Source organism: Campylobacter concisus (genome assembly GCF_002165785.1).
GTDB classification, from domain to species: Bacteria; Campylobacterota; Campylobacteria; order Campylobacterales; family Campylobacteraceae; genus Campylobacter_A; species Campylobacter_A concisus_W.
On sequence record NZ_NDYO01000005.1, the window covers coordinates 57,672 to 145,873 of the forward strand.

Consider the following 88,202-nt stretch of genomic DNA (forward strand, 5'->3'; position numbering starts at 1 on the left):
CCATCGTGGCTAAAGCCCTCTACAAAGAGCTTTGTAAGCTTCTCTGGCTCGATGACACTTCCACGCGCGACAAAGCTAGCACCTGCGGCGGTTGCAAGCTTACAGGCATCAAAGCTAGGATCGATGTTGCCATACTGCGCTGTGACCGTCCACATGCCCTTTGGCGTGGTTGGGCTGGTTTGCGAGTTTGTTAGCGCGTAGATGAAGTTGTTTATAAGGATGTGATTTAGCCCGATATTTCGGCGGCATCCATGTATCGTGTGGTTGCCTCCTATCGCTAGTCCGTCGCCATCGCCAGTTACAACAATGACGTGCTTGTCTGGATTTGCCATCTTTACGCCAGTGGCATAAGCTACGGCTCTGCCGTGAGTTGTATGGATGGTGTTGCAGTCAAGATATCCGCTAAAACGCCCAGAGCAGCCTATGCCTGAGACCACGCAAACGTCGTTCATGTCCCAGCCCATGGTGTCGATAGCGCGGATGAGCGCCTTTAGTATGACGCCGTCGCCGCAGCCCCAGCACCAAAGAGTAGGCATTTTATCTGTTCGTAAATATTTATCGTAATTAAAAGCCATAAATTTCTCCTATCTTCGCCTCGATCTCGCTTGGGCTTATCGGTCTGCCGTTTGCTTTTAGCAGTTTTGCAAAGTCATCTCTTAAGACGATCTTTGAAATTTCGCCACTATACTGGCCTAAATTTAGCTCGCAGACTAAAATTTTCTTAAAATTATCTGATATCTCTTTTAGCTTTTTAGTTGGAGCTGGAAAAAGTGTGAATGGCTTAAATAACCCTACTTTTAGCCCTTTTTCGCGTAAATTTAAGATCGCTTGCTTGGCTGAGAGAGCCACACTACCAAAGGCGATGATGCAAATTTCAGCGTCATCAAGCATAAATTCTTCATAACTCTCACACTCATCAGTGTGTAAATTTATCTTGTTAAACAGCCTATTCATCGAGTATTCAACGATTTTTCCATCTTCTGTTGGAAAGCCAGTAGCACCATGATGAAGCCCAGTTATATGGTAGTGATAGCCTTTAAAGAAAGGATTTAGCGTGGCTGGCTCATCTGGTGCGGCCTCGTAAGGTTTATACTCTTTTGGCTCGCCACTAAATTCTTTTCTTTTATAAATTTCTAGCTCGCTAATCTCTGGCAAACGCACCTTTGCTTGCATATGTCCTATCGTCTCATCAAGTAGCAGCATAACTGGCGTCATAAATCTAGCTGCAAGATTAAACGCTCGAACCGTTTGCGTATAGCACTCCTCTAGGCTGCTAGGTGCTAGCACTATCATATTTACATCGCCGTGAGTTGGGTTTTTGGCCTGCAAGATATCGCCTTGTGCGACGCGGGTTGGCAAGCCAGTTGAAGGGCCACCACGCATGACATTTACGATGACAAGCGGTATCTCAGCGATAAAGCCAAGGCCAATTTGCTCAGCCTTTAGTGAAATTCCTGGACCTGAGCTTGCTGTCATGGCCTTTGCACCACTCGCACTTGCGCCAAGAGAAACTGAAATGCCAGCTATCTCATCTTCCATTTGTATAAATGTGCCGCCATGTTTTGGCAAAAGCACGCTTAGCTCGTGGGCGATCTCGCTACTTGGAGTGATCGGATATCCTCCAAAGAAGTTACAGCCGCACTCAACAGCAGCCCTTGCTACTAGGGCATTTCCAGTTGATACTAGCTCTCTCATGCGCTCTCTCCAAGCTTTGCAAATTTATTTGCCTTTACGGCAGCAGCCCGCTCTTTACTTTCTGGCGTTAGCTTTGCAAATTTGAAGCCTTTTTCTGCCACATAAATAGCAAAATCAGGACAATGAAGTTCACAGTCACGACAGCCTATACAGGAGTCAGCATAGACGACCTCTATCATCTTGCCAAGCACCGCCTTTGGCTCAAGTCTCATCGCTAGCACGCCTGCTGGGCAGTAGCTCACACAGACATCACAGGCTTTACACCTGCTCTCATCGACCCAAACAGGTACATTTTCTTTTACTATCATCTATATTCCTAATCCAAATTTTCTTTTAAAAATTTAATGTTTTTTCTAATATCAGCTTCGCTTTTACTTAGCTGCTCTCGCTCACTTTCATTTATATTTAGCTCTAAAATTTCTTTTAAGCCCTCGCGTCCAAGCCTTACTAGCCTGCCGCAACTTAGTTCATCATCAAGAAGCACGCTAGCACTTAAAATTTCATCACTCTTGCCCTTGATCGCCTCGCACATCTTCACAGCTGCAGCTGCTGGTGCATAGTAAGCTGAAGTGCCAAGAAGCTTAACGATCTTTGCACCACCTGTGCTTGTCTCTTTTTTAAGAGTTGCAAGCTCATTTTCGTTTAAATTTTCGCTGATATTACTAGCAGATACGATCATCTCGTCGTTGTGAGCGCCAATTATCTTTGTCTTTAGCCCTTTTGCGTCCTTGTCTTTTAGAAGCGCTAGCTCATATCTACATCTTGCACCATCAAGCTCACCAGCCATGCCGATCACTTTATTTTTACTAAAACCACTAAATTTATGAGCCGTCCAGACCATCACATCAAGCGGATTTGTCACGACGATTATCACCGCATTTGGTGCAAATTTTGCGATATTTTGAGCTGTTTGTTTTACAACGACGGCATTTTTAAGAAGCAAGTCCTCTCTTGTTTGACCCTCTTTTCTTGGGCTTCCAGCAGTTACCACTACGATATCACTGCCCTCTATTAGCATAAAATCATCGCCACCACAAACGATAGTTTTAGCATTAAAAACGCAACTTGACTGCGCTAGATCGATCGCTTTTGCACGTGCCACATCACCAAATATATCCACAAGCGCGATCTCATCGCAAACTTCTCTCATGCAAAGCGCATAAGCTATGCTCGCACCGACGTTTCCTGCTCCAACTATACTTATTTTCATTTTCTCATCCTATTATTTGATTTAAAATTTTACTTGGTCTCATGACCTCATTTGCCCTCACTTCATCTGGCAAATAATATCCGCCAAATTCCACGCTTGCACCATCATTTTGTCTTAACTCTTTTAGAATCTCATTCTCATTTTTCTCTAGCTCGTCTGCTAAATTTTTAAAAATTTTGCTTAAAATTCCGCCACTTTTTGCCATCTCTCTTGCCCAAAATAGCGCTAGATAGAAGTGTGACTCCCTAGTATCAAGAGTGGCATTTGGAGTTTTATTTTCGTCCAAATAGCTAGCAACCGCTCTATTTAGCGCATCACTTAGCTCTTTTGCCTCTTTTTTTTGCTTAGCAAATGCTAGATGTTCAAGCGAAGCACTAAGCGCTAAAAACTCACCTAAGCTATCCCAAAGCAGATGGTTTTTCTCTTTTAGCTCTTTTACAAGTGTTGGAGCTGTTCCACCAGCGCCCGTCTCAAACATCGCTCCACCAGCAAGCAGTGGCACAACTGAGAGCATTTTTGAGCTGCCACCTAGCTCAAAGATCGGGAAAAGATCGGTTAGATAGTCTCTTAAAACGTTACCAGTTACGCTTATAACGTTTTTGCCAGCTCTTATCAAGCTAAGCGTTTTTGTAGTCGCTTGCTCGTAGCTTAAAATTTCAAATTTTACACCAGCGCTAGCAAATCTCTCTCTAAATTTTTCAAATTTAGCTATCAAATTTCTATCGTGAGCACGGCTACTATCTAGCCAAAATATAAGCTCATCTTTTGATATCTCACCTCTTTTTAAAGCAAGCTCAAACCACGCATTTATCGCATCATCCTTTGCCTGCGTCATCCTAAAAATATCGCCTTTTTTGACGCTAAATTTAAAGATACTCTCACCAACCTCATCAAAAACTACAAATTCTCCGTCTTCTTTTGCGATGAAAGTCTTATCGTGGCTGCCGTACTCCTCGGCCTTTTTAGCCATGAGCCCCACGTTTGCTACGCTGCCGATCTTGCTCACGTCAAGCGCGCCATGCTCCTTAAAGTCCGCTACGCAGGCCTCATAAACCCTAGCGTATGTTCTATCTGGGATCATGCAAAGTGAGAAATTTAGCTCGCCGCTTCTATCTTTTACCTTGCCAGAGTTTCTAATGAGCGCAGGCACGGAGGCATCGATGATGACGTCATTGGGCACATCAAAGTTGCTGGCATTTTCATTCAATGCCCAAATTTTTACCTTTTTGCTTAAATTTTCATCAAATTTAGCCAAAATTGTATCTTTGTTTTTAAGCTGTGAAATTTTAGAAAACATATCTTTTAAGCCATTTTTAGCCTCCACACCGTGAGCTTTAAACTCTTCGCCAAATAGCTCAAAAACCTCTTTAAAATAGCTTTTTATCGCGTGAGCAAAGATGACTGGATCGCTAACTTTCATCATCGTGCATTTTAGGTGCAAGCTCAAGGTCAAATTCTCTTTTTTTGCCTCTTCAAAACAGCTTTCATAAAATTTATCTAGCTCATCTACGCTTAAACATGTTGCATCTACGATCTCGCCGCTTTGGATGGCAAACTCTTTTAAAAGCTCTTTTTTGCCATCCAAACTTATGAAATTTACATAAAATTTCTCATCTTTACTAGCGATAATTGAGCGCTCATTCTCATAAAAATCGCCCTTTTGCATGTAGCAAATTTTAGTTTTATTTGCCTTGTCCCAGTCGCCGTTGCTGTGTGGATGCTTTTTGGCAAATTCTTTAACCGGTGGTAAGACTCTTCTATCTGAGTTTCCTTGTCTTAGCACTGGATTAACTGCGCTGCCAAGCACTTTTTGGTATTTTTTAGCAACCTCTTCATCGTAGTCTGTGATGATCTCATCTGGATAAAAAGGCACGTTTGTGCCTTTGCTTCTAAGCTCCTCTATCGCTGCTTTTAGCTGAACGAGCGTGGCTGAAATGTTTGGCAGTTTTATGATATTTGCCTCTTTGTGACTGGTCAGCTCGCCCAAAAGCTCTAGCTCATCGGCCTTATTTAGTCCAAGCTCTTTGCTGAAAAGAGATAAAATTCTCCCAGCCAGGCTAATATCGGCCCTAGTTATGCTAATGTCAGCACGTGATAAAAAGCTCTTTACGATAGGAAAGAGAGAGTAGCTTGCAAAAAGCGGTGCTTCGTCAGTTTTTGTCCAGATAATGTCACTCATTTTAGCCCTTTTAGTTTTTTAAAATTTATCACTTTCTTTATTAAATCTCGTTGTATTTTAGGCATTTGCCGCAAATTCTAGCTCTATTTTCCTATATTTTGGTTGTGCTCGCTTAAGGTTTTTGAAAAAATGTGTTTTTTCGCCTTTTTATCAAGCACAAAGTATAAATAATCACTCTTTGCAGGGTTTATCGCCGCTTTTATCGCACTTATCGAGACGCAGCAGACTGGACTTGGCGGAATGCCGTCATTTAGATAGGTATTAAACTCGCTCATATCGCTTCTTATGCGCTCAGCCGTGATCACATCGTGCGAATAAATTCCATAGTTTAGCGTGCCGTCCATCTGCAGCCTCATGCCCTTATTTAGGCGGTTATAAATGACTGAGGCGACAAGTGGCATCTCAGCGTCATTTGCCGCTTCTTTTTGGATAATCGATGCAATCGTTAAAATTTTGAACCATTTTTTCTCGTTGTATTCACCAAAAATTTTTCTACTTATCTCATTTTGAGCCTTTTTTGATGAATTAACAAGATAAAAAGCAAGGTGCCTTTCACTAATGCCTATTGGAATTTTGTATGTATTTGGTATCAAAAAGCCATCGCTCACCGGAGCAAGGGCGTTATATTCGCTATTTAGCTTAACTGGATCAAGTCCTAGCTGAGCAGCGATCTGGTTTAAAAAAACGATAGTCGTTTCGCCTGGTATTAGCGTTATCTCGGTTAAAGCCGCTTTTGATTTTGCAAGTTTTTTTAAAAAATCAACCCTTGAAATTTTGTCTTGGCCGATCTCTATCCAGCCAGATTGTGGAGAGCCGATAAAAAGTATGGCGTATTTGTCTATCACGCTTAAGTTAAAGTTGCGATTAGCTAAATAAGATATAATCTCGCCCACACTTCCCTTTGGTATAAAAACGACCTTGCTTGTATTTATAGGGCGTGCCAAATAGACAAAAATACTTAGGAAAATGATGGCTACGATATCAAAAAAAATGTCTAAATATGGCTTTTTCATAAAATTTTTTATCATCTTGATTCTTTCATTTATCTTGCTTTTAAAATACGGCATAAAAATTAACGATTTCGAGTTTTACGGCGTAAAATTGGAGCAATTATATATAAAATTAGATAAAAAAATAATTGCAAGAGCAAAGCAGATAAAGCTCCCAAATTTTAAGAAAGAGAGCAAGCAAAAAAGCAGCGATGAGCGCCTTTTAAATCTTAGTAAAAGCGTAGATTTTATAGATACGATTTTTCAAGAAATTTCATTTGAAAATGTGCAAATAGGAGATGATTTTAAACTAAAAATTCTATTTTTAGATGATATATTTTTTGTTGATAGCCCTTATTTAAATGTAGACATTAAATTCCAAAACGAACAGCAAGACGGAATAGATCTTTTTAGCGTTAGAAATTTAAGCTTTAAGGATTTTAACGTCAGCATTAGCGGCGAAGGAAGTGCAGATTTTGATAAAAATGACTATAAATTTGAAGGAAATTTCACCTCTCATGAGCTACGTGGTAAGCTAAATTTTGCCCTAAAAGATACATTTTTAACCTACAAAGCTTACGATGTCGAGGCTGGAAGCATTAAAAACTTTATTGATGAGCTTGACAGACGCATAGAGCTAAATAGTGAAGTTAAAAACTGGATATATGGATACATCGTTGCTGATGATTACGAGCTTAAAGAGATAAATGGCAAGGCTGATCTAGCCAAAAATAACTTTTATCTAAATGATCTAAATGCCACCGCAAATACTAAAAATTTGCTTGTTAAATTTGAAAAAGGCTTGCCAGCCATAAATGTAGGCGAGGCAAATATCACGCTTAAAAACTCAAAGCTTAAATTTGATCTTATTTCGCCTATTTACAAGGGCAAAAAGCTTGATGGCTCAAGCGTTGCGATAAATAATATCTTTGATGAAAAAAGCGCAAATTTAGAGCTACTTATAAAGACAAAATCGATCTATGATGAAGCTATAAATGAGATATTAAAAGCTTATAAAATCATCGTGCCAGTAAGGCAGCTTAGCGGAAAAATGGATGCTAGCTTAAAAATTTTGATAAAACTAGATGAGAAAAGCTTAGAAAATTTTGATGAAAAAAGCGTCATTGCAAATGGAGAATTTAAGCTAAGTGATGCGGTTTTAGAGATTGCTGGAAGTAAATTTAACGCTAAAAGTGCTCACGTAAAGCTCATAAATACGACAAATTTAAGCATCGATGCTATTGGCTTTGGGCTTGAGTTTTTTAAGGCAAATGCCAAGGCTGATATAAATTTACAAAAAAGTACTGGCGAGATAAAAGGTGTGATAGAAAGCTTTGATCTAAAAGAGAAAAATGATGAAATTTTAGCATTTAAAAATGAGCCATTTAGCGCATTTTTGGACTTTAGCAAGGCTGATGAAACTTTACTTAAGATAGAGCCATTTGGGCTTGATATGAGCTTTGGCAGTGAAAGTAAAATAGCAACAAAAAATAGTAAATTTTTCATAGAGAGCTCGCCTGTTTTAAAGCAAAACGGCGTGCATGGTTTTGATGAGCTTAGTATAAAAAGTAAGGATTTTACTGATCTTGAAATTTTTGCCAAAGAGGCAAACTTTGATTTGCCGTTTTTAGATAAAAATGGCTCAAAATATGAAAACGATGATCTTAAAATTTTAGTCTCAAAAGCTGGTGTGAAGGTAGATAGCGCAAGTAAAAAGCTAAGCCTAGACATAAAAGAAAAAGCCATAAACGTAAAAACCAAAGATCTAAATTTGCTAGTGCTTGACGATAACAAAACCAGCAAGCAAAGTACGCCGCTTGAGCTTTTAGCAAAAAATGGCGATATCATTTTAAGGGATCTAAACAAGACCTTGCCATTTACTAGCTTTAGCGCCGAGAAAAAGGGCAAAAGTACCTCGCTAAATGGGCTGGCGCAGCAAGGAAGAGTTGGCTATTTTAATGATGAAAAGAGTATAAATTTAGACGCAACCGACATAAGCGGAGAATTTATCAACGACCTTTTTGGCATCAAGAGCTTTGAGGGCGGTAAATTTCGCCTGAAACTGCTTGGAGAAAACTCTAAGAATTTCAAGGCAGAGGTGAGATTTTTTGATACTTTTTTAAAGGATTATATCTTTTATCAAAGGCTACTTAGCTTTTTAAACTCGGTTCCATCGCTTCTTAGCTTTAAAACACCTGACTTTAACGACAAAGGCTTTACTGTTAAAAATGGTAAAATTTTACTCACTAGAAATGGCGATATGATCGAATTTTTGGCGATTGAAATGATAGGCACAAGTGCTGATATCGGTGGACGTGGCACGATCGATCTAAAGAGTAAAAAGATAAACATCGACCTTGAGCTAAAGCTACTAAAAGACGCTAGCAGTATCATTGATAAAATTCCACTGGTAAATCAAATAATCCTTGGCAAGGACCGCTCGCTCTCAACCGTCATCGCCATACGAGGCACTACCGATAAGCCTGAGTACTCGACACAGATCTTGCAAGACGCCCTGCTCTCGCCACTAAAGATAATAAGAAACGTGATTCAGGCTCCGTTTTTGATATTTGAGTAGTTTAAATCTACAACGCACGAAAATTATAGAAAAATTATTGGCTGCTTCTAAAGCCAAGAGTGGCGCTCATTTTTGATTAACTATACTAACCTCGGTTCGTAAAGCGCGTAATGCTTAAATTTTACTAGTCAAAAGACATCAAAAGCTAAAGATCAAGGCTTTGGTAGCTATTTTTTGATACTACAACTATTAAAATATTTTGATAAAAAACATAAAATTTTACATATAAAAATATGTAAAATTTACTTCATCTCAAGACGCATAAGATACATATCCTCGCCGTCAGTCACCTTTAAATTTTGGCTCTTGCACTTTGGGCAAGTAAAGTCATTTTCGCTAAGCTCTCCGCCAAATCCACAATCCAAACACTCTACAACAATGCCTTGTAAATTTATCACAAGCTCGGCGTTTTCGCAGATCGTGCCAGCCTTATAAACATCAAAGGCACTCTCTAGATAGTGTGGTTCAACACCGCTTAAACGACCAACCTTTATCTCGATCTTGCTTATCTCTTTGGCGTTTTCTTTAGCTGCGTTTTTTTCACAAAGACTAACTAAATTTTGGACGATACTAAGCTCGTGCATTAGCATATCCTTGGCAGTAGCTCGCCCTTTGGCGGCTCAAGAAATCTTCTTGATTTATAGGCATTTTCGATGATGACACGCTCGTTTTTAACATCCATTACCTCGCCTATTATCATCGAGTTTTTATCAAATTCTCTTAAAATTTTAAGCGTAGCCTCGGCCTCGTTCTCATCAACAGCCATCACAAAAGTGCCCTCATTTGCAAGCTCATAAGGCTCAAATCCAAATAGCTCACAAACACCCATCACTTCGTTTGCCACTTTGATATTTTCTTCAAAAACCAAGATGTCGAATTTACTAAATTTAGCCCATTCATTTAGCACCGCACTTAGTCCACCCCTTGTCGCATCACGCATGCACTGCGGCTTTATGCCAGCGCTAAAGAGCTTTAAAGTAACCTCTTTTAAGCTCTTGCAGTCACTTTTTAGATCTAGTCCGAGCTCAAATTCTTCTCTTGCTGCAAGCACCACACCGCCGTGTCTGCCAACATCTCCAGAGATTAAAATTTTAGCCCCTACTTTTAAATTTTTAAGCTCCACGCCTTCGCAAACTATCTCGCCGATGCCTGCTGTATTTATGAAAATTTTATCGCATTTGCCCTTTGGCACGACCTTCGTATCACCACAAACTACGCTTACGCCACTTTCTTTACAAGTTTTTGCAAGCGAGCCAAGCACACGCTCAAGCTCTTCTATACTAAGCCCCTCTTCGATTATGAGCGAACAGCTTAGGTATTTTGCGCTTGCACCAACCATCGCAAGGTCGTTTATCGTGCCGCAAGCTGCGATTTTGCCGATATCTCCGCCGTTAAAAAAAATGGGAGTTACCACAAAGCTATCTGAGCTAAATGCGATCTTGCCGTTTAAATTTAGTATCGCCGAGTCGTTGCTCTGCCTTAAAATTTCATTATCAAAAATTTTGAATATCGTCTCATTTATAAGCGAGTTCATCTCCTCGCCGCCGCCGCCGTGGCTTAGCATTATCTTTTTCATTAAATTCCTTAACCAACTCTTGCGTATTTAAAATATGCCGCACAAGCGCCCTCACTTGATACCATGCACGATCCTATCGGATTTTGCGGATTGCAAACTTTACCAAAGACTTTACACTCTGTTGGCTTTGCTAGCCCTCTTAAAATTTGCCCACAAATACATGCCTTACTCTCGCCAGCGCTCTCTACGTTGCAGTCAAACTGCACTCTAGCGTCAAGGTAGGCAAACTCGTCTTTTAGCTTCATGCCGCTTTGCGCTATCTCGCCAAGCCCCCTCCAGACAAAGTCGCACGGCTCAAAGTACTTAGCTATGAGCTCTTTTGCCTTGACGTTGCCCTCTTCTTTAACCGCCCTTGCGTACTCGTTATAGACTTCATATGTGCCTGCGTTTTGCTGACGGACTAAATTTAACACACTTGCCATGATGTCAAGCGGCTCAAAACCGCTAATGGCGATGGGCCTTTTAAATTCGCTAGCTAGCTCTTTGTAAATTTTGCTACCCGTGATGACGCTTACGTGGCTTGGTCCTAAAAATGCGTCTATCCTTACATTTTCATCACTCATTATAGCTCTAACTGGAGCTGGGACGGTCACGTGATTTATGTGAAAGTATAAATTTTTAATGCCCTCTTGCACCACTTTTTCAACTAAATTTGCACTCATCGGAGTAGTAGTCTCAAAGCCTATGGCAAAAAATATGACATTTTTTTCTGGATTTTGCTTAGCGATATTTAGCGCATCAAGTGGCGTGTAAAGTGCTCTTATGTCGTGCCCTTCTCCGCGAAGCTTTTGCAAGCTTGTCTTTGAACCAGGCACTCTTAGCATGTCAGCCAGCGTGCAAAAGATCACATTATCCATGCTAGCTAGCTTACAGGCCTCATCTATGCGGCTCTTTGGCATCACACATACCGGACAGCCTGGGCCATGGATGAAATTTATATGCTCTCCAACTAAGCTTGGCAGTGCAAATTTCATAATGCTATGCGTATGGCCGCCGCAAATTTCCATGATATTTAGGGGCTTTGTGCTCTCTTTTTTTATGAGTTTTGAAAGGGCTAGGATTAAATTTTTATCGCGAAAGTCATTGATAAGATCCATCAAATTTTCCCCGCGTTCATATCATCAGCGATCTTTTGATAGACCTCTAAGCTCTCAAGCGCAAACTGCGTATCGATCTTTTGCATAGCGTAACCAACGTGGATTAGCACATATTCGCCAACTTTTACCTCTTCAGAGATGAGATCAAGGCTCACCTTTCTAGTAACACCCAAGGTCTCAACGGTGGCAACGTTATTTTCATCTATTTCTATTACTTTTGAAGGGATTGAGAGGCACATTATCTTAGCTCTTTTTTAAATTCCAAATAGCTTATCCATTTATCGATGCCCTCACCTGTTTTGCTATCTATCACAAAGATATCAACCTTTGGATTTAGCTTTCTAGCATCGTTTTTCACTCGCTCGATATCAAAGTCAAAGTGCGGCGCAAGCGAAGCTTTTGTGATAAGAAGCACGTTAGCAGCCCTAAACATCACTGGATATTTGCTCACCTTATCATCACCCTCTGGCACTGAAAGAAGCACAGCGTTAAAGTGTGAGCCAACGTCGTAGCTTGCAGGGCAGACTAAATTTCCAACATTTTCTATAAAGACTAGATCAAGCTCGTTTAGTGGCAGATGATGAAGCCCTTCATGCACCATAAATGCATCCAAGTGACAGGTCTGACCTGTGCTTATCTGATGAGCCTTTGCACCAGCTTTTACTATGCGATCAGCATCTTGATTTGTCTCCAAATCGCCCTCTACAACGCCTATTTTAAATTTACCAGCATTTATCGTAGCCTCTAAAAGCGTCGTCTTACCAGCACCTGGGCTACTCATTAAATTTACGCAAAGTATCTTTTTCTCATCAAGATGGGCTCTGTTGTGAGCGGCCTCTTTGTCATTTTCAGAGAGAATTTTCTCTATCACGTCTATGGTTTTGCTCTCGTTTAGCACAGGGTGTGCGTGAGCCTCGTGGCTATGCTCGTGTGCGTCATGAGCGTGATCTGTATGCCCATCATGAGTGTGTGGGTGCGAGTGAGTGGTGCCATCAGCGTGAGTGTGAGTGTGGGCGTGATTACCCATTGAACAACCGCAATCTTTACACATTTTTTCATCCTTTTTTATTAATTTATGGAGATTTTAACTCTTAAATTTAAAAATAAAATTAAAATTTAGGAGTTTTTGCAAATAGATCAAAATTAATTAATTTATTTAAATTTTTATTTAAATTTAAAAATATAAATGAAATTTGCACAAGAATTTTGACTAAATTTACTTTACTCTTTTTGCCTAATCTCATCCAACTTATCAAAATTTTCATCACCAAGTAGTTTTTTACTATTTTTTTGGGCATTCTTTTGGATTATTAGATCCTTTAGTCTAGCCTTGCCATTATCCATTACCATCAAAACCGCATACGCATCAACGTCTTCTTCTCTCATTTCATCTTCAGTATTAGCTGCACTATCAGGCGACATATAAAAGTGCTCTATGCCGTATTTTACGAGCGAGTAGCCATCATATCTACCAGCTAAAAACACTCCATTCTCTGGCTTGCTTATACTAAATTTTTCAAAGCTGTAAGTGCCATTAACATCTGGCTTTAAAACAGCATAAACTCTAGCCCCATCTCTTACTCTCTCATCGTATTGGTAGGTATAGCGGTCATCTTTATCATTTTCGTCAAAATTTCTTGAGTGAAAATTTGAAAATTCATAGTTTAAATCAACATAATTTCCGCGAAAAAGATCTCTTGGATCATAAAGATTAACCCTTACTTTTACCTCTTGCCCAAAATAAAGTGGCATAAGTGCGTAGCCAAGCATAACGCCAATAAGCGAAATTTGAAAAACCACAGCTACTATTAATACTTTTATCTTCATTTTTTACGTCCTTTTCTAGCGACAACTAGCACAATGAAAGCAAACACCATAAACAGTGCCGTAGCACCGATATAATCGCCTATGAGTTGGAAATACCTCACGGCTGCGACCAAAAATATCATACAAAGACCAAGTTTTAACTCACCCTTTTTGATAAGAACCGCAGCTGTTATGATATTTGCGAGCGAAAAAAATATATTTGCGTAGCCAGGACCGTAGCTAAAGACAAATGGCAACGACACGAGCAGTGCCCCAAGCAGCAAACCGCTCTTGTTTTTTTCTTTAAAAAATAGTGCAAAATAAGCAACGCTAAATAAAATAAAGACAAAGCCAAAATTGCTTTTAAAAAACGACTTCACAAACCAAAGCTCTTCATCTCCAACCTCAAATAAATTTCTTTCTTCAAATAAAAATAGACAAAATAACAACACAAAAACGCCAAAATTTTTACCAAATTCTTTTGTAAATGCGCCAAGCCCTACTCTAAATTTATCTAGTAGCGGCGAAATGCTAATAAGTAAAAGCGCATAAGATAGCGATACGATCGCAACCATCGGAAGTCCAAACAAAAATCCATAATCAAATATCGCTCTAAAACCACTAATGTAGCCGCAAAATGAAATGATGTATATAAAAATATCTATAAAAAGCACAAAAGCAAGCCATTTTGAGTCGTCTTTGTAAAGCGTATATGCGCCAAGCACTATAAAAATGATAAAGCCAAAGCCAAAGTCGCCCTGATAAGCTATCATAAAAAACCAAACTGTCGCAAAGATAAGACTTTGGGCTACCAATACACCTTTCTTACTAGCAAAAGAAACCGCAAACGCCCCGATACTCCAAAGTAAAATACCACCGCTTGGCTCATCACTAATGTTATAAATTTGAGCAATAAGCGCAATCGCTGCACCAAAGCAGAAATTTCCCAGAAAAAACATCGCCGTTGATAGATTTTCCTTTCCCTTTGCGAGATAGTAAATTCCACCAAAATTTACAAGCCCAAGCACAAACAACACAAGTGCTAAACGTCCCAGCCTTGGTATCTCTTCCCAATTTGCACCAACGAGAGTAAAAAAGGCTAGTGCAAAAAAGAGATATGCTACGAGTTTTAGGACAAAACTTATCTTGTCACTATGAGCGTCAGGGTCGATGTCGTATAAATTTGCTATTTTTATAGCGGTCTCTTTATCAACTATTCCATCACTTTGCCACCGATCCAGCTCTTTTGCTAGAAAAATTCTATTTAAAAAGTTCAACAACAACTCCTTTGCGAGCTCATTAAAACATAAGAAGCCTATTAGCCAGCGTAAAATGTAGTAATAAGGATCAAATTTTTGTTGTTATTATATAAAAATATAGTGTAAATGCTAAGAAGAGATATTTGGACGAGTTTAAAAATTTTTAGAAATTTGAATTTTAGTCAAAGCTCAATAAAAAGAGTAAATGAGCATCAAATTATCATTTATTCAAATGATATGGAGTTTGCACGAGCAAATCGGCAAAAACTCCATATCTATTTACAAAAACCACAAAAACCGCTTAAAAACTATTTTGAAAGACTAATGCAATAAACAACACAGCTACAAGAAACTAGCTGCTTGTTATACTTGTTAAAAACTCCTAAATTTCCTACCACCGCAAAGACTTTTACGCCCTAAAATTTAGGAACAGCAGCCTTTGTAAGTTTAGAAAATTTAACACCTTTTAAACCAGCGATTCTCTCAGAAAAGCGTTCTATTTTGGCCGCCTCGCCTCTTATAGAGATCGTTTCTAAGCAGTTATGATGATCGACATGTACGTGATTTGTACAGATAATTTTTACGTCAGAGTCATGCTCAATATCCATTTTTTTATTCACCAAATCGTTGTGATGATGCACGTAAATTAGCGTCAAAACACCGATCAACTCTTCATTAGCGTCTTTCCAGCTATCATTTACGATCTTTTCACGGATCAGATCCCTCGTAAATTCGCTCCTAGAAGCGTAGCCTTGTTCGCTAACTTTCCTATCTAGTTCGTCTAGTAACTGACTAGGTAAAGAAACACTAAAACGTATAACACTATCCATTTTTTGCTCCTTTCTCGTTTGATTACCGTTTATAATCATTATACATTAGTTCTTTTAAAATGTAGATAAATAATAATAAATTTGCCCTAAATTTACGTTAGAATCGTTGCTACAGAATTTTTTATTGATATGAAATTTCAAATTTGCTTTAGTAAATTTTTTGTAAATGATATCAAGCAAAGTCTTATTTTGAAAAACTCCACCACTTAATAAAACCTCCTTTTTCTCATTTTTAGAAATTTCAAAAATGATATCAGCTATACCATTTATAAATGCCGTTGCAGCCGCCCTTGGCTCATCTTTTAAAGCATTTTTAAAAGCCTCTTTAAAGCATATCACTCCATCATTTAGACTAAATTTATAACACGCATCTAAATTTTTATCATAAAGTGCTTCAAGTCTCATGCCACTCTCGCCCTCAAAACTCGAGTGAAAAAGCCCGCAAATAATCGCCCCAAATGCGTCAAATATCCTACCAACAGAGCTAGTTTTTACTAAATTTAGCCCCTTTTGCTCCATTTTTTTAAAATTATGAAGTATTTTTTCATCAAAATTTACTAAAAATTGACTCGCTTCTTCCTCAAGTGAGTACTTCAAAATAATGGAATAAGCGATTAAATAGATATTTTTGATGCTATTTTCGCCACCAAATAAGCTAAATTCATCAAAATGATAAACTCTATTAAAGCCCTTTTTATCTAGCCTAAAGACCTCTCCACCCCAAATTTTGCCGTCTTCTCCGTATCCGGTTCCATCAAAGCAAAATCCAAGATACTCTTTATCTGTAAGCTCGTTTTCAAACATTACACTTAGTAGATGGGCGTAGTGATGCTGCAAATGAATGAGCTCAAAACCCTGTTCTTTTGCCCATTTTGTATTTAAAAAATTTGGATGCAGATCGGCTATAACTTTATCTATTTTTAGATCATAAGTCTTTTCAAAAAGGGTAAAAATATCTTTAAATCTATCAAAAGTCGCCACGTTTTTTAGGTCGCCGATATATGGGCTAATCATCAAAAGCCCGTCTTTGTAGATACAAAATGAGCTTTTTAGCTCCGCTCCAAGGGCTAAAAATGTCCCTTTTTGCTTGAAATTTGTATGGATAAAATTTGGATTTAAACCGCGGCTTGTCCTTGTAAAAATTACTTCATCTTCAACGCAAAATGCGATACTATCGTCACTTGGCGAGTAAATTTCTCGGTCGTGATCAAGGTAAAAATCTATGACGTCACCTAGTTTTTCCCTTAGCTCGCTCTCATCTTTTATCACAACTTCGCCTGATATATTCGCGCTAGTTGCGATGATGTCGTGCTTGAGGTGGTCAAATAGCAAAAGATGTATGCCGCTAAATGCGAGCATGACACCAAGCTTGTTTAAATTTGGAGCGACGCTTTTTGTGATATTTGAGTCATTTTTTGCCTCAAGCAAGACGATTGGCTTTAAATTTGAGCTAAGTAGCTTCGCCTCTGCGTCTGAAATTTGCGCTATTTTTCTAGCGTTTTGTAAATTTTTACTCATCAGCGCAAAGGGCTTACTTGGGCGATGTTTTCTAGCTCTTAGCTCACAAACTGCGGCTTCATTTGTCGCGTCGCAGACTAGATGAAAGCCACCAAGCCCTTTAATGGCTAAAATTTTGCCCTCGTTTATGAGCCTAGCTGCCTCTTTGGCTGCTTCGTTCTTGCTAGCCAAGACTTTGCCAAATTTATCTTTTAGATAGAGTTTTGGCCCGCAGTTTGGACAAGAGATCGGCTCTGCGTGGTAGCGGCGATTAAGTGGATCTTTGTACTCGCTCTCACAAAGCTCGCACATTTTAAACTCATTCATCGTTGTATTTACCCTGTCATAAGGCAATGCTTTGATGATGGAAAACCTCGGCCCGCAGTTGGTGCAGTTTATAAATGGATATTTGTAGCGTGGATTTGTGGGGTCATAAAACTCGCGCAAGCAGTCATCGCAAAGCGCGTAATCAGGCAAAATAGGCGCTTGTTTGGTAGCCGACTTTGAAGCGATGATCTCAAGCTTTTCATAAATTTTATCTATCTTAATCTTCTTTAGCTCATCGATCCTAGCAAGGGCTGGCAGCTTCTCATAAAGCTCTTTTTCAAAAGCCAAAAAACTAGCCTCTTCGCCGCTAAAATTTAGCTTCACGCCCTCATCGTCGTTGTAAATTTCACCAACAAGAGCAAAATTGTGCGCCAAAGTATAGACAAAAGGTCTAAAGCCCACACCCTGAACTAAGCCTTTGATCTCATATCTAAAGCTTGATCTCAACGCCAAATCCGGGGTCAAAATTTGTTTTTATATTTGGGTTTAGGTGCTTTTTTATCAAGTTGCTAACTACCTTATTATAAAATAAATCCCCGCTTAAAATAATATTTTTGATATTAAATTTATCTCGTTTTTCATAGCTAAAATCGCTCAAAAAATGCGCCAAAGACTCGGTGCAACCAAAGCTGATGTTCTTCTCTCCAGCGCCAGCAAGGACAAACGAAATGATACTTTTTACAAACTTAACCCCGTCTAAACCAAAGTCATCTTTCATCTTATAATCGATCCTAACGCCCTTTTGACCGCTAAAATCAGCTGCCATAAGAAGCAAATTCTCCCCTGCTTTTTTAAACTCATTGCTTGTGCCAAGTATGCGCCCAGCTATACAAAACAGCGAGAAAAAGCTAGCGTTTGAGCTAAATTTACCACTTGGTAGGGCGCACTCTTTACTGAAGTTTTCAAGTAGCCTTTCGCCGCCCTCCTCGGCTCTTATGAGCTCATAAATTTCTTCAAAGCTACTAAATTTTGGCAAAAATAGAAGCTGCGTTTTGCTTGATTTTGAAAGCAGGCAAATTTCATCATCGCTAAATTTGCTAAATTTTAACCCCAAAGCTATATCGCTAAAATTACTAAGCTCAAATTCCTCGTTTTTTGCATAGAAAAATGGGCTTAAAACTGCGCTATTTTCAAGTAAAATAAGCCTTGAAAGAGCATTTTTTTGCTCCTTTACTTTAACGCTTAAAAAGCTAAAATTTTCTTTATTTAGCTGCTCGCAAATGGCGTAAAGAAAAAGATCATTTGGTGCCATCACGTCAAAAAATAGCTGTGCATCCTCGTGATTTTGCCTATAAATGGCTGTCGTCTTTAGTGCCAAAAGTGGCTTTTCAAAGCTAGCTAAAAATGTCAAAGCTCTATCATCGGCGATAAAAATTTTTGGTAGCTGCTTTAAATTTACAGGCATCAAGAAATTTGCGTCAAAATTTACGCCAAGAGAAATTTCATATAAATTTTCATCTTGCTCTACGCAAACGCCTTTGCCGTTTTTTAATAATTTTAGGCAGATTTTAAGCTTTTCATTAAAATTATCAAGCGTTATCTCGCCTTCAAATTTACTCCAAGCAAGCACGCCACTTTCATTTAAGATAGCCCTTTCGCTAGCCAAAAATGTGCTCGCTTGAGTCGGAGTTAGGCCGCCAAATTTTATCTCATTTATCTTACTATCTTCATCAAGCTCACTTGTAGCCAAGACCTCACTGTGCTTTATAAAAAGACTAAATGGCAAGAGCGCACTTGCTTTATTTGCCACGCTCTCAAGCTCGCTGGTATTGCCACTTACCTTTAGACAAATTTCATCTTCTTTGCACTTTATACTATGAGCTAGATCGCCAGCAAGCAAGCGTAAAAATGGCACTAGAAACGAAGCGTCCTTGTGGCAAGTAAATTTAAAAGCAAGTATCATTTTAAACCTTTTTTAGCGTATTCATCAACGATATCATTTAGGGTAAAATTTGCTACTTTTTCACACTTAAAATCAAGCTCTTTTAAGTGATCAAGCAGCGTTTTTTCTAAAATATTAGAAGCGTTTATAACCTCATCTGAGAGGCTAAAATTTGATGATTCTATGCGGCTAGGCACGATACCTAAAATTTTAGTCGTAGGCCTATCGCCTGCAAGCTCCATTAGATGAAGGGTCTGAAGCATCTCTATCTCGTGAGCCGAGCCGTCCCAGCTGATAAAATTTGGTACGTTTAGAAAGTCAAAAAAATAAACATCGCCCACGCTTGCGCCGTTTGCGCTAATGCAATCAACGACGATAAGATAGTCAAATTCGCTTATGATGTGAGTTAGAGCGAGGGCTAAAGTGCCCCCGTCCATTAGAGTAAGCTCGTTTTTAGAACTTGTAAATTTATAGTTTTTAGCCATCAAATTTACAAAATGAGCACCTATGCCCTCATCGGCAAACATCACGTTGCCAATACCAAGAACCAGCACTCTCATCAGTGTTCTTTTACAAATTTATAGCCACTAACGATAGCGTCCATTGCTCCATTTTTACCTTTAACAGCGTTAAATACTGCCATATAAACATGAATCGGCACAAAAATTATAATGACCCACATACAAATTCTATGTATCGTTCTAACATTTGCTAGTCCGCCCATAAGCTCTTCAAAAAACCTAGCTGGCTCATAAAGCGCTCCGCCAAGTCCCTCATGATAAACATGAACATAAAGCACAAGACCGCTTAGGCAAATAAGAGTCAAAACAAGATAAAAGAAAAAGTATGAGGCAAACTGCAAAGGATTATAAACACCCCTTAAATGCGGATGAGGGCCCATAAAAAGATAATACTTAATCTGTGCGATCCAAATTTTTGGATTTAGAAAATCAACCACACTCATCCACTCTTTTTTGCTGTGTTTATCAAAGACAAATAGATAAAATTTAAAGATAAACGCCGCTATTAGCACAAAGCCAGCGATCTGGTGAGCCATGCGCCACTTTGCTTGCATAAAATTTGTAGGCTCGCTCGTGATCTCTGGACTCACAAAAACGTATGAGATATAGTAGCCACTCGCAACTAAAAGTGTGATCGCTGCAAATCTAATCCAGTGTGTCAGCCTAACGCCAATGGAGAATTCGTATTCGCTGATCCTGTCAGCATTTTTATGTGACATCTTTTCTCCTTACAAATTTGGATTTATCTTATAAGTACTCAAATCATTTCCCTTTGTATCCATAACATGCACAGCGCATGCGATGCAAGGATCATAAGAGTGAATTTTTCGTATTATCTCAAGTGGTTTTGAAAGATCAGCGATCTTTAAACCAACTAAGCACGCTTCGTAGCTTCCCATTTGATTTTGTGCGTCTTTTGGAGAGGCATTCCATGTGCTTGGCACGACTGCTTGCCAGTTTGTGATAACGCCATCTTTTATGCGGCACCAGTGGCTAAGCGCACCTCTTGGAGCATTGCCTTGGAAATTTCCTTTGTACTCTTTTTTGTTATCGATTACATATTTTGTGCAGGTTTCTTGATCTGATTTTAAATTTTCTACCAAAGCATTAAATGCATCCATTGTATGCTCTGCGACTACTTTTGCCTCAAGCATACGAGTAGCGGTTCTGCCTAGAGTTGAGAAAACTGCACTTAATGGCAAGCCACTCTTTGCTAAAAATTCGTCAACTACTTTTTTAACTCTCTCGTTGCCTCTAGCGTAGTTTATAACGATACTTGCTATTGGACCTACTTGCATAGGCAAACCATCATATCTTGGTGCTTTGATCCAGCTATATTTGCCTTTTGTATCAAAAAGCTTGCTGTGAGCTAGCTTGCCCTCGGCATCTATGCTCTCGCCGTCAATAAGGCCTGTGTAGTTTGCCTCAGTCTCGCCGTCATATGGGTGAAGCGCTTTATCGTTTTTATACCAAGACCTAGTAGCCTCTTCTGTGATTTTATTTTCATCGATATCATAAACCTTGTTAAGATCGCCATTTAAGATATAGCCACCTTTAAATAGATGATCATTTTTGCCGATCAAAAACTCATCGTAGCAGAGTAAATTTGCCACACCAACATCGTTTAGAACGCTTGGCTCATTACCATAAGCTTTAGCTGCCATCAAGATATCTGGATAGTAAGCTCTATCTACAAATTCTTTGATCTCGGCAAATTTGCTCATATATTCGCCCATTCTAGCTGGATCCATAAGGTCCATCACACAGGTCACGCCACCAACTGTTAGGCTTTGTGGATGTGGGTTTTTCGCACCAAAGATAGCCATCATCTGAGCTGCTGTTCTTTGGATTCTTAAACACTCTAAGTAGTGAGAGAGAACGATCAAATTTTGCTCTGGCGTAAATTTATATGTGCTATGTCCCCAGTATGCGTTGGCAAATGGTCCAAGGTTGCCCTTTTTAACAAATGCTTCAACCCTCTCTTTTACCTCTTTTAGCTTGTCAGCTCCCGTGGCAAATGGCAGATCAGTATATTTAAACGCCTCTTCGCTAGCTTTATGCACATCTGCACTTAGTGCAGAGACGACGTCCGCCCAATCCATGCCATGAAGCTGATAAAAATGCACGATGTGATCGTGAAGATATAAAGCTGCGTTCATCAGCGTTCTAGTTAGCTCAGCATTTAATGGAGGCTTGATGCCAAGGGCATTTTCAACTGCAATAATGCCTGCTCGGTAGTGTGAGTATGTACAAACGCCACAAATTCTTTGCATAAAAAAGCCAGCATCTCTTGGATCTCTACCTTTTACGATCTGCTCTAAACCACGCCAAAGAGTTGAGCCAGAATACGCCTCTTTTACGACATTATTTTCATCTACGACAACTTCTATTCTTAAGTGTCCCTCGATACGAGTTATAGGGTCTATTACTATTCTTTTTTCACTCATTTTTTCGCCTTATTCTTTATCTTTACTCATAGAAGCTATAACAGCGTGAGCTGCTATACCAATGCCAGTAAGAGCTAAAATTCCAATGCCAACTTTATCGCTGACATTATCAGCTCCAAGACCCAAAACAGTATCAAAGAGTCTATCTGCCATAGGCTCTTCAAATGGTCCCATCGTATCCCAGAAGTCTGGCTCTGAGCAGCCTATACAGCCGTGACCTGCTTGAACTGGCCATGATGTGTGCTGGTTAAATCTCTCGCGTGAGCAGTTATTAAAAGTATATGGACCTTTGCAACCTACTTTGTATAAGCAGTAGCCATTTTTTGCGCCCTCATCGCCGAAGTTTTGGACAAACTCGCCAGCGTCAAAGTGACCACGCCTTTCGCAAAGATCGTGAATTCTTAAGCCATAAGCCCATTTTGGTCTATTGTAAACATCAAGTGCTGGAAGTGTGCCAAAAAGCAAGAAGTGAAGCACGTTGCCAACGATATTTTTCTCACTTGGCGGACAGCCCGCAACATTAATAACTGGTTTATCAGTTACCTTTGAAAGTCCCACTGAATTTGATGGATTTGGCCTTGCAGCTTGAATGCCACCAAAGCTAGAACAGGTGCCGATCGCAAAGATAGCAGCTGCATCTTTTGAAGCATTTACAGCATGAGTTTTACCTGTTGTGCCATGAGGTCCAACAGTTAAGAAATTTTCAGTCGTACCAGTTGGGATACCGCCCTCAACTAGCAGGATGTATCTGCCCTTATACTTTTCGATCGCACTCTCTAAATTTTCTTCAGCCTGCCAACCAGAAGCTGCCATGATAGTTTCGTGGTATTCAAGGCTTATGTAGTCAAATATAAGACTATCTATGCTTGGAGCATCGGTTCTTAGTAAGCTCTCGCTACAGCCTGTGCATTCTGCCATATGAAGCCATATCACAGGAAGCCTATCGCTAAGCTCAGCAGCACGAGCAACCATCGGTGTCATCGCACTTGGTAGAGCCATAAAAGCTGTCATCGCACCAGCCCACTTCATAAAATCACGCCTCGTAAAGCCCTTCTCTTTTAAAAGCTGCGCAATACTCGAGTCGCTTTTCATCTTAGGCAACGCACTAAGCTCACTTAAGCGTCTATCTATCTTTTGACGCAAGTCATTATTCATATAAGCTCCTTTGCTTGAAAATTTTACTTTTGTTAATAATATCTTTGTTTAAAGAAGTAAAAAATTATTTTATAAAATTAATATTTGTAATTAAATAAATTTTAACTAAAAAATTTAAAATCCCTTTTTTTGCGATATATTTTCAAAATATAAAAAATAATATTTTGAGAAATTTTATTTTATTTTATTTTGATGAATCTTCAATATTTTAAGCATATTATTCTGAAAGTAAATATCAACTATAATTTTTAATAATTTCTAAAAATTTAGCATATTTAAGGCGAGAGAAATTTTTGAGATAAAAATTTTTAAAAGCCCAAATGGATGAAATTTAGGCTTTTAAAGTTGCATTAAAATGGCCAGATAGCTTCCATAAGCCTTGTGCCCCAAGGTTTTTTGGTAGATTTGTCTAGCTCGCCCTCGGTTTTATACAAAATTTTAGCGTCAGCTATATATTTTGAGTCGATTTCGTTGTTTTGTGAGATGTCGTAAGGTCTGATAACGCCACTTACTTGCATGATCTGCTTTTCGCCGTTTATAAGTAGCTCGCGGCTACCCTCGATAAAGTAATTGCCGTTATTTAGTATTTTTATGATCCTAGCTGAAATGGTTGCGGTAAATTTCTCGCTTCTGTTGCTCGTGCCACTTCCTGTAAATTTGTTTCCACCACCTGCTTTAAAGCCGATGTCGCCGTATTTGTTTAGATTATCAGCTATATTTGAAAGTGGAGCGGCTCCAGCCGTAAATACACCGCCACCAAGCGAAATAGTGCTATCTTTGTTGGTACTTTTGCTACCAGTTGAAGTTTGGCTTGCATTTTCTGAGATAACGATAGTCACGATATCATTTACATTCATCGCCTTTCTATCTGAAAATAGCGGATTCTCACCCTTGCCAAAGAGGCTACCAGCGTTGCTTTGTCCGGTTCCACTATCTTTTGAAGGGAGTTGCTCGACATAAACTGGAGGTTTCATATTGATATGAGGATCAGCGCTTGGTGTGCAACCAGTGCAAATAATGGCCGCAGACAAGACGAGCCAAATCGTTTTATGATTCATAAAAAATGCCTTAAAATAAGTATCTTTGTGCTAAAATTAAGCAATTCAAGTTCCTAAAAAGGTCGCAAATGAAAAGTTGTTACGTTTTTACAGACAAAAATTTAGCACATCTGCAAGAAATTATAGCTACAAAATTCAAAAAAGTTGAGATTTTTAAGATAATCCCGGATGAAAACGATAAAAATAACTTAATAAATTCAAATGAAAAAGAATTTTTTCTAAAATTTATAGATAAATTTGATGAGGTAAAAGCCAAAAGCGACTTTGTCATAGTCGTTGGCTGTGATGGTTTTAGTGTCTTTGGTAAAAGCGAGCTAAATTTAAAGCTAGCTAGAAATTTAAACGCACCAGTTTTTGATGAAAACGCAAGCGAGCTAAGGGCGTTAAATCTAAACTCAAAGCTTCTAATCACCGATAAGATCGATGAAATTTTAAACTATCAAGCAGATATCATCACACCATTTAAATTTCAAAGCTTGCTTCTAAAAAGAGCTAAAGTGGCAAACAAGACCGTCATTTTGCCTGAAAGTGACGATGAGAGAATTTTAAAAGCGGCTCATATCGTATTAGAAAAAGATGCGGCAAATATCATATTGCTAGGACTTGAAGATGAAATTTCAAAAAAAGCGGCCGCTTGTGGGCTAAATTTAAGCAAAGCCAAAATGATCGACCCAGAACAAAACGAGCTAACAGGTGAATTTGCAAAGAAAATTTATGATCTTAGAAAGCATAAAGGTGTGGATGAAGCCAAGGCAAATATGCTTGCAAAAGATAAAATTTACTTTGCTACAATGCTAATTCATGAAGGCATAGCTGATGCCTTAGTAAGTGGAGCTACGATGAGCACAGCTAATACGATCCGTCCAGCCTTGCAGATAATAAAAACAAAGCCAAATGTAAGTGTGGTAAGTGGGGCATTTTTCATGGCGCTTGAAGAAGAAATTTTGCTTTTTGCCGACTGCGCCGTCACGCCAAATCCAAGCGCAGATGAGCTAGCTAGTATCACTCTAAGCAGCGCTCAAACGGCAAGTGCCTTTGGTCTTAATCCAAAGATCGCCATGCTAAGCTACTCTACGGCTGATAGTGGCAGTGGGGCTGATGTGGAGTTTGTAAAAGAAGCTGCCAAAAAGGCGAGCGAGCTTGATGTGAATTTAAAAATTGCAGCGCCCATTCAGTTTGATGCAGCGGTTGATCTAAGCGTGGCTAGTAAAAAGATGCCAAACTCAGAGGTTGCTGGGCATGCAAATGTCTTTATCTTTCCAAATTTAAACTGCGGAAACATCTGCTATAAAGCGGTTCAGCGAAGTGCAAACGCTCTAGCTGTGGGTCCGATACTTCAAGGGCTAAAAAAGCCAGTTAATGACCTAAGCCGCGGCTGCCTCGTTGAAGACGTGGTAAATACCATCTTAATCAGTGCCATACAAGCAGGAGAATAATATGAGAATTTTGGTTTTAAACTCGGGTAGTAGCTCAATAAAATTTCAACTTTTTGCAATGGATACAAAAACCAGTCTAGCAAGCGGTCTAATAGAGCAAATCGGTAGCTCCAGCTCAAGAGCGGTGCTAAAAGCAAATGGCGAAACCTACGAGATAAAACGCTTCATAAAAGACCACCATGACGGACTTGAGGCGATGAACGAGCTCTTTGTTACCTCACATACATTGCACGATCTAAGCGAGCTTGACGGCATAGGACACAGGATAGTGCACGGCGGAGAGAGCTTTTTTAGCTCGATGATCGTTGATGAAAGCGTCATCAAAAAGATCGAGGAAATAAGCCCGCTAGCACCACTTCACAACCCAGGGCACCTTGCTGGCATCAAAAATGCGATGAAGGAGAGCAAAAACGTGCCTCATGTTGTCGTTTTTGACACGGTTTTTCACCAAAGTATGCCAGAGTACGCCTACCGCTATGCCCTACCATACGATGTTTGCAAGACTCATCACATAAGAAAATACGGCTTTCACGGCACTTCACATAGATATGTTTGCAAGCAAGCAGCCAAAATGCTTGGCATAGAGTTTGATAAATTTAACGCCATCTCGCTTCATCTAGGCAACGGCGCCTCAGCCTGCGCGGTGCAAAACGGCAAAAGTATCGACACTTCGATGGGACTTAGTCCACTTGAAGGGCTCATAATGGGCACAAGAAGTGGTGATATGGATCCAGCCGTAGTTATCTACCTGCTAAATATCGGTGTTTTAAAATGGAACGAGATCGATAACTTTTTAAATAAAAAAAGCGGACTTTTTGGAATTTGTGGCTCAAGTGATATGAGAGATGTCGTAGCCAAAATGGAAAACGATGAACGTGCAAGGCTTGCGTTTAATATGTTTTGCTACCGAGTAAAAAAATACATAGGTTCGTATTATGCTGTTTTGGGACGCGTTGATGCGCTTATATTTACTGGCGGCATAGGAGAAAATGCACCAAACACAAGGCAAAAAATTTGTGATGATCTAAAGCATCTTGGCATCCACATCAACCACGATCTAAATTTCTCAAACGAGAGAGGTGAAAGGTGTATAGATGATAAAGATGCCAAAATAAAAACGCTCATTATCCCAACAAACGAAGAGCTAGAAATAGCGATAGAAACAGCTAGAGTGATCAAAGAAAGAATACCTTAGATAAATTGCTTTGACGACTTACTTGTATATTTTAAAAGAGCTTTTGCAGGTAAAATCCTACAAAAGCTTATAATTAATTTTTCTTAAAAAATCTCAAAATTTTTGCTTGAAATTTAAACTGCTCCGAAAGCTCCATTATCGGATAAGCTCCGGCGTATTTTTTACCACCTAGTAAATTTTTACTAACACCACCACGTGCTGCGATCTGCGCGAAGTCACCCACACTCACATGTCCAGTCGAGCCACTTTGTCCGCCCATGACGACGTTTCTGCCTAGCACTGTTGAGCCAGCAAGGCCAGTTTGTGAGACGATTAGGCAGCCATTTCCAAGCTCGCAGTTATGACCTATTTGAACGAGATTGTCTATCTTTGTGTAGCTTGCGATCATTGTGCTTTCAAAAACACCACGATCTATCGTCGTGCAAGCGCCGATCTCGACAAAATCGCCTAAAACTACGTTGCCATTGTGATAAATTTTTACATGCTCGCCAGTTTTTGTATGTGCATAGCCAAAGCCATCACTTCCGATCACGCAGTTTGCCAGCAGATGACATTCATTTCCAACCACGCAGTCATTGTAGATGACGACATTTGGGTGGATAATACAGTTTTTGCCGATAGTCACATTATCGCCCAAAAATGCTCCAGCCATGACTATCGTATTTTCACCAATGCTCACATTTGAGCCGATATAGACATTTGGCATTATCTTTGCACTCTGGGCGATATTTGATGGCTTTGGCTCACAAAAAAGCGGCTTAGCATAATCTTTACTAAGCAAGGCAAATGCAAGGTGTGGGTTATCACACACGAGTGCGACCATACCAGCTGGCACCAAGTCTAAAAGCGATTTTGTCACCAAGATGGCTCCAGCGTTTGACGTACTTATAAATTTAGCATTTTTCTCGCCGTCACAATATGTTAGCTCAGCTTTATTTGCATTTTTTAAAGAATTTAGAGCAAAAATTTCAAGATCTTCTCCACTAAAAGTAGCATTTACTTTTAAGGCTATTTCACTTAGTTTCATCATATATCCATTATCACAGATCCGCCACGTACGACGTCAACTGGGTTAAATTTCTTTATCGATTTTAAAAAGCTCTCGATCCTACTCGCATCGTCAGCTACCATGACAACGATGTAGTTTTCATTTGTGTTTGTCACGATACCGTTGTATGCCTTTAGTATCGCCTCAAGACCAGCAAAATTTTCACCAAGCGGAATTTTCACAAGAGCCATCTCTTTTTCGACAAATTCGCCACTTTCTATGACTTTATACGTTGGTATGAGCTTATGAAGTTGCTTTACGATCTGCTCTAAAACTCTCTCGTCGCCACTTGTTACGATACTTAGCCTTGAGAAGTTGCTCTCAGGTATTGGAGCAACGGTGAGCGTATCAATGTTGTAGCCCCTGCCTGCAAAAAGCCCAGAAATTCTAGCCAAAACGCCGTGTTCATTTAAAACTATAACCGAAATCGTTCTTCTGATACTCATTTTTCTTCCTTGCTCTTTAATATCATATTATAAATCGCAGCTCCAGCTGGAACCATAGGAAGCACGTCCTCAAAGCGGTCGATCCTAACGTCGATCATCGCTGATTTTTTGCTATCGATCGCTTCTTTTAAAGCCTTTCTAAACTCATCCTTGCTCTTGCAAACAAAGCCAATACCGCCAAATCCTTCAGCGATCTTTACAAAATCAGGCTGCAAGCTAAGATCAGTTGATGAGTAGCGTTTTTCATAAAAAAATGTCTGCCACTGGCGCACCATACCTAGGAAGTTATTGTTTAAGATGATGTTTATAACAGGCATATTTATCTCATGAGCTGTCATCAACTCTTGGATATTCATAAGTATTGAGCCATCGCCTGTAAAATTTATAACAAGATTTTCTGGTTTTGCGCATTTTGCGCCGATCGCTGCAGGGAGGCCAAATCCCATTGTGCCAAGTCCGCCACTTGTGACAAGCTGTCTTGCTCGGTTAAACGGATAAAACTGCGCCACCCACATTTGGTGCTGTCCGACGTCTGTTGAGATTATCGCATCAGCTCCTGCTATCTTTGCGGCCTCTTCGATGACCCATTGTGGCTTTAAGACCTTGTCACTATCTGTGTAGCCAAGTGGATTTAGTTTAGAATATCTATCTAAAATTTCTCTCCAAGGTGCGTAGTTTTCAGGCTTTGCATTGACTTCTTCATAAAGCTCAGTTAGCACGTTTGTAAGATCACCAACTATCGGATAGTGGGCGTTTATGATCTTTGAGATAGAGCTTGGATCGATATCGATGTGAATTATCTTTGCATGTTTGGCAAACTCATCCGTCCTGCCAGTGATCCTGTCACAAAATCTAGCTCCAAGTGAGATGAGAAGGTCGCACTCACTAAGTGCCATATTTGAAGCGTAGCTACCATGCATGCCTGCCATGCCTAAATTTAGCTCATCTTTTGCGTCAAGTACACCAAGAGCCATCAGTGTCTCAACTGCTGGAATGCCAGTTTTTTTCATAAATTTACGTATGATCTCGCTTGCATTTGATGCGACTGCACCACCACCGATGTATAGAAGCGGCCTTTTAGCTTCATTTATCGCAACTGCTGCTTTTTTTATCTGTTTTGAGTTGCCCTTATAGGTCGGTTTGTAACTTGGAATAGAAATTTCTTTTGGATATACAAAATCTCCAAGTCTTGATGTGATATTTTTTGGGATATCGATATGAACTGGTCCTGGGCGGCCTGATCTTGCGATATAAAAGGCCTCTTTTATGATACGAGGTAGCTCTTCGACGCTATTAACTAAAAAGTTATGCTTAACACAGGGGCGTGAAATGCCGACCGCATCGATCTCTTGAAAAGCATCTGTACCGATCATAAATGTTGGCACCTGGCCGCTTATAAGCACGATTGGGATACTGTCACTATAAGCTGTTGCAAGGCCAGTGACTGCATTTGTAAAGCCAGGGCCACTTGTCACAAAAGCAACGCCAACTTTACCACTAACCCTAGCGTATCCATCGGCCGCGTGAACGGCTGCTTGCTCGTGGCGAACCAAAACGTGTTTGAAATAAGTCTGCTTATATGTTTCGTCGTAGATATTTAAAGCTGCACCGCCAGGATAGCCAAAAACTATCTCAACGCCCTCTTCGTGCAAGGCCTCGCTTATCATCTGTGAACCAGAAATCTGTTTTATCATCACTTTAGCCTTTTGATAAATTTATCGCAGATTATATCCCAAAGCATTTTAAATCCATTTTAACTTTCTAGCGATTTTTAGGTATTGCTTTGATTTTATTGAAAAATTTTTAACTATTTTAGAAAAATAATACAAAATATTTTACATAAAATTAAACATATTATTCTTAGTAAAATCAATAAATTTAAGTGAGCAAAGACTATAAAATTTTAAGAGCTAAAACTCATTTGTATAAATTTTAGGCTTAATTTTTTAATTAAAATAAGCCTAAAAATTTTGCTTCATTTTTTATATTATTTAGCTTTTTAACGGCCTCGTCAAAGTTATCAGAATTTATAAAAACATTAATATTTTCATTTTTCTTATAGACTTTATCGTAGTATTTTGTGAGTAAAATTTCAGCTACTTTAGCAATGTCATTTTCATTAAATTTAGCCACAGCTTCATCTCTAGCTTTTTTATCGATAAATGGCGAAATTTTCTTCATACACTCGTCAAAAAAAGCTTTATCCACACTTTTATAGTCATCTACTATACAAGAAATTCTTTTTTCTAAACTTGCACTTACTTCGACATTTATGCCACTACGCATCGCCTCATAAAGACTTTTTGGCAAGCTTAATGAGCCTATCCTTCTGCTCTCACCCTCAATAAAGCAAATTTTATCTTCTAGCGTGATGAGCTTTTCAAACAACGCATCTTCAAAGCTTTTTTGGCTTGGCTGCGCGCCATTTATCGCTCCAAAGACAGAGCCTAGGTGATTTGCCATAGCTTCAAGGTCTATTGATGGGCTTAAAGCCCTTATGAGCTTACTTTTGTAGCAGCCAGTATTCCCAAAAAGAGTGATAAATTTCGTGCTCAAAGGTCGATTTAGAAATTCTAAAACGTGATTTCTATAAGCTTTATAGCCACCACTAAGTCTAAAAACTCTATATCCTATCATGCTTAGCACATGGCCAACAGAATTTGATCTAAGCCCACCTTTAGCGCAGTAGATGCCAATAGCTGAACCAACCTTGGTTCTTTTATAAACCTCATCAATGATATTTTGTAAATTTTTACAAATGTATTTTGCTCCAAGGCTTTTTGCTAGGGATCTATCGCTTTTATAGAGCGTGCCTACCTCTTTATGTTCCGCGTCATTTAAAGCGTATAAATTTATGGCATCTTTTATGTGTGAATATAAAAATTCATGTGGCGATCTTGCGTCTATTAAAATTTCAAAAGAGCTTCTTTTCTCTAGCCACTGCTCTGCATCAAGCTCAAATAACGGCACTAAATGCCTTTTTTAGTTTCTCAAAAAGTGGATGAAATGGCGTGCCATTTACTCTCACATCAGAGATGGTGGTTATAAAATTTGTATCCCCGCTCCACCTTGGCACAAGGTGATAATGCACATGCTCAGCTATGCCAGCCCCCGCTGCCTTGCCTAAATTCATACCTATATTTACACCATTAGCATAAAGCTCTTTTTTTAAAATTTCAACTCCAAGCCTTACAAATTTACTCATCTCAAACCAAGTCTGCTCATCAAGCTCTTCGATCTTGTCGGTATGCTGATTTGGTATTATCATAAAATGACCTGGAGAATACGGATATAAATTCATAATCCCAAAACAATGTTTGGCTCGAAAAAGTACGCCATTTTTATCATCATCATCTGAGTTTATAACGTCACAAAAAACACAACTATCTTTTTTAGCGCTAAAGTATTCGCTTCTCCAAGGGGCACAAAGGTGCTGCATTACTCACCCTCCTTTATCTTTTTGACGGCATTTTTTATATCATCTTGTCTCATAAAATGCTCTCCTATCAAGAAAGCATCTACGCCTATTTTACTTAGCTCTCTAAGCTGTTCATGCTCGTAAAGCCCGCTTTCAGCGACTATTATCTTGCCATTTGGCAAAAGTGGTATAAGCTTCTCGCAAAGACTCATATCCATCGTAAAATCATCTAAATTTCTATGATTTATGCCTATTATATTCGCTCCTGCAAAGATAGCCTTTTTCACATCGCTTGCGTCGTGAGTTTCAACCAAAACTTCAAGCCCTAAATGATGAGCGTAGTCTAAAAGCTCTTTTAGCTCGTTTTGAGTTAATGCTTTTGCGATAAGCAAGATAAAGTCTGCCCCATAAACAAGAGCTTCAAGAATTTGATACTTATCAACGATAAAATCTTTTCTAAGGATCGGCCTTGATGCGTAGCGACGAACCTGCGTGATGTACTCGATGTTGCCTTTAAACCAATGTGGCTCAGTCAAGATACTAAAAGCATTTGCGTATGGCTCGTATTCCTGAGCGATTTTTATAGGCTCAAAATCTTCTCTTATCACACCCTTACTTGGGCTTGCTTTTTTGATCTCAGCTATGATTTTTATCGGCTCATTTTGACTTGCTCTAAGTGCATTTAAAACATCTCTTGGTACGTATGGATTGTACGCTAGAGAGCGACCAAGCCACTCCTCAGGGAAGTCTGCTTTTCTTTTTTCAAGATCATCTTTAGTTTTTTTTATTATCTCATCAAGTATCATTTTTTAAGCCTTTTATTTAGATTTATTATACAGCGCTCTATTAGGTGCAAATGCTCTTTTGCTTCTTTTGAAGCTCTAAAATCAACATCTTTCATCGCGTGCTGCATAATGCTTTTTGCCTTTTTGCACTCACCAAGCTTAAAATATCCCCACGCTAGTGAATCCTCATAATAAGGCGACTCAGGCGAGATAGCAAGCGCCTTTTGCACAAGCTCTATACCCTTTCTAGGGTCAATATCATGATCTATCAGCAAGTAGCCATAATAGTTAAAAAACATATCATTTTCTAGCTTTGGCACGCTAGCTTCAAATTTATCTAAAATTTCAGCCATTTTTTGTTCGTTCAAGTTGTCTTTATTCATCTCGTATTCGTAAATCGCGGCTTTTGCTAAAAAATTTAAATCCCTGCTATCGTTATAAATTTTAACAGCAAGTATATATGCGTCACCAAAATTACTAGTCGCCGCATAAAGATCCATAAGAGCTATATCGTTGTAGCTATATTTTTTTAAAATTTCAATTGCTGCTTTGTAATTTTTATCATAGATAAAAAACTGCACGATCTTATCAATATACGAAGTATCGTGATTTAGCTCATAAAGCTCTTCAAAGAGTTCGATCACTTTTGGGAAATTTCTTTGCTGGGAGTAAATTTCAGCCAAAAGCTCGCAAGTCTTTAGCGTGCAGCCTTGTTCATCTCTAAATTTTTCAAGATATTTTGTAGCGTCTTTTATCTTATCCATACGATTTATCAAAATATCAACGATACGGAGCAAGTTTTCTTCTTCTTGCTTTAGTGAGTATGCCTCTTCAAAGTATTTTAGTGCAGTCGTTGTTTCATTTTGCATCATACAAATTGTGCCAAGCATGAGTAAATTTTGGGCATTTGGCTCTTTTGTAGCAAGCTCTTGCATTAAACTTTTAGCCTCATTTAGCTTTGAAAGATTTACTAAATTTGCCACCTTTATACGGATAAAATCGCTATCGTCTTTTAAGCTTTTTTCGCCTTCACTTATCAAAGCGTCTAAATTTTCATTTTTTGTAGCAAAGGCGAGTTTGATCGCCTCTTTTAAATAAGCTTTTTGATTTGTATCTTTAAAAATGTTTGAGTAAGCTTGAATGCTAGCATTCACATCTCCACTATCTTGAAACAATAAAGCCTGCATTAGACGTAAATTTATACTTTTATTATCGTCAGCCAAAAGTAGCTGCGAGTTAAAAAATACGCTCATAAAAAATACTAAAATTTTACGCCAATACATTCTGCTTTTAGCTCCTTTAAATTTTTTTTAAAATAATTCCAAAACGGAAAAGTCCTACACTGCTGTGGCCTTAGCTCATAGACTGAGCAGTTTTTATTTTTTTCATCAAAAAATATACAAGCAAAGCCATCTTCATAAGGCTTCTCTTTTATGCTACACCTTAGCCCAACTCTTATTAAAAACTGCTTTTCAAACTCATCTTTACTCATATGAAATGCAGTACAAAATTTTGAAATTTCTTCTTCATTTATCCAGATATATCCGCTCTCTCCCGCGCAACACTTACCGCCACAGCTCTCGCAAAAGCTGGCATCAAACTCATAGTTAAAGCCTTGCACCCTCACGTTAGCTCCTGATAATCAACGCTCTTTGTATCAGCTTTTTTAAAAATTTCAATCGCCTCTTTTGTATGCGAGCCATTTTCGCTCATTACCAAAGGTGGCAAAATTTTTAGCTTTGAGTTTGAATTATTTCTCACCTCAAATAAGGCTAAATTTGCTGGCTTATCAGCTTTTGTATGAATAAATTTTAGGCTTACTAAATTTAGCTTAAACTCTTTTAGACACATTGCGATCTGGCTAATATCATCAGGTGCATAGCAAAAAAATGCCCTTTTGTGAGGCTTTAAATTTACGCTTATACCTTTTATAAAGTCTTTTAGACCCAAAGAGCTTGTGTATCTACTAGCTTTTATATGCTCATCTTCGCTCTGTTTCGTACCATCGTGATAAAATGGCGGATTTGATACGATGAGGTCAAATTTCTCGCTATCTTTAAAATCTGCAAAATTAGCATTTATAATTTCTGCCTCCAAGCCATTCTTACTGGCATTAAATTTAGAAATTTCACCATTTATCTGCAAGATATCAAGTAAGCTTAGGCTGGAATTTTTAAAGTCGCGTTTAAGTAAAAGCCCAAGTATCCCACATCCTGCGCCAACGTCTAAAATCCTGCCTGAAAAATTTTTCAAACTTGAGCTTATAAAATCATAAAGTACCAGCGTATCGCTGTTGTAGCGATAGCCACTTTTTAGCTGAGCCAAGATCATCTATAAACCTTGATGATAAAGCCACGCGTGACATCTTTTACGATCACTTCAGAGCTAAAGCTGATCCTTGCAAAATCGCCAAATTCTTCTTTTATAAGCTCGGCTGCTGCCTTTGCGCGCTCTTTACCAACGCCATAATTTACATAGTTATTTAGCCTGCCAAGATCATCTTTTTTGATGCTTTGCGCCACATTTGATGGGATGACAAAATTTTTCTTATCTACGATCGGAATTATCTCATAAAGGTAGTTTGAGTTAAATCTTTGTAAAAATTCGCTCACTCTATTCTTACACATCACGCTAATCTTATCTTTTGCGTCCATGTCATCACACTCAAGGCTAGAGATCAAAACTAGCTTTGTTGGCGTCTCTGGCTTAGTTGTCGCTTGCAAGATATTTTTTAAATTTACATTTTCGTTTTCAAGCTCATCTTGCCTATTTAAATTTTGCTCGATATCTTTTTGAAGTTCGATGATTTTGGCATTTACTGGACTTCCTTTTACGCTAGATGAACTAAGTTCATTTATTTTAGAATTTAACCTCTCAATCGTCTTATTACTCTCGTTTAACTTATGTTTTGCGCTTTCAAGCTCATTTTGTAAGCTTAGTAAATTTTTACCGCCACTTTTATTGCTATCAGCAAAAAGAGCCGACGTATCAGCTATCTTTTTTTGCAAAATATTTATTTGCTGACGCAAAATCTCATAGTTTTGCATATCAATCTTTAGCGTTCTTTTTTGAGCTTCTAGCTCACTTTGCTTTGCTGCTAGCATTTGACTTGTTTGCGTGAGATTATTTTCTAGCTCTTTTATCTTTTCATCTTTTAAGTTTATCTTTGCACTTAAATTTTTCAACTCACTGTCATTTAAACCAAGCTTTTGGGTCTGCAAAGAGATAGTTTGATTTTGCTCAAACAAAGTTTTTAAAAATTTATTTGTCTTTGTATCAAGCGTCTTTAGCTCATCTCGTGCATTTTTAAGACTCTCTTCGCTTAAATTTAGTTTTTTATTTAGCTCACTTAAACTTGTATTTGCATCTAAATTTTGCTTCTCTAGCTTTTTATTTATCAAATTTACTCGCTCAAGCTCTTTTTTAATTGAATTTATATTTTCATTTGCGAGTTTATTTTCCTGCTCGCTTTTAAGATTTTTTTCTTTTAGATCATTAAAACTTTTATGAAGTGCCGCAAGAGAGGCATTTAGCTCTAAATTTTTACCATTGTAGTTTTCAACTGCCAAATCTTTTGAGTTTAAATTTTTCTTTATCTCATCAAGCTCATAAATTCTATCTTTTAAGGCAGTCTTGCTTGACTCAAGAGCCTCCTCAAGATCAATTATCTTATTTGCCTTTTTTGAAAGCTCATCCTCCATAACACTCTTTTGCGTTTCAAAGCCATCAGTTAGTGCATTTATCTCTTTTTCGTAGCTAAATTTTTGTGTATTAGCGTCATTTTTTGCTCGCTCGATCTCCTCTTTTAAAAGCAAAATTTCTTTTTTTTCGTTTTTATCTTTTTCATTTTGAGTATTTTCATACTCTTTTATTAGTGCGTCTTTTTGAGTCAGTGTCGTATTTAGCTCTATATTTTGCTCTTTTAAAGCCGTATAATTTGCCTCAGCCATCTCTTTAAATTTAGCAAAATTTGCTTCGATATCTTTTACCTTACTTTCATCGCCATTTTTTGCCTCATTTATCGCATTTTCAAGGTCTATTATCTTTTTTTCATAGGCTTTTGAGCTCTCTATCATATCAGTTTGAGCTTCATTTAGTCGTTTTGTGAGAGTTTGTATATTTTCAAAGTGTTGCGCTTCAAGCTCGCCTAGCGTCTTTTGATTTTTCTCAACTATCTCATTTTTTTCATTTTCGATATTTTTTTTCATCTCTGAAATTTTGCTTATAAAGTCTAAATTTTTCTCGCTGATATCGACATTATCAGTAGCTAAAATTTTATTTTTTTTACTTAGCTCACGAACTTGTTCTTGAAGTTCATTTACATCATTTGATAAATTTTGATCGTTCGTTTCGGTAAAATTTTGGATATAGCTTTTTGGAGTTATATATCCGCCATATTCGTAAAGATCGTCTTTACTGATGTATTTTTGTTTCTCTTCTTCTGGCAAATTGTCAAAATTTATAGAATAAATCGTTTGATTAGTATCTTTTGGTGTCTCATCTTCTTTTGGAGATTTAAAAAACGATAGGCAAAAGCCAACTATCAAACAAAAAATAGCTAGTAAAATTTTATTTATCAAGCTTATGCCTTGCCCTTTAAAATGTCTTTTATGACGTGATGAGCGTGATTTAGAGCAACGACTATTGAGCCGCCATTTTTTAGCACGATGTCACCACCCACATAAAGTCCTGGTACGCTACTTTGGTAGTTACTATCAACTATTGGAGTGCCTTTTTCATCAATTTTTATCTGACATTTTTGTAAAAAATCAACCGGACTTGAGCCACCTATTGCATAGACAACTCTGTCATAAACGCGGATCTTGCCATTTTCGTAATGCACTCTAACCTTGCCTGATTCGTTATCTATCTCTTTTATGTCGTGATTTAGCCTAACTTTTATCTTGCCGTGCTTTTCTAGCTCCCAAAGTGCGCTTAAATTTGTCTCATTTACGCGGCTAAAATTATCTTTTCTATAAGCGATTGTGGTTTTATTGTATTGGCAAAGCTCGATCGCATACTCAACTGCTGAGTTTCCGCCACCTACGACAAGCACCTTTTCGCCGTTCGTACAGCTATCAAGGTTAAAATTTACAACCGCGTTTAGTGAAGGCGGAATTTTATAATCAGGCTTATTTGGTCGTCCCATTTTGCCAATTGATATCATCACATTTTTAGCTTCATAGATGGCTTTTGAGGTAGTTACTTTAAAAATTTCTCCATCTTTTTTCACACTCTCTACTTCAGAGTTAAAAAAAGCTTCAATCTTTTCAGTATCAAGCAGCTTGTCAAAATAATCAAGCGTGCTCTCTTTCGTGCCATCCTCAAATGAAACTACGCCATGTATCGTACTATCTTGCCCTTTATACTCTTTATCTACGCGTTTATTATCTTTATAAAATTTTCTTATCGTTTGGCTGTGATTATCGCCTTTTTCAAGAAGCAAAACATTATTTAAGCCATTTCTTTTTGCCTCAACTACGCTAGCAATTCCACAGGGTCCGCCACCAACAACGATTAAGTCATAAACATTTACCATCTTTTTCTCCAAATTTTATAATTTTAAGCTTTTTTAACCAGATCAGCCATCAAAAACGCAAGCTCAAGTGCCTGATCAGCATTTAGCCTTGGATCACATTGTGTTTCATACCTTTGCTCAAGCGAGCTTTCAGTGATATTTAATGCCCCACCCGTGCACTCAGTCACGTCTTGTCCTGTCATCTCAAGATGTACGCCGCCAGCCCTTGTGCCCTCAGCTTTGTGAATTTCAAAAAAGCTTCTAACTTCGCTTATTATCTTGTCAAATTCTCTGGTTTTGTAGTTATTTGAGGTCTTGACTGTGTTGCCGTGCATTGGATCGATGCTATAAACGATATTTAACCCTTCTCGCTTTAGCTCTCTTAAAATTTTTGGTAAATTTTCGCCTATCTTATCAGCGCCCATTCTGATTATCACATTTAGTCTGCCAGCTTCATTTTCTGGATTTAGTTTATTTGCAAGCGCGATGACATCCTCAGCCTTTGCACTTGGTCCGATCTTAACGCCGATAGGATTTTTTACACCGCTTAAAAAATGTACATGAGCGTCGTTTATACCACGTGTTCTCTCGCCTATCCAAAGCATATGAGCCGAGCAGTCGTACCACTCACCGCTAAGACTATCAACCCTAGTTAAAGCCTCCTCATAAGGTAGCAAAAGTGCCTCGTGAGATGTATAAACCGCGGTTTGATTTATGGCTGGTGTATTTGCTGAAGTGATGCCACAAGCTGCCATAAATGAAAGTGTCTTTGTTAGTTCATCAGCTAGTTTCGCGTATTTCTCGCCAATCTCTGGCTTTTTGACAAAGCCTAAATTCCACTTATGGACTTGATGAAGGTCGGCCAAACCACCTCTTGAAAAAGCCCTTAAAAGGTTCATCGTAGATGCGCTTTGATAGTAAGCATCTATCATACGTTTTGGATCAGGCACTCTTGCCTCTTCGTCAAATTCAAAGCCATTTATGATGTCACCTCTATAGCTTGGAAGCTTAACGCCATTTACCTCTTCAAAATCGCTACTTCTAGGCTTTGCAAACTGCCCTGCTACGCGGCCCACTTTGACCACTGGATAGCCACCAGCAAAGGTTAAGACTATCGCCATTTGAAGTAAAACCTTAAACATATCTCTGATGTTGTTTGCATTAAAATTTGTAAAGCTCTCAGCGCAGTCGCCACCTTGAAGCAAAAATGCCTCGCCATTACAAACTTTTGCAAGTTCTTCTTTTAAACTTCTAGCCTCGCCAGCAAAGACCAAAGGAGGAAGCGATTTTAATTTTTCTTCGACCTCTTTAAGCTCTTTTAAATCTGGGTAATTTGGTTGTTGCAAGATATTAAATTCTCTCCAGCTATCGCGGTTCCAAGTCATTTATTTTCCTATCTTTTTTGCCTTAAATTAGACGCTGATTATATCACGGCAAACTTAAAAAATAAAAGCCATTAATGGGCTATTAAAGATATTTTGCCTACAATCGCTACTTTAAATTTACCCAAAAAGGAGCAGAATTTTTTCATGATAAAAGGCATATTTTATTCGCTTTTGGCATCTGTTTTGTTTAACTGCATCTACTACATGTCGGTGCTCATGAACCCCATCAGCACGCAAGCTCTTGTTGGATACCGCATGATCTTTGCCATGCCTTTTGTCATCGCAGCCATTTTTTTGTTAAAACAGCAGCGAAATTTCAAATTTTTACTTCTAAAAATAAAGCTAAAACCTAAAATTTTACTAGTTTTACTAGCTACCTCGCTCATTGTCTCATTTCAGATGTGGCTCTATCTCTGGGCTCCAAGCAACGGATCAGCGCTAAAAGTCTCTATCGGCTACCTCATCATGCCAATAGTCATGGTCCTTTTTGGACGGATATTTTTTAAAGAGCACCTCTCTAAAACAAAGCTAGCCTCGATATTTTTTGCAGCCCTTGGCGTCTTTAGCACAGCTATACTAAGCGGCGGCATCTCGTGGGAGAGCGCTGTAGTTTTTTGCCTTTATCCAGTCTATTTTGCCATTAGAAAGTACTACAACCTTGCAAATTTCTCAAGCTTTGTTATAGAGATAATTTTTATGTTTTTATTCTCATTTTATTTTGCGCTCACAGCCGATATGAACTACGTGATGAGCCAAAATCCAAACATCTACTATCTGCTCATCTTGCTTGGTGCTATCAGCGGCATAGCCCTCATCGCCCAGATCCTCTCAAGCACGCTCGTGCCGATAAATGTACTAGGTTTGCTTACATATTTTGAGCCTATAATGATGCTTTTTGTCTCATTTGCTATCGGAGAGAGACTGGAGAAAAGCTCATACTTTTTAATGATCTGCCTAGCCATCTCGGTCACACTTTTGATGATAGATAGTATAAATTCTATAAAAGGCGACAAAAATACCAAGACTAAATGAGAGCCAAAAAGGCGTTATTCTCGCGCTTAGCGCCTTTTTTATGTGGGGGTTTTTGGCGATTTATTTCAACCTCTTTAGCAAAGATGTCGATGCTTATGAAATTTTAGCTCACAGAGTCATTTGGTCATTTTTCTTAATGGCTGGAGTGCTTTATTTTAGTGGCAAAATGGGCGAAATTTTTACTTTACTTAAAGATATTCGTTCGCTAAAAATCCTATTTTTGAGTGGCATATTTATTACCACAAACTGGGGCGTTTATGTCTATGCGGTTAGCAATGGAAAAATTTTAGACACAAGTTTGGGCTATTTTATAAATCCCTTAATAAGCATGCTCCTTGGTGTTATCATCTTTAAAGAAAGGCTAAATAAAAGCGGAATTTTAGCCATTTGTATAGTCATTTTAGCTATTAGCGTACAAATTTATGCCCAAGGTGGATTGCCATTAGTTTCCATCATCTTGCCGCTTTCATTTGGATTTTACGCAGCAGTTAGAAAGATGGCAAAGATTAGCGCATTTAACGGGCTTTTTATAGAGACATTTTTTATGTTCCCATTTGCACTTGCTTACGTCCTTTATATAGCATTTTTAGGCAAAAGCCACTTTGGACTAAACGAAGACTCACTTTTAATGATCGCCTCAAGTATCGTAACCATCGTGCCGCTTGTCGCTTTTAACGCAGCGGCAACAAGGATAAATTTAACAACGATCGGCTACTTGCAATACATCTCACCAACCATCGCGATCCTTTGTGCGGTCTTCATTTACGGCGAAAATTTAGACGGCTACAAGGTCATCTCATTTTGTATGATCTGGCTGGCACTTGCGATAATTAGCATAGATAAATTTAGAAAAAGGAGTAAAAATGAATAATGTGACGATTTATCTGCTGCTTGCGTTCTTTGCGGCGTTTATTTTATATTTTCAGATACAAAAACTAACCAAAAAGCTAGACGATGAAGGGGCGGTGCCAGCTTATCAAAAGGCTACGCAAGAGGTTTTAGAAAATTTAAGCAATGCTGAGAAATATCCAAAATTTTGCAATGTAATATTTAAAAAGATAAACGCCTTAAGGCAAGATATTTTATTTGAAGATACGCTAAATAGTGAGTCTGAGAAGGATAAAACATTAGATGCCTTAGAGCAAATAAGAGAAAAATTAGAAACTTTATCAAAGCAAGAGAATTTAAGCTGGGAGAGCGAACTCTTTACGATCTTGGACGAACTTGATGGCTTTGTAAGGGCAAATTTCAAAGACGGCGAAGATAGAGCTGAAGAGCTAAGAGAGGAGCTAAAGAGAGAATTTGATGGGTTGTGAGAGTGGCTCTAAACATTTTATAAAATTTTAAATTTAAAGGAATAAATATGAATGAATATATAGATTATGAAAATTTCAAGGCTTACTGCGAAAAAGAAATAGGCAAAAACTCCGCTCAATCCTATCAATCTTTTTTAAAAAGCTTTATTAGATTTTTAGAAGAAAATAAAGTTTACTCTATTTTTGATTATTACAACTCAAAAAGTAAAAACCCAAAATATTTAGAAGAAGAGTTTTTAAAATCTGGAAAAACTAAAAAACGTTTTACCGATTATAACTCTGCAGTAAACAAATACATAGAATTTAAAAATGGCAAAGGATATACAATGCCAATAGAAAACAATGGACAACAAAAAGCTAAGGTAAATTTTCCACTAAATCAAATTTTATATGGCCCTCCAGGAACTGGAAAGACATACAGTACAGTGACAAAAGCTATCGAGATAATAGAAGAAAGAAAAGTTGATATAAGCGAAAACAGAAATGATCTAAAAAATAAATTTGATGAATATATACGAAGTAGACAAATAAAATTTATAACATTTCACCAAAGCTATGGATATGAGGAATTTGTTGAGGGCATAAAGCCTGTATTTGATAGCGAAAACGAAGATGGCGATATAACTTATGAGATATCAAAAGGAATTTTTTATCAGTGTTGCGAAAATGCTTTGCTTCTTAGTGGATACAAAGGTAAACTTAGGGATTTTTGCGATCTACCAAAAGATGAACGGCAAAAGTTTTTTAATGACGATACACCAAAATATGCCATCTTTATCGACGAGATCAACCGCGGAAATATATCTAAAATTTTTGGTGAGCTCATAACTCTTATAGAGCCATCAAAAAGACTCGGAGCAGATGACGAAATAATGGTGAAGCTGCCATATTCAAAAGAGAAATTTGGAGTGCCGTCAAATTTATACATAATAGGCACGATGAATACAGCAGATCGCAGCATAGCCCTTATGGATACGGCCCTTAGGAGAAGGTTTGAATTTGTGGAGATGATGCCACAACCGGAACCTCTAAAAGATATTAAGATAATTAAAAACGGAGATGACACCGACATAAAGCTCAATGAAATGCTAAAAACGATAAACGATCGTATAGAATATCTTTACGACAGAGACCACACGATAGGTCATGCCTATTTTATGTCACTAAAAGATGGCGCTGATATAGAAGAGCTAGCCTCGATCTTTAAAAACAAAATTTTACCGCTACTGCAAGAGTATTTTTACGACGATTGGGAAAAGATAAGGCTGGTACTAGGAGATAATGGGTTTATAAAAGAAAAAGAGAAAGATAGAAAATTGCTTGTGTTGGATGGCAAAGAATACGAAACTGATAAAATTTTATATGAGATAAAATTTGAAGCCTTTAAAGAACCAGAAAACTATATAAAAATTTACGAATGAAACAAAACGCAAAGCAATGACCAAATACTTAATAGAGTTTGAAAAATTTCGCCCGGAAGACGACCAAGACCTATTTAACGCAGTAGATACATTTACTAGAGAAAATTTTGCCGCAGTAGAATTTTTAAGGCCCGGCAGAGACAAAAAGAGCGATTTTTTACAAGCTCAAAACTGCGTCGGTATCATCCAGACAAAAAGTGGCGATAGCCTTGAGATACTTCCAAAGATCCACGATAACGACAATGGCAGCAATAAAGAAGCGGTAGAAAATTCTAAAAGAATTTTACTGAGAATGTTAAAAACTTTAAAAAACCATCCATTTAAAAATATAAACATTGCGAATTTAAAAAGCTTGAATCTACCGCTTCTTGAAATTTTTATATCAATGTTTCTCGGCGAAGTATCAAAACTCATAAAAATAGGCATAAAAAGCGACTATGTGGAACTGGAAGATAATCTAAAAATTTTTAAAAGGAAAACTAAAAATCTCGGAGCAAATACGTAAAAATATCGTCCATAAAGAGAGATTTTACGTTTGCTATCAGGAATTTTCCATAGATAGAGCCGAAAATCGCCTCATAAAAAGTACGCTCGAGTTTTTATATAGGCGCTCAAAATCAAGCAAAAATCAACGACTTATTAGGGAATGTTTATTTATTTTTGATGAAATTTCATCTAGCTCTGATATAAACGCGGACTTTAGCCGTTTAAAACTAAATCGCCAAACAAAACACTATGAGCAAGCGCTTTTATGGAGCAAGATATTTTTACAAAATAAGTCGTTTAGCCCGTATAGAGGTAACGATGTGGCCTTTGCCTTGCTATTTGATATGAATGCACTCTTTGAAAGCTATGTTGGAAATTTTATAAAGAAAAAGCTTCCATATACTATATTGCAACACTCAGAAAAACACCTCGTAGAAAATCCAAAGAGCTTTATACTAAGGCCTGATATATTTTTAGAAAGCAAATTTATAGCTGACACAAAATGGAAGATCGTCAAATCAAAAGACGATATTTCACAAGCTGACCTATATCAGCTATATGCTTATGGTAAAAAATATAATTGTGGCAAACTTTATCTAATATATCCAAAGATAGACGGCATAAAACAAGAGTTTATGAAATTTGAATATGAAAAAGATATGCAGCTTAAAATTTTATATTTTGATCTTGAAAAAGACGAAAATAACGCAAATTTACTAGCCTAATTTATAAAAGCCAAATTTAAAGCTTCGCTTTTAGAGCCATTATCCTCTTGTATGAAGCGTCGATTCGCTCTTTGCTGATCTTTTTCTCATTTACAGCATCGATTATGATCTGAGCGACTAGATCAGCCGTTCTTTGGTTATTTATCTTAAACTCGCTAAAAAGTAAGATATCGCCTCCAGCATTTATAAATTTCACCACCTTTTGTGCTAAAACTTCATCTCCAACGCCTTTCATCAGCATATCATCGCTGATAACCACGCCATTAAATTTAAGCTCATTGCGAAGCAGATCGGTTATTATTTTTTTAGAAAGTGTGGCTGGATTGTCCTCGTCTATACCCTTTACAAAAAGGTGCCCAACCATGATGATCTGTGCCCTACCTGTGCTTATAGCGTCTTTATATGGTAGTAGCGCATCTTTGTTTAGCGTGATCTCGCTCTTATTTTTATGCGAGTCCTCTTTTGAGCTACCATGCCCAGGAAAGTGCTTGATCGTAGTTATCACACCCTGCTCTTTAAATGCATCCATAAAAGCGTCAGCATAGATCACCACCTTACTCGCATACTCACTAAACGCTCTTTGCTTGGCAGCAATGATCGGCGAGTTTTCATCGTGCAGATCAACTACTGGAGCGAAATTTAAATTTATGCCACACTCTTTTAAATTTATAGCCATTTTCAAGTAGAGATCATATGCGCTTTTGATATCAAGCGTACTTGCGACCTCGTATGCGCTAGGATATGGGCCATCAAAGCTCTTGTCCTTCATACGGCTCACATTGCCGCCCTCTTCGTCGATAGCGATGAAAATTTTAGGATTTTTCTCCTTGATCACTTTTATGCTAGCTTTTAGCTGAGCTTTGCTGGTTATGTTTCTGCCAAGCAATATCACACCGCCAAATCTCTCGTACCCAGCGTCGCTTAACATCGCGCGAAATGCAGCATCTTTTGTGCTAGCTCCGTTAAAGCCAACCATTATCATCTGCGAGACTTTGGCTCTTAGGCTCACTTCTGCGCCGTTAAGCCCCAAAGTAAAAATGGCCACAAAAAATATAAATTTAAAAGCTCTCATCTTCTTCCCAAAAGCGATTTTACGCTTTCAAAAACATCTTTGCCATTTAGCATATTTTCAACCTCACTGGCAATCGGCACATATATGCTCTTTTCTTTGGCGATCTTGCTAATGGCTCTTGCAGTATCGACGCCCTCGGCCACTTCGCCAAGCTCATTTAAAATTTTCTCTAGTCTCTCGTGCCTTGCGATGCCAAGACCTACGCGGTAGTTGCGTGAAAGTATCGATGAGGCAGTCAAAAAAAGATCTCCTGCGCCGCTTAGCCCCATAAATGTCTCATCTTTTGCGCCAAAAAATTTGCCAAATCTAGCCATCTCGACAAGCCCACGTGAAATGAGACTTGCTCTTGCGTTGTTACCAAGGCCAAGGCCGTCACAGATACCGCCAGCTATGGCGATCACGTTTTTATACGCCCCACAGACTTCAGCTCCGATCACATCATCTGAGGTGTAGGCTTTCATGTAGCTTGGAAAAAATGAAGCAAATTTTAAAGCTAAATTTTCATTTTTAGAATTTACCACCAGGGCGCAAGGCAGCTTTTGCATGATCTCTTTTGCAAAGGTCGGTCCTGAAAGAAAGGCCAAATTTTCTATATCAACAAAGTCTTCATAAATTTCATTTAAAAATTTAAGATTTGCCGTGTCTATGCCCTTGCTAGCAACTAAGATCTTTTGACCTTTGTTTTTGTAGTTTTGCTTTAGCCATAAATTTGTAGCTTGTGTTGGGATCGTGCAGACTAGATATTCGCATTCCAAAGCCTCTTCTAAGCTTACAAAATTTGGCATCTCTCTTGGTGTTCTTGAACTGATGACGCACTCGTTATTTTCACTAAAAGCGTGAAATAGCGCACTACCCCACTTGCCAGCTCCGATGACTGCTATGCTCATTTTAGCCCTTTTTTAGCCTATTTTGGCCTTTAAAAGCTCATTGACCTTACCTGGATTAAAGGCACCCTTGCCCTCTTTCATCACCTGACCCACAAAGAAGCCAAACATCTTATCTTTGCCGTTTTTATACTCTTCTACCTTATCAGCATTTGCGGCTAAAATTTGATCTATGATCGCAATAATAGCTGAGTCGTCGCTCACTTGTTTTAAGCCAAGCTTTTCGATGACACTATCGACGTCCGCGTCATTTTCCATTAGGTAATCTAGCACCTCTTTTGCAGCCTTGCCACTTATCGTGCCATCTTCTATGCGTTTTAGTAAATTTATCATCTTGGTACTACTAACTGGGCTTGTCTCGATCGTTACGCCGTTATTTAAGCGGCCAAGAAGCTCGACTATAAGCCAAGTAGTAGCAAGTTTTGGCTGAATTCCAGCAGCGATCAGCTCTTCAAAATATCTAGCCATCTCAACGCTTTGAGTTAAATTTAGCGCATCACTCTCTTTTACGCCTAGCTCGCTAACATATCTTGCGACCTTTTGCTCGGCAAGCTCTGGAATTTTTATCGCTTCGTTATACATCTCTTCTGGGATCTCAACTGACAGCAAGTCAGGGTCAGGGAAATACCTATACTCTGCGCTATCCTCTTTACCGCGCATCGATCTTGTCACCAAATTTGTCGTGTCAAACAGTCTTGTCTCTTGATAGACCTCTTGGTCGTATTTGCCATCTTCCCAAGCTGTACTTTGACGCTCTACTTCGTAGTCGATAGCTTTTTGGATAAATTTAAATGAGTTTAGATTTTTTATCTCAACTCTTGTATAAAGCTTGGTATCGCCTTTTGGACGGATAGAGACGTTTGCATCGCAGCGAAAGCTACCTTCCTGCATATTTGCGTCGCTGATGTTTAAAAAGCGAAGGATCGAGTGCAATTTTTTAAGATAAGCCACCGCCTCATCACTGCTTCTAAGATCTGGCTCACTAACTATCTCAAGAAGCGGCGTGCCAGCTCTATTTAGATCAACCAGACTCTCGGTTTCTTCGTGGATATTCTTTCCAGCGTCCTCTTCAAGGTGTGCTCTTGTTACACCGATGCGTTTTTTAGTACCATTTACGTCGATTATTAGCTCGCCACCTTCTACGATAGGGATCTCAAACTGGGAAATTTGATATGCCTTTGGAAGATCAGGATAGAAGTAGTTTTTTCTATTAAAGACTGACTTTTTATTTATCTTAGCATTTATCGCTGTGCCAAAGCTGATCGCTTTTTTGACTGCCTCTTTGTTTAGCACAGGTAGCGCTCCAGGTAAAGCTAAGCAGGTCGGACAAACGTGAGTATTTGCCTCGTCGCCAAAGCTAGTCGAGCAAGAGCAGAAAATTTTAGTTTTTGTATTAAGCTGAGTGTGAACTTCTAAACCGATAACGACTTCAAACATATTTTTACCTTTAAATTTATACAAATTTTTAAGGCATATTTTAGCGATACTTTCTTTTAAAATATCTAAAAATGAGCGTTTTGACTGGAAAAATAAAGAATGTGACTTAGGAATTTAAAGAGTTTTAAAAAGGAAAAAGCCATATAAAAATATGGCTTTAAATTTTAATGCTCGTGCTCACTAATAGCAACAGCACCAGCTAGATAAACGTAAGTTAGCATCATGAAAATAAATGTTTGCAAAACAGCCATAAGAGTTAGAAGTGCAAAAGCTGGAAGAGGAGCAAACCAAGGTGCAAGTGTAAGCATCGCTAGCAAGAACAAATCATCTCCCTTGATATTACCAAAAAGACGAAATGATAGCGAAACTACACGTGAAAGATGCGAGATAACTTCGACTGGAAACATTATCGGAGCTAGAAATTTATTCGGTCCCATAAAGTGTCCAAAGTATTTAAAAAATCCATTTTCTCTAATGCCCTCAAAGTTGTAATAAGCAAATACAACTAAAGCCAAAACTAGAGTTAAATTTAGACTTGATGTTGGTGACTCAAATCCAGGAATAATACCTACAACATTTGAAAAAAATACGATAAAACCGATAGTTGCAACAAGTGGAAGATATTTCCTAGCTAGTTTTTCACTGCCTAAAGTATCTCTTCCCATCGATATAACGCCTTCCAAATAAGCTTCAACTATATTTTGAAGACCTCTTGGTACAAGCTGCATCTTACTCCTTGCTATATAAGCAACTATGATAACAATCAAAGCTACAAGCAGAAAGTGAAACGCATAGATAAAGGCGTGGGAGCTATTTAGGAAATTTGAAAATAGAAACAAATCTTTCATTAATTTACCTTGGATTTAGAATTTTGCGTGATTGTAACAAAATTATTGTTAAAACATTTTTAATTTTAAACTCTGAAATAATCGAAAATCAATTTACAAATAGTCACTGCAACTACCACTAGAAACATTGTTCTAATAAATTTTACCTCTTTTTTAATGACAAGATTTGATCCAAAATATGCGCCTAAAATTTGACCAACTGCCATCAAAAGTCCAACAACCCAAAGCATCTGTCCGCCAGCTATAAAAATGCCAAGAGCAACGATATTGCTAGTAAAATTTAAGAGTTTCGTATGAGCAACAGCCTTTTTTAAATTTAGCCCAATTAATGCCACTATCGCAAATGTCCAAAAAGAGCCTGTTCCTGGACCAAAAAAACCATCATAAAAGCCAAGCATTAGTCCAAAAACTACATAAAATAGCTTTTCATTCATCTTTGCAGCTCTATCATTTTCGCCGACTTTTGGCATAAAAAGCGTATAGATAAAAATAGCAATCAGTAAAAATGGGATAATTATCTTTAAAAAATTTGTATTTAAAAATAGGATAACCACCGCTCCGATGATAGCTCCAATAAAAGTAAAGATGATACCTACAAAGCACTCTTTATAATTAATTAATCCCCGTTTCGTGAAATTTAGAGTCGCTGTAAAGCTACCAAAGACACCTTGAAGCTTATTTGTACCAAGTGCAAGGTGTGGTGGCACGCCCATCGCCATAATAGCTGGAAGCGTTATAAGCCCACCTCCACCAGCGATAGAATCGATAAAACCACCTAAAAACGCAGCTACAAAAAAAACGACATAGCTAAGTAGATCAAAATCCATTTTTTACTCTTTTGATAATTGAAATAAAAGCAGATTGTATTTTATTTGTACTTATCTTTTTGTAAAATTTTTATATTTGAAATGAGAGATTTTTGAAATTTATAAATTTAAACGAGCCTTTGGATCTAACTCAAAGACTCGTTTGTTAAAGTGATTACTTAATAACGCCACAAAGCATTCTAGCGCCACCGCCACCAAGTGCTTTTGGGTTGTCGCTGTGATTATCACCACCAACATGAACCATTAATGAGTGACCTTTTAGCTCGTCAAGACTTTTTATCTTTGGAGCTAGCACTGGATAGTTCGCATTGCCCTCAGCATCTACATAAAGTGCTGGCAAATCGCCTTTGTGACCCTTGTCGTCCCATGCAAAAGAGTGCATCTTTGTGCCAGCTGGATCCCAGTGACCGCCTGCTTTCATACCAAGGCCTTTTTCAGTCGCACCACAGTCAGCATTTTCATGGATGTGAAATCCGTGTAGTCCTGCAGTAAGTCCTTTTAAATTTGGAAAAAATGCAACGCCGTAGTTTGTCTTAACAGCTACTACTTCGCCGACACTCTTATCGCCCTTCTCGCTTAGTTCATTAACAGGTATAACTAGATGCTCTCCAGCTTTTGCATCAAAGTGATGACCTTCGTGAGCAAAAAGCAAAGTTCCTAGAACTGCACTTAGTAAAACGATTTTTTTCATACAAGCTCCTTATGGATAAAATTGTATGGCAAGTCTACCCTAAATTTAAAAATTTAGCAATAATTTTTATTTTTTGAGATTTTTTATGATAGTTTCTAACTCTTTACTCTGCCCTATTCTATAAAGCGCGAAGTCGTATTTTATCGGGTCTAGCTCGTCAAATTCTCTAAGTTTTTTTGTAAGATCCATGACTGCTTTGAAATCGTAGCTCTTTCTGTTTATAAGTCCTAAATTTAAAGAAACTCTATGCGTATGAACATCAAGCGGCATCAAAAGCCTATCTTTTGGTAAGTTTTTAAATAGCCCAAGGTCGATGTCGCTATCTCTAACCATCCAGCGAAGATACATATTATAGCGTTTATATGGGCTTTGTGGCTCTTTACTAAAGCTCTTGCCAAAGAAAAACTCATATCCGTCCGAGTGGTAAGAATTTAGCCCGTAAATAAATTTAATAAGCTCATTTACGCCCTCTATCATCTCACCATTTTTTGCAAGACCATGGCGTAAAATTTCCTCTATGTCACCCTCTTTTTTAAGGCGTGAGAGAGTAATAAAAATTTCTCTCACATCATTTTCATTTTGAAAGCGGTATTTGAAATTTGATAAATTTTTCTTGATATTTTGCTCACTCTCATCAAGCAAACCAAAATCAAGCGAATTTAGAAATTTCACTATCATTTTTGCGTTGCCATAAGCAAATAAAGCACAAATGAGTGCTATGTTTGGCTCTTTAAATTTAGTGGCTACCTGAAGTGGATCTGGGGCTTCAAACAGCCCCAAATTTGTATTTTTACTAAGTACGTGCGAGTCTAAAAGGCTCTTTAACTCGCTCATTGTTTTAGTGAAAGAAGCGTGTCAAGCATTTGATCAACTGTCGTGATGATCTTTGCCGCTGCGCCGTAACTTGCTTGAAAGCGGATCAAATTTGTAAGCTCTTCGTTCGTATCTACGCCACTTGTTGATTGAAATTCCTCTTCAGCTGTCTTTTGTAAAGATGTATTTGTATCATGGATCGTATTATTTGCCTCTGTATCACTCGCCATGTCAGTCGTAAGATAGCGGTAATATCCCTCGATCGTCTCATCTCTATCAAGCGCTATACCACTTGAGTAAAAGGTCTGCTTTTGATACTGAAGCTGGATCATTTTATTTGCAACTTCATTATTTCCGATAACTGGCTTTGAGTAGGCACGAAGCTTTGTGTGGTCTTGGGTAAAATTTTGATTTATGCCGATACTATTTGAGTCAGTACCTGAAAAAAATCTATTTATGCCAACAGCGCCTGGAAAATTTGTACCGTGATCGACTATCGATATGCTATAAAGCCCTTGAGCTTGTTTTGGAATGAGAGAAAATGTGCCTTTTTTAGTATTTTTATCATAAAAATATGACGCCTCAAAAAAGTCATCAACGTCATTTAGCATATTATTATCTTTATTGTCATCTGAGTTTGAGTTAAAGTCTTTGACGATAGAGTTGCCATATCTTGTATCATTCATCGTCGTCGTACCATTTACATTTATAGTTTTTCTGGCCACGACATTGCCTTTGTTATCATAAACAATAGCTTCAAAACTTCCGTTTCTTATACTATTATCATGGTTCATCAATGTCTTATCGCCTTCTAAATAACTTATCGGATCTGAGTTAGAAATTTCAACTGCGGATTCGGCATAGATATTATTTGTACTTGTTATTAAGGTTTTACTAAATGTATTTAGATTATCAATGTATTTTTGGATCGTTCCATCACTAAATTTATCATTATCTGGCTCGTAGTTTCGGCCCCTAAGATCAAGTGCAGCTCCGATTTTACCGCCTGTGATCTTTTCTTCCATTGGGATTCTTCTGCCATCTTCTCTTTCATAATAAATTTTTGTATATCGTCCACTTTCAGTTGAACTCATAGAAATTTCATGAAAATTTACACCATCAACGATACTTACACCGCCAATATTTAGATTGTAGTATTTTCCTTGATCTGTTATTCCTGTATCTACCCTAGAATTGCTCTTTAGATCGCTTTTATAAACTGCTGTATTTACCAGCTTTGACATCGCAAGCTCAAGCTCATCACGCTTATCACGAAGATCATTTGCATTTATTTTTATACCAGCGTCCGCACCCGATTCTATTCTTTGGATTTGCTTATTAATATTTGCTATTTGTCTACCTAGCGAATTTATCTCTTTTATATTTATTTTTATCGTTTCATCGATCTTTTCATGCATATCATAAAGCATCTTTGACGAGCGGTTGATGCTTGCAGTCAATACACTTGCTTTATTTATCAAATTTACTTTCTGAGCACCTGCATTAGGGTTTGAAGCAAAGTTATTCCACGCAGAAAAATACTCCTGAATGTCCTTCACCATTCCATTATCTTTTAGATCAGGAAAATATTTTGTAGCTTCTTGCAAAATTCTTTGTTTATAGGCCGTATTTTCTAAATTTGACGATGAATATTTTAGTCTTGAGTAGGCAAACTCATCATGAAGCCTTGTTATAGTATCTACTTGTGTGCCTGTGCCAACTCCGCCAGGGACTGTATTCATCGCTGGAGATGCAGATTGGACAACACGCTGCCTTGTATAGTAGTTGCTATCGGCGTTTGCGATATTATTTCCGGTTGTACTTATTTGAAGTTGGGCCGCATTTAGCCCTGAAACACCCGTGCCTAATGACATAAAAATATTAGCCATTTTTTAAACCCTTGATTTATAAAAATTATTATCTATGCTATTTCCATCTTGGCCGTATTCGCTTGCTTTAGTGCCAAAAATTTTTTCATTAAGTGAGTCAAAAAATTCTTTAACAGCAACAACATGTCTTGCATATTCTTTATTTACTTTATGTAAATTTTCAAGCTTTGAACGCATAAGAACAAGCTTTGACTTCACTTCATCGTCTAAAACACTAGCAAGTGTAGTCGTACCGCTCTCTTTTGATACCTTTAAAAGCTCTTTATCTAGTGCTCTTTTTGTATCTTCAAATGCACGAACTAAGGCATTTTTTTTCTTTACACTCTCATCAACACTTGAGTGTTTAGCCTCTTTTATATTTGCGATGTCTTGTATGGTTAAATTTATAAGCTCATCAAGCTCACCTATAGCCTCGTCCAAAAGCTTTTTTATCATTTAAATTCCTTAATTACAGCAACGCATCAGCCACAGCCCTAGCCGTTTTTGATATATCAACCTGATAAGTGCCATTTGCTATGGCATCAGCTATCTCTTTTAGCTTTGCGTTTTCGTTTGTTCTTACTTCTTTACTCTGAGTTTCGACCTTGGCATCGCTATTTTTATTTAGCGTATTTGCCTGAAAATTTGGTCTTTGATTCAAAGGCCTTATCATATTCATACCTCTTAAAATAAAATATTTATATCACTACATCGGCAGAATATAAATTTACTTAAGAGTCTCTCTTTAAAAAATCGTACAAAAGTTCTGAAAAACCAAGATTTCCGCTCAATGCTTTGCTCATAGCATCGTTATACATAGACCTATAAATGTCGCTACCAGCAGCCTTTGGATATAGCGAGTTGTGCTCATCTTCTTTTAAAGCAATATCAAGCACAGCCTTTACCATGTATGCCTCAAATGCATCAGTTTGCTCTTTTAAAAGTGCATCTTGTTTAGCATTTGCATTTTTTATCTTATTTGTAGAAATTTCATTGTATGAATTTAGTGCTAATGTGTTATCTATTTGCATTATATTATCTCCAAATCAACTTGTATCGCACCAACTCGCTTTAAATTTTCAAGTATCGATATGATATCACTTGGTGTTGCCCCAAGCTTATTTAGCGCTCTTGTTACATTTGCAACGGTTGTTTTTTCACCTGAAATTTTAAGTAAATTTTGACTAGGTACGACAGACGTATCACTTCCTATATTTACATCGTTTTGCGCTGCTTCATCGTAGCTATTTGGCTCTATTTTTATTGTGATTGCACCATGCGTTAAGACAACTGGGCTAACTACGGCATTTATGCCACTTACTATCGTGCCAGTTCTCTCATCCACCACTATCTTTTCATCTGGCTTATACTCTACATCAAGATCAAGCACAGCGCTTGCAAGCTCGATAATGCTAACATCATCTGGCTTTTTAACGATAACCGTTCTTGGATCGATCGCCTTTGCAGCATCATCAGAGATATTTGCATTTATAGCATTTTGGATATCAAGAGCGGTTTTAAAATTTGTATCTTTTAGGCTTAGTCTTATGCTATCTTGATTGTAAATGTCATAAGTAACTTCTCGCTCAACCAAAGCTCCATTTAGGATAGAGCCAACGGTTGGGTGGTTGCCACCTGATCTGCCCACACTTTTACCACCGATACTTAAAGCACCTTGAGCCAAAGCGTAAATATCACCATCAACACCTTTTAGTGGTGTCATGAGAAGAGTGCCACCTTGCAAACTTTTTGCATCGCCAATAGATGAGATCACGACGTCAAGCTTGTCGCCATGTCTCGCAAATGCAGGAAGCTTAGCTGTTACCATAACAGCAGCTGCGTTTTTTGACTTGATATCATCTGGGTTTATCTTTACGTTTACGCCTTGAAGCATGTTTGATAGAGACTGTATCGTAAATTTTGACGTTGAGCCATCACCTGTGCCATTTAGCCCAACCACAAGGCCGTAGCCTATTAGCTGGTTATCCCTTACGCCAACGATGTTTGCAAGCTCTTTTATCTGCGTAGCAAAGGCTGAAGTAGCTATCACTGAAGCTGCTACAAAAGATAAAAATTTTTTCATATTTTTTCCTAAAATTTAGCTATTTTAGGTTTTTAAAGCAAAAGATGTTCCAAATTTTTATAAATTATTGGAAGTAAGAGAGCGAAGTAGCTCCAAATTTTTTAAATTTTACAAGCTTATATGTAGAAATTTCATCGCTAAATTTAAAGTCGCTGTTGTGCTCAAAAACTATCATGTAAATTTTCTCTTTTTTTAGCTGTGAGATCAAATTTACAAGCTTTTCATAGATATCATCAAAACCAGCCCTTATATCAAATGGCGGATCAAGATAAAGCAATACCTTACCACTTTGAGAATTTACAAGATCAGGCAAGACGGAAAAGGTATCACCATTTATCGCTTTTAAATTTGTGGCTTCAAGACTGGCAAGATTACTCTGTGTGATCTTAAAAGCGGCTCTATCTTTTTCGATAGCAATAGCTTCACGCGCTCCATTGCTAACGGCCTCACATGCCATTACACCGCTTCCACCAAAGCCCTCCATAAATGTAAGCGAGTAAATTTCATCTCTAATGACGTTAAAAAAAGACTCTTTTACGATACTTTTTGTGCTTCTAGTTGTGCTTAGACTCGGGAGCTCAAGTCTTTTGCCTTTAAATTTACCACTTGAGATTTTAGTGTAAAGCTTCACTGATTTACCCTTAAAATTTCAAGCAGATCATCTTTAAATTTATCTATCAAAAGTGAAATTTTCTCTTCTAAGCCCTTTTCATTTTTAGCTTCATTTAGCTCATTTGCTTTTGAAATTTGCATAGCTGAGTAAAATTCTTCAAGCGTATCAAGAAGTGCCATTTTGGTAAAAGGATGAGAAAGATGAGCATTTTTACCTATTATAAATAGTGGTTTTTTTGTCGCAATCTCGCGGTCACTCACTACAAAATCACAATCCTTATGATGAGCAGCTAAATTTCCACAAAAAAGCAACAGTGTCTTTTGAAGCAAAATACACTCGCACTCAAATGAAATTTTCATATCTCTTCCTATAAATTTTTGCTCGATTTTAGCCTAAATAATCAAAAATTTATATAAACACTAAAGGATTTTAAAATTTTACCGATGTAGAAGCTAACGTAAGTTTTAAGGAGTAAAACTATGGAAATCTTTAAGGCAGCAGCAAATCAGGTACTAGATACGAGCATGAGCACATCTGCTCAGCGTCAAATAGATAGCAGACCTATCGAGCATTCTGATGTTAAATTAAGTGCTGATAAAAATAACGAAACAAAAGACATTAACGAGCTAGACGGACTTAGCAACGAAGAGCTTGCCAAAAGAACAAGAGAGGTCACTGACAAGCTAAACTATCAAATGCAGCAGCTCGATACTAATGTAAGATTTGCTTACAACGAGAAGCTAAATTTAATGGTTGTGCAAGTAAAAGATGCTAAAACTGGCGAAGAGATAACACAACTTCCAAGCAAAGAAGCTATAAGAATAAGTGAGTATTTCAAGGAAAGCATCGGAATACTTTTTGACAAGGAGAGTTAAAAATGGCAGTAGGTAACGTAACAAATTTAGGCTTAGGTACAAAAAATAGCGGACTAAATGATGATCTTATCAAGAAATTAAAAGAAGCAGATGAGGCAGGACAGATCAAGCCTTTAACAAAAAGACTAGAAAGAAATGATCTAAAGCAAAAAGACCTTGCAGCGCTAAAAACTCTAGTTAGCAACGTAAATGTAAGTGGCAAAACACTTGGCGGAGAGGCACTTTATCTAAAAAGAACTACAAATAACGCTGGAAAAAGCGTAACAGCCTCAGCGTCAAATGGTGTTAGCGTACAAAATTTTAGTATCGATGTGCAAAAACTTGCTCAAAAAGATACATTTCAAAGCTCAAATTTCAAAAACGCTTCAAACTTAGTAGGTGCGACAAGCAACGGCTCTTTTGATGTTGAGATCGATGGACAAAAATTTTCTATTAGCGTAACTAGATCAACCACATATCAAGATATTGTAGACAAGATAAATGATATTAGTGGCGGTAAATTACAAGCTAGAATTTTAAATGTTGGCGGAGATAAGCCAAATCAAATCATGCTTCAATCAGGCAACACTGGTGCTACACAGACTATTAAATTTTCAAATGATACGGCTGGTGTTTTAGATAAGCTTGGCTGGGATAGTACGCAGTTTCAAGATAAAGATGCAAATGGCACTCTACTAACAAATCCTGATGGCACACCAAAGATGACATCAAATTTTGAAAAGAATAGAATTTTAAAGGCACAAGATGCAGAATTTACATATAACGGAGTAAATGTAAAAAGAAGCAAAAACACCTTCAACGACTTAAGGCCGGGAATTTCTATTACATTAAATGAAACTGGTAAAACAAACGTAAGCGTCTCTCAGGATACAAAAGAGGTAATAAAAGCGGTTGAAGAATTTATCAAAGACTACAACCTAATGACCATGAACCTTGGCATAGCTACAAAATATGACGAAGAGAAAGGAGCTGGCACTTTCCAAGGCGTTAGCGAAATTTCAAGCTTAAGATCAAACATTGGTCGTCTTGTAAATGGACAAGATAGCGAAGGCAAAGCATTAAGCAAATATGGCATAGTGCCTGATAAAGACGGACAGCTTCAGCTTGATCTAAATAAACTAAATGCAGCTCTTAGCAAAGATCCTGAAGAGATTCAGAAATTTTTCATGGGATCAAGCAAGATCGAGCCGATAAGCTATATGGGAGCATCGACTATTAGTGCTGGAGCACTAGATATAAAAGCTGGTGATCTTACGATAAACGGCAAGTCAGTTACGTTCTCAACTACTGCCACAGCCACAGCCGAAGAGAACGCACTAAAACTTCAACAAGCTATAAATGACGCTGGCATAACTGGGGTTACAGCTAGTCTTGATAAAAGTGGCAAAAGAATCGTCTTAAAAAGAAGCGATGGCGAAAATATCGAGGTAAAAGGTAAAAATTCAGCCTTAACAGCTCTAGGCATGAATGAAGCTACTATAAATCCAGTAACCAAAAAGACAGATGGGCTATTTACAAAGCTAGCTAAAATGCTTGATGGTGTCGTTGGTAAAAGTGGTACGATGGTTGCTATGCAAAATCAGTTAAAAGACGAAAATGAGTCGATCACAAAAAATAAAGAGAGCACGCAAAAGCTTTTAGATGAAAAATATACAACAATGCAAGAGCGTTTTATCAAGTATAACGCTATCATCGCAAGCTTAGAAAATCAGTTCTCGACACTAAAATCAATGATCGATGCAGAGATAAATAGCAGAAAATAAGAGAGAAAGATGAATCAAAGTGCATATAGTGCATACGCACAGTCTAGTTTTGGGGGCATTGAGTCCCCAACTAAATTAATAGAAATGCTTTATGACGGAATTTTAAAATTTATATTTCGTACAAAAAAGGCGATAGAAGCTGGAGATATAGAGAAAAAAGTTTATTATATAAATAGGACAAACGCTATTTTTGTTGAGCTTTTAAATTCGCTTGATTATTCTCAAGGCGACGTAGCCCATTATCTTAGCGGCCTTTATACAAGACAGATGCAGCTTCTTGCTATGGCAAATATACAAAATGATATCGCAGCCTTAAACGAAGTAACCAATGTCGTAAAACAATTATCAGAAGCATGGAGAGAGGTAACTTCAGATGAATAGCTGGATCAATGAATTTAAATTAGCATTGATAAACGAAGACACGAGCAAGATAGCTGCTTTGTCAGAAAATTTTAGTGAAGATATGTTTACAAGCCTAGCTCTAGCGCAAGAAGCACAAGCACTAATTGGCGGTGCAATAGATCTTTTAAAAAACAAGTCTTCGCACATCCAAAATGAGCTTATAAAGCTACAAAAAGCTCAAAAATACGTAACAAACTAATCAATTTTCATAAATTTAAAGGCACGGCGTTAAGCCGAGTTCTGTCTTGAGCGATCATTTATCTACGCTTGCTTTTACAAACAAGCTCTAGCGAAGGGTTTTAATATAAGACCAAAACCATCCCTTCTTGCTGCAGGTTGGGTTTATATGGCCACGCAAGTTACCAAGCGTGCCGGTGGGCTTTTACTCCGCCGTTTCACCTTTACCGCCAAAGCGGAAGTCTACTTTCTGTTACACTATCCCTTAGGTTTCCCTAGCCATCCGTTAGATGGAACCTTGTCTTATCGCAGCTCGGACTTTCCTCTTTTGCGTGGTGCAAAAGCGACCGCTTACCGTGCCAAGATAAAATTATAGCGGTTTTGGCTTAAATTTCGAGCCTTAAAAAGCCTTAGATTTTAACTTTACGCGTTTTAATTATTTTGTTTATTTATAAGGCAAATTTGCAGACAAAAAGCGATTCTGTAGGGAAAATGCTTTGAGCAAATATTTGGCGTATGTTTTATCAAAGATAGCATAAATTTTTATCTCAAAGTGAAATAAATTCAGCATTATTTATAGGACGCAAATCACAAGAATTGCCAAATTTTTTCATTGTCTCGCGTGTAGCTTCTATAAAAGGTTCGCAACCAAAGTGTGGCACTATGAAAAAATCCACCAAATTTAAGCCTGTAAAATCACTCACGTTTACGCTATTTTCATCCATTAGCGTAGCATATCTTGTATCTGGTGCCGCTACGACCGCACCTGCTGACTCGCCAATATAAATTTTCCCTGCTTGAACTGCATCTTTGATGGCTTGTGCAGCATGCGACTTTCGTAACTCACTAAGAAGATAAAATGTATTTCCGCCGCTTATATAAATGATATCGCACTCATTAATCGTGTTCAAAATATCATCTGCAACAAAAAACTCGTCGCATTCAGAAATTTGTGCAGCCAAATCTTGAGTGCAAGAAAGATCAATACGAGTCAGTTTTGCACCAAAATTTTCTAAAATTTCTACCGCTTCACCTACATAAAAATTTACTTCTTCAAATTTTGCTGCCGTGTCGATAAAAGCAACTTTCTTGCCACTAAATTTTACCAGTTCATTGATCTTGCTTGCAACCTCCGCAAAATAAGAACAAAGAAAAATATTTTCCATTTTTAAAGCCTTTTAAAATTTAAATGCCTCTAGATGCATTATGTTACCAAAATAGGCACAAAAACATCTTAATCAAAGATATTTTTGTGCAAAATTTCCTCTAGCACCACCGTCGCGTAGCTGCCTTTTTGCAGCGTGAAATTTATCGTAAAGTGCGCCTTTTCCTCGTTGTATTTGTAGCTCGCATCCTCCAAATAGCACCACGCAAAGCGCCTAGATCCCGTCATTTTGGCTTTATATTCATTTGCCTGCGCGAAAATTTGATCCTCTACTGCCCTCGCCGCACTCTGCGCCTCATACGCCTTCGCGCCCACGATCAGCCCGCAGCTAGTGATATCTCTAGCGTCAAAGCGCGCGCCCTCCGCATCCAAATCCTCGCACAAAAAGCACTTGCCGTGCGGGTAGTGACCCAAAACTTCGCCCTCTATCAGCTTAAAAAATCTCTTTTGTGATTTTAAATTTTTCAAAATCGCATTATCAAAATACGGGTAAATTTGAGCTAGCTCAGAGAGGCTAAAATCCTGCGCAAACCTCGAAATCTCCACGCGCTTGCTAAGCCAGCGGTTAAAAAGATCACTTTGATATGCCGAGATCAAAAAGTCGTTTAGCTTTACATTTTTACTCTTTTTGCCGTTTATCGTTCCATTTTTAAGTAGCTCAAGCCCAGTTTCAGCATTGTCCCCAAATTTACCAAAACGCTGGTAGCCAAAGTAGTTAGCATAGCCTATTTTATCAATACTAATAAATGCTTGCTCTAGCTTTTTGGCATTATTTGGTAGTACCTTTTTAAGGCGAATAAAAAAGCTATTTCCCTTTAGATGTCCTATTCGAAGCTTATTTTTGTGCACGTTAAGGCTTAAAATGTTCATCTTTTCATGGCTAAAGTTTGCAAGTATGCTCTCAAATTTGCGTGGCATTGAGATAAACTGAGTCGTCATGCCCTGCTTGTCCTTTAGTCCAGCATAACCAAAGTCGCGCATTTTAGCTCCAGTTACCTCACTAAGAACATGCAAAGCATCGCTTGTCGTCATATCTTTTTTAGAAATTTCAACGATCAAGTGCTCGCCATCACCGCTAAACTCATAAAGTGGGATCTCGCGCACGACAAAATCATCTGAATTTTTAGAAAAATAGGCCTCTATGGGTGCATGAGTGAGTGCATAAAGTGGCTTAAAAGTGGTGGTTTCTTGCATTTTGTTTTAACCTTTTATTTGAAATTTTTGCAAAGACGCTAATCTTTGTCCGTGTTTTTGCGGCAATCCTTTTAATGGCATTTAAATTTTTAGGATTAAAGGTAAATAAAACCTCGTATTCCTCGCCGCTACTAAGCTCGGATCTGCTTAGTTTTTTTGTAAATTTAGCGCCCTTTTTGCTAGCCTTTAAAAGCTTAGCAAGATCGGCATTTAGCCCATCTGAGATATCCATAGAGGAGTTTATAAGATGAGCTGCTTTATAGAAAAATTTATCTCTTAAAATAGGCTTTTTAAATCGTGAGTTTTTTGAAATTTTAGCTAGCCTTAGAAGCGAATTTAGCCCTTTTTGGCTGCCTCCAAGCTCGCCAGTAAAAGCTACCAGATCGCCGTATTTTGCATTTTTCCTAAGCACAGCTTTGCCATTTAGCTCGCCAATTACACTAACGCTTATATTTAAAATTTTGCTACTTATCGTATCGCCACCGATTATCTTTACACCAAACTCCTCGCAAGCTCTGTTTATGCCGCCACTTAGCTCTTTGATTTGCTGTAGTGAAAAATTCTTTGGCAAGCTAAGTCCAAGAAGCGCAAATTTTGGCCTAGCATTCATCACGATCGTATCTGAAAAATTTATGATCATCGCCTTGTAGCCGATCTCTTCAAGGCTTAGCCAGCCATGCTTAAAGTGCGAATTTTCAGCAAAGATGTCCTTGCTAAAGACCTGCTTGCCAAGCACAGCCGCATCATCGCCAATATAAGCGTTACCAAAGCATTCAATCGTGAAATTTTCTTTATCCATCGGGCCATTATAATGAAACTCCTTTTAATTTTAGGATAAAATAAGCCAAAAAAGGAGCCAAATGCAAAAAATAGAAATTTTTAGATTTAATGCAAAAAAGGATATTTTGTCGTATTTTAAACCATATTTTTTAGAAATTTTAGATTACGCAAACCTTGATGAGCTATTTTTGCATATTAAAAAGATTGATCCGTATTTTCAGCCAACAACCGGCTTTGTGAAAGTAAATGATGTCGCAGTAAGTACTGCTGAACCATTAGAGAATTTATATGAGAAATTTGCAGGCGAGCTTGTGATTTCGCCACTTGATGAAAAAAGAGCAGTTTTAGATCTTGAGATAAATGATGACGACTTTTGGGAGAAATTTAAGCCATTTGATAAATTTTGCGATCAAGCAGACAAAGAATTTTATGCAAGCTTAAAGCCATATTTTTATGCTGATTTTGTGAGAGAATACGAGCCAAATTTTATAGGTGCAGCTGCTATCACACTGGCTCATCATCTTTATAAAAAAGAAAAAAATGATGAGATTATGAGGCTTATCAACAATGAAAATGGCATTTTGATAGCTTACAAGATTGATGATTTTATCTTTGGCGGAAGCGAAATTTATACCGAAGCGATTAGGTTTTTTAAAGAAATTTTAGAGATAAAGGAGGATGAAACCTCAAAAAATGAGCTTAAAAAGATAAAGGGCTTGGATAAATTTAAAGGATTTAAAATAGCCGTAAGCGATAAAATCCCTAAAAATTTAGATAAATTTAGAGCAAATTTTATAAATCTAAACAATAAATTTCCTTGTGGATTTGAGCTTTTAAAAGTAAACGAAAAGCTTGCATTTGCATTTGCAAGTAAGACCATCTTTAATGCGTTTGATAGCGGGGCTGATTTTTTACTAGCTAGCAATGAGGCTGAGTTTTATATGTTTGACACGCTTTCAAAAAAGCTTGAAAAATTTGCAAACAGAAGTTTGCAGGATTTTTATATTTTAAGAGTTAGCGAACTGATCGAGCTTGAAAATGGCAAAATTCCAGCAAGCCTAAAAGAGCATACACTAAAAGTAAATCTAGTCTAAAACTAGAGAATTTATTTTTGCAAAGTCGCATTTTGCTCGCTTAAGGTTTCTTCTTTTTCGTCTTCTTGCCTTATCTCATCGTACCTTGCTTTGGCGTTTTCATAAACACCAGCTGGTAGGCTTATGTTTAAATCATCCCTTAAGCTAATCACATCATCACAAGCATTTTGGTAGCCAAGGTCGCAACTTTTCATATAATAACTCACGCCAAGCTCGATATTTGAGTGTTTTTTTAGATCACTATCCATTTGCTCATTTATCTCTTCATTTACAAACATATCGCCCAAAGCCTCGCACGAAAGCACATCTTTTTGCTCACAGCCATCATAGAAAATTTCATACGCAGTTGCGTAATCTCCAGCATTTAGTGCCTCAATACCTCTGTCATAATCATCGATATCAAAGCCAAATGCTAAATTTAAAGCCAGAATTAAAAAAACTATCTTTTTCATATAAAGCTCGGTGCGTCGTTTGAAAATAGTATGAGATCGCCAGCACGCGTATTTTGAGCTAGAATTTCTTGCATTTTATTTTTATCCTTTAAGATGATGATCTTTGGCTTTACGATGTGCTTTAGTAAAACTTCAGCATTTAGCGAGCTTGTAATGATGACAAGGTCGAAAATTTCATTTATCACCTTGGCTAAATTTGCATTTTGCTCCGCATCACTCTCGACAATGCCTGGTGTTAGCAGCACTTTTCTGCCAGCGTAGGTGCTTACAAGCTCGTAGCTTGCGCTCATGCCTGAAAAATTTCCATTAAAGCTATCATCGATTATCAGCTTGCCACCAGCCTCGATCTTGCTTAGGCGGTGCTCGACATTTTTCATCTTAGACAGCGCTTTATTTATCGCCTCATCGCTCATTTTTAGGTATTTTGCCACCCTTATACAAACGGCTAAATTTGTAGCGTTAAATTTGCCAAGTAGCGGCGAAGCGTAGTTTTTGCCATCAAGCATAAATGAAATTCCATCTAAATTTGCATTGATATCTTTTAGACTCTCATCGTAAATTTCTATATTTTGGCTTGGCTCTTTTTTTGTCGAGCTATGTAAAAATGCTATTTGTAAACGAGCGCTTTGAAGTGCTTCAAGCTTGGTAGAGCGGATATTATCAATTGTTTTAAAGTATTCAATGTGTTGCGCGCCGATCTCGCCTACGATGACGATTTGCGGGTTTAGAAATTTAGTGATCTCTAGGATGTCGCCCTTTAGTCTAGCGCCTGCTTCTGCGATATAAATTTGCGTTTGCTCGTTTAAATTTTCATTGATATCTTTGATGATGCCAGCCATTGTATTTACGCTGCGAGGCGTCTTGTAGCAGACAAAGCTATCTTTTAAAATTTCAAATAAGAAATTTTTGATACTAGTTTTGCCGTAGCTTGCTGTGATCAAGATGATTTTTAGATCTTTATTTGCGCCCAGTTTTTTAAGTGCCTTGTTTTTAAAGCCTTGAAATTTTATCTTTTCTAAAATTTCACTAAAAAATAGGCTCACAACCAAGACAAAAAGTGGCATCGGAGCCAAAAACGCCTTGTGAATGATGAAATTTAGAGCGTAGTTTAGGATAATAGCACAAACAAGGATCACAAAAAAGTGCTTGATCCTAGCAGTAAAAACTAACTTTTTATCAAGCTTTTTGTGCCAAAGATAAAGAGCTGGCAAAAGCGCAAAGTAAAAGTAGATAAAAAACCACTTACCAGTCGTGTAAAATAGCACCAAAGGCACGATGAAGAAAAGGACGTGCCAAGCGGGCTTTGTGAAGTGAAAGAGCACGCGCTCGGGCCTATATGAAAACCACTGAAAGCAAGTGATCACATAAAAAGCGAGCGCAAAGATAAATAAAACTGTGCTTATGCTTAAAAATATATTCATCTTATCTCCTCGATCCCGCTCTCATCATCTAGCACGACATTTTTTGCTTCATTTGGCTCAAAATTTATCCCCTTTTCTATCTCTTCACATATAAATTTAGCGTGAAGCAAAAAGAAAAAGTGATCGCCACTAAGCGGGAAAAATGAACTATTTTTTATGAGCTTATGTATGCTCTCTCCGCTTGTTATAGGCGTTGCCTTGTCATTTTCGCCCCAAAATATCAAAGCCTTGCCACTAAAGTTAGCAAAATGCTTTGTAAAATCCTCATCAACTACGTTTTTTAGGGTCTCATACATCACTCTATTCATACCGCTTACATCTTTTGTGGCAAAGAATTTATAAAATTTTCCAAATCCAAAAAGCTTAAAAATTTTAAAAATAGCGATCTTTGCGCGCACGATAAATGGCTTTTTAACAACTATGCCAGCTGAGCTTAAAAGCACAAGATATTGCGGTTTTAGAAGCGTTGCGACCTTGCCGCCAAAGCTATGACCTACGACGATATCTGGCTTTATGCCAAGCTCGGCGCAAAAATTTTCAACAATTTTTGCATAATCACTTGTTTTTAACGGATCAGTAATTGAGCTTTTACCAAAGCCTGGCATGTCGATATAGACATGGCAAAACTCGTTTAGATAGTGCCCAAATGCCTTTTTCATTATCTCTTTATTAGCACCCCAGCCGTGCAAGAAAAGCACTATTTTTTTGCATTTTGGATTTACTACTTCGTAGCTGATCTCATACTCATTTGAGCCGTACTTTACCGCCCTACTCGCCATCGTTTTCTCTCTTTTTAGCAGCGTAAATGCTCTCAAGCACGCTTACTGCTTCGCAAAGGCGCTCATACTCTTCCATATTCAAAAGCACAGCTTCAAATTTATTATTTTTAACAATGACCGCTCTTTTTAACTCATTAGCTCCCACGCGAGAGAGCACTGAACTAAAATTCCTAACCACTTCAGTTGCTGTATAAATTTCATCTTTTGTAAAAGTTACCATTATCGCTCTTTATGTAAAATTTTACGTAAAATATCACAAACTACTTTATAATCTACTAAATGGCCTAAATTTTTCCGCGACCTTTTACTGAAGTGATCGAGTTTATAAAGCTATAATCGATCTTTATATTACGCTCTCTTGGAAGTGAGTTTGCAAGAGCGTTTAAAGTGCTTTCAAAATCCTCAAATAGATAATTTGCAAGGCTTCCTGGATTTGGATTTATCTCATTTAGATAGACCTCATCATCTATCACAAAAAAGTCGCATCTAATGATCGCTCCGTCAAAACCGCAATCATAAATTTTTGAAAAGTTAAATTTAAGTTTTTGCTTTAGCTCTTCAGAAATTTCAGCCTCTTTTACCTTGTTTTCATTTGAAAAGCTAAGATATTTCTGCTCATAGTCAAGAAATTCTTTCTTTTTTGGCTCTTCGATGATAGAAAATTTTATCTTTCCATCTATCTTACAGCCTGCAAGGTTGTACTCTTTTACTCCCTTTATAAAAGGCTCGACAAGCACATCTTTATCAAACTCAAATGCTACGTCTTTTGCATAAGCTAGCTCGCTAGCATCATGCACTATATTTACGCCGATGCTACTTCCAAGTCTTGCTGGCTTTAAGATAATAGGATAGTGAAATTTTGGCTCACTTTGACGAGTTAACATCTCGTAATCAAGCGCCTTTACACCAGCTTTTTGTGCTAGAAATTTAGTAAGCTCTTTGTTGTAGCTAAGTGCGCTTGCTTCAAGCCTTGGACCTATATATTTTATGCCGTAAAAGTCAAAAAGTGCCGCTATCTTGCCATCTTCGCCGTCCATGCCGTGGATCAGATTTATAATGACGTCGTACTCTACTTTTTTATCGCCAAAAAGAGAGTGTATGAAAAATCCGCCTTTAGATAAAATGAGCTTTTTTGAATTTTTGTATTTACCAGAGCTAAAGAAATTTGCTCTCATGTCTTTTTGCTCGATAAGATAAAAATCTCTATTTGCGTCACAAAATATAAATTTTAGCTCTTGTTTTAGGACATTTTTTAAAACTATCGCACTAACTATGCTTATCTCATGTTCATAGCTCTTTGCTCCAAATATCACACCTAAATTCATCTTTTTAATCCTTATCCTAATTTCTTTAATGCTTCTTTTATAAGATCACTTGTATTTTCACTCTTACACTCAAGCAAAATTTTCACTATCTTCTCACGTTTAAAGCCAAGCGCCTCAAGTGCCAAAAGTGCTTCGTTTTGATAGCTTGGCACACTCTCGTCACTTATTAGCTTTGCATCACTTAGCTCAGCTATGATGCGTCTAGCAGTCTTTGGTCCGATACCTGGCACGCTTTTAAAAGTATCCGCATCGCCGCTTATTATGGCGTTTGTAAATGCCTGTGAGCTAAGACTTGAGCAAACCGCCATCGCTGTGCTAGCGCCGATACCATTTAGCTTTATTAGCATCTCAAACATCTTTTGCTCATTTGCATCCAAAAAGCCGTAGAGTAAATTTGCGTCCTCTCTTATGATCTGTGTTATAGCAAGCTCGACTTTTTCGCCCCTACTAAGCTTAGCTGAGCAAAAAAGCGAGATAAAAATTCCATAGCTTACGCCACTATTTGTCTTAAGTATCACAAATGCGGGATCTTTTTTGCTGACGACACCTTCGATCGCTTTTATCATCATTTAACCTTTTATTCTTAAAAATTTGTATCTGTGTAGTCTTCTAATTTATTTGACTTTTTGATCTTATACTCAGCCTCATCGCCATCGCCAATCTTCTCTAAAGTAATGGCATGAGCGGTTTCATTTTGCTTTGAGATATAAGTGACATTTTGCGGAGGATCAACGATAACAAATCTAATCTCATTTAATTCAACCCAGTTGCCTCTATTTATCACTTTTGCAGAAAATATTCCATTTTGCATGATCTCAAGCTCATCTTTTAGAGTAGCTAACAACTCTTTTTTATCTTTAAAAATTTTTAGCAAAGTGTTATATTCATTGACTAGACCTTGATACTCTTTTAGCTTTTTCATAAAAGTAACTGGCGGTATCACTTTAGCTTTTGAGAGCTCTTCTACCTTTGCTTTTATGGTATAAATCGAGTCTTTATTTTCATTTATGACATTTTTCTTTGTTTCAATATTTTTTAGAAGAGAGGCAAGCTCTGCTTTTGTATTTTCGATCTTATTTAACTGCTCTTGCGTAGCCTCAGCACTTTCAGGCATTTTGCTAGTATCGATTATAAATTTATTGTCAGTGCCTCTTAGATATCTTACGTCTATTAAGTGTGAAGCTGTGATAGTGCAGTTTGAGCCAAGCGTATTTATTTGGATATTTTGAGCGGTTATAGAGCCACCAACGACGCTATTTATCTTAACTCTTTTTGCTACGACATTTCCGCCTTCTAGCCTATCTATCTCGACATTTTCAGCTTCAACCTTACCGATGTGGATAGAAATTTTTGCATTTTTTGCATAAATTTTAGCCTTTTGGTGTGTTTGACCGCCGATTATTACTTCATTTGCTTTAACCATCGCATTTGCACCGACATTTCCTTTAACCTCGATCTCGTCAGCCTCCACGATGATGCCAGTGCCGATGGCGTCTTTTATAGTATCAGTTTCCCTAACCACCAAAGTCACATTTGTATCAGTGCCTGCTTGAATAGAGCCAGTTGTTTTAAAATTTGCTTCATTTATCTCTATACGCTCTTCAATATCAAATGAGCCATTTTTCTCAACCACATATCCTGATTTTTTAGCGATATATATTATGCTATCGTCATTTTCTACTCTCTCTATATTTTCGCTTATACTTATCTCTTTGCCAGTATCTTCTTTTGGCTTTTCTACTATCAATAATTTACCTCTCGCATCACGGCCATTTTGCCCTTCGTGAGACTTTTTCTCTTCCATTATCACTTCATCTTGTGCCACACCAAAAACAAAACCTCTATCAGCGTAATCAACCTTGTCTTCCTCTTTTATCGCATCAAGTTTATCTTTGTAGTAGTAAAGTATCTTTGCATCGGTAGCTTTTTTTGGATTTATACCTTGTGTTATGTTTAGTATGTAGTCTTTATCAAGTTCGCCCTTTACATGCACAACTGAGGCGATTTGTTTTAACTCATCTTTTAGTTTGCCGATCCTTATACCTATTAAAATTTGAGCTTTCATAAGCTGTTTGGCGATGTATTCAAAAAGTTTATCTTCGTAATGCTGTTCGTATTCACAATCTTTTGTGGCTTTTACCTTTGCGACTACTTTTGTAACTGTTGAATTTACACCGATTTCTATCTTTGGAAGCTTTGGCACAGCATTTAGCCTAACATCAAAAAATTCCATATCATAGACCTGCTCGATCTCCAGTGTCTCGTCAAGATAAAAAGCATTATCATCAAAAAAGTTTAAATTTTCTTCAGGGACAAAAACTGGCTCTTCATTATCTTTATTTTTATAATAAGTCAAAATATCTAAAATTTTAAAATCTATAAAATCTACCGGTACGCTGTATTGCTTGCTTAGTTCTTTAAGCGATATATAAGGCGTTGAAGTTTGAATTTGCGTTGGCGGTAAAAATCTCTCGTTTTCTTGCACGTTCTCGCTCAAATTTGATCCATTTCACATAAAATTTTGGCTCTTATTATCGCCAAAATTTTATTAAATTTGGGTTATGTAAGCTTTAAAGCATCTTTTGTTACCATTGCGTTTTTAAATTTATTAGGTGAGCGATGTTTATAAAAGGCTTTTTTTCAAACTCAGTTGGCATCATGACTTCAAGGGTTTTAGGGCTAGTTAGAGATCTTCTTACGGCCTCCATTCTTGGTGCTGGCATATTTAGCGACCTCTTTTTTATAGCTTTTAAAATCCCAAATTTATTTCGCCGTATCTTTGGCGAGGGTGCTTTTACACAGGCGTTTTTGCCAAATTTTGCAAATAGTAAGAAAAAAGCGATCTTTCAAGCTGAAATTTTCATCAAATTTCTACTTTTTATAGGCGCATTGACGCTTCTTGTAAATTTATTTACGCCATACTTTATAAAGATCATCGCAAGCGGTCTGAGTGAACAAAATATCACCGATGCAGTGCCGCTTGTACGTATAAATTTCTACTATCTAGCCCTTGTTTATATCGTCACTTTCATGGGTGCGCTACTTCAGTACAAAGGGCACTTTGCGACAACTGCGTTTTCTACTGCGCTGCTAAATTTAGCCATGATCGCATCGCTACTTTTGGCTCGTGGCAAGAGCGAGAGTGTGGTCGCACTCTATCTTAGCTTTGGCGTCATTGCAGGCGGCACTTTGCAAGTTTTGGTGCATCTAATTGCTATGAAATTTAACACCTTAAATAAAATTTTTTGGGGCGGTCTAAGCGGATATTTTAAAGGCAAAAGAGCGCAAAGCAAAGGCTTTTTTATAAATTTTTACCACGGCCTACTTGGCTCAAGTGCGATGCAGATAAGCGCATTTATGGACACTTGGCTGGCTACCTTTTTGGTAAGTGGCTCGATAAGCTACCTTTTTTATGCTAATAGAATTTTTCAGCTCCCACTTGCCATCTTTGCGATCGCGCTCTCTCAGGCACTCTTTCCAAAGATCACTAGACTTTTAAAGCAAAAAGACGAAACCAACGCCCTAGTTTGGACAAAAAAGAGCTTTTACTTGCTACTTTGCGCCCTACTTGCAGCCACGATCACAGGCGTTGTGCTAAGTGAATTTATCATCTGGCTATTGTTTGAGAGAGGAAATTTCGTAAGGGCAAACACCATTGAGTGTGCGAAGGTGCTAAGTGCCTATTTGGTGGGGCTTACGCCATTTGGACTGGCTAAAATTTTCTCACTTTGGCTCTATGCAAATATGAAACAAAAAGAGGCAGCCAAAATTTCTATCATCTGCCTTGTGATAAATTTGATCCTAGCTGTCATTTTAATGCAGAAATTTGGAGCTGCAGGCCTTGCATTTGCAAGCTCGCTTGGGGGATTTTTGCAGCTTATTTTATACATAAGAGCCTTTGGAGCTAAGCGATTTTTAGCTATAATCGAGCCTAAATTTATAGCCGCTATCGCACTTTTGGCGGTTTTGCTCTATTTTGGTTTAACATTTTTAAAGGATATATTTAATGCGAATTTTTGATACTTCTAAAAGAGAAAAGGTTGAGTTTAGCCCTATTAAAGATGGTGAGGCGAGCATCTATCTGTGCGGTCCAACGGTCTATGACGATGCACATTTGGGACATGCAAAGTCAGCCGTTAGCTTTGATCTTTTAAGAAGGGTCTTAAAAGCGCTTGGCTACAAGATCAAATTTGCAAGAAACTACACCGACATTGACGATAAAATTTTAAACAAGATGGCGCAAACTGGCCAAAGCCTAGAGGAGATCACAAACAAATATATAGCGCACTACGAGAGCGATATGGGCGCTTTAAACGTGCTTGATCCAGACTTTAAACCAAAGGCTACGCAGTGCTTGGAGGCGATCATTAGCTACATCAAAGTGCTTATGGATAGAGGCGTGGCGTATAAAACGAGCGATGGAATTTACTTTGACACGAGCAAGGATAGTGGCTATTTTAGCATTAGCGGCAAGTATAATAACACCGATCTAATCGCCAGAGTGGCAAGTTTTGGCGAAAAAAGAGATGAAAAAGACTTTGTGCTTTGGAAATTTGATGAAAAATGGTACGAGAGCCCATTTGGCAAGGGTCGCCCTGGCTGGCACACCGAGTGCGTGGCGATGATAAGGGAGTTTTTAAGCGATAAAGAAAATGATAAATTTGAGATCGACATCCACGCTGGCGGCATCGACCTGCTCTTTCCACACCACGAAAATGAAGCTAGCCAGTGCAGATGTGCTTATCATAAAAATTTAAGCAAATACTGGATGCACAACGGATTTATAAAAGTAAATAACGAAAAGATGAGCAAGAGCTTAAATAACAGTTTTTTCGTAAAGGACGCCCTAAAAAACGTTCATGGCGAAGTGCTTAGATATTACTTGCTTACGAGCCACTACAGAGCTCATTTTAACTACTCGCACGAGGATCTAAACGCTTCTAAAAAGAGGCTAGATAAAATTTACCGCCTCAAAAAAAGAGTTGATGGCGTCAAGGCTGGCAGTGCAAACGAGAGCTTTAAAAGTGAGCTACTTGAGGCACTAAGCGATGATCTAAACGCTTCAAAAGCGCTTGCAAGTGTTGATGAGTTTGTAAAAACAGCAAATGAAAGACTTGATAGCAACCCAAAAGATAAAGCCTACAAGGCCGAAGTGGTGGCAAATTTAGAGCTAATAGGCGAAATTTTAGGCATTGCTAGCACAGATTATGTTGAGTATTTTCAGTTTGGTGTAAGTGACGAGCAAAAAGAGTACATCCAAAGACTTCTTGATGAGCGCGTGGTAGCCAAAAAAGAGAGAAATTTTGCAAGGGCTGACGAGATAAGAGATAAGCTTTCCAGCCTAAATATCTCTATCATGGATACGCCAAATGGCGCAGTTTGGGAGAGAAATAATGAATAACTTTGGCTTAAAAGATGTGCTAAAACGCTTTGGCCCATATTTTAAAGACTACATTCCACACTTCATATTAGCCTTTATCGGTATGGCTCTCGCAAGTGGCGGAACAGCAGTCAGTGCATATCTAGTGGAGCCAGTACTTAATAAAATTTTTGTTGAAAAAAACGAAACATTACTTTATTTATTACCATGTGCGATCATTGCTATTTATCTGTTAAAAAATGTTGGAACTTTTATGCAGGCCTATTTTACCGCGTATATTGGTCAAGATACGATTAGAAGATTTCGTGAAAAGATGGTCGAAAATTTACTAAATTTGGACATGAAATTTTTTAATGATTTTAGAACAGGCGAGCTAATAAGCAGAACCACGAACGACATAGAGCGCATAAGATCTATTGTTTCAAGCATCATACCTGAGCTTATTAGGGAGCTTGTAACTATCATAGGTCTGCTTTGTGTAGTCATCTATCAAAGCCCTAAATTAGCCTTTTTTGCACTTGTTGTTATGCCATTAGCGATTTATCCGATCTCGCGCCTTGCTAAAAAGATGAAAAAAATCTCAAAAAAATCGCAAGAAAAGACATCTGATATCACCTCAGCCTTGAGTGAAATTTTTACAAATATCGAGATCATCAAGGCAAATAATGCCCAAAAATACGAGCACTCACGTTTCGTTGAAGAAAATAACAAATTTTTTAAGTTAAACCTTAAAACCGTAAAAATCGAGCAACTAGTAAGCCCACTAATGGAAACAATTGGCTCAATCGGCGTGGCAGCTGTCATCATAATAGGCGGCAAAGACGTCATCGATGGAAATATAAATATGGGTGCATTTTTCTCGTTTTTAACTGCGCTTTTCATGCTCTACACCCCGCTAAAACGTATCGTAAATATATACAATAAAATGCAAGATGCCATCGCAGCGAGCGAGAGGACCTTTTTCCTGATGGATAAGGTAAGCCAGATAAAAGATGGCCAAAAAGAGCTAAACGAAGAGATAAATTTGATCAAATTTAACGACGTCCGCCTAAGCTACGGCGACAAAGAGGTCTTAAAAGGGATAAATTTAGAGGCAAATAAGTCAGAATTTATAGCCCTTGTTGGCTCAAGTGGTGGCGGAAAAAGCTCGCTTATGAATTTGCTTATGAGATTTTACGACGTAAATGGCGGAGAAATTTTAATAAACGACATAAATTTAAAAGATATCAAAATTCACTCACTTCGCCAAAATATCGGACTTGTCACCCAGCGCGTCTATATCTTTAATGACACGATCGCTAAAAACGTAGCTTACGGCAGAGAATTTAACGAAGATGCCGTGATAAATGCGCTAAAAATGGCAAATGCTTATGAGTTTGTAAGCAAACTAGATGATGGTATCCACTCCATCTTAAATGAATTTGGCACAAACCTTTCAGGCGGTCAAAGACAGCGTATAGCAATAGCCAGAGCACTTTATCAAAACCCACAAATTCTTATCTTTGACGAGGCCACTTCAGCACTTGATAATGAGAGTGAAAAAGAGATCACAAAGGCTATAAACAACCTAAGAACCAAAAAGATCATCTTTGTCATCGCTCACCGTCTAAGTACGGTTGAGAGTGCTGATAAGATCGCGGTTTTAAGTGGTGGAAAGGTCGTTGATATCGGAAATGATGAAGAGCTTAGCAAGAGAAATGAAATTTATGCAAAACTTAAAGGCAAAGCCTTAGTTTAAGGCGATTTTTGCTAAGATTTGCAGAAATTTTAGGCATTTTAAAGAGGTTAAAATGAGTTTAAACTACGAAACTTTAAAATCTATATTTTTTAAATTTGATCCTGAAACTGCCCATAAAATCGCAGAACTTGCAATGATCGGAGCAAATAAAATTTTTCCAGGATCATTAAGCTTTGTAGCAAATAAGTGCATGGTCAATGACAATGCGCTAAAACAAAATTTATTCTCAAGCACTTATCACAACCCAGTTGGCATAGCTGGGGGCTTTGATAAAAATGCCACAATGTTTGAAGCGCTCACAGCTCTTGGATTTGGGTATTTAGAATTTGGCACATTTACTCCAAAACCTCAACCTGGTAACGACAAACCAAGACTTTTTAGACTCATAGACGAAGAGAGTATCCAAAATGCTATGGGCTTTAACAACGACGGCTGTGAGGCTGTCAAAAATAGAGTCAAAAAACTTTATCCTTATACTTTACCTATCTGGGCAAACATCGGTAAAAACAAGGTCACACCAAACGAAGATGCAATAAAAGACTATGAAATTTTAGTAAGAGAATTTAGCGAAATTTGCGACACCTTTGTCATAAATGTCTCATCGCCAAACACGCCAAATTTAAGAGCATTGCAAGATGAGAGCTTTATAAAAGAGCTTTTTAGCGTCATTTTGCCACTTACTAAAAAACCAATCATCTTTAAAATCGCTCCTGATATGAGTCACGAAGATGCGATCAAGCTTTGCAGCTGTGCGGTAGAAAACGGTGCTAGTGGCGTGCTTGTTTCAAATACAAGCGTTGATTACTCGCTCTCTCACTCATCAAATCTAAAAGATTTTGGCGGACTAAGCGGCAAGGTTATCGCTCAAAAGTCAAAAGATATCTTTAAAGCCGTGGCAGATGAGCTTTATGGCAAAACGACGCTTATAGCATGTGGCGGCATAGATAGCGGCGCAGAGGCATATGAGCGCATAAAAATGGGGGCTAATCTAGTGCAAATTTTTACAAGCTTTATCTTTAAAGGGCCGATGATCGCAAGAGATATAAATTTAGAAATTTTAGAGCTTTTAAAAAGAGATGGCTTTGGCTCTATCAGCGAAGCAGTCGGCGCAGACGTTAAAAAATAGAGGGCAAGAGATTGATAAAATTTAATAAATTTAAACTAGAAAATGGACTTGAGATTTATCACGTACCAGTAAATCCGGGCTCAAAAGTGATAAGCGTCGATGTCTTTTATAAAGTTGGATCAAGAAATGAAGTGATGGGTAAAAGCGGCATCGCTCACATGTTAGAGCATCTAAATTTTAAATCAACCAAAAATTTACGAGCTGGGGAGTTTGACGAGATCGTAAAAGGCTTTGGTGGCGTAAATAACGCAAGTACAGGCTTTGACTATACCCACTACTTTATAAAAGCTTCAAATGAAAATTTAGACAAAACGCTTGGTCTTTTTGCTGAGCTTATGAAAAATTTAAGCCTAAAAGATAAAGAATTTCAGCCAGAGCGAGACGTGGTGCATGAAGAACGCAGGTGGCGAACAGACAACAATCCTATGGGATACCTCTACTTTAGACTCTACAATCACGCATTTATCTACCACCCATACCACTGGACGCCAATAGGCTTTATAAAAGATATCGAAAACTGGAATATCTCCGACATAAAAGAATTTCACGCTACATACTATCAGCCAAAAAATGCGGTTTTGATGATAAGTGGCGACATTGACAAGGATGAGGCATTTAAGATAGCTAAGAAAAATTTCTCCAAAATAAAAAACAAAAGAGCCATCCCAAAAACTCACTGCAAAGAACCTGAGCAAGATGGGGCTAGAAGAGCTATTATCTACAAAGATAGCCAAACACAAATGCTAGCGATCGCTTATAAAATCCCAAATTTTAAACACACTGATCAAGTAGGTCTAAATGCGATAAGCGAATATCTAGCCACTGGCAAAAGCTCTATTTTACAGCAACGTCTAATCGATGAGCTAATGCTCGTAAATCAAATTTATGCTTATAATATGAGCTGTGTTGATGAAAATTTATTTATATTTTTAGCAGTTTGCAACCCAGATATCGAAGCAAACGCGGTTGAGGCTGAAATTTTAAAGATCATAGATGATTTAAAAAATAAACCAATCGACAAAGATGATGTTTTAAGAGTTAAAAATTTGATAAAAACTGATTTTATTTACTCATTTGAGAGTGCAAGCAAGGTCGCAAATTTATATGGCTCATATCTTGCTAGAGGCGACATAAAGCCACTTTACGAGCTTGAAAAAAATATCGATAAGATAGATGCCAAGCTTTTAAAAGAGATAGCAAATAAATATTTCAATGAAAAAACCAGCACAACAATAATATTAAAAAAGGAATAAACGTGGAAAATTCGCTTCAAGGTGCGATGACCGCACTCATTACGCCATTTAAAAATCAAAAAGTAGATGAAGTCAGTTTTGAAAAGCTAATAAAAAGACAGATAAAGCACGGCATAGATGTCGTTGTACCAGTTGGAACTACTGGCGAGAGTGCAACACTGACGCATGATGAGCATAGAATTTGTATCGAAATAGCCGTAGATGCGTGTAAAGGTACAGGCGTTAAAGTGCTTGCTGGTGCTGGTAGCAACGCCACTCACGAGGCTATTGGTATCGCTAAATTTGCTCAAGCTCATGGCGCTGATGGCATCCTTTCAGTTGCTCCCTACTACAACAAACCAACGCAGGAAGGGCTTTACGAGCACTACAAAGCTATCGCAAATAGCATTGAAATCCCTGTGCTTCTTTACAATGTTCCAGGCAGAGTTGGCGTGGATATCTTGCCAGCGACCGTTTTTAGGCTTTTTAAAGAGTGCAAAAATATCTACGGTATCAAAGAGGCAACAGGTAGCATAGATAGATGCGTAGATCTGCTAGCTCACGAGCCAAATTTAGTAGTCATTAGTGGCGAAGATGCGATCAACTATCCTATCATATCAAATGGCGGCAAGGGCGTCATCTCAGTTACTGCAAACCTCTTGCCAGATCAAATTTCACAGCTTACGCACCTTGCGATGAACGAAGAGTACAAAAAAGCAAAACTAATAAACGACAATCTATATACGATAAATAAAACACTCTTTTGCGAAAGCAATCCGATACCGATCAAAGCAGCGATGTATCTAGCTGGACTCATCGACTCTTTAGAGTACCGCTTGCCACTTTGCAAACCAAGTAAAGAGAATTTTAAAAAAATCGAAGAAGTAATAAAAAATTATGAAATAAAGGGATTTTAATGAAGGACACACTAAACGAATTTAAAGGTAAAACGCTAGTTATCAGTGGCGGCACTAGAGGTATCGGTAGAGCCATAGTTGAAGAATTTGCAAAAGCTGGCGTAAACATAGCATTTACCTATAACTCAAACGAAGAACTTGCAAATGAGCAAGCAAGAGAGCTTGAGGAAAATTTTAAGATAAAAGCCAGAGCATATGCGCTAAATATTCTTGAGCCAGAAACTTATAAAGAGCTATTTTTAAAGATAGACGAGGACTTTGATAGGATTGATTTTTTCATCTCAAATGCTATCATCTCAGGTCGCGCAGTAGCTGGTGGATACACTAAATTTATGAAGCTAAAACCAAGAGGTATAAATAATATCTTTACAGCAACAGTAAATGCTTTTGTCGTAGGCACGCAAGAGGCTGCAAAACGCATGGAAAAAGTGGGTGGTGGTAGCATCATCAGCCTATCATCGACTGGAAATTTGGTATATATCGAAAACTACGCAGGTCACGGCACAGCAAAAGCAGCCGTTGAAGCTATGGCAAGATACGCTGCAACCGAGCTTGGCGAGAAAAATATCCGTGTAAACGTCGTAAGCGGCGGCCCTATCGAGACAGATGCACTAAGAGCCTTTACAAACTACGAAGAGGTGCGCGATATGACAGCAAAGCTTAGCCCACTAAACCGCATGGGACAGCCGACTGATCTAGCCGGAGCATGTCTATTTTTGTGTTCACCAAAAGCTAGCTGGGTGACTGGACATACATTTATAATAGACGGTGGCACGACTTTCAAATGAGAGTTAAATTTCTAAGCATAAAGGCATATTTGTGAGTTTAAATTTACCAAATTCTTTAGCGTTTTTTAGGATACTGCTGGCTCCGCTTATGTTTTTTATGCTTGTAAATGCACCTAGTATTTTTACGCAAATCCACATGAGCTGGATAAACTACTTCGCAGCTCTTATCTTTGTGATCGCCTCGGTAACTGACTTTTTTGACGGCTACATCGCAAGAAGCTGGGATCAAAAAACTAAACTTGGGGCGATCCTTGATCCACTGGCAGACAAGATGCTAATTCTTGCTGCATTTTTAGGCCTCATGATGCTTGGAAGGGCTAGTGCTTGGGCTGTCTATCTTATCTTAGTAAGAGAATTTTTTATAACTGGCTTTCGTGTCGTGATGGCAAGTGATGGCGTCGAAGTCGCTGCATCAATGGCTGGCAAGGTAAAAACCGTCTCGCAGATGTTTGCGGTTGGATTTTTACTGATGAGCTGGCCAGGCGGAGAACTTTTGCTCTGGATAGCTGTTGCGCTTACGCTTTATTCTGGGTTTGAGTACATTTTTGCCTATGTAAAGGCGATGAAAAAGAGTTAAAATTTCTTTCACTCGTAAGACCAAAAGTTTTTACTTGCAAAAATTTATATAAATAATAAAAACTTCATTTTCTAAATAAGTAAAATTAAGTTAAAAATTTCTCCTAGCTAAAAGAAATTTTTAGCCAAACGTCGTTTGAGAGTAAATTTATAAACTTTGGCTAAAATCTCATCAATTTTTCAAAAAAGGTAAGTTTTGAAAGGCATTCTCTTCACGTTAGCCCTACTTTGCCTTGGGCTTTATGCGTATTCGTTTTATTTTTTAGTGACTGTTTTAGCCATTAGTTTTCTTATATTTTTTCACGAGCTTGGCCACTTTTTGGCAGCAAGAACGCTTGGTGTAAAGGTAAACACCTTTAGCATCGGATTTGGTGAGAAAATTTATACCAAAAATGTTGGCGGCACCGACTACTGCCTAAGCGCGATCCCACTTGGTGGATACGTACAGCTAAAAGGACAAGACGACACCGATCCAAAAGCCAAAAACTACGACGCGGACAGCTACAATGTGCTAAGCCCTATAAAGAGAATTTACATCCTCTTTGCAGGGCCATTTTTTAACTTTATTTTGGCGTTTTTCATATACATTTTGCTTGGATTTATCGGAGTTGAAAGACTTGCGCCAAGTGTAGGCCACATAGCTGAAGACTCAGCAGCTGCAAGCGCTGGACTAGCTAAAAATGATAAAATTTTAGCGATAAATGGCGTCAAGATAAACGAGTGGGACGATATCAGCAAAAAAGTGAGACTTGAGCCAAGCACCATTTTGATAGATCGCAACGGCTCGCAAATGACTATAAATTTAACACCAAAGATAGGCGAGACGGTAAATCTATTTAATGAAAAGGTACAGCGTCCATTGATTGGGATCTCTCCAAATGGCGAAGTGGTAAAAATTTATCATATAGGCTTTGATAGTCTAAAATTTGCTTACGATGAAACTCTAGAAGCATCAAAACTAATCTTTAAAAGCTTTACCAAACTAGTAAGCGGAGCTGTGCCACTAAAAGAGGTCGGTGGCATTGTACAGATCGCTGATGTCACTTCAAAAGCCGCAAAAATAAGTCTTGGCGTACTTTTGACGATCGTCGCTTTAATCTCAGTAAATTTAGGTATTTTAAATTTATTCCCCATCCCTGCACTTGATGGTGGGCACATACTTTTTAACCTATATGAGCTAATTTTTAGACGCGAGGTAAATGAGCGAGTGCTCACGACACTTACCTACTGCGGCTGGGCATTACTGCTTGGTATAATGATGCTTGCAACCTTTAATGATATTATGAGATTAAGTGGAGGTTTATGATGATAGTTTTAAAAGAGCTGCTTGAAAAGATAGAAAATTTAAGCAAAGATGTGACGCTCATCGCCGTTAGCAAAAATGTGACATGCACTGAAGTAAGAGAGCTTTACGCGCAAGGGCAAAGAAATTTTGGCGAAAATAGAGTCCAAGAGCTAGCCAAAAAAGAGCTAGAACTGCAAAATTTTGCTGATATAAAATGGCATATGATCGGCCGATTGCAAAATAACAAAATAAATCAAATGATAAGCCTAAAGCCCACACTTTGGCAAAGCTGTGATAGCTTTGAAAGGGCCGTAGAGGTCGATAAAAGACTCGACTACAAGCTTGATACCTTGCTTCAGATAAACTCGGCTGATGAGGATACAAAGCAAGGTGTAAGTGTAGCAAATGCGGCAGAAATTTATGAGCGTATCCAAAGTGAGTGCAAAAATATCAATCTAAGAGGTGTGATGAGTATCGGAGCGCATGTGGATGAGCCAAAAGAGATTCAAAAGAGCTTTGAGCTAACTTATAAAATTTTTGATAGCCTAAAGCCAAAAGGTGTAACTATCTGCTCGATGGGTATGAGTAGTGACTTCGAGCTAGCGATAAAATGTGGCTCAAATATGATTCGCCTTGGGACAATGCTTTATTTATAATTTTATCGCTTTTGTCTGATTTACCTTTGTTGCTGGAGCTTGATAAATTTTTACTAAAAAGACTTGGGAAAAAAATTAAAATTTTAATATCTAGCGTCAGCCAAAACTAGAGCAAAAAGTACTTTTACGCCAGCTTTTTCTAGAGTATTTCTAGCTTCAAGTATCGTTGTGCCAGTGGTTACGATGTCATCTACCAAAATAACTGGCGCAGTGATCTTTTTTAGGGTTTTAAAATTTCTTGGGTTATTTTGTCTAAATTGCAAATCCTTACCACTATAGCTGATCTTGCTGGTTGCATGCAGTGCGTGAAATATGGGCTTTAGATTTTTAGCCCTTAGCGCATTTGCCAAAATAGCCGTGTGCGAGTAGCCATGATGCACTCTATCATCTATAGGCAAAGCATAGACTTGCTCTGGAAAGCTAAAGCTTTTAAAAAATTGACTAAATGCAAATTTAGCTAAATTTTTATATATAAAATATCCGTGCATTTGGTGCTTGGAGTGGATGAGTTCTTTTATTTCAGAGTAGCCGTAAAAGCTATAAATTTTAAAGCCCTCTAGTTCTCTTACTATCGGGCTTGGTTCGCTTAAAATTTGTGAGCAAATTTTACAAAATGTATTTGGTGTAAAGCTCTTGCAAAACGCACAAAACATTAGCTATTTAAAATAGCAATTGCTGTACGTTTGATAGCGTCATTTATGATCTCAGTTAAAAATGATTTAAATGCTCCACCTGTGGGAATTAACTCAAATTTGGTTTGATTATTTGAAATGTTTTTAACGATGCTTTGATCGCCTTTTTGGATCTTAAGTGTGATCTTAATATTGCCTTTTGTATTATCAGTGCCGTATCCGCTCATATTTGCTTCAAACTCGTTGATAAAAATTTCAACCACGACTCCACCCATGCCATTTACATTTGCACCGCGCGCCATAAGCTCTTTTTTGAGCGAATCGCTAAAATAAGTAGCAAGATCGTTTTGAAGCACGACATATTCTTTTACTGTGCCTTTGCTGTCAGTGATCGTAGCAATGGTACTTTTGTTTTTACGGTTGTCATGCACTGTGCTTATATAGGCTTCAAAACCGCTATTTTGCTGGCTCACAACAGCCTTATATGGATCAAATGCGACAACACTTTGACTTGGCGCACAACCAGTCAAAAATAAAACAAAAAGTCCAAAAATAGCTAAAATTTTAAATTTATTCATCGTTTTTCCTTTTAAAGTTTAGTGATCTCATCGGCTACTTTTATCGCGGCTTGTTTAACTAAAAGTGCGATAAAAAAGTCAAACTGACCAGACTCTGAAGCTTCTAACTTCTCCACATGGTGCCTGGTCGAGATAGGTAACGTTTTTTTGAAATTTATATTTGAAAGAATAAGAAGCCCATTTAGATGTCCATTTAAAATTTCTGAACTTCCCGAGTAGCTTCCTCTAAGCTCGTCAAATCTAAAATCAAGCCTATATGTGTAAGGCGATGTTTGAGTATCGACAACAACGATTCCACGAGAATTTAACTCACGCTGCAAAAACATGTAAAAAAGCACTTCAAGGCGTGGATTTGAGTTAAAAACTGCAGTATTTCCTTCAACACCTGTGTAATATATCGATCTTGTGCTACTTCTAGCATCGACGATCCTGTGGAAATAAACCTTTTTTAACCCAACATTAGTATCGATCATGTTTTTTTCTAAGCAGCAGTTTATTGCTACATCGCTTTTGTACTTAACACCATTTATAAAAAGACTATCACCCCTGCCTTTGCAAGCACTGCAATCAGCCGGTATCCTCATAACCTCTTCAAAATACATCTTATCTTCGCTATTTATGCTCGCACTTTGCACACCGTCTATACCCTCACATGAGAGGCAAAGGCTGGCTTTAGCCATGCAGCCAGCTAGAAAGATAGCTGAAAAAACTGCTAGTAATGTCGTTCTTAGCATTTTACTTCCTTTTGCTCTTTTTGTTTTTTACGAAGATTTTTCACACTCTCGCCTGCTATACCGTAATTGTTAGTGTCTATCTCATCGATAATGACAACGGTATTTTGAGCGCTTCTACCTAAAATTTCGCTTATTAGCTTTGTAACTCCGCTTATCATCTTCTCTTTTTGCTCCACACTTGGGCTATCACCCTCTTTTGTCACACAAATTTTCACAAACGGCATAATGCTCCTTTTTGCAAATTTAGTATTTAAACCTATCAAAACAACACAAGACAAGTCATAATGTCGTGAGATGATTTTGGATGTTGCGCATAAATTTTCGATCAAGATAGGACAAATAGTCCATCGAAGAGAGAAAATTTAAAGCTCATTCAAAGGCGCTCACGGCACGCCGCTAGTCTATTTTTAGGACTGAGAGAAATGCCTCCTGCGGCAAATTCACCTTTCCTATCGCCTTCATCCTCTTCTTACCCTCTTTTTGCTTTTCAAGCAACTTTCTCTTACGCGTAATATCGCCACCATAGCACTTGGCTGTGACGTTTTTACCCATTGATTTCACGGTTTCGCGAGCGATTATTTTATTGCCGATGCTAGCTTGTATCGCTACTTCAAAGAGCTGACGAGGCACGATCTCTTTCATTGCTTTTACAAAGTCCCTGCCCTTTGTCTGCGCCTTGCTCTCAGGCACGATGATAGAGAGTGCATCGACCGTTTCACCAGCCACTTTGACATCAAGCTTTACTAGATCGCCTACGCGGTAGTCACTAGGCTCATAATCAAAGCTCGCGTAGCCTTTGGTGCTTGATTTTAGCTTGTCGTAAAAGTCCATCACGATCTCGTTCATCGGTATGTCATACTCAAGCAGCACGCGCTCGGGCGTGATGTAGTCCATCTTGGTCTGTACGGCGCGGCGGTTGTTTAACAGCGTGATGATGTTGCCCAAAAATTCGCTTGGCGTGATGATAGTGGCTTTCACATATGGCTCAAGGATTGAGTCTATTTTATTGACTGGTGGCAGCTGACTTGGGTTTTGAATCTTTAAATTTAGCCCATCAGTTTGGATGACTTCGTATGTCACGGTCGGCGCTGTGGCGATGAGATCTAGGTCAAATTCACGCTCCAGCCTCTCTTTTACCACTTCCATATGAAGTAGCCCCAAAAAGCCCACTCTAAAACCAAATCCAAGCGCGACCGAGGTCTCTGGCTCATAACTTATCGAGCTGTCATTTAGCTTTAGCTTATCCAGCGCGTCACGCAGATCTTCAAATTTATCAGTTTCAATAGGATAAAGTCCCGCAAAGACAAACGGCTTAGCCCTCTCAAAGCCCCCAACTGGCTCTTTTAGAGGATTTCTTGACTGCGTTATCGTATCTCCAACTTGCACGTCACTAACATTTTTAAGTCCCAAAACAACGATGCCAACCTCGCCAGCGCTAAGCGTTTTGGTCTTGATCGGTGCGATAGGATTTGGATACATGAGGTCAAGCACGATGTGTTTTTTACCTGTGCCCATAACTAAAATTTCATCATTTTTTAAAATTTCACCATCATAAACACGCACAAGAGCAAGCGCGCCAAGGTAGTTGTCAAACCAACTATCGTAAATCAGCGCCTTTGTAGGCTTGTTTGCGTCGCCATTTGGCGCAGGGATCCTCGTGATGATCGCTTCAAGCAGCTCTTTTATGCCAACGCCTGTTTTTGCACTCACCTCGATCGCTCCAGAGCAGTCAAGTCCTATAATATGCTCGATCTCATCCTTTACTCTAGCAGGATCGGCTGCTGGCAGGTCGATCTTATTTATCACCGGGATGATCTCTAGGTTGTTTTCAAGTGCAATATAAACATTTGCAATGGTCTGTGCCTCTACGCCTTGACTAGCGTCCACTACTAGCAGTGCACCCTCACAGCTGGCTAAAGATCGGCTCACCTCGTAACTAAAATCGACGTGACCTGGAGTGTCGATCAAATTTAAAACAAAATTTTCGCCATGTAGTGCGTAGTTTAGGCGAACAGACTGAGCTTTTATCGTGATACCACGCTCTTTTTCGATATCCATCGTGTCCATGATCTGCGAGCTCATCTCACGGTCGCTAACAGCTCCACATTCTTGAATAAGCCGATCAGCTAGTGTGCTTTTGCCATGGTCTATGTGAGCGATGATGCTAAAATTTCTAATATTTTTCATTTACTCTTTTACTTTTTTGTTAAATTTTTGGCTTTTATTTTGCCTAAAGTTGATTTAAATGCCAATAAATATATTTTTATCATAAGCCCGTCACTAGAGCTTGGCTCTATTCTTAAAAATCTTAATGACAATGTCCAAAGTGCTCATGTCCTTCATCGTCATTTAACTCGCAGATGAGATCGTCTTTATGTCCAAGGTTCTCACTTTCAAACTGAAGCGTGACGTGACCGATGCCTGCGTGAGAAAGTTCGTGTTCGATTCGCTTTATCATCTTTGAAATTTCAGCCACGCTTAGCGCATCATCCACCACCACGTGGGCTATGAGCGCATTTGTGCCAGCATTTATCACCCAGATATGCAGGTCATGCACGATTTTAACGCCATCTACACCCTTTATAACGCCTAAAATTTCATCCGTATCAAGCTTAAGCGGCACGGCTTCGATCAGGATATTAAAGCTATCTTTTAGCAAGCTAGCGCCACTTTTTATGATGAGTAACGAGACAAAGATACTTGCGATGCTATCAGCCTGCGTGAAGTTAAATTTCATCACAAGAAGAGCTGCAACGATGGCGCCAACTGAGCCAAGCGTATCACTAAGCACGTGCAAATATGCACCTTTCATATTTAAGTTTTCTTTTGTATCAGCGCTTTTATGCATATAAACGGCTACGACTAAATTTATAATAAGCCCCAAAATACTAATAAAAAGCATCGTTTTAGCCTCTATCTCTGGCTCGTTAAAAAGTCTGATGATCGCTTCGACTATGACAAAGATAGCCAGCGCGATAAGAGCGATAGCATTTATGAAAGCAGCGATGATCTCGACCCTTTTGTAGCCAAAGGTCTTTTGTAAATTTGCCCTTTTTTCTGCGATCTTAAAAGCAACCAGTGACAAAAAGAGAGCCGCAGCGTCTGAGAGCATGTGAAATGCGTCGCTAATAAGCGCAAGCGAGTTTGAAACAAAGCCAAAAACAGCCTCAACTATCATAAACGTGAAAATTAGAAAAAATGAATTTCTAAGAACGCTCTTATTGTGCATCATTGTCCTTCTTTTGGGCGTCGATCCTCTTACCTATATCTTTTAAATTTGAAAATTCCTCGATGAGCTTTGGCGAGTCGTCAAGGCTGATGACAAAATTCCATATATAAGTCATCACAGAGTAGATGTGGCCGGCATTTGTCTGCTGCGAGCTTAGCACTATTATCGCCACCAAAAAGAATAGCGAAGCGCTAATGCCGATGATAAAATAGCTCATCGCCTCCCTATTTGAGATCGCTATACAAAATTTAGAAACGACGTCATAGTGCCTATTTAGCGTGCTTTTATTAAAAACACCTATCACTTTTGCCTCTTTTTCTAAGCGGTCATTTAAGCGAAGATAAAGGTCGTCATTTTTCTTGATATATCTTGGTAAAAATATAAGAAAAAAGGTCATCACGGCAAAGCACGCCACAGCGACCTTTGGCTCGACAAAGATGAGCATAAACGCTGAGCCGATGATCGAAATAACTGATGTAAAAAACATAGGAAAATGCGTCTCAAAGAAATTTACAAACTCTCGCGAGAGCGCTACTCTGGCGATGATGGCGGAGTCGTCTTTGGTATTTTGTTTTTCATTCATGATGACATTTACAGCAAGCTTTGCGTAGATATTTGCAAAAACTCGTGTATCCACGCGGCGCCTAATGGCTCCTACAAGCCACGCTATGAGCACAAAAAGTGCGTAAGTGAGAGCATTTAACGTATTTCCTTGCATGATTGCGTTGATCGCAAAGCCCGCAAATATCGGGTATGCCAGAAAAAGTCCGTTCTCCGCTAACACCAAAGCAAATGTCAAAATGAGATTTTTATTGTGCTCGGTCGCTATGCTCTTTAGCGTTTTAAAGGCGTTATTTTGCAAATTTACTCCTAAATTTTCGCGAATTCTAGCCAAAATTTATAAATTTTGAAAAATTTTTGTTGTAACTCTTGACATTACAACTAAAAAGTATTATACTTCGCTCATCAGTTGTAAGAAAAAAGATTACAACAAAAAAACAAGGAGAATAAAATGAAAAATTATCAGGTTGCAAAGATCGCAAATGCGCCAAGAGTCGAGCTAAAAGAGGCTTTAAATTTAACTGGCTGTGAGGTATCTATAAACGAACTTCCAGCAAATGTGAGCGTGCCATTTGTCCATGCGCACAAGCAAAACGAGGAGCTTTACATCATCACTGATGGCGATGGCGAGCTTTTTATCGACGGCGAAGTGATAAAAGTAAGCAAAGGCGACGCACTACGCATAGACCCAGAAGGTAAAAGGTGCTTTAGAGCTGGCACAAGTGGTATAAAAATGATGTGTATCCAAAGTAAAAAAGGTAGCCTAGAACAATACACTATGAGTGACGGCGTGATAGTTGATGACGTAAAGCCAAGCTGGCTGTAAAATTTAAAAACAAAATTTAAAAGAGAAATAATGAAAATAGCAATCATAGGCGCAAATGGTAAAAGCGGTACAAATTTGGTGAACGAGGCTTTAAAGCAAGGCTATGATGTCACAGCGATAGTTAGAAATAAAGAGTATAAAAACGAAAGCGTAAAGGTTATCTATAAAGATATTTTCGAGCTTACAAAGGCTAATCTAGCAGGCTTTGACGCGGTTATCAGCGCATTTGCAGCGTGGAGCGAAGAAACATTTGCGCTTCATAAAAAAGTGGCCACTCACCTAGTAAATTTACTAGAAGGCACTAGCACAAGGCTCATCGTAGTTGGTGGCGCTGGCACGTTATTTGTTGATAGCAAAGGCACTATGGTTATGGACACCCCAGACTTCCCAGCGGCATATATGGGCGTGGCAAAGGCGACTGCGGAGTCTTATTTTGAGCTAAAAGATAGGAGCGATTTACTTTGGACATACGTAAGCCCAGCAGGTGACTACGACGCAAATGGTGCTCGTACTGGCAAATACGTGCTTGGTGGAGATAATCTCATCTTAAACTCAAAAAATGAGAGCTATATAAGCTATGCAGACCTTGCGCTTGCGATCATAGACGAGCTAAAAAACAAAAAATTTATACAAAAACGCTTCACAGCAGTTGGCGAGCGAGCATAAAAATTATAGATTTGACATAGCTGGCACAAAAAGCCAACTTGTCAACTCTAAACTAAAAAATAAACTGCTTTTAGTAAAAATTTAAAGTATAATCAGAGAAAATTTCAAGGACAGTTATGCAAGTAGGGATTAAGTTTTCAACCGCGATCCATGTAATTTTAGCAGCTTGTTTTTTCAAAGACGAGAAAGTCACGAGCGAATTTATAGCAGGTAGTATAAACACAAATCCTGTCATAGTTAGGCGTCTGCTTAGCACTCTAAAGGCTGCAGGACTTGTGAATGTTGTAGCTGGGGTTGGTGGTGTGAGTCTTGCAAAAGAGCCAAAAGATATAAATTTGCTTGATATTTTTAACGCAGTAAATGATAAAGAAAAACTTTTTAAAATTCACTCTGACTCA

At 38.2% G+C, this 88,202-nt stretch carries 91 protein-coding genes and 1 other RNA gene (1 of these 92 only partly in view); 27 read left to right on the forward strand and 65 right to left on the reverse strand.

Going from position 1 to position 88,202, the window contains the following annotated elements; all coding sequences use genetic code 11:
* The 6 genes from B9N62_RS04265 to mltG form a co-directional block, all read right to left on the reverse strand.
* Positions 1 to 575, reverse strand: partial view of a 2-oxoglutarate ferredoxin oxidoreductase subunit beta gene (locus tag B9N62_RS04265; RefSeq protein ID WP_087584527.1) — the 5' portion only. Its footprint begins 271 nt before the window's first position; 575 of the gene's 846 nt are visible here — the first part of the coding sequence; its start codon is at positions 573 to 575; its stop codon lies beyond the left edge, outside the window.
* Positions 565 to 1,695 (reverse strand): 2-oxoglutarate synthase subunit alpha, encoded by a 1,131-nt coding sequence (locus tag B9N62_RS04270; protein ID WP_087584528.1) that lies wholly within the window; start codon positions 1,693 to 1,695, stop codon positions 565 to 567. Before B9N62_RS04270 ends, B9N62_RS04265 begins: the two co-directional genes overlap by 11 nt.
* Positions 1,692 to 2,003 (reverse strand): 4Fe-4S dicluster domain-containing protein, encoded by a 312-nt coding sequence (locus B9N62_RS04275; protein WP_087584529.1) that lies wholly within the window; start codon positions 2,001 to 2,003, stop codon positions 1,692 to 1,694. The genes B9N62_RS04270 and B9N62_RS04275 overlap by 4 nt, the downstream gene beginning before the upstream one ends.
* Before the next feature lie 8 nt (positions 2,004 to 2,011).
* Entirely contained in the window at positions 2,012 to 2,905 is an 894-nt protein-coding gene (locus B9N62_RS04280; protein ID WP_087584530.1) for a lactate/malate family dehydrogenase, read from the reverse strand.
* A 4-nt stretch (positions 2,906 to 2,909) separates the two neighbouring features.
* On the reverse strand, positions 2,910 to 5,084 hold the full coding sequence (locus B9N62_RS04285) for an NADP-dependent isocitrate dehydrogenase (RefSeq protein ID WP_087584531.1): 2,175 nt from the start codon (positions 5,082 to 5,084) through the stop codon (positions 2,910 to 2,912).
* Positions 5,085 to 5,167: 83 nt separating this feature from the next.
* Positions 5,168 to 6,112: an endolytic transglycosylase MltG gene (gene mltG / locus B9N62_RS04290; RefSeq protein ID WP_087584532.1), complete on the reverse strand. Its 945-nt coding sequence runs from the start codon at positions 6,110 to 6,112 to the stop codon at positions 5,168 to 5,170.
* Between the two features lie 73 nt (positions 6,113 to 6,185).
* Between mltG and B9N62_RS04295 the strand changes: the two genes are divergently transcribed.
* Positions 6,186 to 8,651 (forward strand): YhdP family protein, encoded by a 2,466-nt coding sequence (locus B9N62_RS04295; protein WP_087584606.1) that lies wholly within the window; start codon positions 6,186 to 6,188, stop codon positions 8,649 to 8,651.
* A 242-nt stretch (positions 8,652 to 8,893) separates the two neighbouring features.
* Here B9N62_RS04295 and hypA read toward each other — a convergent pair whose 3' ends face one another.
* From hypA to flgH, 15 genes are all read right to left on the reverse strand, one after another.
* Entirely contained in the window at positions 8,894 to 9,235 is a 342-nt protein-coding gene (gene hypA, locus B9N62_RS04300) for a hydrogenase maturation nickel metallochaperone HypA (RefSeq protein ID WP_021085088.1), read from the reverse strand.
* Positions 9,235 to 10,227 (reverse strand): hydrogenase expression/formation protein HypE, encoded by a 993-nt coding sequence (gene hypE / locus B9N62_RS04305; protein WP_087584533.1) that lies wholly within the window; start codon positions 10,225 to 10,227, stop codon positions 9,235 to 9,237. Before hypE ends, hypA begins: the two co-directional genes overlap by 1 nt.
* Before the next feature lie 8 nt (positions 10,228 to 10,235).
* Positions 10,236 to 11,324 (reverse strand): hydrogenase formation protein HypD, encoded by a 1,089-nt coding sequence (gene hypD / locus B9N62_RS04310; RefSeq protein WP_087584534.1) that lies wholly within the window; start codon positions 11,322 to 11,324, stop codon positions 10,236 to 10,238.
* A complete protein-coding gene (locus B9N62_RS04315; RefSeq protein ID WP_054196671.1) occupies positions 11,324 to 11,563 on the reverse strand; it encodes a HypC/HybG/HupF family hydrogenase formation chaperone in 240 nt (79 codons plus the stop codon). Before B9N62_RS04315 ends, hypD begins: the two co-directional genes overlap by 1 nt.
* Complete coding sequence (gene hypB / locus B9N62_RS04320; RefSeq protein ID WP_087584535.1) at positions 11,563 to 12,375, reverse strand: hydrogenase nickel incorporation protein HypB; 813 nt, start codon at positions 12,373 to 12,375, stop codon at positions 11,563 to 11,565. The genes B9N62_RS04315 and hypB overlap by 1 nt, the downstream gene beginning before the upstream one ends.
* A gap of 170 nt (positions 12,376 to 12,545) precedes the next feature.
* On the reverse strand, positions 12,546 to 13,151 hold the full coding sequence (locus tag B9N62_RS04325) for a GDYXXLXY domain-containing protein (RefSeq protein WP_087584536.1): 606 nt from the start codon (positions 13,149 to 13,151) through the stop codon (positions 12,546 to 12,548).
* Positions 13,148 to 14,407, reverse strand: coding sequence for a DUF2157 domain-containing protein (locus B9N62_RS04330; protein ID WP_087584537.1), 1,260 nt, complete (start codon positions 14,405 to 14,407; stop codon positions 13,148 to 13,150). Before B9N62_RS04330 ends, B9N62_RS04325 begins: the two co-directional genes overlap by 4 nt.
* A gap of 398 nt (positions 14,408 to 14,805) precedes the next feature.
* Positions 14,806 to 15,219, reverse strand: coding sequence for a nickel-responsive transcriptional regulator NikR (nikR, locus tag B9N62_RS04340; RefSeq protein WP_087584539.1), 414 nt, complete (start codon positions 15,217 to 15,219; stop codon positions 14,806 to 14,808).
* Between the two features lie 54 nt (positions 15,220 to 15,273).
* Positions 15,274 to 17,490: a carbamoyltransferase HypF gene (gene hypF / locus B9N62_RS04345; RefSeq protein WP_087584540.1), complete on the reverse strand. Its 2,217-nt coding sequence runs from the start codon at positions 17,488 to 17,490 to the stop codon at positions 15,274 to 15,276.
* Positions 17,474 to 18,946, reverse strand: a complete 1,473-nt coding sequence (locus tag B9N62_RS04350) for a hypothetical protein (RefSeq protein ID WP_087584541.1) — start codon at positions 18,944 to 18,946, stop codon at positions 17,474 to 17,476. The genes hypF and B9N62_RS04350 overlap by 17 nt, the downstream gene beginning before the upstream one ends.
* Complete coding sequence (locus tag B9N62_RS04355) at positions 18,943 to 19,485, reverse strand: HyaD/HybD family hydrogenase maturation endopeptidase (protein ID WP_087580125.1); 543 nt, start codon at positions 19,483 to 19,485, stop codon at positions 18,943 to 18,945. Before B9N62_RS04355 ends, B9N62_RS04350 begins: the two co-directional genes overlap by 4 nt.
* Positions 19,485 to 20,165, reverse strand: coding sequence for a Ni/Fe-hydrogenase, b-type cytochrome subunit (gene cybH, locus B9N62_RS04360; protein ID WP_087584542.1), 681 nt, complete (start codon positions 20,163 to 20,165; stop codon positions 19,485 to 19,487). Before cybH ends, B9N62_RS04355 begins: the two co-directional genes overlap by 1 nt.
* A 9-nt stretch (positions 20,166 to 20,174) precedes the next feature.
* Entirely contained in the window at positions 20,175 to 21,893 is a 1,719-nt protein-coding gene (locus B9N62_RS04365; protein ID WP_087584543.1) for a nickel-dependent hydrogenase large subunit, read from the reverse strand.
* A 9-nt stretch (positions 21,894 to 21,902) separates the two neighbouring features.
* Positions 21,903 to 23,048 (reverse strand): hydrogenase small subunit, encoded by a 1,146-nt coding sequence (locus B9N62_RS04370; protein ID WP_087584544.1) that lies wholly within the window; start codon positions 23,046 to 23,048, stop codon positions 21,903 to 21,905.
* A gap of 350 nt (positions 23,049 to 23,398) precedes the next feature.
* Positions 23,399 to 24,106, reverse strand: coding sequence for a flagellar basal body L-ring protein FlgH (gene flgH / locus B9N62_RS04375; RefSeq protein ID WP_087584545.1), 708 nt, complete (start codon positions 24,104 to 24,106; stop codon positions 23,399 to 23,401).
* Between the two features lie 68 nt (positions 24,107 to 24,174).
* On the opposite strand from flgH, the gene pta reads away from it, so the two are divergent.
* Together pta and B9N62_RS04385 are read left to right on the forward strand one after the other, a co-directional pair.
* On the forward strand, positions 24,175 to 25,542 hold the full coding sequence (gene pta / locus B9N62_RS04380; RefSeq protein WP_087584546.1) for a phosphate acetyltransferase: 1,368 nt from the start codon (positions 24,175 to 24,177) through the stop codon (positions 25,540 to 25,542).
* Position 25,543: 1 nt separating this feature from the next.
* Complete coding sequence (locus B9N62_RS04385; protein ID WP_087584547.1) at positions 25,544 to 26,737, forward strand: acetate kinase; 1,194 nt, start codon at positions 25,544 to 25,546, stop codon at positions 26,735 to 26,737.
* 73 nt (positions 26,738 to 26,810) lie between these two features.
* Here the strand turns inward: B9N62_RS04385 and lpxD are convergent, their stop codons facing one another.
* The 12 genes from lpxD to B9N62_RS04445 form a co-directional block, all read right to left on the reverse strand.
* Complete coding sequence (gene lpxD, locus B9N62_RS04390) at positions 26,811 to 27,764, reverse strand: UDP-3-O-(3-hydroxymyristoyl)glucosamine N-acyltransferase (protein ID WP_087584548.1); 954 nt, start codon at positions 27,762 to 27,764, stop codon at positions 26,811 to 26,813.
* Entirely contained in the window at positions 27,764 to 28,225 is a 462-nt protein-coding gene (gene ilvN, locus B9N62_RS04395; protein WP_223154400.1) for an acetolactate synthase small subunit, read from the reverse strand. The genes lpxD and ilvN overlap by 1 nt, the downstream gene beginning before the upstream one ends.
* Positions 28,226 to 28,227: 2 nt before the next feature.
* Entirely contained in the window at positions 28,228 to 29,922 is a 1,695-nt protein-coding gene (locus tag B9N62_RS04400; RefSeq protein WP_257640180.1) for an acetolactate synthase large subunit, read from the reverse strand.
* 259 nt (positions 29,923 to 30,181) lie between these two features.
* On the reverse strand, positions 30,182 to 31,201 hold the full coding sequence (gene mnmH, locus B9N62_RS04405; RefSeq protein ID WP_087584550.1) for a tRNA 2-selenouridine(34) synthase MnmH: 1,020 nt from the start codon (positions 31,199 to 31,201) through the stop codon (positions 30,182 to 30,184).
* Positions 31,188 to 31,670, reverse strand: coding sequence for an HIT family protein (locus B9N62_RS04410; RefSeq protein ID WP_021091390.1), 483 nt, complete (start codon positions 31,668 to 31,670; stop codon positions 31,188 to 31,190). The genes mnmH and B9N62_RS04410 overlap by 14 nt, the downstream gene beginning before the upstream one ends.
* Positions 31,670 to 32,455 (reverse strand): indole-3-glycerol phosphate synthase TrpC, encoded by a 786-nt coding sequence (gene trpC / locus B9N62_RS04415; protein WP_087584551.1) that lies wholly within the window; start codon positions 32,453 to 32,455, stop codon positions 31,670 to 31,672. Before trpC ends, B9N62_RS04410 begins: the two co-directional genes overlap by 1 nt.
* The gene (locus tag B9N62_RS04420) at positions 32,452 to 33,717 is read right to left on the reverse strand and encodes a tetratricopeptide repeat protein (protein ID WP_087584552.1); all 1,266 of its coding nucleotides are present in this window, start codon (positions 33,715 to 33,717) and stop codon (positions 32,452 to 32,454) included. Before B9N62_RS04420 ends, trpC begins: the two co-directional genes overlap by 4 nt.
* Complete coding sequence (locus B9N62_RS04425) at positions 33,696 to 34,061, reverse strand: YkgJ family cysteine cluster protein (protein ID WP_087584553.1); 366 nt, start codon at positions 34,059 to 34,061, stop codon at positions 33,696 to 33,698. The genes B9N62_RS04420 and B9N62_RS04425 overlap by 22 nt, the downstream gene beginning before the upstream one ends.
* Positions 34,058 to 34,765: a tRNA1(Val) (adenine(37)-N6)-methyltransferase gene (locus B9N62_RS04430; protein WP_087584554.1), complete on the reverse strand. Its 708-nt coding sequence runs from the start codon at positions 34,763 to 34,765 to the stop codon at positions 34,058 to 34,060. Before B9N62_RS04430 ends, B9N62_RS04425 begins: the two co-directional genes overlap by 4 nt.
* Positions 34,762 to 37,014 (reverse strand): vesicular transport factor Uso1p, encoded by a 2,253-nt coding sequence (locus tag B9N62_RS04435; RefSeq protein ID WP_087584555.1) that lies wholly within the window; start codon positions 37,012 to 37,014, stop codon positions 34,762 to 34,764. The genes B9N62_RS04430 and B9N62_RS04435 overlap by 4 nt, the downstream gene beginning before the upstream one ends.
* 2 nt (positions 37,015 to 37,016) lie before the next feature.
* Positions 37,017 to 37,973, reverse strand: a complete 957-nt coding sequence (locus tag B9N62_RS04440; RefSeq protein WP_087584556.1) for an NAD(P)/FAD-dependent oxidoreductase — start codon at positions 37,971 to 37,973, stop codon at positions 37,017 to 37,019.
* 23 nt (positions 37,974 to 37,996) lie between these two features.
* Positions 37,997 to 39,337 (reverse strand): class II 3-deoxy-7-phosphoheptulonate synthase, encoded by a 1,341-nt coding sequence (locus B9N62_RS04445; RefSeq protein ID WP_087584557.1) that lies wholly within the window; start codon positions 39,335 to 39,337, stop codon positions 37,997 to 37,999.
* 144 nt (positions 39,338 to 39,481) lie between these two features.
* On the opposite strand from B9N62_RS04445, the gene rarD (B9N62_RS04450) reads away from it, so the two are divergent.
* From rarD (B9N62_RS04450) to B9N62_RS04475, 6 genes are read left to right on the forward strand one after another with little or no spacing between them, the layout of a single operon-like run.
* Positions 39,482 to 40,369, forward strand: a complete 888-nt coding sequence (gene rarD / locus B9N62_RS04450) for an EamA family transporter RarD (protein ID WP_021091407.1) — start codon at positions 39,482 to 39,484, stop codon at positions 40,367 to 40,369.
* 16 nt (positions 40,370 to 40,385) lie between these two features.
* Positions 40,386 to 41,240 (forward strand): EamA family transporter RarD, encoded by an 855-nt coding sequence (gene rarD / locus B9N62_RS04455; protein ID WP_257640181.1) that lies wholly within the window; start codon positions 40,386 to 40,388, stop codon positions 41,238 to 41,240.
* A complete protein-coding gene (locus tag B9N62_RS04460) occupies positions 41,233 to 41,685 on the forward strand; it encodes an aryl-sulfate sulfotransferase (RefSeq protein WP_087584559.1) in 453 nt (150 codons plus the stop codon). The genes rarD (B9N62_RS04455) and B9N62_RS04460 overlap by 8 nt, the downstream gene beginning before the upstream one ends.
* 47 nt (positions 41,686 to 41,732) lie before the next feature.
* Entirely contained in the window at positions 41,733 to 43,106 is a 1,374-nt protein-coding gene (locus B9N62_RS04465; protein WP_087584560.1) for an McrB family protein, read from the forward strand.
* Positions 43,107 to 43,122: 16 nt separating this feature from the next.
* On the forward strand, positions 43,123 to 43,611 hold the full coding sequence (locus B9N62_RS04470) for a 5-methylcytosine restriction system specificity protein McrC (protein WP_087584561.1): 489 nt from the start codon (positions 43,123 to 43,125) through the stop codon (positions 43,609 to 43,611).
* A gap of 4 nt (positions 43,612 to 43,615) precedes the next feature.
* Positions 43,616 to 44,317: an McrC family protein gene (locus tag B9N62_RS04475; RefSeq protein ID WP_257640182.1), complete on the forward strand. Its 702-nt coding sequence runs from the start codon at positions 43,616 to 43,618 to the stop codon at positions 44,315 to 44,317.
* A 16-nt stretch (positions 44,318 to 44,333) separates the two neighbouring features.
* Here B9N62_RS04475 and B9N62_RS04480 read toward each other — a convergent pair whose 3' ends face one another.
* From B9N62_RS04480 to B9N62_RS04545, 14 genes are all read right to left on the reverse strand, one after another.
* Positions 44,334 to 45,389 (reverse strand): glycoside hydrolase family 3 protein, encoded by a 1,056-nt coding sequence (locus B9N62_RS04480; RefSeq protein ID WP_087584563.1) that lies wholly within the window; start codon positions 45,387 to 45,389, stop codon positions 44,334 to 44,336.
* Entirely contained in the window at positions 45,386 to 46,276 is an 891-nt protein-coding gene (locus B9N62_RS04485) for an NAD(P)H-dependent glycerol-3-phosphate dehydrogenase (RefSeq protein ID WP_087584564.1), read from the reverse strand. Before B9N62_RS04485 ends, B9N62_RS04480 begins: the two co-directional genes overlap by 4 nt.
* Positions 46,277 to 46,288: 12 nt before the next feature.
* On the reverse strand, positions 46,289 to 47,710 hold the full coding sequence (gene gatB / locus B9N62_RS04490; RefSeq protein WP_087584565.1) for an Asp-tRNA(Asn)/Glu-tRNA(Gln) amidotransferase subunit GatB: 1,422 nt from the start codon (positions 47,708 to 47,710) through the stop codon (positions 46,289 to 46,291).
* A 164-nt stretch (positions 47,711 to 47,874) separates the two neighbouring features.
* On the reverse strand, positions 47,875 to 48,558 hold the full coding sequence (locus tag B9N62_RS04495; RefSeq protein ID WP_087584566.1) for a F0F1 ATP synthase subunit A: 684 nt from the start codon (positions 48,556 to 48,558) through the stop codon (positions 47,875 to 47,877).
* Positions 48,559 to 48,623: 65 nt separating this feature from the next.
* Positions 48,624 to 49,385 (reverse strand): TSUP family transporter, encoded by a 762-nt coding sequence (locus tag B9N62_RS04500; RefSeq protein WP_087584567.1) that lies wholly within the window; start codon positions 49,383 to 49,385, stop codon positions 48,624 to 48,626.
* Between the two features lie 154 nt (positions 49,386 to 49,539).
* The gene (locus B9N62_RS04505; protein WP_021091394.1) at positions 49,540 to 50,076 is read right to left on the reverse strand and encodes a superoxide dismutase family protein; all 537 of its coding nucleotides are present in this window, start codon (positions 50,074 to 50,076) and stop codon (positions 49,540 to 49,542) included.
* A 66-nt stretch (positions 50,077 to 50,142) separates the two neighbouring features.
* Positions 50,143 to 50,910 carry a TIGR02757 family protein gene (locus tag B9N62_RS04510; protein WP_087584568.1) on the reverse strand — a complete coding sequence of 256 codons (768 nt, stop codon included), beginning with the start codon at positions 50,908 to 50,910 and terminating at the stop codon, positions 50,143 to 50,145.
* Positions 50,907 to 52,778: a flagellar hook-associated protein FlgK gene (gene flgK, locus B9N62_RS04515; RefSeq protein WP_087580149.1), complete on the reverse strand. Its 1,872-nt coding sequence runs from the start codon at positions 52,776 to 52,778 to the stop codon at positions 50,907 to 50,909. Before flgK ends, B9N62_RS04510 begins: the two co-directional genes overlap by 4 nt.
* Positions 52,779 to 52,781: 3 nt before the next feature.
* Positions 52,782 to 53,213 (reverse strand): flagellar export chaperone FlgN, encoded by a 432-nt coding sequence (flgN, locus tag B9N62_RS04520; RefSeq protein WP_021091397.1) that lies wholly within the window; start codon positions 53,211 to 53,213, stop codon positions 52,782 to 52,784.
* A gap of 13 nt (positions 53,214 to 53,226) precedes the next feature.
* Complete coding sequence (locus B9N62_RS04525) at positions 53,227 to 53,430, reverse strand: flagellar biosynthesis anti-sigma factor FlgM (RefSeq protein WP_072594307.1); 204 nt, start codon at positions 53,428 to 53,430, stop codon at positions 53,227 to 53,229.
* Positions 53,431 to 53,488: 58 nt separating this feature from the next.
* Positions 53,489 to 53,788 carry a rod-binding protein gene (locus B9N62_RS04530; protein WP_054196705.1) on the reverse strand — a complete coding sequence of 100 codons (300 nt, stop codon included), beginning with the start codon at positions 53,786 to 53,788 and terminating at the stop codon, positions 53,489 to 53,491.
* A complete protein-coding gene (locus B9N62_RS04535; protein WP_087584569.1) occupies positions 53,788 to 54,840 on the reverse strand; it encodes a flagellar basal body P-ring protein FlgI in 1,053 nt (350 codons plus the stop codon). Before B9N62_RS04535 ends, B9N62_RS04530 begins: the two co-directional genes overlap by 1 nt.
* Positions 54,841 to 54,904: 64 nt before the next feature.
* Positions 54,905 to 55,471: a 16S rRNA (guanine(966)-N(2))-methyltransferase RsmD gene (gene rsmD / locus B9N62_RS04540; protein ID WP_087584570.1), complete on the reverse strand. Its 567-nt coding sequence runs from the start codon at positions 55,469 to 55,471 to the stop codon at positions 54,905 to 54,907.
* Positions 55,468 to 55,812 carry an ornithine carbamoyltransferase gene (locus tag B9N62_RS04545; RefSeq protein ID WP_087584571.1) on the reverse strand — a complete coding sequence of 115 codons (345 nt, stop codon included), beginning with the start codon at positions 55,810 to 55,812 and terminating at the stop codon, positions 55,468 to 55,470. Before B9N62_RS04545 ends, rsmD begins: the two co-directional genes overlap by 4 nt.
* A 120-nt stretch (positions 55,813 to 55,932) precedes the next feature.
* Between B9N62_RS04545 and B9N62_RS04550 the strand changes: the two genes are divergently transcribed.
* The 4 genes from B9N62_RS04550 to B9N62_RS04565 are packed head-to-tail and all read left to right on the forward strand — an operon-like array spanning position 55,933 to position 58,692.
* Positions 55,933 to 56,328, forward strand: a complete 396-nt coding sequence (locus B9N62_RS04550; protein WP_087584572.1) for a FlaG family protein — start codon at positions 55,933 to 55,935, stop codon at positions 56,326 to 56,328.
* 2 nt (positions 56,329 to 56,330) lie between these two features.
* Complete coding sequence (fliD, locus tag B9N62_RS04555) at positions 56,331 to 58,091, forward strand: flagellar filament capping protein FliD (protein ID WP_087584573.1); 1,761 nt, start codon at positions 56,331 to 56,333, stop codon at positions 58,089 to 58,091.
* A gap of 9 nt (positions 58,092 to 58,100) precedes the next feature.
* Positions 58,101 to 58,472 (forward strand): flagellar export chaperone FliS, encoded by a 372-nt coding sequence (gene fliS, locus B9N62_RS04560; RefSeq protein WP_087584574.1) that lies wholly within the window; start codon positions 58,101 to 58,103, stop codon positions 58,470 to 58,472.
* A complete protein-coding gene (locus B9N62_RS04565) occupies positions 58,465 to 58,692 on the forward strand; it encodes a hypothetical protein (RefSeq protein WP_087584575.1) in 228 nt (75 codons plus the stop codon). The genes fliS and B9N62_RS04565 overlap by 8 nt, the downstream gene beginning before the upstream one ends.
* A gap of 14 nt (positions 58,693 to 58,706) precedes the next feature.
* Here B9N62_RS04565 and rnpB read toward each other — a convergent pair.
* The 4 genes from rnpB to B9N62_RS04585 form a co-directional block, all read right to left on the reverse strand.
* Positions 58,707 to 59,033, reverse strand: an RNA gene (rnpB, locus tag B9N62_RS04570) — RNase P RNA component class A.
* Between the two features lie 185 nt (positions 59,034 to 59,218).
* Positions 59,219 to 59,836 (reverse strand): Type 1 glutamine amidotransferase-like domain-containing protein, encoded by a 618-nt coding sequence (locus tag B9N62_RS04575; protein WP_087584576.1) that lies wholly within the window; start codon positions 59,834 to 59,836, stop codon positions 59,219 to 59,221.
* A gap of 68 nt (positions 59,837 to 59,904) precedes the next feature.
* Positions 59,905 to 61,029, reverse strand: coding sequence for a tRNA pseudouridine(13) synthase TruD (gene truD / locus B9N62_RS04580; protein WP_087584577.1), 1,125 nt, complete (start codon positions 61,027 to 61,029; stop codon positions 59,905 to 59,907).
* Positions 61,007 to 61,828, reverse strand: coding sequence for a thiamine-phosphate kinase (locus B9N62_RS04585; RefSeq protein ID WP_087584578.1), 822 nt, complete (start codon positions 61,826 to 61,828; stop codon positions 61,007 to 61,009). Before B9N62_RS04585 ends, truD begins: the two co-directional genes overlap by 23 nt.
* A gap of 61 nt (positions 61,829 to 61,889) precedes the next feature.
* On the opposite strand from B9N62_RS04585, the gene B9N62_RS04590 reads away from it, so the two are divergent.
* Entirely contained in the window at positions 61,890 to 62,903 is a 1,014-nt protein-coding gene (locus B9N62_RS04590) for an HdrB C-terminal domain-containing protein (RefSeq protein ID WP_087584579.1), read from the forward strand.
* A gap of 11 nt (positions 62,904 to 62,914) precedes the next feature.
* Here B9N62_RS04590 and B9N62_RS04595 read toward each other — a convergent pair whose 3' ends face one another.
* The 7 genes from B9N62_RS04595 to B9N62_RS04625 form a co-directional block, all read right to left on the reverse strand.
* Complete coding sequence (locus B9N62_RS04595) at positions 62,915 to 63,355, reverse strand: hypothetical protein (protein WP_087584580.1); 441 nt, start codon at positions 63,353 to 63,355, stop codon at positions 62,915 to 62,917.
* Entirely contained in the window at positions 63,352 to 64,776 is a 1,425-nt protein-coding gene (locus B9N62_RS04600) for a Mur ligase family protein (RefSeq protein ID WP_087584581.1), read from the reverse strand. Before B9N62_RS04600 ends, B9N62_RS04595 begins: the two co-directional genes overlap by 4 nt.
* Positions 64,773 to 65,555, reverse strand: coding sequence for an alpha/beta fold hydrolase (locus B9N62_RS04605; protein ID WP_087584582.1), 783 nt, complete (start codon positions 65,553 to 65,555; stop codon positions 64,773 to 64,775). The genes B9N62_RS04600 and B9N62_RS04605 overlap by 4 nt, the downstream gene beginning before the upstream one ends.
* Positions 65,545 to 65,775, reverse strand: coding sequence for a type II toxin-antitoxin system Phd/YefM family antitoxin (locus B9N62_RS04610; protein ID WP_087584583.1), 231 nt, complete (start codon positions 65,773 to 65,775; stop codon positions 65,545 to 65,547). Before B9N62_RS04610 ends, B9N62_RS04605 begins: the two co-directional genes overlap by 11 nt.
* Before the next feature lie 64 nt (positions 65,776 to 65,839).
* Positions 65,840 to 66,880 (reverse strand): D-alanine--D-alanine ligase, encoded by a 1,041-nt coding sequence (locus tag B9N62_RS04615; protein ID WP_087584584.1) that lies wholly within the window; start codon positions 66,878 to 66,880, stop codon positions 65,840 to 65,842.
* An 11-nt stretch (positions 66,881 to 66,891) separates the two neighbouring features.
* A complete protein-coding gene (ruvA, locus tag B9N62_RS04620; protein ID WP_087584585.1) occupies positions 66,892 to 67,446 on the reverse strand; it encodes a Holliday junction branch migration protein RuvA in 555 nt (184 codons plus the stop codon).
* A 17-nt stretch (positions 67,447 to 67,463) separates the two neighbouring features.
* On the reverse strand, positions 67,464 to 69,377 hold the full coding sequence (locus B9N62_RS04625) for a flagellar assembly protein A (protein ID WP_087584586.1): 1,914 nt from the start codon (positions 69,375 to 69,377) through the stop codon (positions 67,464 to 67,466).
* Between the two features lie 122 nt (positions 69,378 to 69,499).
* Between B9N62_RS04625 and murJ the strand changes: the two genes are divergently transcribed.
* The 10 genes from murJ to B9N62_RS04675 all read left to right on the forward strand — a co-directional run bounded on the left by murJ (position 69,500) and on the right by B9N62_RS04675 (position 80,578).
* The gene (murJ, locus tag B9N62_RS04630; RefSeq protein ID WP_087584587.1) at positions 69,500 to 70,900 is read left to right on the forward strand and encodes a murein biosynthesis integral membrane protein MurJ; all 1,401 of its coding nucleotides are present in this window, start codon (positions 69,500 to 69,502) and stop codon (positions 70,898 to 70,900) included.
* The gene (cysS, locus tag B9N62_RS04635) at positions 70,887 to 72,281 is read left to right on the forward strand and encodes a cysteine--tRNA ligase (RefSeq protein ID WP_087584588.1); all 1,395 of its coding nucleotides are present in this window, start codon (positions 70,887 to 70,889) and stop codon (positions 72,279 to 72,281) included. The genes murJ and cysS overlap by 14 nt, the downstream gene beginning before the upstream one ends.
* Positions 72,274 to 73,998: an ABC transporter ATP-binding protein gene (locus tag B9N62_RS04640; protein ID WP_087584589.1), complete on the forward strand. Its 1,725-nt coding sequence runs from the start codon at positions 72,274 to 72,276 to the stop codon at positions 73,996 to 73,998. Before cysS ends, B9N62_RS04640 begins: the two co-directional genes overlap by 8 nt.
* Positions 73,999 to 74,050: 52 nt before the next feature.
* The gene (locus tag B9N62_RS04645) at positions 74,051 to 75,124 is read left to right on the forward strand and encodes a quinone-dependent dihydroorotate dehydrogenase (RefSeq protein WP_087584590.1); all 1,074 of its coding nucleotides are present in this window, start codon (positions 74,051 to 74,053) and stop codon (positions 75,122 to 75,124) included.
* Between the two features lie 11 nt (positions 75,125 to 75,135).
* Entirely contained in the window at positions 75,136 to 76,377 is a 1,242-nt protein-coding gene (locus B9N62_RS04650; RefSeq protein ID WP_087584591.1) for a M16 family metallopeptidase, read from the forward strand.
* A gap of 26 nt (positions 76,378 to 76,403) precedes the next feature.
* The gene (gene dapA, locus B9N62_RS04655; RefSeq protein ID WP_219336781.1) at positions 76,404 to 77,273 is read left to right on the forward strand and encodes a 4-hydroxy-tetrahydrodipicolinate synthase; all 870 of its coding nucleotides are present in this window, start codon (positions 76,404 to 76,406) and stop codon (positions 77,271 to 77,273) included.
* Entirely contained in the window at positions 77,273 to 78,061 is a 789-nt protein-coding gene (locus B9N62_RS04660) for an enoyl-ACP reductase (RefSeq protein WP_087584593.1), read from the forward strand. The genes dapA and B9N62_RS04660 overlap by 1 nt, the downstream gene beginning before the upstream one ends.
* A 31-nt stretch (positions 78,062 to 78,092) precedes the next feature.
* On the forward strand, positions 78,093 to 78,638 hold the full coding sequence (gene pgsA, locus B9N62_RS04665) for a CDP-diacylglycerol--glycerol-3-phosphate 3-phosphatidyltransferase (RefSeq protein WP_087584594.1): 546 nt from the start codon (positions 78,093 to 78,095) through the stop codon (positions 78,636 to 78,638).
* A gap of 195 nt (positions 78,639 to 78,833) precedes the next feature.
* Entirely contained in the window at positions 78,834 to 79,943 is a 1,110-nt protein-coding gene (rseP, locus tag B9N62_RS04670) for an RIP metalloprotease RseP (protein ID WP_087584595.1), read from the forward strand.
* A complete protein-coding gene (locus tag B9N62_RS04675) occupies positions 79,940 to 80,578 on the forward strand; it encodes a YggS family pyridoxal phosphate-dependent enzyme (protein WP_180382153.1) in 639 nt (212 codons plus the stop codon). The genes rseP and B9N62_RS04675 overlap by 4 nt, the downstream gene beginning before the upstream one ends.
* An 83-nt stretch (positions 80,579 to 80,661) precedes the next feature.
* Here B9N62_RS04675 and B9N62_RS04680 read toward each other — a convergent pair whose 3' ends face one another.
* The 7 genes from B9N62_RS04680 to B9N62_RS04710 form a co-directional block, all read right to left on the reverse strand.
* On the reverse strand, positions 80,662 to 81,231 hold the full coding sequence (locus B9N62_RS04680; protein ID WP_087584596.1) for a phosphoribosyltransferase family protein: 570 nt from the start codon (positions 81,229 to 81,231) through the stop codon (positions 80,662 to 80,664).
* A complete protein-coding gene (locus B9N62_RS04685; protein WP_087584597.1) occupies positions 81,231 to 81,788 on the reverse strand; it encodes a YajG family lipoprotein in 558 nt (185 codons plus the stop codon). Before B9N62_RS04685 ends, B9N62_RS04680 begins: the two co-directional genes overlap by 1 nt.
* Before the next feature lie 11 nt (positions 81,789 to 81,799).
* Positions 81,800 to 82,522, reverse strand: a complete 723-nt coding sequence (locus B9N62_RS04690) for a hypothetical protein (protein WP_087584598.1) — start codon at positions 82,520 to 82,522, stop codon at positions 81,800 to 81,802.
* Positions 82,516 to 82,746, reverse strand: coding sequence for a 2-hydroxymuconate tautomerase family protein (locus B9N62_RS04695; RefSeq protein ID WP_009294206.1), 231 nt, complete (start codon positions 82,744 to 82,746; stop codon positions 82,516 to 82,518). Before B9N62_RS04695 ends, B9N62_RS04690 begins: the two co-directional genes overlap by 7 nt.
* Before the next feature lie 172 nt (positions 82,747 to 82,918).
* A complete protein-coding gene (lepA, locus tag B9N62_RS04700) occupies positions 82,919 to 84,709 on the reverse strand; it encodes a translation elongation factor 4 (protein WP_087584599.1) in 1,791 nt (596 codons plus the stop codon).
* 121 nt (positions 84,710 to 84,830) lie between these two features.
* Entirely contained in the window at positions 84,831 to 85,751 is a 921-nt protein-coding gene (locus B9N62_RS04705; RefSeq protein ID WP_087584600.1) for a cation diffusion facilitator family transporter, read from the reverse strand.
* Positions 85,741 to 86,613 (reverse strand): ABC transporter six-transmembrane domain-containing protein, encoded by an 873-nt coding sequence (locus B9N62_RS04710; protein ID WP_087584601.1) that lies wholly within the window; start codon positions 86,611 to 86,613, stop codon positions 85,741 to 85,743. Before B9N62_RS04710 ends, B9N62_RS04705 begins: the two co-directional genes overlap by 11 nt.
* Before the next feature lie 150 nt (positions 86,614 to 86,763).
* On the opposite strand from B9N62_RS04710, the gene B9N62_RS04715 reads away from it, so the two are divergent.
* The 3 genes from B9N62_RS04715 to B9N62_RS04725 all read left to right on the forward strand — a co-directional run.
* Positions 86,764 to 87,138, forward strand: a complete 375-nt coding sequence (locus B9N62_RS04715; RefSeq protein ID WP_087584602.1) for a cupin domain-containing protein — start codon at positions 86,764 to 86,766, stop codon at positions 87,136 to 87,138.
* A gap of 30 nt (positions 87,139 to 87,168) precedes the next feature.
* On the forward strand, positions 87,169 to 87,804 hold the full coding sequence (locus tag B9N62_RS04720; RefSeq protein ID WP_087584603.1) for an NAD(P)-dependent oxidoreductase: 636 nt from the start codon (positions 87,169 to 87,171) through the stop codon (positions 87,802 to 87,804).
* Between the two features lie 116 nt (positions 87,805 to 87,920).
* Positions 87,921 to 88,202: Rrf2 family transcriptional regulator (locus B9N62_RS04725; RefSeq protein WP_087584604.1), on the forward strand; the 282-nt coding region annotated here is incomplete at its 3' end.

Bases quoted from the DNA above. Each gene is read 5' to 3' on its own strand.
- B9N62_RS04645 (WP_087584590.1), top strand. From the start codon at position 74,051: ATGAGTTTAAACTACGAAACTTTAAAATCTATATTTTTTAAATTTGAT.
- B9N62_RS04270 (WP_087584528.1), bottom strand. From the start codon at position 1,695: ATGAGAGAGCTAGTATCAACTGGAAATGCCCTAGTAGCAAGGGCTGCT.
- B9N62_RS04715 (WP_087584602.1), top strand. From the start codon at position 86,764: ATGAAAAATTATCAGGTTGCAAAGATCGCAAATGCGCCAAGAGTCGAG.
- lpxD (WP_087584548.1), bottom strand. From the start codon at position 27,764: ATGAAACTAAGTGAAATAGCCTTAAAAGTAAATGCTACTTTTAGTGGA.
- nikR (WP_087584539.1), bottom strand. From the start codon at position 15,219: ATGGATAGTGTTATACGTTTTAGTGTTTCTTTACCTAGTCAGTTACTA.
- B9N62_RS04325 (WP_087584536.1), bottom strand. From the start codon at position 13,151: ATGAAGATAAAAGTATTAATAGTAGCTGTGGTTTTTCAAATTTCGCTT.
- ruvA (WP_087584585.1), bottom strand. From the start codon at position 67,446: ATGATAAAAGCGATCGAAGGTGTCGTCAGCAAAAAAGATCCCGCATTT.
- hypB (WP_087584535.1), bottom strand. From the start codon at position 12,375: ATGTGTAAAGATTGCGGTTGTTCAATGGGTAATCACGCCCACACTCAC.
- B9N62_RS04460 (WP_087584559.1), top strand. From the start codon at position 41,233: ATGAATAATGTGACGATTTATCTGCTGCTTGCGTTCTTTGCGGCGTTT.
- trpC (WP_087584551.1), bottom strand. From the start codon at position 32,455: ATGATACTTGATGAGATAATAAAAAAAACTAAAGATGATCTTGAAAAA.
- B9N62_RS04410 (WP_021091390.1), bottom strand. From the start codon at position 31,670: ATGCAGCACCTTTGTGCCCCTTGGAGAAGCGAATACTTTAGCGCTAAA.
- B9N62_RS04285 (WP_087584531.1), bottom strand. From the start codon at position 5,084: ATGAGTGACATTATCTGGACAAAAACTGACGAAGCACCGCTTTTTGCA.
- B9N62_RS04385 (WP_087584547.1), top strand. From the start codon at position 25,544: ATGAGAATTTTGGTTTTAAACTCGGGTAGTAGCTCAATAAAATTTCAA.
- flgH (WP_087584545.1), bottom strand. From the start codon at position 24,106: ATGAATCATAAAACGATTTGGCTCGTCTTGTCTGCGGCCATTATTTGC.
- B9N62_RS04350 (WP_087584541.1), bottom strand. From the start codon at position 18,946: ATGATACTTGCTTTTAAATTTACTTGCCACAAGGACGCTTCGTTTCTA.
- B9N62_RS04500 (WP_087584567.1), bottom strand. From the start codon at position 49,385: ATGGATTTTGATCTACTTAGCTATGTCGTTTTTTTTGTAGCTGCGTTT.
- truD (WP_087584577.1), bottom strand. From the start codon at position 61,029: ATGCAAGAAACCACCACTTTTAAGCCACTTTATGCACTCACTCATGCA.
- B9N62_RS04440 (WP_087584556.1), bottom strand. From the start codon at position 37,973: ATGGTAAATGTTTATGACTTAATCGTTGTTGGTGGCGGACCCTGTGGA.
- lepA (WP_087584599.1), bottom strand. From the start codon at position 84,709: ATGAAAAATATTAGAAATTTTAGCATCATCGCTCACATAGACCATGGC.
- B9N62_RS04705 (WP_087584600.1), bottom strand. From the start codon at position 85,751: ATGCACAATAAGAGCGTTCTTAGAAATTCATTTTTTCTAATTTTCACG.
- B9N62_RS04505 (WP_021091394.1), bottom strand. From the start codon at position 50,076: ATGAAAAAAATCGTTTTACTAAGTGCAGTTCTAGGAACTTTGCTTTTT.
- cysS (WP_087584588.1), top strand. From the start codon at position 70,887: ATGCGAATTTTTGATACTTCTAAAAGAGAAAAGGTTGAGTTTAGCCCT.
- B9N62_RS04615 (WP_087584584.1), bottom strand. From the start codon at position 66,880: ATGAATTTAGGTGTGATATTTGGAGCAAAGAGCTATGAACATGAGATA.
- B9N62_RS04545 (WP_087584571.1), bottom strand. From the start codon at position 55,812: ATGAAAATTTCATTTGAGTGCGAGTGTATTTTGCTTCAAAAGACACTG.
- B9N62_RS04605 (WP_087584582.1), bottom strand. From the start codon at position 65,555: ATGGCGAGTAGGGCGGTAAAGTACGGCTCAAATGAGTATGAGATCAGC.
- B9N62_RS04355 (WP_087580125.1), bottom strand. From the start codon at position 19,485: ATGAGAGTGCTGGTTCTTGGTATTGGCAACGTGATGTTTGCCGATGAG.
- B9N62_RS04660 (WP_087584593.1), top strand. From the start codon at position 77,273: ATGAAGGACACACTAAACGAATTTAAAGGTAAAACGCTAGTTATCAGT.
- B9N62_RS04480 (WP_087584563.1), bottom strand. From the start codon at position 45,389: ATGAGAGCTTTTAAATTTATATTTTTTGTGGCCATTTTTACTTTGGGG.
- B9N62_RS04430 (WP_087584554.1), bottom strand. From the start codon at position 34,765: ATGATCTTGGCTCAGCTAAAAAGTGGCTATCGCTACAACAGCGATACG.
- B9N62_RS04275 (WP_087584529.1), bottom strand. From the start codon at position 2,003: ATGATAGTAAAAGAAAATGTACCTGTTTGGGTCGATGAGAGCAGGTGT.
- hypA (WP_021085088.1), bottom strand. From the start codon at position 9,235: ATGCACGAGCTTAGTATCGTCCAAAATTTAGTTAGTCTTTGTGAAAAA.
- B9N62_RS04590 (WP_087584579.1), top strand. From the start codon at position 61,890: ATGCAAAAAATAGAAATTTTTAGATTTAATGCAAAAAAGGATATTTTG.
- hypD (WP_087584534.1), bottom strand. From the start codon at position 11,324: ATGGATCTTATCAATGACTTTCGCGATAAAAATTTAATCCTAGCCCTT.
- B9N62_RS04485 (WP_087584564.1), bottom strand. From the start codon at position 46,276: ATGAGCATAGCAGTCATCGGAGCTGGCAAGTGGGGTAGTGCGCTATTT.
- B9N62_RS04690 (WP_087584598.1), bottom strand. From the start codon at position 82,522: ATGCTAAGAACGACATTACTAGCAGTTTTTTCAGCTATCTTTCTAGCT.
- B9N62_RS04610 (WP_087584583.1), bottom strand. From the start codon at position 65,775: ATGGTAACTTTTACAAAAGATGAAATTTATACAGCAACTGAAGTGGTT.
- B9N62_RS04280 (WP_087584530.1), bottom strand. From the start codon at position 2,905: ATGAAAATAAGTATAGTTGGAGCAGGAAACGTCGGTGCGAGCATAGCT.
- fliD (WP_087584573.1), top strand. From the start codon at position 56,331: ATGGCAGTAGGTAACGTAACAAATTTAGGCTTAGGTACAAAAAATAGC.
- fliS (WP_087584574.1), top strand. From the start codon at position 58,101: ATGAATCAAAGTGCATATAGTGCATACGCACAGTCTAGTTTTGGGGGC.
- B9N62_RS04365 (WP_087584543.1), bottom strand. From the start codon at position 21,893: ATGAGTGAAAAAAGAATAGTAATAGACCCTATAACTCGTATCGAGGGA.
- B9N62_RS04680 (WP_087584596.1), bottom strand. From the start codon at position 81,231: ATGTTTTGTGCGTTTTGCAAGAGCTTTACACCAAATACATTTTGTAAA.
- B9N62_RS04600 (WP_087584581.1), bottom strand. From the start codon at position 64,776: ATGAATATATTTTTAAGCATAAGCACAGTTTTATTTATCTTTGCGCTC.
- flgK (WP_087580149.1), bottom strand. From the start codon at position 52,778: ATGGCTAATATTTTTATGTCATTAGGCACGGGTGTTTCAGGGCTAAAT.
- B9N62_RS04695 (WP_009294206.1), bottom strand. From the start codon at position 82,746: ATGCCGTTTGTGAAAATTTGTGTGACAAAAGAGGGTGATAGCCCAAGT.
- B9N62_RS04720 (WP_087584603.1), top strand. From the start codon at position 87,169: ATGAAAATAGCAATCATAGGCGCAAATGGTAAAAGCGGTACAAATTTG.
- cybH (WP_087584542.1), bottom strand. From the start codon at position 20,165: ATGTCACATAAAAATGCTGACAGGATCAGCGAATACGAATTCTCCATT.
- B9N62_RS04585 (WP_087584578.1), bottom strand. From the start codon at position 61,828: ATGGATAAAGAAAATTTCACGATTGAATGCTTTGGTAACGCTTATATT.
- B9N62_RS04465 (WP_087584560.1), top strand. From the start codon at position 41,733: ATGAATGAATATATAGATTATGAAAATTTCAAGGCTTACTGCGAAAAA.
- B9N62_RS04510 (WP_087584568.1), bottom strand. From the start codon at position 50,910: ATGAGCGAGTTAAAGAGCCTTTTAGACTCGCACGTACTTAGTAAAAAT.
- B9N62_RS04550 (WP_087584572.1), top strand. From the start codon at position 55,933: ATGGAAATCTTTAAGGCAGCAGCAAATCAGGTACTAGATACGAGCATG.
- pta (WP_087584546.1), top strand. From the start codon at position 24,175: ATGAAAAGTTGTTACGTTTTTACAGACAAAAATTTAGCACATCTGCAA.
- B9N62_RS04530 (WP_054196705.1), bottom strand. From the start codon at position 53,788: ATGCAAATAGATAACACATTAGCACTAAATTCATACAATGAAATTTCT.
- rarD (WP_021091407.1), top strand. From the start codon at position 39,482: ATGATAAAAGGCATATTTTATTCGCTTTTGGCATCTGTTTTGTTTAAC.
- B9N62_RS04315 (WP_054196671.1), bottom strand. From the start codon at position 11,563: ATGTGCCTCTCAATCCCTTCAAAAGTAATAGAAATAGATGAAAATAAC.
- B9N62_RS04420 (WP_087584552.1), bottom strand. From the start codon at position 33,717: ATGTATTGGCGTAAAATTTTAGTATTTTTTATGAGCGTATTTTTTAAC.
- B9N62_RS04525 (WP_072594307.1), bottom strand. From the start codon at position 53,430: ATGATAAGGCCTTTGAATCAAAGACCAAATTTTCAGGCAAATACGCTA.
- B9N62_RS04675 (WP_180382153.1), top strand. From the start codon at position 79,940: ATGATGATAGTTTTAAAAGAGCTGCTTGAAAAGATAGAAAATTTAAGC.
- B9N62_RS04685 (WP_087584597.1), bottom strand. From the start codon at position 81,788: ATGAATAAATTTAAAATTTTAGCTATTTTTGGACTTTTTGTTTTATTT.
- B9N62_RS04535 (WP_087584569.1), bottom strand. From the start codon at position 54,840: ATGAAAAAATTTTTATCTTTTGTAGCAGCTTCAGTGATAGCTACTTCA.
- flgN (WP_021091397.1), bottom strand. From the start codon at position 53,213: ATGATAAAAAAGCTTTTGGACGAGGCTATAGGTGAGCTTGATGAGCTT.
- gatB (WP_087584565.1), bottom strand. From the start codon at position 47,710: ATGTTTGAAGTCGTTATCGGTTTAGAAGTTCACACTCAGCTTAATACA.
- mltG (WP_087584532.1), bottom strand. From the start codon at position 6,112: ATGATAAAAAATTTTATGAAAAAGCCATATTTAGACATTTTTTTTGAT.
- B9N62_RS04565 (WP_087584575.1), top strand. From the start codon at position 58,465: ATGAATAGCTGGATCAATGAATTTAAATTAGCATTGATAAACGAAGAC.
- B9N62_RS04470 (WP_087584561.1), top strand. From the start codon at position 43,123: ATGACCAAATACTTAATAGAGTTTGAAAAATTTCGCCCGGAAGACGAC.
- murJ (WP_087584587.1), top strand. From the start codon at position 69,500: ATGTTTATAAAAGGCTTTTTTTCAAACTCAGTTGGCATCATGACTTCA.
- B9N62_RS04640 (WP_087584589.1), top strand. From the start codon at position 72,274: ATGAATAACTTTGGCTTAAAAGATGTGCTAAAACGCTTTGGCCCATAT.
- B9N62_RS04575 (WP_087584576.1), bottom strand. From the start codon at position 59,836: ATGGAAAATATTTTTCTTTGTTCTTATTTTGCGGAGGTTGCAAGCAAG.
- hypE (WP_087584533.1), bottom strand. From the start codon at position 10,227: ATGAAAAAGATAATGCTAAGCCACGGCGGCGGCGGCGAGGAGATGAAC.
- B9N62_RS04495 (WP_087584566.1), bottom strand. From the start codon at position 48,558: ATGAAAGATTTGTTTCTATTTTCAAATTTCCTAAATAGCTCCCACGCC.
- B9N62_RS04370 (WP_087584544.1), bottom strand. From the start codon at position 23,048: ATGAATAATGACTTGCGTCAAAAGATAGATAGACGCTTAAGTGAGCTT.
- B9N62_RS04445 (WP_087584557.1), bottom strand. From the start codon at position 39,337: ATGACTTGGAACCGCGATAGCTGGAGAGAATTTAATATCTTGCAACAA.
- dapA (WP_219336781.1), top strand. From the start codon at position 76,404: ATGACCGCACTCATTACGCCATTTAAAAATCAAAAAGTAGATGAAGTC.
- B9N62_RS04595 (WP_087584580.1), bottom strand. From the start codon at position 63,355: ATGAAAAAGATAGTTTTTTTAATTCTGGCTTTAAATTTAGCATTTGGC.